Below are 109,994 nucleotides of genomic sequence, written 5' to 3' on the forward strand. Positions count from 1 at the left end.
AGATGTGTATAAGAGACAGTGATGGACCGCCGCGAGGCCGCCGACCTCGCGGAGACGCTCGACCCCGACCTCGTGCTCCCGATTCACTACGACACGATTCCGCTTCTCGAAACCGACCCGGACGCCTTCGTCGTGGACGTGGCGAACCGCGGCATCCCGGTCGTCCTCGACGACCCCGACCAGGTTTGAGGCGGCGACGGCGGGACGGACAGCCGGGCAGACAAACGGACGACCAGACGGACTGGCGAATGGACCGAACGATTTTGCCGCGCCGGGCCGTCGGTTCGCGTATGGACCTCGACTACGGCATGCTCGGCGGCCGGCGGCCCTACTACCGCTTCGGTGACGCCGACGCCGACCCGCTCGTGGTGCTTCCCGGCCTCTCCGACGCCTTCCAGCGCATCGACCCGAACCGCGGAACTGCGGCGGCGCTCGCCGGCCTGTTCCGCGAATTCGACGACCGCGACGTGTGGGTGGTCGGCCGCCCGCGACACCTCCCGGTCGGGTCGACCACGCGCGATATGGCCGCGGGCTACGCGGGCGTCATCGACGAACAGGACCTCTGGCCGGCCGACGTTATCGGCGTCTCGATGGGCGGCCTCGTCGCCCAGTATCTCGCTGCCGACTACGGCGACTACGTGGACTCGCTGGCGGTCGTCGCCGCCGGGACGCGACTCGGCGGCCACGGCGAGAACGTCGTGACGCGCTGGCGCTCGCTGGCGGGCAAGAGCCGGTGGGCCGAGGTCGTCGCGGACGCGGAGCGGGAGTCCGCGACCGGCCTCGAAGCGACGGTCGCCCCGGCGCTCATCGAGGCGGCCGGCCGGGTCGTCGACTTCCGGCCCGCCGTCCCCGCCGACGCGGTCGTCTCCTGTACGGCCTGTCTCGAACACGACTCCCGAGAAATACTCGGTGACATCGACGCGCCGACGCTCGTCGCCGCCGGGAAGGCAGACCGACTGTTCCCCGAACCGCGGATTCGAGAACTCAAAGACGGCGTCGCGGACGCGACGCTCGCGCTGTTCTCCGGGGCGGGCCACAATCTCGCCACGAGCGAGCCGCGAACGATGAACGGCGTGGTCAGACGCTATTTCGACGGGTTCCGCGGCGACGGGCTGTATCCGTAACACGAACCGCGAGCCGCGACGCCACCGAACCCGAATCCGAATCCGAACCCTCCGCGCGGCAACAGGCTCATACAGCGGGCGACCGTCGAACCGCCATGTGCGACGCCCTCCGGTCGAGCCCGCTTTTCAGTGTTCGTCGGCTCTTCATCTGTCTCGCCGCCACGCTCGTCGTCCTGACGACCGACGCGCTGTTGCTTCACATCAAACCCATCCGAACCACCGCGGAGTTCGCGACCGAGCTGGCGATTCACACCCTCGGCTTCTACGGCGGGTTCACTATCGTGGCGCTGTTCGATCGGTCCGGAGCGGAGCGGCAGAAAAACGGCGACCGGGAGTGAGCGGGGTTAGATGATACCCATCTCGTCGAGGCGCGTCGGCAGGTACTCGTCGGTCACGAAGTCGAGACCGCGGGAGGCGAGCGCCTGCTGTTCGGCCTTCTTGCCGATGTCGAGTTGGAGCTCTATCTGCTCGGTCCAGTAGTCGCCCATGAACCGCGGATCCTCCAGTTCGGACTGGAGCGCGTTGATGTCGGAGTCCGCGAGCGGGTCGGTCGGGAGGTCGTAGTCAACGATGTCCTGCGGCTGGATGCCGACGAACTTCGCGTCGGGTGTGGCGAGGTACTCCGAGAGGTGCGCGGATTTGATAGAGCCGTAGGCGACCGAGCCGAAGATGCGGTAGGACCACGGGTCGCCGTCGGTGAAGACCACGACCGGCAGGTCGAGTTCGTCGTGCAGGCGCTTGGTGATACGCCGGGTGGCGCGCGCCGGCTGGCCGCCGAGGTGGACGACGAGCGCGTTGTAGTCGTCGTCGAAGCCGTTTTCGACGAGTCGGTCGCGCATCCCGCCGGTCTCGACGCACATGACGAAGTCGATGTCGTGTTCGAGGAACTCGATGGTGTCGGGGTTGTTCGGAATCTGGTAGCCGCCCTGTCCCACGTCCAACTGGCAGTGAATCTCGCGGTCGCCGCGGTTCGTCTGCTCGCGGATTTTGAGGGGGCCCATGAGCTTCGCGCCGGACTCCTCCGGGCGCATGTGGAAGTCCTCGCGCTTGACCTCGCTGACGATTTCCAAGTCCTCGATGAGCTTGTTGGACTCGTCCTGATCGGAGAAGTGCGCCTCCTCGTTGTCCCACGACTCGGAGATGTAGTACAGCTCACGCAGGGTTGACGAGCGGTCCTCGTCGAGTTGGCGCGCGAGGAACTCGATGGTGTAGGCGGCCTTCAGGAGCTTTCGCGCCCCCCGAACGCTGTTCGCAGAGCGCTTCGAGGTCCGGTCGCCGTACACCCAGACGTTGGCGTCCTCGTCGTACTCGATGTTGCTTTTCGTCCGCGTCGGGAGCGTCATGTGCGGAATCTCCCCCGCGTCGAACTGGTCGTAGAACTCCGCCGCGAGGTCGATGAGACGCTCGCGGGCGCGTTTCTCGGATGTCTGCTGGTCGGATGCCATTATACGTTCACCGTGAGTTTCTCCGTCTCGACGCCGTCGACGTTGATGTCGAACGACGCGTCCTGTGCGACCGAGTACGTGAGCGTCGCCGTCTCACCGGACGACACCTCGGGGTTCCACTTGACGAACCACTCCCCGTCGAGGTCGACGACCGTCGCCTCGCCGTCGAGACCGCCCGGCTCCGCCGAGACGATGTCCGTGATGTCCGGCGACTCGTTCGTGTTGGAGTGGTTCGTCACCGTGAGCGTCACTTCGCCGTCGTCGACGGTCCGCTCGACGGTCAGGTTGTTCATGATGCGGCCGAGCGCGCCGTCGATGTTGGGCTCGGGGCGGCCGGTGACCTCCGAGAGCTTCGTCGCCATCTGCGGGAGGATGCGGCCGAGCACGTCCTGTTTCTCGCGGCGCTTCTGGAGCGACCGCCGCTTCGACAGGTAGGATTTGAGGTCGCGGGCCGCCTCGCGGATGGCGAGTTCGACCTCGTCTTGAATCGCCGGCACGTCCGCGAGCGCGTCCTTCGACTCGCTCGTGAAGGGGACGTTCGTGGAGGCGACGTGGACCATCAGAACCGCGGGGCCGTTCGGCATGCCGCTGCCGCCCGGCTGGTCGAGGCCGTAGTTCCGCCAGCCGATGTCCTTGACGACGTGGGTGATGGTACACGCGCCCTGCTGGTAGACGAGCGGGACGCGGTTGGCGAAGCGGAGCAGGTCGATTTTCCCCTCGGACTTCAGTTCGCCGCCGTAGGCGATGCCGGCTTCGACGATAAAGGGGTCGCCGCCGTGGACCTCGGCGTCGCGGGTCGCCGCGGCGTAGAAGTCGGCGTCGAACTCCTTTTTCAGGCCGGCTTCGACGAGTTCCGCCGAGATGGGAGACAGACAGTCCGTCGGCGGCGCGAGGATGTCCGTCTGGCGCATCGCGTCGAGCAGGTCGCGGGCCACGTCGCGGTCGTCGGCGACCTCGCGGACCTTCGGCACCTCGTCGGAGACGGTTCGCATCCGCGACCAGACGGCGTCTGCGATGTTCTCCTGTGCCGTCTCGCCGTAGGTCTCGTCCTCGCGTTCTTTGGTTCGCTCGGCGGCCCACGCGACGAACTCCGCCACGTCGTCGCGGGTGGCGCGGTCGGCCGGGCCGGTCGTCTCGGCGAACTGCGTGGCGATGGAGCGCGCCATCGACAGCTTGCCGGCGTCGTCTTTCTGCGTGGTCGTCACGTCGTCGACGATGGCGTACACGTCGCCCTCGCGGTCGTCGGTGAGGGCGGGCCACAGCGCCTCGACGACGTTCTCGCGGACCGTCTCACCGAACGAGGTGTCGGTGTCCTCGCCGACCGTCTCGGCGGCGTTTTCGACGACGGTGACGAGTTCGCCGTGGGCGATGCGGTCCTTGCCGACGACGATATCGACCAGTTCGTCCGCGAACGCCGCGGTCGCCTCCTTGCCCTTGTTGGCGACGGCGTCCTCGACGACGGCGACGAGGTCGTCGGCCTCGGACGCGTCGGGCGTCCGCCACGTCATCTCGCGGCCGAAGTGCCGGTCGCGGAAGGCGTCGTGAACCTTGTCGGAGGTCTTCGCGCCGACGCGGGTGAACTCCTCTTGGAGGAAGCCGGACACGGAGTACGACTCGGTCGCAGAAAGCATCTTCAGGAGCGTCCCGAGTTCGACGCCGTGGGGGTGCGGGCGAATCTCCTTCGTCTGTTTCGGAAGCTGGTCGGTCGCCCGCTCGAACTTCATCGGCTCGTCGAGGCCGGGTTCCCGGAGCTCGATGCGGGCGTGGGGGTTGACGACCGCCGTGTGGAGGATGTAGTCGTGGAGCTGCTGGCGGGCGCGCATGTTGGCTTCCATCTCCAACTCGATGCGCGTGCCGTGGGGGCGGTCCCACGAGGTCGTCTTCTCGGTGCGAATCTCGGGTTCGTTCTGGTCCGTGTTGATGACGAGTTCGAAGTACTCGGCGTCCTCCGAGCCCTGCGTCCGGCTCGTCACCTTGGCGGGCTTGCCGCTCGTCAGCTGCGAGTAGAGGACCGCCGCGGAGATACCGATACCCTGCTGCCCGCGGGACTGTTCGCGCGCGTGGAAGCGAGAGCCGTAGAGGAGCTTCCCGAACACTTTGGGCACCTGCTCTTTCGTGATGCCCGGCCCGTTGTCCTCGATGACGAGGCGGTAGTAGTCGCCCGCCTCGGCGATTTCCACGTAGATGTCGGGCTGGATGCCCGCCTCCTCCGTGGCGTCGAGCGCGTTGTCCACCGCCTCCTTGACGGCGGTGACCAACCCGCGGGCTCCGCTGTCGAAGCCCAACATGTGCTTGTTCTTCTCGAAGAACTCGGCGATGGAGATCTCCCGCTGGCCCTTCGCCAGCTCCTCTGCGATCCCCGGCTCGTCACCGAGTGTCGACTGGAACGAGGTCATTTCCTGATGCGCATCTACCCAGTCCCGCGTTAAGTACTCACCGGCAGCGGAGTGAAAGTGAACTCGGGGCGTTGACGCGCTTCGAGGGGCGTTCGCGCCGGAACGCCGAATCATGATACACAGTGTCACCCACGAAACGCGGGTCGGCCGGTCGGCGTCTCCGATGTCGGAAACCGCTACGCGGGACTCCAGTAAGTAGTACGCGCCCGCGCGTGCGAGCCTTTAAGGGACGGGCTATCCTAGGCCTGTTCAGATGTCTCAGGATAACGAGTACGGGGCCGGACAGATTCAGGTCCTCGAAGGGCTCGAAGCCGTTCGAAAACGTCCGGCGATGTACATCGGGTCCACCGATTCTCGCGGACTCCACCACCTCGTCTACGAAGTCGTCGACAACTCCATCGACGAGGCGCTCGCGGGCCACTGCGACGCCATCGAGGTCGCCCTCCACGAGGACGGCTCTGTCAGCGTTACCGACAACGGCCGCGGGATTCCGGTAGATACGCACGAACAGTACGACCGACCCGCGCTGGAGGTCATCATGACCGTCCTCCACGCCGGCGGGAAGTTCGACAACAAGTCCTACCAGGTCTCCGGCGGCCTCCACGGCGTCGGCGTCTCCGTCGTCAACGCGCTGTCGAGCGAACTCGAAGTCGAGGTCAAACGCGACGGCGCGGTGTGGACACACCGCTTCGAACTCGGCGAGCCGCAGGTCGAGGAGTTCGAGCGCGTGCGCGACCTCGAACCCGGCGAAGACACCGGGACGACCATCCGCTTTTGGCCGGACGACGGTATCTTCGAGACGACCGAGTTCGACTTCAAAACGCTCGAAAACCGCCTGCGAGAGCTCGCGTTCCTCAACTCCGGGGTCGAGATTTCGCTCACCGACGAGCGGACCGACGAGTCCAGCACGTTCCGCTTCGAGGGCGGCATCCGCGAGTTCGTCGAGTACCTCAACGAGACCAAGACGGCGCTCCACGACAACGTCATCTACTACGACGACGAGTCGGAGGGCATCGAGGTCGAAATCGCTATGCAAGCGACCGACGAGCTCCAGGGGTCGATTCACGCCTTCGCCAACAACATCAACACCCGCGAGGGCGGCACGCATCTGACCGGGTTCAAGACGGCGCTCACCCGCGTCGTCAACGACTACGCGAACACCCACGACATGCTTGACGACCTCGACGGCGACAACCTCCGCGGCGAGGACGTCCGCGAGGGGCTCACCGCCGTCATCTCCGTCAAGCACCCCGACCCGCAGTTCGAGGGCCAGACGAAGACGAAGCTCGGTAACTCCGAGGTCCGCGGCATCGTCGAGAGCGTCACCCACCAGCAACTCGGGACGTTCTTCGAGGAGAACCCGGACACCGCGACGGCCATCATCTCGAAGGCCGTCGAGGCCGCCCGCGCCCGCAAGGCCGCGAAGCAGGCCGAAGAACTCACCCGCCGCAAATCCGCGCTCGAATCCACCTCGTTGCCGGGGAAGCTCGCGGACTGTCAGAGCCGCGACCCCTCGGAGTCAGAACTGTTCATCGTGGAGGGCGACTCCGCGGGCGGCTCGGCCAAGCAGGGCCGCGACCGCAAGTTCCAGGCGATTTTACCCCTCAAGGGGAAGATTCTGAACGTCGAGAAACACCGTCTCGACCGCATCCTCGAAAACGACGAGATACGGGCGCTCATCACCGCCATCGGCGGTGGCGTCGGCGACGAGTTCGACATCGAGAAGGCGCGCTACCAGCGGCTCATCCTGATGACCGACGCCGATGTCGACGGCGCGCACATCCGGACGCTGCTGCTCACGCTTCTGTACCGGCATATGCGCCCGCTCATCGAGGCCGGCTACGTGTACGCGGCCCAACCGCCGCTGTACCGCGTCCGCTACCGCGGCAACACCTACGACGCGATGGACGAGGCCGAGCGGGACCGCATCATCGAGGAGGAATGCAACGGCAACCCCACGCAGGTCCAGCGGTTCAAGGGGCTCGGTGAGATGAACCCCGACCAGCTGTGGGACACGACGATGAACCCCGAGAACCGCGTCCTCAAGCGCATCACCGTCGAGGACGCCGCCGCCGCCGACCGGATGTTCAACATCCTGATGGGTGACGCCGTCGGGCCGCGAAAGCAGTTCATCAAGGACCACGCGAACGACGCCGAATGGGTAGACATCTAATATGAGTTCTGACGCACCAGATTCTTTCGAACCGGGCGCGGGTATCGCGGCCGAGGTCAAGAACGCGCGCATCGAAGACGAGATGGAGCAGTCGTACATCGACTACGCGATGTCGGTCATCGCGGGGCGGGCCCTGCCCGACGTACGCGACGGCCTGAAGCCGGTCCACCGGCGCATCCTGTATGCGATGCATCAGGCCGGCGTGACCTCCAACTCGTCGCACCGCAAGTCCTCGTCCATCGTGGGCGAGACGATGGGTGACTACCACCCCCACGGCGACTCCGCCATCTACGACACCCTCGCGCGCATGGCGCAGGACTTCTCCATGCGCTACCCGCTCGTCGACGGCCAGGGTAACTTCGGCTCCGTCGACGGCGACCCGCCGGCCGCGATGCGCTACACGGAGGCGCGGATGTCCTCCATCGCCGAGGAACTCCTTGACGATATCGACAAGGACACCGTCGACTTCCAGTCGAACTACGACGACCGCAAGCAGGAGCCGACGGTGCTGCCGTCGTCGTTCCCGAACCTGCTTATCAACGGGTCGTCCGGCATCGCGGTCGGGATGTCCACGAACATCCCGCCGCACAACCTCGGTGAGGTCGTGGACGCTACCGTCGAACTCATCGAGAACCCCGACGCGACCGTCGCGGACCTGATGGAACACATCAAGGGACCGGACTTCCCGACCGGCGCGAACATCGTCGGCCGCAACGCGGTCCACAAGGCGTACAAGACGGGTCGCGGTCGCGTCCGCGTCCGCGCCGACTACGACGTGTTCGAAGAGGAGGGCCGCATCGTCATCAACGAACTCCCGTATCAGGAGAACAAGGCCCGCCTCATCGAGCGCATCGCCGACGACGTGAACGAGGGCAAAATCGAGGGCATCCGCGACATCCGCGACGAGTCCGACCGCGACGGCATCCGCGTCGTCATCGAACTCAAGCGCGGCGCGATGGCCGAGGTCGTCAAGAACCAGCTGCTCGACAACCACCTCGAATCCACGTTCGGCGTCATCAACCTCGCGCTCGTCGACGGCCAGCCGCAGGTGCTGACGCTCAAGGAGACGCTCGAACACTACCTCGACCACCGCCGCGACGTGGTCCGCCGGCGCTCCGAGTACGAACTCGCCGAGGCCGAAGACCGCGCGCACATCCTCGACGGCCGCCTGAAGGCCCTCGACAACATCGACGACGTGGTCGAGACCATCCGCAACTCCGAGAGCCGCGACGACGCGAAGGCCGCGCTCCGCGGCGAGGTCGAAATCGAAGTCGACGGCGAACCGCTGCCGGCGTTCGACTTCTCCGAAGACCAAGCGAACCACATCGTCTCGATGCAGCTCGGCTCGCTCACCTCGATGGAGGCGGCCGAAATCGAAGCCGAGTACGAGGACGTGCAGGCGACCATCGAGCGCCTCGAAACCATCCTCGGCGACCGGTCGGAACTCGACGCCGTCATCGAGTCCGAACTGCTCGACATCAAAGACGAGTACGCCGACGACCGGCGGACCTCCTTCGTCGCCAACACCGGCGAAGTCACCCGCGCCGACCTCATCCCCGAGGAGGACGTGGTCGTCGTCGTCAGCGAGGACGACTACATCAAGCGGATGCCGGTCTCCCGGTTCCGCGCCCAGCACCGCGGCGGCAAGGGCATCATCGGGACGGACCTCAAGGAAGGCGACAACGTCTCGTCGGTGTTCGTCACGAACACCCACGACGACCTGCTCTGTTTCACCAACCACGGGCAGGTCTACCAGCTCAAGGCCTACCAGGTGCCCGAGATGTCGCGGACCGCCCGCGGGAAGTCGGCGGTCAATCTGCTCGACTTCGACGACGGCGAGGAGATTACGGCCGTCGTCAACTGCGACGACCTCGAAGATATCGAGGGCTACCTGACGATGGTGACCCGGAACGGCTACATCAAGCGGACCGGCACCGACCGGTTCCAGAACATCCTCTCGACGGGCATCATCGCCACCAAACTCGACGAGGGCGACGAACTCGTCGACGTGGAGGTCACCGACGGCGAAAGCGACCTCGTCATCGGCACCGAACGGGGGATGTCCATCCGCTTCCACGAGGACGAAGTGCGCGCGATGGGTCGCTCGGCCCGCGGCGTCCGCGGCATCAACCTCGAAGGTGACGACGTAGTCGCCGGCGTGGCCGCCATCGACGAGGACCACCACAGCTGGATTCTCACCGTCACCGAGAACGGCTACGGGAAGCGCACGGACCTCGACGCCTACCGCACGCAGTCCCGAAACGGCAAGGGGCTCATCGACATCAAGGCAAACGAGCGGAACGGCCCGGTCTGCGCCATCAACACCGTCGGCGAGGGCGACCATCTCGTCGTCATGTCCGACGAGGGCCAGATTCTCCGGACGCCCGTCGAGGACATCTCGACGGTCGGCCGCAACACGATGGGCGTCATCGTGATGGACCTCGACGACGGCGACGACGTGGCCTCCGTCGACGTGATTCCGGCCGCGATGACGACCGAAGACGAGGAACTGGACGACGTGGAAGGGGACGCGGAACCCGACGCGGGCGACGAGTAAGTCGGCTCTCCGACGACAGATTTCTTTGCTGAACCACCGGAGAGCCGCGGCTTCGATTCGACCGTCGCTCCCCGAAGACATTTACTTCCGCCGAGGGGTCGTCCCGGTATGAGAGTGCGACCGCGGTCGAGAATTGTCGGCGTCTCGGCGCTCGCGTTCGTCGTCGTTCTCGGCGGCCTGACCGCGCTTCGGGCGTGGAACCTCGCCCCACCGACGCCCGTGCAGTCGCTCGTCGTCGACGCGGGCGCGGTGCTGGTCGTCGCCGGCGTCGCGACTCACGTCGCCCGCGGGGGACGCGTCGGTGAACGGACCGGCGAAGGTATCGTGCTCGCCTTCGGCCCGTGTTTCGCGTTCGCGGTCAACCTGTTCGTTCCGGTGTCGACGACGGAGTCGCCGCTGTGGGCCGCGTATCCGCTCGTCGTCGGCGCGGTGCTCGCACTCGTGCTCGGTGGTCTCGGAACGGTCGTCGGGTACGTCGTCCGAGTCGTGACGACGAGAAAAACCGGCGAGAGCGCGTCGTAGTCGGCTATTTCTCCACGTCCGAGGGTTCTCTGGTCAGGTCGTAGGTGTAGTGTCGCGGCTTGCGGTCCCGGAGCCAGTCGCGGAGCGGTTCGACCCGCGGGCGGTAGGTGAGCGTCGACCCGAGCGCGGTCAGCGGGAGGAACTTCGCCGCCTCGATTTCGTCGTCGGGGTCGCTCGGCGACGGGGTCGGGTCGTCGGCGACGGGCGTCGCGTGATAGAACCGCTGGAGATAGATGCGGTGGTCCGGGGCGCGAATCTCGCTCGTGAAGGCCAGCGACTGGATTTCGACTTCGACGCCGGTCTCCTCTGCGGCCTCGCGGGCGGCGGTCTCGAAGAAGAACTCGCCGGGTTCGGAGCCGCCTTTCGGCAGTCCCCAGCGGTCCTTCTCGTAGACCGCGAGCACCGAGTTCTCCCGGAGGACGACGACGCCGGCGGCGAGGTCGTGCGGCGCGGGGGCCTCTCTCGGCGTCGACATCAGAGGATGCGCTTGCCGAAGGCGCTTGCGGCGAGTTCGGTCGCGAGCGTCGCGGTCTCGTTGTGCTCGTCGAGGATGGGGTTGACCTCCACGAGTTCGAACGAGCGCATGGCTTCCGAGCGGGCGACGAGTTCCATCGCCGCGTGGGCCTCGCGGTAAGTCACGCCGCCGCGGACGGGCGTCCCGACGCCGGGGGCCTCGCGGGGGTCGAGCCAGTCGAGGTCGAGGCTGATGTGGACGCCGTCGGTGCCGTCGGTCGCCACGTCGAGGGCGTCGTTCGTCACCGCGGTGACGCCCCGCTCGTCGATATCCGACATCGTGTACACCGTCACGTCGCTGTCGCGAATCGCCTCGGCCTCCGCGTCGTCGACGGAGCGCAGGCCGACGATAGCGACGTTTTCCCCTTTGAGGCCGGCGGCGTTCGCCCACTCGACGCCCGCGAAGTCACCGATGCCGAGCGCGGCGGCCAGCGGCATGCCGTGGACGTTGCCGGACGGCGAGGTGCTCGGCGTGTTGAAGTCGCCGTGAGCGTCGAACCAGATGACGCCGATGTCGGCGTCGCGGGCGCTGCCGACCAGCGAGCCGATGGCGATGGAGTGGTCGCCGCCGAGGGCGAGCGGAGTCGCCCCCTCGGCGAGCGCGGTCGAGACGGCGTCGGCGAGGCTCCGCGTCACCTCTTCGACTTCCTTGACGTGCTTCGCGTTCGTCGCTCCGGCGTCGGCGTCCCGCGTCGCGTGGTGCGGGACCGCGAGGTCGCCGGCGTCAGTCGGCGAGACACCCGCGGACTCCAGTTCCCCCGCGAGTCCGGCGTATCGAATCGCGGAGGGTCCCATGTCCACCCCGCGTCGATTGGCACCGTAGTCCGTCGGTGCACCCAGAATTCTGACGTTCCGTTCCATAGATGACCCACTCGTTCGGGCCGTTTAGTGGCATCGGAAAAACACCCTTATTGATAATGCCATCCGTCGCCTCCGGGGAGGCCGTCGTCCGGCGGAACGCAAGGGCTACTCGTCGAGATACGGTTCGCAGACGCGCCGGACGCCCTCCTCGAAGGTGATTTTGGGTTCCCAGCCGGTCGCCTCGCGAATCTTCGTGCAGTCGGCTTTCGTGTCGTGGACGTACACGTCGAGGGGGTTTTCGACGTATTCGGGTTCGACATCGGTGCCGAGCGCCTCGTTTATCATGTCGACCATCTCGTTGAACGAGTAGCTCTCGCCGGTCCCGAGGTTGTAGATGCCCTGCAGCCGGTGGTCGGCGGCGAATTCGATGCCGCGAACGATATCGTCGACGTGCGTGAAATCGCGGGTCTGCGACCCGTCACCGAACAGCTCCGGCGACTCGCCGTTCGCGATTTTGTCGGTGAACTGCGCGACCGTGTTGGCGAACTCGCCTTTGTNGTCTGCGACCCGTCACCGAACAGCTCCGGCGACTCGCCGTTCGCGATTTTGTCGGTGAACTGCGCGACCGTGTTGGCGAACTCGCCTTTGTGTTCCTCCGCGCCGCCGAAACCCTGATACACCGAGAAAAACCGGAGCCCGGCCGTCCGCATATCGTAGTGGTGGTGGAAGTACTCCGCGTAGCGTTCCCGGGCGAGTTTCGACGCTTCGTAGCCCGTGCGCGCCTCGACCGGCATCTCTTCCGGCGAGGGCTCGGTCCGCGAGCCGTAAATCGAGGAGGTCGAGGCGTAGACGACGGTGTCACAGCCGTCGTTTCGCGCCTGCTCGACCGTGTTCACGAAGCCTTCGACGTTGACGCGCGCGCCCTCCGTCGGGTTCTCCTCGTGCATCTTGTACGACGACAGCGCCGCCAGATGGAACACCACGTCCACGTCGTCGGTCGGGAGGTCGTCGTCGAGCACGCTCGCGTCGTGGAACTCCACGGCGTCGTCGAGGTTCTCGGGCGTGCCGAGGTAGCGGTCGTCGACGGCGACGACCTCGTTTTCGTCGGCGAGATGGTTCGCGAGATTCGAACCGATGAAGCCGGCACCGCCGGTCACGAGGACTCGTTTCCCGTTCATGTGCTACCGGAGTCTCGTGAGCCGTATAGTGCTATCGACAGCATCGAGGCCGAATCGAGGTTCGGAATGAACATTCATGAGTGTGATACGGTTACAAAGTAGACGAACGGCAGATTCGAGGCGTCATCCATCGGATTTAAGGACGTATGTAGCGAACCATTCTCCATGTCATCAATCGAGCTCACGTCGAGTCAGAAAACTATCTTGACTGCACTCATCAACCTCTATCGGGACTCCGAAGACGCCGTAAAAGGTGAGGATATCGCGACCGAAGTCAACCGAAACCCCGGCACCATCCGAAACCAGATGCAGAGCCTGAAGGCGCTCCAGTTGGTCGAGGGCGTCCCCGGTCCGAAGGGCGGTTACAAGCCGACCGCGAACGCTTACGAGGCGCTCGACGTAGACAAGATGGACGAGCCCGCGTTCGTCCCCCTGTTCCACAACGACGAGGAAGTCGAGGGCGTCAACGTCGACGAAATCGACCTCTCCAGCGTCCACCACCCCGAGCTGTGCCGCGCCGAGATTCACGTGCAGGGTTCCGTCCGCGAGTTCCACGAGGGAGACAAGATTCGCGTCGGTCCGACGCCACTCTCGAAGCTCGTCATCGACGGCACGCTCGACGGCAAGGACGACACGAGCAACATCCTCATCCTCCGCATCGACGACATGCAGGCACCCGTCGGCGAACCCCAGCACTAACCACGCTTTACTTTCCGTCTTTTTCCGGGCACTCTCCGCGCACTCCGACCGGCAGGTCCGGCGTTCGGACGGCGCCCGACCCGAACGGTGGAGTCGGACCGCAAACACGTCAGACGTTAATGTAGAACGACACACAGTTTTATCTGAATCGGGGACCCAGTACCCCCCATGGCGTACAATCAGCAGAGCGCGTTCGGCGTCCCATCAACGTGGGAGGAACTGAACGCCGACGTGATAGCGTGTCTCTTCACCGTGACCCTGCTTATCGGGGCGGTGTCGCTCGCGTCGATGGCCGGCGGGGACCCCGAAACGATGGTCGCGGTCGCAGTGACCGGTATCGCGGTCGTTCTCCTTGGAACGGCTCTGATTCGGCTCTCCGAGTATCTCCGAACGACAGAGTCGCTCACCCACTGAGGACCGAAGCGTCGAGAGACCACCGCGGCGCGGCAACACGTATTTTCTCACACGAATCAAAACGAGGAGTCGCTGTTGCGCCCCGTACTCCGCGAGCGCCATCGGCACTCGGGGAGTGCGGCGTCGGAGAAATCGAAACCGAGTCGACGAGCGTCGGGCGGCGGGCGTCGCGTCACCCGGCGGTCGGGCGCGTGTTCCGAGTTAGAGGTCGTTCCAGGCGGAGAGCGCGCGCTTCGGCGACGTGACGTCTGCAATCCAGTTCGCGGCGATGCCCTTCTTCAGCGTCCGCGCGAGCGGGCCGCCGAAGACGTTGACGGGGAACTCTCCGAAGACAGGGAACTTCACGCCGTGGGCGACGGCGTCGTGGCCGATGGAGATGACCGTCCCCTTGTCGGTGAACGTCCAGCGCTTGAGCGGCTTGCCGGCGATGGCGCGGGCGATGTTCTCGCCGGCCACGTCAGCGGCGTCCCAGGCGGCCTGCGCCGTCGGCGGCGCGACGTTGTCGGGCCCCTGCTCGACGAGGGCACAGTCACCGACCGCGAAGACGCGGTCGTCGCTGGTCTGGAAGTCCTCCTCAGCGAAGAAGCGATGGGAGCGCTCGTCCTGTTCGAGCTCCACGTCGGACGCCTCGGGCTGGCCGGTGATGCCGCCGGTCCAGACGAGCACGTCGTAGTCGAGTTCCTCGGGCGCTTCGTCCTCGCCGCCGCCGATGAAGACGGTCTCCTCGTCGACCTTCGAGATGAAGTCGCCGGTGAGGATGTCGATGTCGAGGTCTTCGACGCGACGCCGGAGCGCGCCCTGCAGTTCGGGGTCGTTGCCGGGGAAGATTTCGTCCATCCCCTCGACGAGCTTGATGTCGATGGGCGCGCGGTTCGTGTCGCGGTACTCCGCGACCTCGGCGGCCGTCTGGATGCCGGAGAGACCCGCACCGCCGATGACGACCTGCGCGGGGTCGTCGCGGGAGGCGTCGGCGGCCGCCTCCTTGATGTCCTGGTGAATCTCGCGGGCGTCGTCGAGACCTTTGAGCTGGTGGGCGAACTCTTCGAGGCCCTCGATGCCGAAGAAGGCGGTCGAAGAGCCGATGGCGACGAGCAGATAGTCGTAGTCGACGGTGTCGCCGCCTTCGAGTTCGACTGCGCGCTCGTCGACGTCCACGTCGGTCGCGCGACCCTTGACGAACTCCGTCGAGTCGTCTTTGATGTCGTCGACCGGGATGGTGATGCTGGACTCGACGCTCGGGTCGCGGATACAGCGGTGGACCTCGTGGAGGACGAGGTGGTAGTCGTGTTCGGCGACCCACATGAGTTGCGCGTCCGGACCGAGTTCTTCTTCGAGGGTTGTGACCGCGCCGGCCCCGGCGTACCCCGAGCCGAGAACGACGACCTGCGTGCTCATGTCGTCGGATGCGCAGTCATCCGATAAAGGGGCTTTGAAACCGTCTCCACAGCCGGGGTAATTTTGGCCGCTACGCCCCCAGAGCGTCGAAAACCGGATTCGACGGTTGTCGGATTAGTCGAGGCTGAGGCCCGCGTGCCAGCGGTCGACGCCCGCCTCACGCTTGACTTCGTCCATCTTCGCGAGGAGGCGGACCGCGAGGCTGGCGGTCTCGGCCGCGCGCGATTCGCCTTCGGTGCGGAACTCGCCGGTGACGCGGTTCGCGTACACCGAGCAGACGGCCCCCGCGCGGAGGCCGTAGACGTTGGCGATGGTCAGGAGCGCCGCGGCCTCCATCTCGATGTTCTTCACGTTCGCCTCGCGGAGTTCCTCGACCAGCGAGTCGGAGCCGGCGGCGCGGAAGCCCTCGAAGCCGGGGCGACCCTGCCCCGCGTAGAAGGAGTCGGCGCTCATCGTGAGACCGACGTGGTAGTCGTAGCCGAGTCGTTCCGCGGCCGCGACGAGCGCCGAGACGACCTCGTGGTCGGCAACGGCGGGGTAGTCCTCGCGGACGTACTCCTTGGAGGTGCCCTCCTGTCGGACCGCGCCCGAGGTGATGACGAGGTCGCCCACGTCCATCTCGGGCTGAATCGCGCCGCAGGAGCCGACGCGGATGAAGGTGTCCGCGCCGACGCGGGCGAGTTCCTCCACGGCGATGGCCGCCGAGGGACTGCCGATACCCGTGGACGTGACCGAAATCGGCGTTCCGTCGTAGCTCCCGGTCGCCGTCCGGTACTCGCGGTGGAAGGCCTTCTCCTCGTGGTCGTCCCACAGCGCCGTCACCTTGTCCACGCGCTCGGGGTTCCCCGGGAGCAACACCGCGTCGGCGAGGTCCTCGGGACCGACTTCGAGGTGGTACTGGACCTCGTCGTTCGGGTCCTCACTGTCGTTCATGGCACTACTCGCGGGCCACCGATGGAAATTCTTGCGTTCTCCGAGGGGTCATCGCGGGCGTCGTCGCGTTTCCCGCCATCTCGCCCGCGAGACCGCGCCACGCCCGGTCGTCGGCGGGGTCGCCCTCGCGGAACGGCGGCGGGAGGTCGGCTCTCTCGTCGGCCGCAAACAGGTAGCCGAGTCCCGCGCCGACGTACCAGTCGACCAGCGACGGGGCGAGGTCAGCGTCCACGACGAGGTCGCCGCCGGTGTACCACTCCAGCGCCGCGTCGTCGTCGGCGTCGACGCCGGTCCGCCGCCAGCGCACGCCAGAGCCGCCGTCGCGGAACGCCGACACCGAGAGCGTCACGTCCGCCACCTCGGGGTCGGAGACGCGTTCGAACGAGAGGTTCGCGGGGGCGACGCCGTCGGCCCCGGCCTCGTAGTACGACAGCGCGTGGTCGATTTCGGCCTCGTAGGTCGCCCGCTCGCCGGGCGAGACGTTCGAGAGGTCGACGTGGACCGCGACGGTTCGCTCGCGGAAGGGCGTCTCCCGGTCGGCGGCGTCCGGTTCGGGGAGTCGCGTCGTCTGGATGCGCTCGGACAGCACGGGGAACGCGTCGGCGTCGTCGTGGGTCAGCCCGAGCAGGTGGCCGAACTCGTGTTTCAGAACCGTCTGGGTCGTCTCGTCGTCGTAGCCGGCGGCGACGACCACCGTGACCGGCTCCGTCGGCGCGGTCGGGTCGTCGCCGTCGAGAAGGGGCGCACAGCCGACCGCGTCCGCGCCGGCGTCGTCGCCGCAGCCGTCGATTCGCTCGACGACCGAGACGGTCACGTCCGGGTCCGAACTGTTCGGTCTCACGACGAACGCCGGGTCGTAGACGACCGCCGGCGCGTTCGCCCGCCAGTAGTCGACCGCCGATTCGACGAGCGAGGCGTAGTCGCGGCCGTCTGCGGGCGCGTCGACGCCGACGACGACGGGCGCGTGCCCCCACGGGTTGTCGGCGGTGTCGGCGGGGCGCGTCTCCGACGCCGACGACCCGGTTCCGCCGACGGCGGCCGAGACGGCTCCACCGTCGCCGTCGCTCGCGTCAGCCGACGGGGCACCGAGAGCGGCGTCTACGACCGGCGGTGACGGCGATGAGGACGCACACCCCGAAAGTGCCACGAGCAGGACGAGCGCGAGGGCGAGCGGGGCGGTTCCGCGGTCGGCGGCGGGCGACACGTTACTCGTCGGCGTCGCGCTTCGCCGCGGCGGCTTCCAGCGTGTCCAGCGAGATGGTGTTCGGGAGGAGTTCGCCCAGCGTGTACTCGGCCACGTCGTCGCCCCCGAGGTCGCAGACGACCGGGAGGTCCTCGTCGCAGAACTCCGCGAGCGTCTGGCGGCACATCCCGCAGGGGGTGACGCCGTCGCGCGCGCCCGAGGTGACGACGAGGCGGTCGAATTCGGTGTGACCGTTCTTCACAGCCTCCGCGACGGCGACTTCCTCGGCGTGGAGGCTGTTGGAGTAGTTCGCGTTCTCGATGTTGCAGCCGACGTAGACCTCGCCGTCGGCGGTCCTGAGCGCCGCTCCGACGGTGTACTCAGAGTAGGGAACGTAGGCGTTGTCGAGCGCTTCGCGGGCGCGTTCGACGAGTGCTTCGGGCATTGGGCGCTCATTCGCGTGGGGTGGCTTAGTTCGTTCGGCTCCCCGAGACTGTCGCCTCGGCCGGCAGACGCTGGCGACGACTCCGCGGGGCACCGCCAATCGCGTCGTCCCGCAAGCGACTATACGGCGCGGTCCTAACGCGGCGTCGTGAACGACACATCCGGCGGACGACGAATCCTGCTCCTCGTCGGCGCGAGCGTCGTGGCCATCTCGGGCATCCTCGGCCTCTTCATCGGTGAGAACGGCGGCCGAGTCGCCGCCGAGATATCGCTGTTCGGCGTCCTCTCGCTGCCGACCAGTCCCCTCGCCTTCAGCCTCTACGGGATGGTGCTCTCGGCCGCGCTCCTCGGGGTGCTGTTCGGACTCGTCGAGTACGCCTCGCGCGTGGAGAACGCGCGGTAAGACGGCGTCGCTCGCCGCGGACGCGAGGGCGTATCGACCGTGGAACCCCGACCGGAAGGCGGACCGTTTTTGCTCGTCGGGCCCCGACGGACCCGCATGGACGCGCCCTCGTCGACCTCGACCTCGGACGCCTCGGCCGGCGACGCCTCACCCGGCCCGCTCCCGGAAGAGACGGGCGGCAAGAACCGCAAGCGCGCCGCGCTGGCGACCGCGCCGTTCCTCGCCCTCGGACTGGCCGACGTGGTACTCATCCTCCTGCAAGGGCTCGAACCGCTCTGGGGCTTCGCCATCCTCCCGCCGATTCTGTTCTGTAGCGTGCTGACCTGGATCGTCTTCAGCACCGACTTCCTCGACGACCGGACCTGAGTCGGCCCCGGCTCAGCGCCGGGGATTCGGTTCAGCGCCGCAGATTCGTCGAGTACTTCGTCGGCGTCTCCTCGTCGTAGCCGAAGTCCTCGGCGGTCAGTTCGGGTTCGGCGTCCCCGGCGCTCGCGGGCGCGGCGGCCTTGAACCGCTCGCGGAGGCGCTCGGGCATCGAAAACGCCTCGCGGTCGAGTCGGAGCGCGATGGCGTCGCCGTCGGCTTCCCTGACCCGGTCGAGTCGCTGCCGCGGCCCCTCGGGGAGGTCCTCGGCGTCGACCGCCTCGAACCCGAACTGCGCGCAGTAGCCGTGGTCCGAGGTGAAGCCGTAGACGGTATCGAAGTCTTCGGCGGCGGCGCGGTCGACCAGTCGCTCGACGACGTGCGCGCCGACGCCCTGTCCGCGCCACCGCTCCGAGACGCCGACGCGGGTGAGTTCGCAGAACGGCTCGTCGGTCTTGTGGACCCGGATGCGCCCGAAGCCCGCCTTCTCGCCGGACTCCTCGTCGAGCGCGATGACGTAATCGCGGGACCGGAAGGAGCCGTCGTCGAGTCCGAGTTCCTCCAGCGAGTCGAGCAACCAGACCTCGTCTCGGTTCTTCGCGTCTCGGACGTACATGCCTACACCTAGCACACCGGCCGACAAAAACGCCTCGGGCCGGTACGGCGATTCCCGTCGCGTCCGTCGAACTCAACGAAAGAACAGTAAAGATTCATGGTTCCGGTCGCGGTAGCTCGGTTCATGGACGTACCCGACACCGACACCGTGGTGCACGAACCGGACCCGGCGTTCGTCGAGGACGCCAACGTCACCCGATTCATGCGGGCCTACGACATCGAGGACTACGACGAGCTCATCGAGCGGACGACGACCGAGGTTCCGGGCGTCGGTGCCTCGGGCGTCGAGTGGTTCTGGGACGAGCTCGTCGACTACCTCGACATCGACTTCTACGAGGAGTACGACGCCGTCCGCGACGACTCGGAGGGGCCGCAGTTCTCCAACTGGTACCCCGGCGGCGAGATAAACGTCGCCCACAACACCCTCGACCGCCACGCCGCGGTCGGCTCCGGAAACCGGAACCGCGTCGCCTGCATCTGGGAGGGCGAAGACGGCGAGGTCGTCCAGCGGACCTACCACGACCTCTACCGCGAGGCCAACCGCGTCGCCAACGTCCTCGAATCGTACGGCGTCGAGACCGGCGATACCGTCGGGCTCTACATGCCGATGGTCCCCGAGGTCATCTCTATCCTCTACGGCTGTTTCAAGGTCGGCGCGATAGCCGTCCCTATCTTCTCCGGCTTCGGCGTCGACGCCACCGCGACCCGCCTCGAAGACCCCGAGTGCTCGGTGCTTTTCACCGCCGACGGCTTCTACCGCCGCGGCTCTGAGGTCCGACTGAAACCGACCGCCGACGAGGCGATGGCGGAGGCCGGCTGCGTCGAGAACGTCGTCGTCTACCGGCGGTTCGGTGGCGAGGGCGAGACCGACGCCGGTGACGACGAAAACGCCGACATCGACGCCGACGTGCCGTGGACCGAGGGCCGCGACGAGTGGTGGGACGACACCGTCGGCGCGGCCGACCCCGAGTACGAAACCAAACGCCTGCCGTCGGACGCCGAGTCGATGCTGTTGTACTCCTCGGGGACGACCGGCAAGCCGAAAGGCATCGTCCACACCCACGCGGGCGTCCAGATGCAGACCGCGAAGGAGATTCACTTCGGCTTCGACCAGAAGCCCGAAGACCGCTTCTTCTGGGTCTCCGACATCGGCTGGATGATGGGCCCGTGGACGCTCATCGGGAACCACACCTTCGCCGGCACGGTCTTCATGTACGAGGGCGCGCCCGACTACCCGAACCCGGACCGCTTCTGGGAGATGATAGAGCGCCACCGCATCACCACCTTCGGCATCTCGCCGACGGCCATCCGCGCCCTGCGGAAGTACGGCGACGAGGAGGTCGAGAAACACGACCTGTCGAGCCTCCGGCTGCTCGGGTCGACCGGCGAGCCGTGGGACCCCGAGTCGTGGCAGTGGTTCTACGAACACGTCGGCGGCGGCGAGGCTCCCATCATCAACATCTCCGGCGGCACCGAAATCTGCGGCTGTTTCCTCATGCCGATGCCGACCCAACCGCTCAAACCCTGCTCGCTCGGCGGCCCCGGCCTCGGGATGGACATCGACATCGTGGACTCCTCGGGCGAGTCCGTCGCCGACAGCCACGAGCGGGGCTTCCTCGTCGCCCGCGACTCCTGCCCGTCGATGACAAAGAGCCTCTGGGAGGGCGACGACCGCTACCTCGACACCTACTGGTCGTCGTGGGACGACCTCTGGGACCACGGCGACTGGGCGCAGAAAGACGAAGACGGCTTCTGGTTCCTCCACGGCCGCGCCGACGACGCACTCAACGTGGCCGGCCGCAAGGTCGGCCCCGCCGAGGTCGAAGGCGCGCTCATCGAACACGACGCGGTGAATCAGGCCGCCGCTGTCGGCGTCCCCGACGACACCACCGGGACGGCCGTCGTCGCCTACGTCGTCCTCGAAGACGGTATCGACGAGAGCGACGACCTCCGCGAGGAGCTGCGGGGCGTCGTCGGCGACGAGTTGGGCAAGCCGTTCCGCCCACGGGAAATCCTGTTCGTCGACGAGTTCCCGAAGACGCAGTCGGGCAAAATCATCCGCCGCGCCATCGCCTCCATCTACGCGGGCGAGGACCTCGGCGACATGAGCAGTATCGAGAACCCCGAGGCGCTCGAAAAGATAGAAAACGCGTCCTGAGGCGGTTTTTTCCGCCTTCGTTCAGTCGGACAGCGCCGCGCCGACGCCGTCGTTCCACGCGTCGGCGGTGAAGTCGACCGCGTCGTTCCACGTGGCGACGACCGTCGTCACCGCGAGGTCGCCGGTCACGTTCACCATCGTCCGGATGCGGTCGAGGATGGGGTCGACGCCGGCGACGAGCCCGACGATTTCGAGCGGCAGGCCGAGTTGCGTCAAGACGAGCGTGAGCATGATGAGCCCCGACCCGGGCACGCCGGCGGTGCCGATGCTCGCCAGCACGGCCACCGCGACGACGGCGAACTGGTCGACCAGAGAGAGGTTCACGCCGACGATGTTCGCCGCGAAGATGGCCGCGACGCCCTGGTACATCGCCGTGCCGTCCATGTTGATGGTCGCGCCGAGCGGAAGCGTAAAGCCGTAGATGCGCTCTTCGATGCCGAGGTTCTCGTCCGCGTCGGACATCGTCACCGGAAGCGTCCCGGACGACGACCGGATGCTCAGCGCGGTCACCATCGCGTCGCGCGCACCGGAGAGGAACGCGACCGGCGACCGCCCCGCGACGCCGACGACGAACGCGCCGAGGTAGACGAGTCCGATGTGGACGACGGCCGCGAGGAGCATCGTTCCGATGAGGAGCGCGAACGGGAGAATTGCGTCCACGCCGGCGGTGCCGAAGACGTTGGCCATCAGCGCGAAGACGCCGAGAACGCCGAACTCCATCGCCCCCCAGACGACCTTGTACATCGCTTCCGCGCCGGCGTCAGCGAGGTCGAAGAACGTCTCGATGCCGCGTTTGACCTGCTCGTCGTCGGTCTCCTCCCACGCCAGCGTGAGACCGAGGCCGAAGACGACGACGAAGAAGATGGTCGGCAGCACGCCACCGTCGGCCATCGCGCCGACGGGGTTCGTCGGGACGACGTTGAGGACGACTTCGACGGCGTCGGGGGCCTCGGCGCTCTGTGCCTCGGCGCCGGCGAGCAGTTCTTCGAGCCCGCGGGAGCCGGGGGAGACGAGGTTGCTCACCCCGAGTCCGATGGCGACCGCAAACGCGGACGTGAGCGCGTACAGGCCCACGACCTGCGCGCCGACGCGCCCGAGCGACGACGGCGAGAGCTGTCTGACGCCCATCAGGAGCGTGAACACCACGATGGGGACGATGAGCATCTCCAGCAGTCGGACGAACAGGTCACCGACCGGTTTCAAGGCCGTCGCGGGTTCGCCGACGACGAGGCCAACGAGCGATCCGAGGACGAACGCGACCCCGATTCGGTAGACGATGCCGACCGAGCGATACCGGTTCCAGAGAGATACGATGCCAGACTGTGACATGTAACGTGTTTGCACTAACGATACAGCCTGACTATAAATATAGCGGTGAAAATCCCGAATTTAACACCGAGGTAGAATTCAATCTCAAATCCGAATTAATAGTTGGAGCGTTCGGTGACTTCTCTCCACCCTACGCGTCGTGGTCACCACACGTCGTCGGGCGCGAGCGCGACCGACTGGGGGACCCCGTCGCCGACGGCGAGCGCCGCTTCGACGGCCTCGTCGCCCGCGGGAATCCGAATCGTGCCGCCGGCCAAAAGCGGCGCGAGCACGCCGGCGACGACGGTTCCGGGGTGGGAAAGCGACGACCGGACCGCGACCGTGTCGCCCGCTTCGAGGTCGAAGTCGGAGACGACCTCGCGGGCCGCGTCGAGCAGGTCGCCGTGGGTGAACTCGCGGTCGTCAGCGGCGAGTCCCGGATCGTCAGAAGCGACGATTTCGGGGTGGACCGCGGGGTTCTCGCTCCAGACTTCCTGTTCCCAGTGGGTCGTCGCGGGCGAATTCGGCGGGCCGCCGAAGACGGCGAGTTTCTGGCCCGGCGGCAGATCTTCGAACTCGGATTCGCGTTCGACCGGAACGACGGTCGCCCGCGCCTCGAACCGCGGGTCGAACGCCGTCACCGCGCCGAGTTGGGCCGCCCCGAGGAACGTCAACAACGGTTCGGGGAGCGGCACCGGGTCGACCGCGACGCGAGCCCCCCTGCGGACGCCGAGGTAGCGGAGGACGTTCCCGGCCTTGTACGAGGTCGTGATGAGGTCGTGGTACGTGTAGGTCCGGCCGGGGCCGTCGACCCGGAGCGCGAGTCGGTCGCTCCGCCGGTCGCGGGCCATGAGGTCACCGATAACGTCCATGGCCGGTCGTAGGGAGTCGGCGCGAAAAAAGCCCCCGAGGCGTGCTCGCGGTTCGAGAACGCGGTGGGGAGTCCGGGCGAGCAGCGCCGAGACGACGCCGGCGCGACGACTCAGGGCGCGCCCGCGATGACGAACGTGCTCTCTTCGGGCCCGTTTCGGAGTTCGCGCGTGTCCTCCGGCGAGACGCGAACGGCGTCGCCGGGTTCGAGATCGAGTTTCTTGTCCTCGACGACGAGCGTAGCCCCGCCGGAGACGAGGTAGTACACTTCCTCGTGGCCCTGCTCGGCGTGGTCGTGGGGCTTGCCGGACCAGTCGGGGTCGGCCTCCAGCACGCTGAAGCCGAGCTCGACGCAGTCGAGTTCGTCTCGCAGGAAGTGGAGCCCGCCGCCGACCGCGTCTACGTCCTCGTAGTTCGCTTTCGTGTAGGACATCGGCCGAATCGACGGCCGCCACACACGAGAGCGTGGCGGTGTCGGAAATCGCTCACAGCGAGTTCTTCAGCTTCTGGAAGAGGCCCTCTTTGACCTCCTCGCCGCCGGCCTCGGCGAACTCCTTGAGCGCCTCGCGCTGCTCGCTGTTGAGGTCCTCGGGCGTGACGACGTGGACCTCGACGTGCAGGTCGCCGTGGCCCCGGCCGTCGAGGTGGGGCATCCCCGCGTCGGAGACGGTGAACGTCGACCCGCTTTGGGTGCCCGCGGGCACCTTCAGTTCCTCCTCGCCGTCGAGCGTCGGCACCTCGACGGTCGCGCCGAAGACGGCCTGCGGGAAGGAGATGGGATGGGTGTAGCGGAGGTCGTCGCCGTCGCGCTCGAACTCGTCGTGGTCGCGGACGTTGACCTCGACGAACAGGTCGCCGTTGGGACCGCCGTTCTCGCCGGGTTCGCCCTCGCCGCGGTAGCGGAGGCGCTGGCCGTCGCGGAAGCCGGCGGGGATGGTGATGGTCACGTCGCGAGTACGACGGACGCGGCCGCTCCCGCGGCACTCCGAACAGTCCTCGCTGTACGTCTCGCCCTCGCCGCCGCAGGCGCGACAGGTCGTCGTCTGCTGGACGCGGCCGAAGGGCGTCTGCTGGACCGTCGTCTGCTGGCCCGAGCCGTTACACTCCGAACAGGTGTTCACCTCTGCGTCGTCGGGGTGGCCCTCGCCGTCGCACTCGGGACAGACCTCGCGGCGGCGAATCGTCACGTCGCGCTCGACGCCGTGGTAGGCGTCTTCGAGGTCGATGGAGATGCGCTGGGCCACGTCGCGGCCCTGCTGGGGGCGGTTGCGCTGTTGGCCGCCCGCGCCGCCGTTGAACAGGTTGTTGAAGATGTCCTCGAAGCCGCCACCGCCGCCGCCCATGCCGCCGAACGGGTTGCCGCCGCCGCCGAAGGGATTGCTCTGTCCGCGGCCGCCGCCACCGCCGCCGCGTTTCTGGGACTGCTGGAAGCGCTCGTGGCCGACTTGGTCGTACATCTGCCGCTTCTCGTCGTCCGTGAGCACCTCCTTGGCCTTCTGGACCTTCTTGAACTTCTCCTCGGCGTCGTCCTCGTCGGAAACGTCGGGGTGGTACTTCGCGGCCTTCTTGCGGTACGCGTTCTTGATTTCGTCTTTCGAGGCGTCCCGCGAGACCCCGAGTACGTCGTAGAAGTCCTCGCTCATCAGTTGCTCTCTTGTAGCCGGTGAAGGTATTTGAAAAGTCCGTCTCTCGTATCGCGGCGAGCGCGAACGGGGTCAAACCGGGGGTTTCGCCCGGATTCGACCGCCGGCGTCGGGTCTCTCTGCGACCCGACCGTCCACCTGTGGTTAGTTGTCCTCGTCGTCCTCGTCGAAGTCCGCGTCGGCGTCGACGAAGTCCTCGGGGTCAGCGCCGCCGGGGCCGCCCGCAGCGCCCGCACCAGCGCCAGCGCCGCCGGGACCGCCGGCCTGCGCCTGCGCCTGCTGTTCGTACATGCGCTTGCCGATTTCCTGCAGTTCCTTCGAGAGCTCCTCGGTCACGTCTTCGAGTTCGTCCGTGGAGGCGTCGTCGTCGTCGAGCACCGCTTCCACGTCCTCGACGGCGGCCTCGATGTCGGCGCGGAGTTCGTCGTCGACGTTCTCCTCGTTCTCTTCGAGGAGCGTTTCCGCGCGCTGGACCGCGCCCTCGGCCTCGTTGCGGGCCTCGACGGCGCGGCGGCGCTCTTTGTCCTCTTCGGCGTGCTGTTCGGCCTCCTGCTGCATGCGGTCGATTTCCTCGTCGGAGAGGCCCGCCCCGCCCTCGATAGTGATGGACTCGGCGTTGCCGGAGCCTTTGTCCTCGGCGGAGACGTTGACGATGCCGTTTTCGTCGATGTTGAAGCCGACTTCGATCTGCGGCGTGCCCGCGGGGGCCGGCGGGATGCCGGAGAGCGTGAACTCACCGAGGAGTTCGTTGTCCTCGGCCATCTCGCGTTCGCCCTGGAAGACGCGGACCTGCACCGTCGTCTGGTTGTCGGCCGCGGTGGTGAATATCTTCGACTCCTCGGTCGGAATCGTCGTGTTCTTCTCGATGAGGCGCTCGAACAGGCCGCCTTTGACCTCGATACCGAGCGACAGCGGCGTCACGTCGAGGAGGACGATGTCGTCGACCTCGCCGCCGAGGACGCCGCCCTGGATGGCCGCGCCGAGCGCGACGGCCTCGTCGGGGTTGACGGATTTTTTCGGCTCGGAGCCGAGGAGTTCTTCGACCTTGTCGCGGACCTGCGGCATCCGGGTGGAGCCGCCGACGAGGATGACGTCGTCGATATCGCCTTTGTCGTAGCCGGCGTCTTCGAGCGCCTGCTCGGTCGGCTCGACCGTCCGGTCGATGAGGTCGGCGGTGAGCGACTCGAACTTCGCGCGGGTCAGGTCGTATTCGAGGTGGACCGGCCCGGAGTCGGTCGCCGTGATAAAGGGGAGATTGATGGTCGTCTCCTTGCGCGAGGAGAGCTCGATTTTGGCCTCCTCGGCCGCGTCCTTGAGACGCTGGAGCGCCTGTCGGTCCTCGCGGAGGTCGATACCGTGGTCGTTTTCGAACTCGGTGGCGAGCCAGTCGATGATGGCTTCGTCCCAGTCGTCGCCGCCGAGGTCGTTGTCCCCGTTGGTGGCGACCACTTCGTAGACGCCGCCGCCGAGGTCGAGGACGGACACGTCGAAGGTGCCGCCGCCGAGGTCGTAGACGAGCACGGTCTGGTTCGACTCGTCGTCGAGGCCGTAGGCCATCGACGCGGCGGTCGGCTCGTTGACGATGCGCTCGACGTCGAGACCCGCGATTTCTCCGGCGTCTTTCGTCGCCTGCCGCTGTTTGTCGTTGAAGTACGCGGGGACGGTGATGACGGCCTTCTGGAGTTCGTCGCCGAGGTAGTCCTCGGCGTCGCGCTTGATCTTCTGGAGAATCATCGCCGAAATCTGCTCCGGCGTGTACTCCTCGCCCTCGATGTCGACGGTGTAGCCGTCCTCGCCCATGTGGCGCTTGATGGACCGAATCGTGCGCTCGGGGTTCTGGATGGCCTGGTTCTTCGCCGGCTTGCCGACCAACCGCTCACCGTCGTCGGTGAACGCGACGACGGAGGGGGGGGTTCGGTCGCCTTCTGCGTTCACGATAATCTCCGGGTCGCCGCCCTCCATCACCGCGAACGCGCTGTTCGTGGTGCCGAGGTCGATACCCAGAATCTTGTTGCTCGCCATCTTGCCCGCAAATACCGTCTTTTGCCGGTTAAAGGTTACTAGATACTGCGACACACGGCGTGCACCAAGGTCGACGCTGTCTTGCGATTTTCTATTCTCACGTCGAAAGAGGTCGGTCGATTTATGTAGAACCGCCGACCGCGTCGCGGCGACGCTCCGAGCGTGGTCGCCCGGCGGCGGCCCGGCACCCGGCCGACCGACCGTGCGACCTCGTTGCTCTCAGTCCGTCGGCTGCGGGCGTTCGGTTCCGTCGGCCGAGTCGGACGCGTCAGCGCCGTTCGCCCGGAGCGACGACGCGTCGGCCCCGCCGAGGGCGTCGAGCACCGTCGAGAGCGTCCGCTCTCTGCCCTCGCTGGCGAAGAACTCGTGACCGCCGTCGTACGGGACGAGGTTCGCGGCCGGCGTCCGGTCGCCGATTGCGCGAACGTCCACGACCCGGTCCGAAAGCGAGACGAACACCACGTCGTCGGGGCGGAACGGCGGCAGCGACTCCTGTGCGCCGTGAATCATGCGGAGGAACGCGGGCGAGGCGTTGGCCGGCGCGTCGTCCAGTTCGGCGGCGAGTTTCAACTCGCCGAGGTCCGCGCGGGAGATGCCGGACGGAACGACGGGTTTGGTGGTCGGCAGTCGCCTGACGAGCGGGAACAGGAAGGCGGCGGGACCGGAGACCGCCGTCCCCCACCACGGGCTCAGAAAGACGTTTCGAACCGCGAGGTCGAGGTGGGCGGCGACGAGGCCGCCGGTGCTGTGGCTGAGCACGAGGTCGATGTCGCGGTCCACCGCGTACGCCCGCACCGGGCTCACGTACTGGGATTCGAACTCCCAGCCGTTCGTCGGGAGTTCGACGGCGTGGACGTGGTAGCCCTCGTAGGTGAGGCGGTCGAGGAGCCACTCGACGCTCCGGTGACCCGGCTTGTTGCCCCACCCGAGGACGAAAAGCAGGTCGTCGTCGCCGGGGTCGCCGTGTTGGGTGACGCGCACGGTCGGCCGCCGCCGACGGGAACGAAGTCGCATGGCGTAATGATAGCGAGGTGAGAACAAAAGTCCTCGCCGGGTCGGGGAGGCGAGACCGCCTCCGGCGACGGCGAGCGCCCGGGTGACGGCGCGCTATTCGCCCTTACTGACCGTGATTTGCGCGGCGCGGATGACCTTGTCGGCCATCTCGTAACCGGGTTGGAACACGTCGGCGACGGTGTCCGCCGGCTGGTCGCTGTCGACGCGCATCATCACCTCGTGGCGGTTCGGGTCCACGTCGGTCCCCGGTTCGGGGTCGATGACTTCGACGTTCTCGTCTTCGAGGATGCGGTCGAACTCCGTGAGCGTCGATTCGAGGCCGCCGCGGATGTCGGCGCCCTCGTCCTGGTCGAGCGCGCGAACGAGGTTGTCGCGGACGGTGACGACGCGCTCGACGAAGTCCTCGGTGGCGCGGTCTTTGATTTGGGACTGCCGCTTCTTCGCGCGCTTCTTGTAGTTCTGGAAGTCGGCCTGCGTGCGCTTGAGACGCGACTGGAGTTCCTCGGCCGTCGCTTCTGCCTCGTCGCGCTCGGCTTCGAGGTCGGCGACGCGGGTTTCGAGCGCCGCGACCTCGGCCGCGAGGTCGTCGTCGTACTCGGCGACGCGGTCGGCGACGGTCGGCCCGTCGCCCGTCGCGCCGGATTCCTCGGCCGCCGACTCGGCGCTCGACGCCTCGCCGTCGGCGTCCGTCGCCGCGTCTTCGGCCGTCTGCGCCGCTGCGTCGGATGCCGCGTCAGTCTCGGCGTCTGCGTTCGCGTCCGTGACCGACTCGGCAGGGTCGTCGCTCATGGGCGGGAGAAGTGTCCGACGCGGCTTAAACGTGTAGACTGCGGGTCGGCCGAAACGCTTCTCAGGACGGAGCGGTCGCGCGGGCCGAGACCCCCCGGGACCGACAGCCAGCGCCGCTTACTGGTACATCCCGAGCGGCCGGGCCTGCGTGCTCTCCTCGTCGGACTGCTGCATCCGCCGGGCCAACTGCTCTTTGGCCTGCCGTATCTCGGTGGCGCTGTTCACGAGGTCGTCCACGGGCACCTCTATGCCGACGAGCGGTTCGATGCCGTATTTGATGACGACGCGGGCGGCCTCGGGGTCCGGGAACTGCGGGTCAGACTCGACGACCAACGCGAGCGCCGGGCGGCCGACCGAGACGGCGTTGCTCAGGAGCGCGCCCGTCGGCCCCGAAACGAGGCCGGTCTCCGTCGGACGGTCGATACCGGCGGCTTCGAGCCGCGACGCCGCGCCGTCGGTGCCGACGCCGTAGAGCGCGGGCACGTCCTCGGACTTCTCGCGGGCGATGCCCGAGAGGAACACGGGGAGCACGTCGAGTTCCTCGAACCACGGGCCGAGGCAGGTGGCGAGTTCGGTCGCCGCCTCGGGCCGGATGGGGATGTCGCTCTGGAGGACGAGCAGGTCCCGCTCCGCGTCGGCGTAGAGCCTGACCGGCGGGTGCAACGCCGGGTCGTCCTCCATGTAGACCGCGACCTTCGGGACGCCCTCGCAGAACACGTTGGCGTAGTGGGTCATGTCGAACTCCGAGATCAGGTGGTCGGCAGCGATTTTGCCGACCAACCCCACGCCCGGCAGCCCTTCGACCAGCGTCGGCGACTCCAGTTCGTCGGTGAGTTCCTCCGCGAGGACGCGAATGCGTGCCATACGTGAACATGGTCGCCGGGGCGAGGTAAATCCGACGGGCGACTGTGCGGTCATCGGCCGACTACCCCGCCCCGGCGCGACTGCTTCGGCCGGTGGCGTCTCCCGGCGACGAGGCCTGCGACCCCGCCGGCGACTCCGAAACCGACAAGCGCGCCCGCGCGGAATCGAGTGCCATGAACCCGCTCCAGCGGTACGCGCCGCTCGTGGACGACGAGGAGGCTTTCTTCGCGGCCTGCGAGCGGCCGCTTCCCTCCGTCGTCCGCGTCAACACCATCAAGACGACGGTGGCGCGCGCCCGCGAGGCGCTCGACGACGAGGGCGTCGCCTACGAACCGACCGACTGGCATCCCGGCATCCTCAAACTCGAAGACAGCAGTCCGGGGACGAACTGGCCGTACTTCCACGGCTGGCTCCACGGCCAAGAGGAGGTGTCGGCACTCCCGGCTATCGCCCTCGACCCGCAACCGGGCGAGCGCGTCTGGGATACCTGCGCCGCGCCGGGGTCGAAGACGACCCAGATAGCCGCCATGATGGACGACGAAGGCGTCCTCGTCGGCAACGACAACAACCTCGGTCGGCTGTCGGCGCTCCGCCACAACGCCGAGCGCCTCGGCGTGACGAACCTCGTCGTGTCGAATCAGGACGCCCGCAACTTCTCGATGAAACCCTTCGGAGAGCGGACCCCCGAGAAGGACGGGTCGTTCGAGCAGTTCGACCGCGTCCTCGTCGACGCGCCGTGTTCCTGCGAGGGGACCTGTCGGAAGAACCCCGACGTGCTCGACGAGTGGACGATGAACCACGTCAAAAGCGTCGCCGGCATCCAGAAGGGAATCCTCCGGCGCGCCGTGCAGGTGACGAAAGCCGGCGGCACCGTCGTCTACTCCACCTGTACCTTCGCGCCCGAGGAGAACGAGGCCGTCCTCGACTTCGTCCTCGACCGCGAGGACTGCGAGGTGGTCGAATGGGACGTGCCCGACGGCTTCGAGACCGCGCCCGGCATCACCGAGTGGGAGGGCGACGAGTACGACCCCACGGTGGCGAAGGCCCGCCGCGTCTACCCGCACCACAACGACACGGGCGGCTTCTTCACCGCCAAACTGGAGGTGACCGCATGAGCGACGACACCGCCCCCGGCGAGAACTGGGGCCAGCAGTTCGACCGCCTGCCGCCGACGGCCGACGACCGCGTCGTCGAGGGGCGGCCCTCCCGCGAGGAGGTCATCGACTGGTGGGACGAGCGGTTCGGCGTCGACCCCGCGGTTTTTGACGGCTACACGTTCTGGGAGAAAGGCGCGGGCAAGATTTGGGCGTTCAACGGCGAGGTCGTCGACCCCATCGAAGTCGAGGGGCTCGGAATGCGCATCCTGCGGACCCGCCAGCGCCACTGGAAGCCCTCGACCAACGCGGTCCAGCGCTTCTGCGGCGACGCGACGAAGAACGTCGTCGAACTGCGTCCAGGCGAGGCGCAGGCGTTCGTCGACGGCCACGACCAACAGCTCGACCGATGGGAGGGCGACTGGGGCTACCTCACCGCCGCCCACGAAATCGCCGGCGAACTCGAACCCCTCGGCGTCGGCCTCTACCTCCACGGGGAGCTCCGCTCGACCGTCCCCAAGGGCCGGCAGGAAGACCTCGTCAAACCGGAATAGCCGGCAGCGACCGGGTCGCGGTACTGCGCCCCGCTACTTCTCTCTGACCGTCCCGCCGGTCAGCCCCTCCCACTCGACCCGGTAGCCGAGCCGCGAGAGGACCGCGCTCGCGTCGTCGAGGCCGCGGTCGTCGAGGACGGATTCGGCCGCCGACAGCGACATCCCAGCCTCGATTTCGCCGGCGAGCGCGTCGAGAACGGCCGGGCGGACCAGCGTCCGCCCGACGAGTTCGTGTTCCGGGAAGGCCACGCCGTCGAGCGCGTCGACCGAGACGCTGCGGGCGGCCGCGAGGTCCGACAGCGTTACCACGTCGTCGTCGGGCGCGAGTTCGGCGGGGAGCGACGAGGCCGCGTCGGCGACGAGGTCGGACTCGTAGCCGCGGAGTACGTCCACCACGTCTTTCACGCGCACGGAGCCAGAGTACGGGACGGCGCGGTGGTCGCGGGCGGCGATGTCTTCCCCGACGCCGAGCGAATCGTCTACGGCGACGACGAGTTCCACGTCCTCCACGTCGGCGAGTTGGCCCAGCTTCTTTTCGACGTACTCGGGCGTCCAAAAGCCCATAATCTCGAAGAAGACGCGGAAGTCGGCGTGCGCGTAGTCGAACGCGAAGTCGGGAATCATCACGCTCGTCCCCGTTTCGAGCGGTTCCGGCTCCCGGACGAGCGACCAGTCGAGGTCGAGGCCGCGGAAGCGGGCGGCGAAGTCGGCCTCCACGCCGCTGTCGAAGCCGGGTTCCGCCATCGGCTCGACGCCGGGGACCGACACGTCGTCGCTCGTGAGCGTCAGTTCGCGGTCGGTTCCGCGGTCGTCGATAGTCGCGACGAGTCGCCAGTCGCCGGCGGTGGCGACCGACCGGAGCAGGCGAGCGAAGGCGGTTCCGTAGCGTCTGGTTCGCTGAAACAGCGCGTCGGGACCGGTGACGACGACCTCGCGGCCGGCGTCGGTCTTCCGAATCTCGTACATCAGGCGGAGGCGCTTGACCGCCGAGACGACGGCCTTCGGGTCGGAGCTTCGGACGCGCACCTCGGTCGCGTCGAACAGGGCGGTCTGGGCGAGCGAGAGGTTGTACTGCGCGAGCAGTTCGTCGGGCGTCCACCGCGGGTCGAACTCCGAAAGCACCTGTTCGACCTCGCGGTCGGCCGTGAGCGACGCGTCGACCGCCTCGGGCGACGACCCGAGCGAGGACGCCGCGTGGTCGAGCGCCGCGGCCCGTTCCTCCTCGGTCGCCACGCCGCCGACGCTCATCGCGGCCTCGAACGCGGCGCGGCGGGCGCGGACGGGTGGCAGGGGAGCCGCCGTCTCGAACACCGCCTCGCGGTCGAGCAGCGACGCGAATCCGCGGGCGAGTTTGAAGTCGTCGGCCTCGGCTTCGAGGGCAGCGAGGGCGTCGTCGAGGGCGGCCCGCGCGTCGCCGACGTGTCGCCGGAAGACGCCGATGGCCTTCGCGGCCAGCGGGCGGTCGCCCCGGTCAGCGAACTGCGGATGGTAGCCGCCGCCCGCCCGCGACACCCGAAGCAGGTCCTTCGTCAGCACGCTCGCAACGAGGGGACCGCGGGACAAAAGCGGCTCGGGCGGCGTGGGCAAGAAGCGAGCGACGGTGCGGGCGGACACCGGCCGACGGCACGGACGACAAGGTTCATTGCGCCCGCGGCGGACGCCACCGTATGGAGCGACGACGCCTCCTCGGACTGGTCGCGGTCGGCCTGTCGTCGGGCTGTCTGGGGTCGCTACCGGGTGCGACGGGGCCGCGAAACCCACCGGCGGCACCGGCGGGCGACCCCCGGGACACGCCCGAGGTCTCCCCGGTCCGAATCGAAGATATCGACTACGAGGCGACCGACGACGGCCGTCTCCGGGTCTTCGGGTCGGTTCTCAACGACGGCGGGGCCGAGCGGCTCACCACGGTCGAAGTCCGGGTCACCGTCGGCGGCGAACGCACGACGCGGTCGCAGGAACTCACCGTGCCGGCCGGCGGAACCGCCGACTTCGCGGTCGAATTCGAGTTCGGATACGACGCTTTCAGAGAAGACGGCGACCTGAACGTCTCGCTGGTCTGAGAGGAGTTTCCGCGTCACCGACGCCGGGCCGCCACCCGTTCTTCCGCCGTCTCGACGCTCACGAGTTCGTAGAGCGTCGCGGTCGCGCCGTCGGCCTTCGGCCGGAGGATGCGGCCGAGTCGCTGGGTGAACTCGCGTTCCGACCCCGACCCCGAAAGCAGGATGCCGACGTTGGCGTCGGGCACGTCCACGCCCTCGTCGAGCACGTTGGCCGCGACGACGGTGTCGTAGGTGCCGTCGCGGAAGCGGCCGAGGATTTCGCGCCGCTCTTTCGTCCCGGTCTCGTTGGTTATCGGCGGGACGAGGAAGCGCCGCGAGATGCGGTAGACGAGGTCGGTCGAGGCGGTGAAGACGATGACGCGGTCCTCGCGGTGTCGCGCGAGCAGTCGCGCCAGCTTGTCCACTTTCGCCTCGGAGTTCATCATCACGTCGCGGGCGCGCTGCTTGGCGAGCAGTGCCTCCCGCGCCCGCGGGTCGCTGCCCGACCGCATCACGAGTTTCTGGTAGTCGCTGCCAGACTGCATCGACAGCCCCGAGGTGCGCAGGTAGTTCACGAACGTCTCCTGGGCCTCGTCGTACGTCTCGCGCTCGTCGGCCGTCAGTTCGACCTCGATGCGGCGGACCTCGTAATCAGCGAGGTGGTCGCCCGCCAAATCGTCCACGTCGAGGCGGTACACCCGCGGGCCGACGAGTTCCTCGATGCGCTCGTGCGCGCCGTCCGGTCGCTCGAACGTCGCCGTCAGGCCGAGACGGGCGGGCGCGGCGAGGAACCGCGGGATGTCCCGGTATCCCTCGCCGCCGAGGTGGTGCACCTCGTCGAAGACGACGAGGCCGAAGTCGCCGCCCACGTCGTCGGCGCGGAGGTACGCCGAGTCGTACGTCGAGACCGTGATGGCCTCCTGAGTCTGTTCGCCGCCGCCGAACCGGCCGACCGGCACGTCGAACTCGGTTTCGAGTTCGCGTATCCACTGGTCCTGTAAATCGATGGTCGGCACCACGACGAGCGTCGGCACCGAGCGGGCGACCATCGCGGCGACGGCGAGCACCGTCTTGCCCGCGCCGGTCGGCAGTTCCACGACGCCGCGACCGCCCGCGTCGAGCCACGCGTCGAGGGCGGCGCGCTGGTAGTCGCGGAGGTCGTAGGTCGTCGAAAGCGAGAGGGAAGCGTCGAGGGCGGCCGCGACCCGGTCGTCGGAGTCGACGCCGGCCGCGTCGAGCGCGTCCCGAACCGCGTCGTACCGCATCGCAGGAGCGCGATAGCCGCCGCTTCGGGGGTCGGCCTCGACGCTCGCCACGTCGGCAAGGGCGGCCCGAACGTCGGAGTCGTCGCCCGCAGCGCTGTCGCCGTCAGTGCCGATGTGGACGGTGCCGTCCTCGAATCGGAGGGTCGTCACTACCGGCGCGTTGGCGGGGCGCGGTGATAAATCGACGGTCCCGCGGTAGACACGCGGGCCGAAGGTTCAAATCCGATGACGGGGCTACGGACGTGTATGAGCGACGACCTCGACGACGCGGTCGCACAGTTCCTCAGCGACTACAACAGCGCGATGAAGGAGTACGAGAAGGGCTACGTCGACGCCGACGCGACGCTGTCGGTCATCGACGCGCACATCGACGAGTTGCGAGCGGCGCGGGAGTAGAGACGAGGGCCCGGAACGGATTCGGGTTACTCCCCGATGAGCCCGCGAATCCGCTCGACGTACGCCGCGAACTCGCTTTCGGTCCGCTCCCGCGGGCGGTCGATATCGACCGAGACGATTTCGCGGACGCGACCCGGATTCGCGGCCATGACGACCACGCGGTCTGCGAGCGTGACCGCCTCCTCCACGTCGTGGGTGACGAACAGCACCGTCTTGTCCGTCTCCGTCCAGATGTCGAGCAGTTCGCCGTGGAGCATGTCGCGTGTCTGCGCGTCGACCGCGCCGAACGGCTCGTCCATGAGAAGGAGTTCGGGGTCGACCGCGAGCGCGCGGGCGATGCCGACGCGCTGTTTCATCCCGCCGGACAGCTCTTTGGGATAGGCGTCAACGAAGCCGTCGAGGCCGACGAGTTCGAGCATCTCCGTCACGCGTTCCGAGCGCGCCGGCTCCTCGACGCCCTGTTCTTCGAGCCCGAAGGCGACGTTCTCGCTGACGGTCCGCCACGGGAACAGCCCGTACTCTTGGAACACCATCCCGCGGTCGGTTCCGGGGCCGGTGACGGGCGAGCCGTCGAGGGTGACCGCGCCCGACGTGGCGTCTTCGAGACCGGCGATGATGCGGAACAGCGTCGTCTTGCCGCACCCCGAGGGGCCGACGATACAGACGAACTCGCCGTCCTCGACGGCGAACTCCACGTCCGACAGCGCCTCGACCGTCCGCCGGTCGGACGCGTAGGTCTTGCCGAGCGAGTCGACGCTGACCGTCGCGGCCGCGTCGGGGTCGGCCGCGGTTGCGCTCGTGTTCCCGTCCGAACCCGCATCCGCGTTCGCGTCGTCGCTCATGCTCTCCACTCCAGCACCCGCCGTTCGACCCGGCGGAACAGGCCGTCGCTCACGAGGAAGACGATGCTGATAACGAGCATGTAGGCGACCGACACGTCCATCGCGNCCCGCCGTTCGACCCGGCGGAACAGGCCGTCGCTCACGAGGAAGACGATGCTGATAACGAGCATGTAGGCGACCGACACGTCCATCGCGAGGTTCTGAGCCGTGTTGAGAATCTCGTAGCCGACGCCGACGCCGACGATGAGTTCGGCCGCGACGACGATCATCCAACACTGGCCGATGCTCGTCCGGATGCCGGTCATAATCGAGGGGCTAGCCGCCGGAATGACGACCTTCCGAATCATCGTCCAGTCGTCGTCGACGCCGAGGGTCGCGGCGACCTCCTTGAGGTCCTCCGAGACCCCTTCGACGCCGCCGTAGGCGCTGTAAAAGTTAATCCAGAAGGAGCCGATAGCCACGATGAACGTCGCGCCCTGGTGGTTGACGCCGAGCCAGATGACGGCGAAACCGATCCACGCCAGCGGCGGAATCGGCCGGAGGAGGCGCGTAACGGGAGTGAAGACGCTGTCGACGCGGGTGTTCCATCCCATGGCGATGCCCGCGAAGACGCCGAGCGAGGTCCCGATGAGCAGGCCCGGCACGTAGTGGTAGAGACTCTGGACTAATTTGACGAGGAGCCGCGTCGCCGGGAGTTCCGCGCCGGTGAAGGGAATCGACAGCGAGGCGGGCGCGGTGAGCTCGACGACGAACGCCGCGAGCACCTCGACGGGCGAGGGGAGGAGATACGTCGGCTGGAACAGCGCGGCGACGTGCCAGACGGCGAGAAAGCCCGCGAAGCCGGCGACCGCGAGCCCCGTCCGTTCCGAGGAGAACCCCGCGAGCCGGTCGAGCAGTCGGTCGTCCGCCTCGGTCTCCGAGAGGGCGACGCCGCTGCCGACTTCGTCGTTGCTCATAGCGAGTCGTAGATACCGTAGTCGAACATCTCGTCGACGGTCAACTGCGCCTCCGTCTTCCCGAGCGTCTGGGCGTAGTCAGCGAAGATTTTGGCCCCGCCCTCGATGTCGTGGGGGTCTGTGATGAAGTCCGACGCGGGCGAATCGAGCGCCGCGCGGGCGGTCTCGACCGGGAGCGCGCTCTCCCCGATGACCGTGCTCGCGTGCTGGGCGGCCGTGTCGGGGTCGTCGGCGACGAAGTTCGTCGCCTGCCGGTGGAGTTCGACGAACTCCGTGGCGAGGTCGCGGTTGTCCCGCCGGAGGCGGTCGTGCACGAGCGTGACCGCCGCGGGCTGGCCGGGCATGAAGTCGCCCGCCCACGCGATGGACTGGAACGGCGCGTCGTTAGCGTCGATGACCGTCGGGACCGGCTCCATGATGCTCGTGCCGTCGACGTTGTTCGAGAGGAGCGCCTGCTGGACCGCGGCCGCGCCGCCGAGACCCTTGATGTTCACGTCCTCTTCGGGGTCGAGCCCGAGCGTGTTCTCAATCCAGTAGCGGAGCAGGATGTCCGGGACCGACCCCGGCGGGAACGTGCCGAACGTGAACTTACGACCCTTCTGCGCCTCGAACTCCGCGAAGGCGTCCTTGCCGTGTTCCTCCCAGAGGGCGGCGAAGTCGTCGGTGGCGAGAATCTGCATCGCGTTTTTGATGTTCGCGGCGGTGATTTTCGCGGGGATGCCCTTGTCCATGACGATCATCGCCGGGACGATGCCGAACATCATCACGTCGAAGTCGCCCGTCGCGGACGCCTGGACGATGCTCGGGCCGTCGGAGAACTTCTTGCCCGAGACCGGGACCGAAAGCTGGTCGAACAGTCCCTCTTCTTCCATCACGAAATACTGCATATCCGGGTAGATGGGCATGTAGGCGACGTTGAGTTCGTCCAGCCCGCTTCCGCCGGACCCGCCGAGACAACCCGCGAGGCCGGCGGTCGCTGCGAGGCCGGACCCTTGCAGGAATCGTCTACGGCTAATCGACGTCGAACGTGGTGCCTCTGTCATTGCCCTCGTTACGAATCAGCGCCTTATTCGGGGCGCGTACCCGGTAACGATAGACGCGGTAGATGACGCGGTGAAACCGGGTTATTCCCGTTCTGTGGCCGTAACCGGGGTTGTGACGGTCGGTTTTTCTGAATTTCCACACTCCCAGATAGCGGCAGAAAAATCCGAGAAACGCCGGCGTTCACGTCATGGATTCAACGGGTCGGTCGCGACCGTGCGTGGGAAGAACTATCCCGAACGGCGACACCGAATAGGATATGACGCAGTTCTCCGACCGGGTGGAGCGCATCTCCATCAGCGGCATTCGCAAGGTGTTCGAGGCGGCTGGCGAAGACGCTATCAACCTCGGGCTGGGTCAGCCCGACTTCCCGGCCCCGGACCACGCCCGGCAGGCGGCCGTCGAGGCCATCGAAGCCGGCGAGGCCGACGGCTACACCGGGAACAAGGGCCTCCCGAGCCTGCGCGAGGCAATCGCCGAGAAGCACCGCCGCGACCAGGGCGTCGACCTCGACCCCGACGACGTCATCGCAACGGCCGGCGGGAGCGAGGCGCTCCACATCGCCATCGAGGCGCACGTGAACGAGGGCGACGAGGTCATCATCCCCGACCCCGGCTTCGTCTCCTACGACGCGCTCACGAAACTCGCCGGCGGCGAACCGGTGCCGGTCCCGCTCCGCGACGACCTGACGCTCGACCCCGCGGCGGTCGAAGACGCCATCACCGACGACACCGCGGCGTTCGTCGTCAACAGCCCCGGCAATCCGACGGGCGCGGTGTCACCGCCCGACGACATCGCGGAGTTCGCCCGCATCGCTGACGAGCACGACGTGCTCTGTATCTCCGACGAGGTGTACGAGTACACCGTCTTCGAGGGCGAACACCGCTCGCCCATCGAGTTCGCCGAGACGGACAACGTCGTCGTCGTCAACTCGGCCTCGAAGCTGTTTTCGATGACCGGCTGGCGGCTCGGCTGGGTGTACGGCTCCACCCGCCGGGTCGAACGGATGCTCCGCGTCCACCAGTACGTGCAGGCGTGCGCCTCCGCGCCGGCGCAGTTCGCGGCCGAGGCCGCGCTCAGCGGGCCGCAGGACCGAATCGAGGAGATGACCGAAACGTTCCGCGAGCGCCGCGACCTCGTCGTCGAGGGGCTGGAGGACATCGGCCTCACCGTTCCGTCGCCGGGCGGCGCGTTCTACGTCATGCCCGAGGTGCCCGAGGGCTTCGTCGACGAGTGCATCGACCGCGGCGTGATTATCGTGCCGGGCGAGGCGTTCGGTGAACACGGCCACGGCTACGCCCGACTGTCGTACGCGACCGACACCGAGTCGCTCCGCGAGGCCATCGAAATCATGGGCGAGGCGTACGACGCGGTCGTCTGAGGCCGTAACACGCCCGCAGTCGGTCGGTTCGTTGCCCGAACTACGACAACTCACGGCATCCGATACGTCTTATTCTCGGCGTTCGAGTTGAAAACCCTTAAATTTGGGAGCCAGTGACGAAACGTTTGTCATGCCCGCAGAGACGCATGGAGTCATCAGCCTGCTGCCGGCGCTCTTCGCAATCGTGCTGACGCTGGCCAGTCGGCAGGTGCTCCTCTCGCTTTTCACCGGCATCTGGATCGGTGCGACCATCCTGGTGGGATGGAACCCAATCGGCGGGGCGGCGTACTCCCTCCAGTTGGTCATCAACAACGTGACCGAGTCGTTCAACAGCAAACTCCTCCTGTTTACGTTCCTCTCGGGTGCGATGCTCGGGATGATATTCCTCTCGGGCGGGATGAACGCGCTCGCACAGCGCATCATCGCCCGCATCAAGACCCGGAAACAGGCCGCGTTGGGGACGAGCGTCCTCGGGATGCTCATCTTCGTCGACTCCTACGCGAGCACGATGATTACGGGCTCGGTGATGCGGCCCATCACCGACAAGTTCGACATCAGCCGCGAGAAGCTCGCGTACCTGCTCGACTCGACCACCTCGCCCGTGGTGAGCGTCGCCGTCGTCTCGACGTGGGTCGGCTTCGAGGTCGGTCTCATCCGCGAGCAGTTCGCCTCGCTCGGCATCGACCAGAGCGCCTTCGTGGTGTTCCTCCAGAGCATCCCGTTCCGCTTTTACAGCCTGCTCGCGGTCGCCCTCGTGTTCATCCTCGTCGTGATGGACTGGGACTTCGGGCCGATGCAACGCGCCGAGCGCCGCGCGAAAGAGGAGGGGAAGGTCCTCGGTGACGACGCCGACCCCCTCATCGAGACGCGCGAGGAGGACATCGTCACGCCCGACTACGTCGATTCGCGCTGGTGGTACTTCGCCGCGCCCATCGTCGCGCTCGTCGCCGTCACCGGTTTCGGCCTGCTGTACTCCGGCGGCTGGCCCGGGCAGGCACCCGTCGAGGCGCTGAAGGATGCGGCCACCGCCGACGCCATCCTCTGGGGCGTCTTCTCGGCGTGCGCGCTGCTGCTCGCCATCCTCGTCGGCCACGCCCGCGTCGAACTCGAAGCCGTCAGCGACGCTATCTTCGAGGGGTTCAAGATGGTCATGTTCCCGGTGGCCGTCCTCTCGCTGGCGTGGACCATCGGGAGCGTCAGCGAGGCCCTCGGCGTTGGTCCGTTCGTCGTCAGCGTCGCCCAGGGCGTCATCACGCCCGAACTCCTGCCCGCGGTGGTCTTCCTCGCCGCGGCCATCATCTCGTTCTCCATCGGCACGTCGTGGGGGACGATGGGAATCATGTTCCCCGTCGCGGTCCCGCTGGCCTACCAGCTCGGCGCACCGCTCCCCGGAGCCATCGGTGCGATTCTCACCGGCTCGCTGTTCGGTGACCACTGTTCGCCCATCAGCGACACGACGGTCCTCTCGTCGATGTTCGCCGGCGCGGACCACGTCGACCACGTGAACACGCAGATTCCGTACGCGCTCCTCAGCGGGACTGTCGCCACGGGCCTGTTCCTCGCGGACGGCTACGGCGTAAGCTCGCTCACAGTCTCCGGCTACGGCGTCGGACCGCTCGCGCTCCTCGGCGTCGGCGTCCTCATTCTCTTCGTCGCCGCCTACTACCTCTCCGAGCACGCCGACGTGAGCGTCCCGAACGCGTTCGGGTCGTCGTCCGACTAAACCCGACGGACCGCGATTTTTCATCGACTGACGAACCCCGCGACCAGCACCGTCGCGTACGCCAAGAGCAACAGGCCGCCAAAGAGCCCCGCGGCTTCGAGGCCCATGTTCGGGTAGACGACCGAGAACAGCGCCGTCGAGACCGCGTCGACGAGCATCCCCGGAACGACGAGCAACACCGCGGCCTCCCGCCGCGCGCCACTGGACAGCCCGCGCCACCGGAAGATTCCGACCGCGAGCGTCCACATCGCGGGGACCGTCAGCGCGAACACCGCGGCCGTGACCAGCGGCCGGGAAGGCACCAACACGAGTTGGCCGACGACGCGAAAGACGAGGCCGGCGACGAGGGCAATCGCCAGCCCGACGCCGAGAAGCACCCGCGTCTCCGACAGCGGGAGCCGACGAGCGCCGGCCTCGGAGACTTGTGGACTGGTTGTCATGCCTCCCGTACGCGGGCAACGCGTATCAGCGTTCGTGCCGGCCACAGGATATTATGTCATCCCGGTATAACGATTAGTCGAATGTCAGTTCTCTCGACCGCCGACGAAGGAAAGTTCCTCATGGACGAGGAGGCCGAACAGATCGGAATCGTGACCGAAGTCGACACGGACGCCCAAATCGCGTACGTCGAACCCGACCCCGACATCGCCGAGGCGGTCGTGCAAGGCCTCGGCTTCGGTGACGCCGACGGCGACGACATCGAGGTGCCGGCCGAGTCTGTCGAAACGGTCACCGACACGGAACTTCGCGTCGCAAAGGACCTCTGACCCCGCCTGCGACGAATCGCTGTTTTCCGCCGCAAATCACGACGCGTGAGCCGCACGACAGTCGACCTTGCGGCGCGACGCTTTCTGTGTCCCTCGGAGAATGTGAGATGACTGATTCTGTATAGCGATTTTTGGTTTACGTGTGGCGTGGCGGACGGATTCCCGACCAATCGAAAGCAACAAGAACGCACGGAAAAGACGAACCGCTGACAGTTACTTCGCCGTCGAGACGATTTTGATGACGTCGCCCTCCTCGAGTTCGTGGTCTTCGGCGATGCGGCGTTTCGCTCGCGCGTCGACCGCGTGGAGGTAGCCGTCGCCGATGTCTGAGTGGACCGCGTACGCGAGGTCCCGCGGCGTCGACCCCCGCGGGAGGAGGAAGGCGTCGGGGAGGACGTTGCCCGTGCCGTCGGTCCACTTCGACTCGTTCTGGACGGGGTAGACCGTGATGCGGTCGAGCACGTCGTAAACGGCGGTGTCGATGGCTTCCTGCGTCCCGGTGCCGCCGTGGTCGCCCATCAGGTCGCGGATGCGTTCGAGGCCCTGCTCCTGTGCGCCGCTCACGTCGCCGACGAGTTCGAAGTCGTCGTCGCCGGGGTGGTAGTCGATGAGGCCCGCCTCGCGGGCCCGCCGAAGGGCGAGTTCGCCGTCCGCGGTCGCGGCGATGACGGGCTTTCCGGTCTCGGCGAGTCGGTCGAGGTTCTCCGGGGGCGCGATATCCACCTTGTTGGCGACGAGGACAATGGGCTTGGTCCGCTGGCGAATCGCGCGGGCGAGTTCGACGCGGTCGGCGTCGTCCCAGTCTCGGGGGTTCGGCGAGTAGTCGAGGTCGCGCAGGACGGCGGCGATGTCGTACTCGCTCGCGCCGACGCCCGTCAGGAGGTCCGAGAGGGCGTCGTCCATGTCGAAGTCGGGCGACCTCGACTTGCGGACCACGGACTCCCAGTTCTTGTGGACGATGCCCGCGAGCCACTGTTCGAGTTCTTCCTCGATGAAATCGACCTCCTCGACGGGGTCGAAGCTCCCCACCTCGACGGGTTCGCCCTCGGCGTTCGTCCCGCCGGAGGCGTCCACGACGTTGACGATGGCGTCGGCGTTCGTCAGTTCGTCGAGGAACTGGTTGCCGAGGCCGCGACCCTCGTGCGCGCCGGGGACGAGGCCGGCCACGTCGACGAGTTCGACCGGGACGTAGCGGATACCGTCCTCGCAGTTGCCGCAGCGCTCGTCGCGGTCGAGACAGGGACAGCGGGTGCGGGCGTGCGTGACGCCGCGGTTCGCGTCAATGGTCGTGAAGGGGTAGTTCGCCACGTCGACCTCGGCGAGCGTCGAGGCCGTGTAGAACGTCGATTTGCCGGCGTTCGGCTTGCCGGCTAACGCGAGAGAGAGCATGGCTCGACGATGGTCGCGGACGCGGAAAAACGCTCGCGTGCGAGGGGACGCGAGCGGCGAACAGAAGCCGGCGAACAGTTAGTCCGTCAGTCGCCTGAAGGCGGCGCGGCCGGCGAGCACCACCCCGCTCCCGAGAATCGCGAGGAGGCCGCCGAAGACGACGAGGTACGGGACGGCGTAGGCGACGGCGACGACGAGCGCCCGGAGGGCGACGAACGCGCCGTTTATCGACTCGGAGAACGCCTGTAAGACCGGCGTGTCGTACCACTGCGCCGGGCCGGGCGGTCGTTCGGACAGCGAGACCCGGACGGTCGAGAGGGCGACGCGGTCTTCGAGCGACTGCTTCTGGGCTTCGAGCCGCTCGATTTCGGTCTGAACATCGGTCAGGCGCTCTTCGACCGCGAGCACGTCCTCGGTCGTGTTGGCCGACTCGTAGAGGTCGCGCAGGCGGTCGCGCTGGGCGCGGAGATTGCTCAGTCGCGCTTCGATGTCGACCAGTTGGTCGGTCACGTCCTCGGAGTTCGTCTCGACGCGCTCGACCTCACCGAGGGCCTTCATATCGGTCATAAACGCCGAGAAGTCCTCCGAGGGGACGCGAACGACGAGTTGGCCCGAGCGGTAGGTGCCGCCGCTCCGGCGGTTGACGTACTCGTTGGAGTCGCTGACGTAGCCGCCGTAGGACTCGGCGGTCGATTCGACCGCGTCGCGCGACTCGTTGAACTCGTCGACGGTCAACTCTATCTGCCCGTTCTTGATGACCGCCCGCCGCTGGGCCTGCGGGAGGTCGTCGCCGCCCGTCTGTTCGGCCTTGGAGGGGGCGTCCGTGTCGGCGGCGAGCGAGACGCTCTCCGCTCCACCGGCACCGCCGTCCGCCGCGCCGCCGGTGCACCCGGCGAGGAGGACGAGGAGGGCGACCGAGAGAAGTTTCAGTCGGTTGTCCATAGACGACACACTCGACGCGGTGAATTAATCATTGGGTAAGCACAAACGGCGACTGTTGCTATCGCGGCCCGCGGGTGGTCGCGGCCGGTCGGTCAGCCCCCGTGTCGGAGCCCCGATGTCGGTTATTCGGCCTCGCGGGGGAGGTTGTCGCGGTGGATGCGCATTTCGCCGCGGGCGCGCATCGTGCCGTCGACGTGCGCGCCGGCTTCGAGCACGAGGTCGTTGCAGGACACGTCGCCGAGGACGCGCGCGTCCTCGTGGATGCGAACCTCGCCGTTTCGGGTGGTGACGTCGCCGTGGATGCGCGTCCCGCTCCCGACGACGATATCGTCGCGGGCGCGGAGGCTCCCGAAGACGTTGTTGTCCTCTGCGAGGTCGATGGACTTCGCGCGGATGTTGCCGTGAATCCGGCAGTCTGAGCCGACGTGGGCGGGCGTCGAGACGCGCCACGCGTCGTCGGAGACGGTGGCGTTCCGTGGAATCACGAGTGGGTCGTGCGGCGACTCGCCCGCGAGGGTCTCGGCGAGTTCGTCGGCCGCCTCGTCCTCACCGAGTCGGAGGAGTTGCGAGAGGACGATAAAGTAGAACACGAGCGTCGGAATCGGGTTGCGGATGACGATCCAGCCGTTGGCCTCGAACCCCTCTTCGATATCGACGTCGTCGCCGATGTCGAGGTCGCCAGAGACCATCAGGCGACCGGCGATGTGGACGCGCTCGCCGAGATAGGCGTCGTTGCCGACGAGGACGTTGCCGGCCACGTCGTCGAGCATGTCGAGTCGGCAGTCGGCTTCGGCCTCGATGTCGCCGCCGAAGGTGACGCGCTCGCCCGCGAGGACGTTCCGCCCGCGGACGCCGAACTCGACGGTGCTCTGCCCGCCGACGACGACGTCGCCGTCGGTGACGAGGTCGTGTTCCTCGACCGTCGTCCCGTCGGGGATTTCGAGCGCATCGAGCGGGTCCGTACCCAGTGACACGCTCCGAACCAACACCCGTGCCGTAATAAACCGTCCGCAAGACAACCGTCAGACACGCCGGGGACAGTCGGTTTCCCGGTGACGACGTGTATTTAACTACTCGCGGGAAACAACGGGAGGTATGACGATTCTCTCTTTCGACGACGACGGCGTAGACGTGGTCTACGAGGGAACGGAGTTCCGCCTCGAAAAGGCCCTCATCGAGGAGGCCATCGGGAAATCCTACCCCGACGTGACCGACCACGAGGTGCTGAAAATCGTCGAGAAGCAACCCGCGCTCTCCGGCGAACCCCGGCGCGTCCGCGACATCCTGAACTCGTCGTAATCGCCGCCCGAAGCGCCGTTTCTCCGCGTATCGCTCTCGAATCACGCGCGCTCGCCGCGCGACCGACTCCCTCAGACTCTTCAGAACCCGCAGCCCCGGCCGCCCGGTCAGAGCCGAAGTCGCTCTTCCAGACAGACTTTGACGATGGATTTCCCGATGGCCGCGCCGCCGGCGAAGGGGTCGAGTTTCGTTTCGCCCGCGCGCTCGCGGTAGGGGATGGGAACCTCGGCGATGTTGTAGCCGCGCATCGCGGGGCGGATGAGGAGTTCGGCCGACAGCCCGGTGTTCTCCGTCCACTCGATGTCGTGGAGGAGTTCCCGGCGGTACGCCCGCATCCCGGTGGTCGTGTCGTGGACGGTCGCACCCATAAGGAAACTGGCGAGGCGGGCGAACGCGATGTTTCCCGCGCGGTTGAGTCGGGGCATCGTCTCCGCGCCCTTCGTGATTCGGTCGCCGGAGACCACGTCGTAGCCGTCGTTGATGAGGTCGAGGAACTTCGGGAGATACTCCATCGGATAGGTGTCGTCGCAGTCCGTGGTGACGACGACCGGGCGGTCGGGCGCGAGCACCGCAGCCTCGACCGCGACGCCGTACCCCTGCGGCTCCTGTTCGATGACGCGCGCGCCCATCTTACGGGCGATTTCGGGCGTCCGGTCGTCCGAGCCGTCCACGCAGACGACTTCGGCGCGCCCGTCGGTAATCCGGTCGATGTCGGCCAACACGGACCCGATGGCCTGTTCTTCGTTGTACGTCCCCATCACGACCGCGAGGTCGTCGAAGGTGTACTCGGTCATTGGACGGGGTTATTGACGGCCGCTCTTGAACTTTTAGGTTTGCCAAAACCGAGGGGAGGGGCGCGAGCGCCGGGGTTAGCTCAGTCCGCGGCTGTCGGGTTGGTCTTCCAGCTCTTTCGCGTGGTCGACGAGGTAGTCCATGAGGCGGGTCGCCGACGCCTCCACGTCGTCGAGTTCGTCGCTCGACTGCCCGCTGACGCGGACCGAGAGTTCGTAGAGGTCGAGTTCGACGTGCGGGACGGTCTCGTCGCCGTTGCCGTTACCGTTGTCGCGCTCGTCGGTGCCGCCGTCCGCCGCTTCGACGGTCGCGTCGGCGTCGACTGGCTCGTCGCCGTCGGTCGCCTCGGTTGCCTCGGTCGCGTCGTCGGACGACGGGGTCGAATCGGCGGGGTCGTCCGCCTCGGGGTCGGCGTCGGGGTCGTCGGTCATGTGCGGCGCGTCGCTTCGGGGGATGAAAAAAGCGCGGGGTTCCGGCCCGTCCGCACGAGTCGGCGGCGCTCGCCCAACCGCCCGCGCGGGCGCGGGGTCAACTTCCCGCCCGACTCAGGCGAGGTCGGCGTCGAGACCCTCGCAGGCGCGGTCGTGGAGTCGGTCGGTGACGGTCTCCATGAGCCGTTCGAGGTTGACCGCGTCCTCGCGGTTGTAGGAGACGAGCGTGTCGAGCGCTGACTGGTCGCCGCGCTCGTACTCCCGCCAGAGGCGGACGGCGTCGCGCCCGGAGATATCGGGGCGGTCGCGGTCGATACCCACGTCTTTCTCGATTTCCTTCAGCCCGCCAGTGAGGTCGAGCGTGCGGCAGGGATACATGAGGTCGACGTGCGGCACGTCGATGGAGACGTCGAACGAGGTTTCGAGGAAGGGCACGTCGAAGCGCGCGCCGTTGAACGTCGCGATGAGTTTCGCGTCGACGAACTGCTCGCGGAGGGCGTCGGCGGTCAGGTCCTCGCCGCTGACGAGCGTCGTGGTCTCGCCGTCCTGATAGAACGAGACGGTCGTCACCGAGTCGCGCTCGGGCGAGAGGCCGGTCGTCTCGATGTCGAAAAAGCACGTCTCGTCGCGGAAGTTCTCGTAGAGTCGCCAGCGCTCGCCCGAGGGGAAGCAGTCGTCGAAGAACCGCGAGTTACCGTCGTCGAGGTGGGTGGCGGCGTCAGCGATAAACGTCTCGATTCGGTCGCCCGTCTTCGCGCCGACGAGCGAGGCGTCGAACTCGTCCCAGTGGGTCACCCCGGCCCGCCAGAGGTTCCGCTCCGTCCGCTCGCCCACGCCGCGGACGGGGATGAAGCTGTTCTCGATTCGCATGTCCGACAGGGGGGCGTCGGCGACCCTAAATGCGTCGTCGTGGGCCGGCGGCCGCACTCCCGGAGCGTCCGCGCCGCGGGCGTTTTACCCGCAGAGCGCGAAGCCGGAGATATGTGCGGCCGCTACACGCTGTTTACCCCACCCGAGGAACTCGAAACGCGGTTCGACGCGACGCCGACACGCCCGCTTTCGGCGCGGTACAACTGCGCGCCCGGTCAGGAACTCCCGGTCGTGACCAACGACGCGCCCGAGGAGTTCCGCTTCCTGAAGTGGGGGCTCGTCCCCTCGTGGGCCGACAGCGCCAGCGTCGGCAACGACCGAATCAACGCCCGCGCGGAGACCGTCCGCGAAAAACGGAGTTTCGCCGACGCCTACGAGGCCCGCCGGTGTCTCGTTCCCTCGGACGGCTTCTACGAGTGGGTCGACCGCGGCGGACACAAACAGCCCTATCGCGTCGCCTTCGAGGACGACCGCCCGTTCGCCATGGCCGGGCTCTGGGAGCGGTGGACGCCCCCGACGAAACAGACGGGCCTCGGGGACTTCGGGAGCGGCGGCCCCTCGCGCGAGCAGGAACCGCTGGAGACGTTCACCGTCGTCACGACCGAACCGAACGACCTCGTCTCGGAGCTCCACCACCGGATGGCGGTCGTCCTCGCCCCCGAAGACGAGGAGACGTGGCTCCACGGCGACCCCGACGAGGCGGCCGCGCTCCTCGACACCTACCCCGACGACGAACTCACGGCGTACCCCGTCTCGACGCGAGTGAACAGCCCCGCCAACGACGGCCCCGGCCTGATAGAGCGAGTCGAAGCGTAGCGCGTCGGGGCGGAATTGCCGGCGTCCGGCCCTCTCAGCGACATTGACGCGAACCGGCCGCGTTCGACGGCCCGTCGAATTTCCCGAAATCGGTCGAACCCGAGAACCGAGATTGTGTATAGCGAGATGCAATATACGAGTCTCGAATCGGACAACCGAACGGCCCACCAGAGCGACCGAAATCTTCGAAGAGTTGGCGCTTGAGCAATGCTGACGCGGAAAATCGGAGTTTCAGGGGCCGGGAGTACTTGTGCCGGCAGCGTCGCGAGCGACAGCCGCCGTCGCACTCGCGGTTCGGGCGGTTCGTATCGCAGTCGAGAGTAACCCATCACGGTAACCATCACGGAATCGTCCCGGCCGCAGGCCGGTCGTGTAGGCGGAGTGCGGCGTCGCATTCGAACTCGAGGCGATTCGCTCGAACAAGTCGCGACTGAGGGGGGTTCACCGGAAGGGTCGTCGCCGCCGAGGAAGTGATTCATCGAAGCCGACGAAAGCGAGCCACCGAGAGCCCGGAGTCACACAAGTCCGTCAGGACGGCCACAGCGCGCTCAAGCGACGATTCCTTGTGAGACGTAGATTGTCCTCGGGGACTGTGCTCACCGCGACGACGAGGGCTGTGAAGGCGTCAAAAGAGACGAGTCAGACTCGCAAAGACCTCGGTTGGGTTCGTCTTCAGGAGGGTTTGGAACGACATTAACCCGAGTGGTTGCGTGTTCGAATCGGACAACACTCGGATGGTATTCTGCGCAACGACGACATCATAATCACAGACAAGCTCAGTTCGAAATGAATCACCGTCCGACCGACATATATTCAGAGCTTGACAGATGAACTAATTAGATAAAATAACGATTATGTTCTCGGTGGAATATAGTCGTTTGGGAGAACACGAATGGCACGTCGTTCTGCGAGTATATTTTAGGAAGTAGTAGTTAGAAATTATACTCACAATATTCTCACTCCGATAGGAGAAATAAAATAGGGGAGTCAAACCGTTCCGGTCCGATTATATAATGATTCAGTGAGATTAAATCTGAAATAACGAAGCTCGTGTAAGTGGTTCCTCCATGTGTTACTCCGGGGGTAAACATGGTGAGAGCCACCATCCAAAATTCGGTTTCGGTCACATATATGGGACGCAGCTGTGCAGCATCCGACCTATCGAAAGCGACAGGAATTGGCCGAGTCTCAGATTCGCTCGAAACGGCCGAAATCGGCGTTCTCCGAGGATTTCTGATATCCTGAATACTGCATGTAAATTGCCGAAAATACGATTGCAGTATTCCGGATAACTCGGATTCGCCGCCGAAAATCCGCATGCACCACTCAGGATAACTTCTCTTATTCTGGACTGTGCCGGTAGATTGAATATCGGCCCCCGTGTCGACCCGTCCATGAGCGACGAGGCCGACCGTGCGACGGTGCAAACCTACCTCCCGGCCCACCAGAAGGCCATCTGGAAGGACCACGCGGACCGACTCGGGATGAGCCAGAGCGAATTTGTCAGAACGATGGTACAGGCCGGTCGACGCGATTTCGACGTTCCAACGAGAGGCGATGAAGCGGCCATAACCCCGGGGGTTGACGGGGGGAAAACGGGGCTCCAGAACGAGGGTTCAAATCAAGGCGGAGAGGGCGAAAATAACGACCAGTTTGAGGCCCGAATCATCGAGGCGCTCGCGGCCGATTCGCATCGGTCGTGGGACGACCTCGTTTCGGCGCTGACCGACGACATCGAAGACCGTCTCGAATCGACGCTGCAGGAGCTCCAATCGAACGGCCGAGTCGTGTACAGCGGGCGACACGGCGGCTACACGCTGGCGGAGCGCGATGGCCGCTGAAAACCCCGCCGAGGCGGAAGACCCCGTCAGCTACTTCCTGCAGGATATGACCTATCACGGGAAGACCGACCGGACCCGCGACGCCTACGAGCGCGTCCTCCGAGCGTTCGAGTCGTTCCTCGGCGACCCCTCGCGGAACCCCGCCGGGACGGCCCGGTCGGTCGACGACGCGACTCACCGCGACTGCATGGCGTGGATACACAGCCTTCGAAACCGCGATGTCGCGCCGAGCACGGTGGCGACGTACGCTTCCTACCTCCACCGGTTTTACGCCTACATGGCGCAGGTCGGCGCGTTCGACTCCAACCCGATGAGCCTCGTGATGGAGGAGATGGACGAGCGCATCGACACCAATCCCGCCCGCCGGGAGCTGTCGGTCCCGCAGATGCGGGCGTTCGTCCGCGACATCGCCCATCCGCTGGACCACGCGCTGGTGGTCACGCTCCTCAAAACCGGGATGCGCGTCGGCGAACTGTGCAACCTCGACCTGCGAGACGTGTCGCTGTCGGCGGAGACACCGCCCTCCGAGATACCGACTCGCGCCGCCCTGGACGGTCGCGGGCCGTCGATATACGTCGCCGCCGACCCGAGCGTCGGAAGCGTCACGAACGGCGAGGAGCGAACCGCCTCGAACAAGCGAAAGCGGTCGACGGTCGTCCCCGTCGACGACGAGTTGGAGGCCGTCCTCCTACGCTGGCTGGCGATTCGTCCGGATTCGCCGTCACCGGCCGAACCGCTTTTCGTCGGCACCGCCTCGGGGTGGGGCCGGCGCTTGGAACCCGACGCCGTCCACCACATCGTCACCTCCCACGCCGCCGACGCCGGCTGGTACCGGGCGGGCGGCGACCGCGAGGAGAACGTCACGCCCCACTACTTCCGGCACTTCTTCACCACCCACCTCCGGGACCGCACCGGCGACCGCGGTATCGTCAAGTACCTCCGCGGCGACGTTGCCGGCGACATCATCGACACGTACACCCACAACTGGGGCGACAGAGTGCGCGAAACGTACGAATCCAACATTTACTCGCTCCGCTGAGAAGCGTGGCCGCTGTTCGGAGTGCGACTTGTAAACTGTATCTCGCTATATTGAATCGGCGTGTGCGCGACCTATCGTTTGACGCCCGTCGCCTCGATTTGGACGGCGGCGTCGTTCGGGAGTTCGGAGACGCCGACGACGGTCATCGCCGGCCGCCGGTCGTCGAAGTAGGCGTCGTAGGCCGACTCGATGGCGTCGGTTCGGTCGAGGTCCGTCGTGTAAACCGTCGTTCGGAGTACGTCGTCCAAGTCGAGTCCCGAGCGGCCGACAGCCGTTTCCACGCGTTCGAGCGCGTTCATCGTCTGGCTCTCGACCGACGGGCGGTCGGCCGCCGTCAGGTCCGATTGCGGGTACTGCGCGTCGAAAAAGACGAGTTGCAGGTCCCGTTTCCGGGCTCCGAAGCCGGCGGTCGCCTTGTAGTGGTCGCTCTCGTATCGGACCGCATCGCCGTTCATCGCTGTTCCTCCGCGGGGTTCGTTCGAATCTGGTTCACAGTCGTACTACTCCGCGAGCGGCCATCGCCGTGTCGCTAGCATGTACTAATCCACACGGACGTTCGTTGTGTCCGGCGGAGCGAGGCTCAAACGGGCGCTTGACTCATACCGGCCTCTTTATCCGCGGGGCGAGAACGACGCCCGAGACCGTGAGTTCGTTGCTCCCGTTGAAACCCGCCGCAGCATCGGTTCGAGACCGAGGACTGAGCCCGCTTCTCGTCGAACTCGACGACGACGACGCGGACGAGGTCCTGTCGGCGCTGTCGTCTGCCACCGCGAGGCGGCTCCTCGCCGCCGTCTACGACGACCCGCGCCCCGCCTCCGAACTGGCCGACGCGCTCGACACGACGCTCCAGACCGTCGGCTACCACGTCGAGCGACTGGTCGACGCCGAGTTGATAGAGCCCGTGACGACGTGGGTCTCCGCGCAGGGCCGCGAGATGGCCGTCTACGGCCCGACCCGCTCCGCCGTCGTTCTCTTCGCGGGCGCGGAGCGAACCGAATCGAAGCTCTCCTCGGGGCTTCGGACGCTCGTCGCCGGCGTCGGTGTCACGCTAGTCGGAAGCGTCGCCGTGCAGACGCTGTGGACCGCACGACGGCCACAGGTCCGGTACGCCGCGCCCGCGCCGGTCGCATCCGACCCGGGCGTCGCGGAGTTCGTCGCCTCGTATCTCGCCGGTCCCGGCGCGCTCGTGTTCCTCGTCGGCGTCGCCCTCGCCATCTTCGTGAGCCTCGGCGTCGTCTGGACTCAAAGGCGCGCTTGAGCCATACACAGGCGAAAGTGACCCCGACACGTTGGAGTAGGTGTGCACCGACGAACCCTCCTCGCCGCGACCGGAACCGGCCTCGCGGCGGTGCTGACGGGCTGTACCGCGAGTGCCGGCGACGGCGCTGACGACGGAAACTCGACGACCGAATCGACTCCCGACCCGACACCGACGCCCGAACCGGTGGACGCCGTCTCGGTCGCATCCGGCGAGCACCTCACGACAGTCGTCGGCGACGGCCCCGCGGGCGACGACGGGGCGCTAAAACCCCACCACATCCGCCTCGAAAACCCGACCGGCGAGCCGTGGACCGCTCGTATCGACGTTTCGCGCCCGCTCGGCGCGGGCCACGCGGAGACCTACGAACTCGACGCCGACGCGACCGTAAACGTCTCGCTCCGCGTTCCCGCCGACTACGAGGTGACCGTGACCGACGTGGCCACCGACGCCGACGCGACCGAGGCGGTCGGCCCCGACGACTTCGACTGTAACCGCTCGTGGACCGCGTTCTCGCCCGGCGACGGCGGTGTCTCGGTCTCCGGCGGGTCGACCCGAATGGCCTGCGGTTCCCACGTCGTCGGCGCCGACGACGCGGTTACGGTCGGGCTCGGCGACGGGTCGCTCCCCACCGGGGCCACGAAGCCCCACGGTCTCGCCGTCGCGAACCCGACCGACGCGGCCGACGTCGTCGAGTTCGCCTACGAGACGCCCGCGGGCGCGGTCGCCTTCGGCGGCGCGTACCGCCTCGAACCCGGTGCTCGGGTCGGCGCGTCGCTGACCGAGGTCCGCGAGGTTACGCTCCGCGTCGTTCGGCGGAACGAATCCGGCGAAGAAACGACCGAAGCGGTCACCGTCGAAACGTCGCAGTTCGACTGCAACGCGTCGAGCACGACCGTCTCGCTCACCGACGACGGCGGCTTCGAGGCGCGGACGCTCTCGACGCTGCTGTTCTGCGGCGACGCGGAGCGGAAAAACGAGTCGTCGGCGGAGGGCGTCGGTCGGCAGTCAGACCCTCAGTTCGGTCTCTAACTCGGGCGACGCGATGGCCCGCTTGACGGTCTCCGCGGCCGGGGTCGCCTCCGCGACGTTCTCCATCAGGACCGTCTCGCTCGGGAACAGGTGTTCACCGAGCACGAGGCCGTGTTCGCGCGCGGTCGACCCGGTCATCGTGAGGTAGACGCCGATACCGGTCTCCGCGATGGCGGCTTCTTCTTCGGGCGCGCCGTTCGGGTAGGCGAACGTCACGTCGTCGAGACACCGCGTGCCGAGGACCGCCTCAACGAGGCGCTCGTAGCGCGGCGAGATACACAGGTCGCCCGCGTAGTCCGCGACGAAGTCGCGGTCGAGTTCGGAGCCCGGCGGGAGGAGTTCGGGGTCGGCCATGAGCGTGTGGTAGACCGTGTCTCCGAGGCCGGAAACGACCCGCACGTCGGTGTCCATCGGGTCGATGCGGGCGTTCACGTCCTCGATGCTCCCGAGGCCCTCGGGGCGAAGCTTGACGACCTCTTCGAGCACGAGGTCGGCGCTGTCGAAGCCGAGGCCGAACTCGTGGGTTCGGAGGGCGCGGAACGGCTCCTCGCGCCCGACGAGGTGGATGTCGACCCCGTCGATTTCGAGGACGACGCTGTCGAAGACGATGCGCCGCGGCATCCCGTCTCGGTCGTCGCGCAGAAGCGTATACTCCGGTGCGGCCGGGTCCGAGAGGTCGCTGTAATCCGCGAGTCGCTCGTACACGTCGTGTTCCGGCTGGGTATGGCCCTTCGTGACCGACTTCTCGTATCGGAGCGTCGAGGTGATTTCGTCCGCCACCTCGGCGATGCTCTCGGTCGTGGCGAACCGTTCGAGCACCGCTTCGAGGGGGCGACCCTTTCGCGGAACAGCGACGCGCACCGTCTCTGTCATCATCGGAACGACGGGACGGCCCGCTAAACAGGTTGCGCTTCGGGAAAACGTCTCTCGGGAGCGCGCTCGGTCGGGCTACTCCGCCTCGTCGGTGTCGGTGTCGCTGTCGCTGTCGCCGTCGCCGTCGTCGCCGGCGGCCGGGCCGCCGCCCATGCCGGTACCGAAGGCTCCCGCGAGGCGCTCGCGGAAGGTTTCGAGTTCCGCGACGGTGTCGTCCAGTTCGCGGATGTCGTCACGCAGCGCCTCGATTTCCTCGTCGGCCGCGGCGTCTTCGACCCGCGATTGAATCTCCGCGAGGCGGTCGTCGAGGGCCTCCCGCGTCTCCACGATATCCCCGTCGAGGTCGGCGATGTCCTCGCGGATGTCCCCGACTTCGTCGTGGAGCGTCGAAGCCTGCTCTGTCGCCTCGGCGGCGCTGGATTCGGCCCCTTCGAGTCGGTCGACGGTCTCGTCGAGCCGACCGGCGATGTCGTCGAGGCGTTCGCGGACCGTCACGAGTTCCTCCTCGCGCTTGGCGAGCGTCTCCTCGACGCTGTCGAGGCGGTCGGAGCCGGCGTCGATGTCCCGCGAGGCGGTTTCGAGCCGCTCGTCGTGGTCCTCGAGCCGGCCGTCGACGGTCTCGAACTGCTCGTTGTGGGATTCGAGCCAGCCGTGGTAGTCGTCGAGGGTCTCTTCGGCGGTGTCGAGGTCGGACGCGAGGTCTTCGAGCCGGCCGTCGTGGTCGTCGAGGCGGCTCTCGGCGTCCGCGACTCGGGTAGCGACGCGGTCGGAGCGGTCGTCGACCGCGGCGATGGTCTCTTCGGCCGCGTCGAGCCGTGAGGTCGCGTCATCGACCGACTCGACCGCGCCGTCGACCATCGAGTCGAGGGCGTCGAGGTCCTCGCGGAACGCGGTCATCTCGGCGCGGAACTCGGAGACGAGGTCGCTCCCGGTCCCCTCCTCGTCGATGAACTCCGCGAGCGCGTCGGAGTACGCCGCGAGGTCCTCCATCTGCGACTGGAGGCGGCGGATGCGAACGTCGGTGCTCCGTCGCGTCTCGGCGTCGACCGCCTCGCGCAAGACTTCGATGTCCTCCTCGTCGGCCGCGCCGGACCGAATCTCGGCGGCGAGCGCCCCGACGAGGCCGTCCGCGTCAGGTGCGGGCGCGCGCTCGGCCGGGGTCGCATCGTCGTCTTGCTCGGTGACGGAGGCGACCGCCGAATCCGCGTCCGAGTCGGCGCCCGCCTCGGCATCGGCGTCGTCGGCCTCGACATCGACATCGGGCTGTTCGAGGTGTGCGGTCACGGCCGGCGCGGTGTCGGTGGCGACCGCGCGCGGGCCGGTCGATTCGGCGGACTCGTCGTCGGCCGCCTGCGCCTCGGCCGCCTCGGAGTCGGTCTCCTCGTCGTCTCCGCCAGCGAAGGCGGCCGCGAGGTCGCCGTCACTCGGCTCGTCGCCGGCGGCGTCTGCGGTATCTGCGGCGGTCGCGTCCGTCTCGGCGTCGTCGGCTGTTTCGGCCTCCGAGCCGGCGTCAGCGGTTGCGTCGAGGACGACTTCCCCCTCGTCCTCTGGGTCCGCGTCGTCGGCGTCCGACTCGTCGCGGGGCGGGTCACGGTTGCCCGCGAGCACGTCTCGAACGATTTGACTGCGGTCTTCGCCGAGGATGTCGTCGATGTCGTCGGGGTCGATACCGCCGTCGGCCGGGATGCGTTCGAGCGTCGGCTCTTCGAGGAAATCCGTCTGGTCGTGGCCGTCGGTGATGCGGATGCCGTAGACCGTTACGAGCTCCTCGCCGGGGTCGAGCGTCCGCTCGTACTCGACGCGGTGGTCCTTGTAGGCCGTCCAGTTGTCGCTCTCGAAGTCGGGGTGAAACCCGACGCTCTCCATCGGGAACGACTCCGGGATGCGGTCGATGACTCGGATGCGGGTCGCCTCGTCTCGCGTCGAACTGATGACGAACTTGATGGCGGGAACGGGAAACTCGTCGGCTGCGAAGGTCTTGTCGACCGTGACCTCGCCGTCGGAAACCGATGTAACCCCTTCGGACTCGCGGCTCATGGCCGCCACTTTCCCGACATCCATTATAAAACAACCGGGGCCGCGAAGTCGCCTCGCCGTCGTCTCCCGATTCGAGGGTTTCGATGCGGCGGCTGTCAGCCGGCGATGACCGGCGCGGAACGGCCGCCCCGAAAAGGCAGTTCGAACGCGACCTCAGAGGTCGACGCGGTCACCGATTTCGACGAGGTCGAGCGAGCGCGGGGCCTCGAAGCTCTTGGCGTGGTGGTGCAGCACCTTCGGGTCGGCGGTCATGCCCTTCCACATGTCCCAGTGGGTCGGGACGAGGCGGTCGAGGTCGAGGTCGCCCGCGGCCTCGATAATCTGGTTTTCGTCGTTGTACCACGTCGTGCGGACCGGCTCGCCCGTCTCCTTGTCGGGGATGTTACCGATGGTCCCGAACGCGAGGATGCCGAGGTCGAGGTCGTAGCGCTCCCCGATGTCGACGAACTCCTCGGCGGGCTTGGTGTCGCCGCCGTGGATGAACGTCCCCGACTCGTGTTCGAAGACGTAGGCGACCGGGTGGGACGCGTCGGGGTCGTAGGCGGGTTCGACGTGGACCGTGAACTCACCGATATCGACGCTGTCGCCCTCCGTGACCTCCTCGAACTGGTCCTCGGAGAGGTCGTAGTCGTCGAACCACGCCTCGTCGTCGTAGGCGACCGAAAGCGAGTCGTCGGGGGCGACGAACGTCGCGCCCGTGTTTTCGAGGATGGGCGCTTGACTCGGGCCGTGAACGTGGTCCGTGTGCTCGTGCGTGGCGAGGACCGCATCGGCCTCGGTCACGTCCTCGGGGTCGAACGGGACGGGAATCATACGGACCGTCCGCGGCGGGTCTCCGATGCCGACGTACGGGTCGACGAACAGCGTCGTCCCCTCGCTACCCTTGATGACGAACCCGTTGCAGCCCAGATACCAGATGGCAACCGTCTCGGGGTCGGCCGACTCGACCGCGCGCGGGAGCCAGTCGCTCCAGTCGCTGACTGTCATAGAGACGTGTCCTCCCGCCGGGGGACTAAGCGTTGCGCTCTCTCGTCCGACGCGTCCCGACGACCCGACAACAACGACTAGCAATACGCAGACAACCCGCGCATATTTGTGGAAGAAATTGTAGACTACAATAGAAAATAGAGACATATGTGGTGTATAAGGTGGTACTCTGACAAGATATTTAATGCACCAACTCATGGTATTAGCTACCATGTCAGGAACCCACAAACAAACGGCGAACTTCTCTTCGATGGCTCGGACGATGCGCGCGTGCGGCGCGTGGGAAGCGGTTTCCCCGCTGGACGACGACTCGCGGCGACCGGACGAGTTCTGACGCGACCGAGCAGCGACAGTCCGGCTTCGGTCGGACGATGCGGCCCCGCACTTATCATCTTCGGCGCGGTCCGATACTACATGAACACAGACGACAGTCTCGGTCGCGTCGAGTGCCGAGGCGACACCGCAGCACGCCGAGGAGTGACTGCGCCGTGCGCGTGAGCGTCGTCGGCGGGAGCGTCGTCCCCGACCCGGTCGAAGCCATCGCCGAAGACCTGGGTCGCCTGCTCGCCCAGCGCGGCCACACGGTCGTCTGCGGCGGCCTCGGCGGCGTCATGAAGGCGGCCTGTCGCGGCGCGAAAGACGCCGGCGGCACGACTATCGGCGTCCTGCCGGGCGAGGACCGCGAGGATGCGAACTCCTACGTCGATATCGCCGTCGCCACCGGTCTCGGTCACGCGAGAAACGCGCTCGTCGTGATGAACGGCGACGCCGTCATCGCCGTCGACGGCGGCGGCGGGACGCTCTCCGAAATCGGCTACGCCAACGTCTTCGACCGCCCGACGGCCGGCATCAGAACCCAACAGGTCGGCTCGCTAGAGGGCTTCGAGCCGTGCGACTCGCCGGAAGCGGCCGTCGCGTTCGTCGAAGACGCGGTCTGAGCGGGCCGGGCGGTCGCGCCGCGCTACGCGTCCGCGACGCCCTCGTCGCGTTCGACGCAGTCGCGGAGCAGGTCGTCGATGACGGTCTCTCGGAACGACTCCCAGTCGGTCGTCGACGCCCAGAGCCGACCCGCGTCCGTGGGTTCGAGCGCGTCGCGGCCGCGTTCGCGCTCGCGCGTCGTGACGAACCCGTTCGCGGTGAGTCCCTCGACCGCCACGTCGAGTCGCGGGGCGAGCGCGTTCGAGAGTCGCTTTTCGAATCGGTCGCCCGCCACGCTGTCGCGAGCGACGCCCACGCAGAACGAATCGAACGCCGACCACGTCTCCTCGTCGCGCGCGCCGGCGACGATGCCGTGGTGTTCGGCGCGCTCGCGGAGTTCGGCGGCGACCCCGCGGCGCGTCCGCGGGCGAGAGCGCGGCGGCCCCGCAGCGAGGACGGACAGCACCGCCGCTTCGAGGTCGCCCAGCGGCGAGAGCGCGTGCCCGTCGAGTTCGAGGGCTGACTCGCCCGTTGTGGGACCGGAATCGTCGAGGGCCGAGAGGCTCGTCGCGGCCGCGGCGGCCCGCTCGGAGAGCTCGGTCGTCCGCTCGGCAACCGGACCGGCGGCCGCCGAAAGCTGCGAGCGAGCGTCGAGATAGGCGTCGAGGTGCGCCTCGAAGCGGTCGAGCGACTCGAACAGCTCGACGGTCGCCCGGTCTTCGAACTTCCCGAAGCGCGCCTCGCAGCTCGTTCGGAAGCGGGCGACCAGTTCGTGGGGGTCGTCTTCGACCGACGCGAGCAGGCGACTCTCGCCGTCGAGCCACACGTCGAGCGCGTCGAGGACCGCGTTCGGGTCGCGAGTGTCTTCGGGGTCCGGGCGGGGGGCCTCGGACTCGACGAGGTCCGCGAGCTGTTCGCGGGCGCGGCCGACGTAGGAACTCATCGCGCCGAGCGGCGAGTCGCTGCCGGAGCGCGCCCCGCGAGCGCCCGCGGTGCGGCCGGCGCGGGAGTTCGGACGGGACTCCCCGCTGGCGTCGGCGAGCGCGTCGCGCAGGTCCGACAGGGCGATACGGAGCGGGCGGGCGACGGCCGCGGCCGCGGGGCCGTCGGAGACGCGGCGGAACTCGTCGAACGCGTCGGAGGCGGCCTCGACATCACCGACGAGCGACCGGAGGTCGTCGATAGCGGCGAGGTCGAGGCGGTCGGTCGCGGGGATGGTCAGGAGCGAGACGGTTCCGCGGTCGAGTTCGCCGCCGTCGACGAGGGCGGTTCGCGCGGCGTAGAACGCGGCGGCGACCTGCGGGGGCGCGCCCGCGAGGTTCACCTGTACGTCGCCGTCCGCGGCGGCCCCGCGGAGCAGGTCGGTCGTCGCGGCGTACAGTTCCTCGAAAGAGGCGGTAAACGGGAGTCGTGCTTCGTCGACCGCGTTCCGGCCCGCGAGCCGTTCGGTGACGGCTTTCGCGGCGTGGGCGCTCGCTCTCGGCGCACCGGGGGCGCAGTCGTCCGGGTCGCGACCCTGCTCGGGGTCGGCCTCGTCGCGGACCAGCCGAACCCGGTCGGCGTCGGCGACAGCGGCTTCGAGCGGGGTGACGACCCGCTGCACGTCGAGTCCGAGAACGGAGAGGTGGGTCGTCGGCATCTGTCTGACCAATTCGCTACCTGTGCCCTGAATGTTGTGGTGCTCCTGAGAGCCGCCCGTCAGTCGCGCCGACGCGGCGTCAGACCCACGAGCGGATGAGGTTGCGGCCGACGACGCCGAGGCCGAGCATGTCGACGACGAACAGGATGACGCTACCGAGGATGGGGACGAGCGACAGGACCGCCGCCGACGATGCTGAGGAGGATGAACGCGAGGAACCCCGGAATCGCCACGAGGAGGCCGATGATGGTGATTGCGAGGAGGACGAGCACGATGAGACCGCCGATGCCGACGCCGAGGCCCCAGAGGAACGACCCGCCGGGGTCGTTCCGAATCTCGGCGATGGCGTCTCTGGTGTACCCCGGTGCCGCGGCGACGAGGATGCCGCCGACGACGAGGTCGATGAGGAAGCTCCCACCGGCGCGGAACACCGGCGAAAGCTGCGGTGCGGATTCGAAATTCTGCGCGGCCGCGGTTCCCGCGAGCGCGAGGACGCCGAGCAGGCTCAGGAGGGCTGTTCGTGTTCGTGGAGGGACCATACGTGTCCGTGGGCGGGCGATTCGTATAGGTATTCTGGGGCGACAATCTAGAAATCGAACATATCCGAAACGAGGCGCGACGAGAGCATCGAGACAGGACGCGACACGCGGCGGGGTCGCGCGGGGCGTTCACGGGGTGTCGTGGAGCGACTCGGCTACTCGGCTTACCAGGTGCCGTGGAACGTGTCGAATTCGAGGGCGTCGAGGGGTTCGTCGCCGACGGCGATGCGGTACTCTTGGGGCGTCAGCATCGGCTTGTGGAACCGCGGACCGTCGTCGGTCGTGATGCGCGGACAGCCGGTGTTGACGAACGCGTCCATGTCGAAGTTCCGGAGCCTGTCGGGCGTCACCTCGTCCATCGTGATGAGGTAGGCGTTGTCGTTGTCCTCCAGAATCTTCTCGGCGATTTCCATGCGGCCCTGACCGATTTTCGTACAGAAGATGACGCCCCACTTCTCGGCGTCCATCGCCTTGTGGACCGAGGCGTAGCGCTGTTTCATGAACTTCCGCGTGTCGGCGATGGTGACGACGTTGTTGACGGGGTCGGCGATGACGACGTTCTTGTCGGGGTGTTCCATCGCGAGGCCGAGCGGGTGGAACTTGCCGCCGCCGACGTAGAGCACGTCGTCGGCCGGGATGTCCGCCGAGGCGTAGTTACAGCCGAGGACCTGTCCCTCGTAGGTGAGGCGGTCGTCGCCCTTGCGGGTCTGGACGGTGTAGCCGCGCTCTTCGAGCCAGTCGCACATGTCCTCGAAGCGGTTCATGTGCTGGGCGGTGGTGACGAGGCCGACCTCGTCGCCCTCGATGTCGTCGAGCGCGTCCTCCATGATGGGGAAGGGGTCGACGTTGGAGAACAGCGGGACGTAGATGATTTTGTCCGACTCCTTCATCGGCGAGTGGCCGAAGTGGACGAATACGTCGGTCCGGCGCATGAGGTACGTGTCGAGGTCGCACGCGCCGTAACACGGCTGGCCGGAGAGCATGAACGTCACGTCGTCGTCGCAGAGCTGTCGGAGGTCGTCGGCGACCGCCGGGCCGCGGCGCTTCAGCCCCTCGGGGAACTGGAGGCCGACGCGCTTTGCGTCGCGCTCCTCGATGGCTTCGACGATCTGTTCGAGTTCGTAGTCCCACTCCCGGTCGTGCTTGAGCGACATCCCGGTGTTTCGAAGGTCTCCCTCCGAGGTGGCGTCCTGGCTCATTGCCCCATCGTTGCGGACGGAGCCGTTTAACCACCGCGCTTCCCCACGAGCGAGCGTCACACACCCACACGCGAGTCGACCGGCGGTGCGGCGCCCGCGACGGTGTCACCCGGTTACCCGCCCGTCACTCGGGGATTCAAGGCTCGCGGCGGCCTACCGGTGTCCATGTCGGACATCCCCCTCGAACACGTCCACGTCGAACCGTCGGAACCGGGCGACGGGCCGGCTCCCGCCGTCGTCTTGCTCCACGGCCGCAGCTCGAACGAACAGGACCTCCTGTCTATCGCACAGGAGTTCCCCGACCACGTCCACGTCGTGAGCCTCCGCGCGCCCGACCGTCTGCAAGGCGGCTACACCTGGTACGAACTCGACCTCTCGGGGGGCGGTCTCCACGAGAGCCAGCCCCACGCCGAGCAGTTCGAACGCTCGCGGAATCTCGTCCGCGAGGCCATCGCCGGCGCGGTCGAAGCGTACGACATCGACCCCGACCGAATCGGCCTCCTCGGCTTCAGTCAGGGCGCGATTACCAGCCTGTCGCTCCTCCTCGACGACCCCGACGACTACGCGTGGGTCGTCGCGCTCCACGGCTACCTCGCGGACTCCCACGCCGACCTCGACCCCGACGGTATCGCGGGCAAACCGGTGTTCGTCGGCGGCGGGTCGATGGACCAGATCATCCCGACCTCGCGGGTCGAACGCGCCGCCGAGCGCCTCCGCGAACTCGGCGCTGACGTGACGGCGAACGTCTACAACGCGCCCCACGGCGTCGGCCCGGACGAACTGCAGGACGTGGCCGCGTTCGTCGACGCCCACGTCTGAGCGCGCCTGACGCTCGAAACGCTCGCGCCGTCGCCTTCCCCGTTCGGCAGGTTGAAACCGCTCGCACCCCAACGCGCGGCTATGAGCACGCAGACGACGCGGCTCGAAGAACTCGGGCGCGAACTCGGCGAAGCCATCGCCGACCATCCGAAGTACGAAGCCTACGAGGAGGCGAAAGCCGCCGTCGAAGCCGACGACGACGTGCAGGAACTCATCACGGAGTTCAATCAGCTTCGCGAGGAGTTCAACGTGTCCCGGCAGATGGGCGAAGCGACCCAAGAGGGGCTCCGGAAGGTCCAAGCGGCACAGGAGGAGCTCCACTCCGAGCCCGTGATGGAGGAGTACCTGCTCGCGCAGGCCGAACTCGTCGGCGAGTTAGAGAAGATTAACGAGGCCATCTCGGAGCCGCTCGCGGTCGACTTCGGCGGCGAGGCCGGCGGTTGCTGTAACGACTAAGCTCGGCTCGACGCGACTCGTTTTCGCCGCAGGTTCAAGTACCAAGCCGGGACCAGCCTCGGCTATGTTGGCAATCGCGGGCGGCAAGGGCGGCAGCGGGAAGACCACGACGACCCTCGGACTGGCGAGCGCGCTCGACGGCCCGGTGCTCGCCGTCGACGCCGACAGGGACATGCCGAACCTCCACACGATGGCCGGCGTCGGACGACCGGTGGACGCCGCCTCTGGCGCACCCGTACGGGAGCCGTCGGTTCGGTCGCATCCGACCGACTCGACCGTCTCCGTGCTGCCGGCACCCGCCGGGGCCGACGACGACGCCTTCGAGCGGTGGCTCCGAACCGCCGCGGGCGACGAGCGGCGCTCGGTCGTCGACTGTCCCGCGGGAGCCGGCCCCGACGCCGCCGTCCCGCTCCGCGTCGCCGACGGCGTGGTCGTCGTGTCGCCGCTGTGCGCGCCGGCGCTCCGCGACGCGGCGAAGACGGCCGCGATGGCGCGGGCGCTCGGCACCCCGGTCGTCGGATGTGTCATCTCTCGGTCACGAGTGGCTCCCGAGGCGGTGTCCGACCTCGTGGGCGCGCCGGTGCTCGGGACCGTTCCGGAGGAGTCATCGCCAGTACTCACTCGGCCGACAGTTCGGGCCGCGTACCGTCGGATAGCCGACAAGATACCGGGGAAGAAGTAATATGAGCGACCCTCTTACACACGGTTATGTCTCGACTGGCGACGGGAATCGACGTGCTCGACCGCCAACTGGGCGGGGGCATCCCCGCGGGGAGCATCGTCCTCCTCGCCGCCGACCCGGCCAGCCAGTCAGAGCTGTTTTTACACGAACTGACGACTACGCGAGGGACGCTGTGGCTGACGACGATTCGCTCCGCCGAGGCCGTCTCCGACGCGCTCGACCGAAACCCCGGACCGACCGGAACCCCCACGGTCCGCGACGTGGGCGGCGACGCGCCGCTCGACACGGCGAACAGTCTGGTCCGTGACCTGCCGGAGGGCGCGAATCTCATCATCGACGTGGCGGACGTGCTCGAACGCAACGAGAGCGCCCGCTACCGGAAGTTCCTCAACGACCTCCAGACCCACATGGTCAACACGCGCGGCCTGACCGTCCTCCACGGGCTGAAAGGCGAATCGGTCCCGGACAACCGCGACCTGACCGAACACATGGCCGACGTGGTGTTCGACCTCGACACGAAGATAGACGGCTCGGAAATCGTCAATCGGCTCGCGGTCCCGAAGTTCCGCGGCGGCCGCGCGCTCGACGAGACCATCAAGCTCCGGCTCGCGGAGCGCGTCACCGTCGACACCAGCCGCGACATCGCCTGAGCGTCGCATCGACGGCGAGTCGGGTCGGGTCAAGTCGGAGGCCGGACGGCGGGCGGTTAGAACACGAAGAAGCCGAACGTGCCGAGCGTGACGACCGCAATGAGCGCCATCCACGTTCGGGCGGACAGCGCCGCGCCGCGGGAGAAGACGTAGGCGAAGTACGGTGCGAGCGGCGAGAGGCGGTAGACGAACGGCACCTCGATACCGGCGCCGTATTCGAGCGAGAGCGTCAGTGCGACGGTGCAGACCCCGGCGACGAGCGCGACTGTCACGTCTGTGAGGTCGCGGAACTGGTCCGTCGCGGCGTCGTCTGGCGAAGCCATGGCTACGAGGCGGTCGGAAGGCGAGTATCAAGAAGCCGCCGATTCGCCGGGACGGCGGGGGCGGCGGACTCGCTTACTCTTCGTCGGCGTCGAGTTCCGCGGCGAGCTCGTCGGCGTCGATGTCGACGTCCTCGATTGCCTCTTCGATGTCGGCGCCGCCCGCGCCGCCCATCATGCCGCCGAGGCCGCCCATGCCGCCCATGCCGCCCTCGATGGTCTCCTGGACGATGACGCGGTCGATGTCCAGCCGCTGCATGATGTCCTGCGCGATCTGCTGCTTGGAGAACATCCACTGCTGGTTCATCGTCATCTGCGGCGTCGCCTCGATGTAGAGCGTGTCCTTCTCGACGGTGACGGTCTCCGTCTCGGGCTCGGCGTCTTCGTCCTCGTCGTCGGACTCGACGACCTGCTCCTCTTCGACCTCGTCCGTCTGAATCCAGACTTCGGGGGCCTGCTGGAGGTACATGCCGAGGAGGCCGGAGGCCTGCTCCTCGCGGTCGTCGACGAGTTCGAGCACTTCGTACTCGTATTCGAGGTCCTCGCCGGCGAGGGGGTGGTTGAAGTTGACGCGGGCGCGACCGCCGATGATGGTCTCCAGACGGCCCTGATCGCCGTCGATGGTGACCTGCGCGCCGGGGTAGCGGTCGTCCTCGTCGATTTTGTTGGCGCTGACCGTGCGCACTTCGTCCTCGTCGTACTCGCCGAAGGCGTCGACCGCCGGAATCTCGACGGTGTCCTCGTCGCCCGCCTCGGCACCGATGAGGGCCTCGTCGACCTCGGGGAAGACGTGGCCGGCACCGACGATGACGACGCGGGGCTCGAACTCGTAGCCCTCGACGTCGATCTCGGCCTCTTCGGCCACTTCTTTGTCCGTCGTGTCGACGACATCGCCGTCCTCGATCGTTCGCACCGTGTACGCGAGGCGGACGAAGTCGCCGTCCTGAATACCGGACTCGACCTCTTCATCGACCTGCTCGGCCTCCGCCTGCTGTTCGTCGCTCATACACGCTACGTGACTCGTGCGACCCTTAAGAATCACGTTTCGCCGTCGCGACGCGTTCGAGGCGGCCGACGACCGGGAACTCGACCCCGAGGGCCGCTGTGGGGGCGAATCGCTTATATCATTGTCGATAGTTATAGAAAAACGAGGCGTGTTCACATGGCACAAACTGGCTTGTTCCTCGGGTTCGTCCTCGGCGTCGCACTGCTGGCGCTCACCGTGTTCCTGACCGGTCGCGGTTGGCGACAGTACTCCGTCACGAACGTTCCGACGCCGACCGGCGGCGGGTCGTCGGGGAACGCGGGCACGGACGAGAGCACGGCAGTGACCGCGGCAGACCGCTGGGCCGACGACCCGACGGTGCTGTCGCTCGTCTTTCTCCTCGCGGCGCTCGGCTTCGGCGCGGTTGCGGTGCTGTTCGTCGGCGGCAGCACCATCCCCGAGAGCGTATCGGACGCCGCGGGGCCGGTGCTCGTCGCCGGGACGCTCACCGTCGTGGTCACGTACCTGTTCTACGGGACGTACCACGCCGCGCGGGGGCGCGGGCTGGAGCGGTCGCAGGCGGCGCTTCTCGGGTCGTGGGTGCTCGGCCTGCTGTTCGTCGTCGGCGTCGCGCTCAGGTTGGTGGGTCTCCTCTGAGATGGCGACCTCGTACGCGGGGCGACTCGACCCCCGGCACGCGCCGCGGCTGTGGTGGCTCGCGGCGCTCTGCTGGGTCGAGGCGCTCGCCGCCGGGGCGTACCTCTCCGCCGCGCCGGAGCGCGTCGGGAGCCTCCGGTACCTGTTCTATCCGTTCGTCTGGATAACTGTCGGCGCGGCGGCCGTCCTCTGGACCGAGCCACCGCGGTCGAGCGGCCGGGCGCGAGTCGTCGCCGGCGCGGTCGCCGCCGCGTACTTCCTCGTCCTCGCGGCGCTGGCCGGGTTGGTGTCCGTGGACTTCGTCGCGCTGCTCGGCGGGAGCCACGGGCACGCCACGGCGCACTATCCGACCGGCTGGCAGTTCTCGCTCGCCGCGCCGGGCTGGGGACCGCGAGTGGGCTACGCCGGCGAAGTCGTCTCCGCGACGTTCGTCCCGTACCGCGTCGCCGGCTACCTCGCGCTCGCGTACCTCGTCTACGCCGCCGCCCTCGACGCGGCGAGGCGCGCGCTCTCGGGAGCGCTCGGACTCGTCTCCTGTGTCGGCTGTACCGTCCCGCTCGTCGGCGGCCTCACCGCGGGCGCGGCCGGGGGCACCGGCGTCGTGAGCGCGCTCCGGGCGCTCTCGGTCGACATCTCGACGCTGGTGTTCGTCGCCGCCGTCGCCCTGCTCGCGCTCGGACCGTCGCTGGCGGCGCGGGCGCGGCGATGAGCCGACGCGCCGAGGGAGGAAAGGTCCGCGCCGCGGCTCGACGCGGAGCCGTCTGGACCGCTGCGCTGGCGGTCGCTTCGGTCACTTTTTCGACTTCAGCGCTCGCGCACGCCGGCTCGCTGGCCGGGTCGCTCCGCTCGGTTCCGGCCCCGTTCTGGCTCGTCGTCGTCTCCGGCGGCGGCGTCGTCTGCGTCTCGTTTCTGCTGTCGGCGTTCGTCACCGACGACGAGACGCTGGACGCCTTCGAGCGCGCGGGCGTCCGAATCGGAGGGCTCGCCGGAGCCGTCGCAACCGCGGAAGCCGCGCTCAAGCTCCTCGGCGTCGCCGCGCTCGTCCTCGTCGTCGCCTTCGGGCTGTTCGGACCGCCGGTCGGCATCGCCAACCTCGGCGTCCTGCTCGTGTGGGTCGGCTGGTGGGCCGGGTTCACGATGGTCGCCTACCTCGTCGGGAACGCGTGGCCGCTGGTGAATCCGTGGCGGACGCTCGGCGCGGCGCTTCGGGGTCGATTCGCGGCGGGAGAGAGGCTGTCGCGCCCCTACCCCGACCGACTCGGGTCGTGGCCCAGCGTCGCCGGGCTGCTCGGACTCGTCTGGCTGGAGGTCGTCAGTCCGCTCGCGGCGAACCCGCGGGCGCTCGCCGTCGTGGTCGTCGCGTACAGCCTCGGCACCGTCGGCGGCGCGGTCGTCTACGGCGACGCGTGGTTCCGCCGCGCCGACCCGGTCGCGCGGGTGTTCCGGCTGTACGGCCTGCTCGCGCCGGTCCAGCGGGGGAGTGGCGGCCTCTCGGTTTCGGTTCCCGGCGCGGGATTGGCGCGCGCCCGCGAGCGGCTGGGAGCCGACGACGTGGCCTTCGTCGTCGCGCTCCTCTGGGTGACGACGTTCGACGGCCTCGCGGTCACCGTCGCGTGGGGCCGCGTCCTCGACGCCGCGGCTCCGGTTCCCGCGTGGCTCGCGAACCTCGTCGGAATCGTCGCCGGCTTTCTCGTCTTCCTCGGCGGCTACCGACTGGCCGCGCGGGTCGCCCGCGGGACCGCCGAGACGTACGTGACCGTCGGCTTCGTCGCCGGGTGGTTCGCGCCCGCGTTGGTCCCCATCGCCGCCGGCTACCACCTCGCGCACTTCCTCGGCTACGTCGTCGGACTCGCGCCCGCGCTGGTCGCGGTCGCGGCCTCGCCGCTGGCGCCGCCCGCGAACCCCTCGGTGCTGGTCGTTCCGGCGTGGTTCGGCGGCCTCCAGTTGGCGTTCGTCGTCCTCGGTCACCTGCTTTCGGTGTGGGTGGCCCACGCCCGCGCGTTCGACCTCTTTCCGGGTCGTCTGCAACCGCTCCGAAGCGAGTACCCCTTCGTCGCCGTCACGGTCTGCTACACGATGGCGAGCCTGTGGGTCGTCGCCCAACCGACGGTCGGAGGTGTCGCCGGATGAGTCGCAGAGCGAGTCACGGGATGAGCCGCGAAGCATCGGTCGCCGTCCCCGAAACCACCGTCCCCGACGGCGAGACCGCGGCGGCGACGTGTCCGTACTGCGACCGCCCGTTCCGCCGGGAGCGACTCCGGGACCTCCACGTCGGTGACGCGCACGAGGACCTGAGCGACGGCGAAAAGGCGGCGTACGAGGCCGCGGTCGAGGCCGAGGACGAAGACCTATTCATCTACCATCTGAAGGTCGCGGGCGCGCTCGGCGTGGTCTTCACGGCGATGTTCCTGCTCGCAGTCGTCGGGTTTAGCTTGTGAGAGGAGGGCGGACAGGCTCAGGCGTGGTCGCCGCCGTGTTCCTCGTGGGGGTCCGGCAGACGCATCACGACGCCGGTGAGCACGCCGACGCCCGCTAGCGCGACGACACCGCCGACCACGACGAACGATTCGCTCGCGCCGACGGCCTCCGAGACGAGGAGGACCGCGAGTCCGAGGACGACGGCCCCGAAGGCGGCCGCGAGTGCGACGGTAGTCCAATTCATGCGTACTGTTACCACACCGAGGTCAAAGAAGGTACGTGCGACAGCGGGGGCGGAAAGAAAGACGCTGTTGAAGCCCTCAGTTACGGATAGTGTTCTGCGGTCGTGCTGAATGGAGTGCGCGAATACGGCACGAAGTGAAACGTTGCGAGCGATTCCACCTCGACTGACCCGTACCCGCCTATCGTGAGGTCTCAGTCGGAGCCAAACAGCGCTTTCGTGAGTGCGCCACCGTAGGCGAGTCGCGAACCGAGCCAGAGCGCGCCGAGGGTGACGCCCACCGCCATGAGGTAGGGCCCTGGCTCCGGGAGGCGACCGCTCGCCACGCGAGCGAGGCGGTCCGCCAGAACGATGCCGCCGAACCAGACCACCAAGAACGCGACATGTTGGTGCAGGGACTTCCGTCGGCGCGCGTGACGGTAACCCACGACGAGGAAGCCCGCGAGCAGCAAGGTACCGACAGCCGCGAGGGCGAGAGAGCGGAGCCGTCCGCCGAGCGCAAACGCCGAGGGGATGCCGATTACCACCGCGAGAACAAAGCTGGTCTGGACGACCAGTCCAAGGGATGGTTCGGTGTTGGAGGGCTGTTCAGACACAGATTGCGGTCACGGACGACGCGGCAATGAATCTTCTCCACGCGACCGGAGACCGGTCGTTCGGGTCGGCGCTACCCCACTTACCGGACGGACCATCTCTCGTGACGCTCGCCGTTATCCAGATACGTCGCCGGGTACACCCTCCCGTCTCACACGGGTTCTGCCAGTTTCTGAAGGATTCACAGGGCCCCAGAAGGGGACGAACAACGTTCCGGTTAGGCCGCGTTCTCGCCGGTCGTCGCGGCGGCGACGACGAGCGCGAAGACGGCCACCGCGAGCACGAGACCGGGGCCGACGACGAGCGGGTCTGTGAGCCCGCCGGGGGCGACGCGGGTCATCATGACGGTCACGCCGACGCCGACGGGGACCGAAAACAGGAGCGCGTAGCCGACCGCGACGAGGGTTTCGCGGGAACGCCAGCGGGAGCGGGAGTCGGCTCGCACGGTCACAGGAGCGAGTACGACGCCGCGAGCGTGAGCGCCAGCGCGGCCACGAGGCCGATGCCGACCAGATACGTCAGCGACCGCGGCTCGAACCGGAGGTGCTGGAAGTACGCCGCGACCAGCACCGCCTTCGCGGCCGACAGGACCATGATGACGCCGAAGGCCAGCCAGTAGCTCAGCCCGGCGAACTCGACCAGCACCTGGACGGTCGCCGAGACGAACAACACCGCGTAAATCGCCGTGTAGAGTTTCGTTGATACCATCTTTGTCACTTCACAGGATGTAGAACAGCGGGAACAGGAACAGCCAGACGATGTCGACGAAGTGCCAGTAGAGGCCGAAGTACTCCACCGAGCGGCTGTCTTCGAGGTACGCGCCCCGCCAGGCGCGCGCGGTCAGGTACAGCGCGACGACGAGCCCCGCGATGACGTGGGCGGCGTGCAGGCCGGTCGTGAGGAAGAACGTCGAGGCGCGGACGTTCGTCGAGAGCCACAGCCCCTCGTGGAACAGGTGTTGCCACTCCAGTCCCTTGTTGACGAGGAAGCCGATGCCGAGGACGAACGTCGCCCCGAGGCTCGTCACGAGGCCCCACTTGTGTTTCTTCTCGGCCGCGACGAGCGCGAGCACGACCGTGAAACTGCTCGTGAGCAGGATGTACGTGTTCACGAGTCCGGGAATCGGGTCGGACGGAATCGGCTCCCAGCCGGTCCAGCCGAAGGCGACGCGGGTGAACACGTAGGCCCCGATGAAGCCCCCGAACAGCACCACGTCGGACGCGAGGAATATCCACATCCCGACCTTGCCGTTGTCGATGCCGGCGAAGGGCCACGCCTCGCCTTCCTCGAAGACCGGGCCGTGGAACGGTTCGAGCCCCATGGCGACGAGCGACCCGAGGGTGACGACGCCGCCCGCGACGGCCGTCGTCGCGTAGGCGGCTCCGACCATCCCCTCGGGGAACGCGGCGTCCTGAAGCGGCGAGAGGCCGAGGAGGACGAGGAACGCGCCGGCGGAGAGGACGAACGGCCAGATGCTCGCGTGGCTCGGCCCCTCGACTTCGGTCGCTTCGGCGGTCGGGAGCGCGGACGAGACCGCCGTCGTTGCCGACGCGGTGACACCGCCGTCGGAGACGGCCGCGCCGGTCGGCCCGCTAGAGCGGTCCTCGCTCGGCGCGACCTCGCCGGCGTCGAGGAATTCGAGGTGACCGTCGCGGTAGGTCGGCGTCCCGTCGAAGTTCTCCAGCGGCGGCGGCGACGGGACGGCCCACTCGGCCGTCGTCGCGTACTCCCACGGGTTGTCTGGCGCGGGGTCACCGACGAAGGCGCTCTTGAACAGGTTGTAGAACATGATGAGGAACGACAGCCCGAGGACGAACCCGCCGACGGTGGCGAGCTGGTGCCACGGCGCGAGTTCGGGCGCGTAGTCGAACACGCGCCGGGGCGTCTCCCACGCGACGAAAAGCGGGAAGTACAGCAGGTTGAAGCCGACGAAGTAGACGGCGAAGTGGAGTTTGCCGAGGAACTCGTCGTACATCCGGCCGGTCATCTTCGGGAACCAGTAGTAGAGGCCGCCGACGAGCGCCGTCACCCCGCCGACCATCACGTAGTGGAAGTGGGCCACGACCCAGTAGGTGCCGCGGAACTCGTAGTCGAGGACGACCGCGCCGAGGAAGACGCCGGTGATGCCGCCGATGATGAACAACAGGAGCGCCCCGAAGACGAACAGGAACGGGGTCGTAAAGCGTATCTTCCCCTTCAGCATCGTGTAGATGAGCGCGAACACCATCAGGTCGAACGGCAGCGAGATGCCGATGGTGGTGATCATAAAGAGCGTCTTCACCTGCAGGTTGATGCTCGTCAGGAACATGTGGTGCATCCAGACGGCGAAGCTCTGGATGGCGACGAGCACCATCGCGAGGATGAACCACTTGCGGCCGACGATGCGGCGGCCGGTGAACGTCTGGAACACCTCCGCCATGACGCCGAGCGCCGGGAAGAAGACGATGTACACCTCGGGGTGTCCGAAGAACCAAAACAGGTGGGTCCACAGGAGCGCCCCCGCCGGCGACTCCATGGCGAAGTAGGTCGTCCCGAGCAGGCGGTCGGACGAAAGCACCAGAAGCGCCGCCAGAAGCGCCGCGAAGGCGAACAGCATCATCCACGCGGTCAGGAGAATCGTCCAGCTGAACAGCGGGAGGTTCCGAAGCGTCAGCCCCTCGGCGCGCATCCGATGCATCGTCGTCAGGAAGTTGACCGACGAGACGGTGACGGAGGCGACGAACAGCACGAGCGCCAAGACGGCCGTCGACGCCCCCACGTCCGGTGTGAACGTCGGGACGTTCAGCGGGGCGTACATCGTCCACCCGCCGGAGAACGTCCCCCCTTGGAAGAACGAGACGCCGAACAGGATGCCCGAAAAGAGGTAGAGCCAGTACGACAGCGCGTTGAGCCGCGGGAACGCGAGGTCCTTCGCGCCGAGTTGGAGCGGGACGACGTAGTTGGCGAAGCCGAACGCGAACGGCGAGAGGAACCAGAACACCATCAACAGCCCGTGGGCCGAGACGGCCTGATTGTACGCGACGGGCGCGAGAATCCCCTCGCCGAGGGCGCGCGGCGCGAGCAGTTGGACGCGCATCAGCCACGCGAGGACGCCGCCGAGCACGAGGAAGAACAGCGACGTGACGACGTAGAGGATGCCCACGTCCTTGTGGTTCGTCGTGACGAACCAGCGCTTGATGCTCCCCGTGCCGGGGAAGTCGTGACCGTGGTCGTCGCCGCCGCGGGCGACCTCGTGGCCGCCGTCGGCCGCGGCGTCCCGTTCGGGAGACGCGTCGGTCATGGTGCCACCGCCGGTCGGAGACTCGATTGCGCGGTGGCCGATTCATCGGCGCTCGACTCGTTCGCGGTCGCGTTCTCCGCGGTCGTGTTCGCGTACCACGCCTCGTACTCGTCGGGCGGCATCACGACGACCTCGGCTGACATATACGAGTGGCCGGCCCCGCAGAGTTCGTAACACTGCGCGGTGTACGTCCCCGGTTCGTCGGCGGTGAACCACGTCTCGGTCTCCTGGCCGGGGATGGCGTCGGACTTGACGCGTAACTCCGTGACCCCGAAGTTGTGGAACACGTCCGCGGTGGTAATCGTCAGTCGGACGGGCCGGTCGGCGGGGACCCGGAGGACGCCGTCGGTGGTGTGGCCGTTCGGGTAGGTAAAGCGCCAGCCGAACTGGTAGCCCTCGACGGCCACGTCGAGCGAGTCGTCGGCGGCGGGGCCTTCCTCGACGTACAGGAGCGTCAGATACGTCCACGAGACCAGCGAGACGACGATGACCATGCTCATGAAAAACGAGGTGAACAGCTTCCGTCCCCCGCCGCTTCCCGACGGGAGTTCACCGAGGACGAGGCGGTCCCCGTCGTCGATGTGGCCGTTCCCGGAGCCGGAGCGATACTTGTACGCGTTGTAGAGCATATACCCCACGACGACAACCCCCACGAGCGTCCCCAAGAGCAGGAACACCTCGAAGATGCTCTCGAAGACGAACGCGCGGGTCCCCCGCGGAACCAACCCCGACTGGAGCGGGAACGCGGCCGTCAGTACGTATTCCGTGACCATTGATAACACCACCCAAATAAGATAATTAACGTTCGTGATGATTATTGTTTCGGAGCAATCGGAGAAGCGGCGTCGAACGGGCGGTTCCGGTCGGTCGCAGGGCGAAGCGGGGAGCAAAACGAGCGAAGTCGCCGGCGACGACGAGTGATGGCGGACGGGCGGCGGGCGACGGCGGCCGCGTCTTCGGCCGCGGTGACGCTCAGACCTCGTGTTGCGGGATGTCCGCGAACAGTTCGAGCAGGTAGCCGAGCGAGAGACCGTACACCCAGTGAGCCAGAAGCGAGAACACGAGGAACGAGGCGATGACGAACGCGTCCGCGGGCGGCCAGAACGCCGGCACGAACCCGACCCAGTAGAGCGTCGCGAACGACACGCCGCGGAGGTACTTCGGTGACTCCGGTGGGAGGAACGCGCCGACGACGACGAACGTCACCGGGAGGACGACGACCCCGCCGATACCGAAGAGGAACGCTCCGAGGGCGAGCGTCGGTTCGTAGCCGAAGAACGCCCCCATCCCGGCGAACCGCGTAATCGGCTCGGTCGTAAACAGACCGAGGAGTTCGGGGATGCCGACGAGGACGGGCAGCATCAGCACCGTCCCGACGAAGCCACTTGCCATCGCAGTGAGGATGACGTTCCCCGTGATGTCGTAGTCGGCGGTCTCGCCGGCGCGCTGTTCGACCGCGGTAGCCGGGTTCGGCGTCTCTTGACTCATACTCCCGTCATACTACGGGTTCTTTAATGATAAAAGGTAACAAATGCCGTAGTGTTGAGGGGTCGCCGGCGCGAGTCACCGAGGTTTTTGCCCTCCGGACGCGCCCGTGAGTGCATGTACGAAGTCGAGGTCAAGGTCCGCGCGGACCACGGCGCGGTTCGCGAGCGACTCGACGCGGCCGGGGCCGAACAGGTCAACCGGGTCGCCCAGACGGACGCCTACTACGACGCCCCGCACAGGGATTTCGCAGAGACCGACGAGGCGCTCCGACTCCGCCGGGAGTCGCGCTACGAGGGCGGCGAACTTGCCGACGAGGAGACCGTCGTCACCTACAAGGGACCGCTCGTAGACGAGTCGTCGAAGACCCGCCGGGAGTACGAGACCGGCGTCGAAGACGGTGAAACGATGGACGCTATCTGCGAGGCGGTCGGCTTCGAACCCGCCGCGACCGTCGAGAAAGAGCGCGAGCGGTTCGCCCTCGACGGCTACACCGTCTCGCTCGATTCGGTGTCCGGGCTTGGCGAGTTCGTGGAGGTCGAAATCGAAGTCGAGTCCGGCGTCGACGACGCCCGCGAGGGGGCATTCGCCGTCCTCCGGGACCTCGGTCTCGACCCCGACGACCAGATTCGGACCTCCTACCTCGGGATGCTGCTCGGCGCGCCCGAAGAATAGACGGACTATCGACCCCCGCGGGCGTCCGTAACCTCGGCAGATACTGCCCGAGCATACTCTCAGGTAATACGAGTGTGGCCAAAGGTTTCCGCAAGTTATAGAACCGCCCGCCGGGTACGTCCCGCCAATGAGCGACCGAAATATCCGCCTCGAATCCGCCGACAAGCGCGCGGTCGAGGACCAGGAGGTCGAAATCGTCGAGCGAAAGGGTATCGGGCACCCCGACTCCATCTCCGACGGCATCGCCGAGAGCGTCTCCCGCGCCCTCTCGAACCTCTATCTCGACCGCGTCGGCAAGGTGCTGCACTACAACACCGACGAGACCCAACTCGTCGCCGGCACGGCCGCGCCCGCCTTCGGCGGCGGCGAGGTCATCGAGCCCATCTATCTCCTCATCGTCGGCCGCGCCACGAAGGAGTACGACGGCGAGAAGATTCCCGTCGATTCGACGGCGCTCCGGGCCGCCCGCGAGTACCTCAACGAGAACATCCCCGGGCTCGACGTGGGCACGGACATCATCGTCGACGTGAAGCTCGGCGAGGGCTCCGGCGACCTCCAGGACGTGTTCGGCGAGGAGACCCAGCAGGTCCCGATGGCCAACGACACGAGCTTCGGCGTCGGCCACGCCCCCCTGACCGAGACGGAGCGCATCGTCCTCGAAGCCGAGCGCGCCCTCAACGGCGCGGCCTACGGCGACGACCACCCCGAACTCGGACAGGACATCAAGCTCATGGGCAAGCGCGAGGGCGACGTCATCGACGTGACCGTCGCCGCCGCGATGGTCGACAAGTACATCGAGGACATCGACGACTACGTCGCCGCGGTCGACGACGTCCGCGAGTTCGTCTCCGACCTCGCCACCGACTACACGGACCGCAAGGTCAACGTCGAGGTCAACACCGCCGACGACTACGAGGAAGGTTCCATCTACCTCACGACGACCGGCACGTCCGCCGAGCAGGGCGACGACGGCTCCGTCGGCCGCGGCAACCGCGCCAACGGCCTCATCACGCCGAACCGCCCGATGAGCATGGAAGCGACCTCCGGCAAGAACCCCGTCAACCACATCGGGAAGATTTACAACCTGCTTTCCACCCACATCGCCGAGACGGTCGTCGACGAGGTCGACGGCATCCGCGACCTCCAGGTCCGCCTGCTCTCGCAAATCGGCCGCCCCATCGACGAACCCCACGTCGCCGACGCGAAGGTCATCACGGACGACGGCGTCACCATCGCTGACATCGAAGACGAGGTTATCGCCATCATCGACCGCGAACTCGCGAACGTGACCGACATCACCCGCCGGACCATCGAAGGCGAACTCAGCACGTTCTGAGGCGTCGCCTCGCGGCGGGTCGAAACGAAAAACAAAACACCGACCGCCGCGTCGCCCGCGAGGGCGGTGCGATTACTCCTCGCCGTAGTACTTCTCGACCAGCCGCGCGGCCGCCTCGGCCGTCTTCCGGTAGTCGCGGTCGCCGTCCGGCGTCCGAACCGCGTACTCGTAGTGCCGACTGCTCGGTACGTACCACTTCTCGGGGAAGTCGTCGAGGACGTGCTGGGGGTCGCCGTTCTTCGGCGCGCCCGCTTCGACGGCTGATTCGGTGGTGTCGGCGGCGTCGTCCCCGTCACTGGCTTCGGCCTCCCCGTCGTCCCGGGGGGCCATCACGGACGGGTCGGACTCCACGAGGAGCGTCTCGGGCACGTCGGGATGCGACGCCGAGATACCGCGGTGGACGCCGGGCGTGTTCGACGCCGCGAGCGTCTGGTCCATCAGAATCTTCTGCATGCTAATCTCGTGGCCGTCGCCGGGGTCGCGCTGGTCGTAGCTGCCGTCGGCGTTCATCTCCCACGCCTTCCGGTTGTCCCCGAAGCCGAGTTCGAGGATGAACCGCAACTGCTCGCGGATGTCGGGGTCTTCGACGGGGGCGATGGCCTCCACGCGCTTGTCGAGGTTGCGGGTCATCCAGTCCGCCGAACCGACGTAGTAGTCGGGGTCGCCCGCGTTCTCGAAGTAGAAGATGCGGGAGTGTTCGAGGAAGCGGTCCACGACGCTGCGGACCGTGACGGTCTCCGAGACGCCTTCCAGTCCGGGTCGGAGCCGACAGATGTCGCGGACGAGCAGGTCGATGTCGACGCCGGCCATCGACGCCTCGTACAGTTCCTCGACGATGCCGGGGTCTTCGAGCGCGTTCATCTTGGCGACGATGCGGGCGTCGCGGCCGGCGCGGGCGTGTTCGGCCTCCCGGCGGATGCACTTCGTGAACTCGGTTCGCATCGTCACGGGCGCGATGAGGAGCTTCCGGAACTCCTCGTCCAAGGAGGGACCGGTGAAGAAGTTGAACACCTTCACGAGGTCCTGTCCGATGTCGCGGTCGGCGGTGAGGACGCCGAGGTCGACGTAGCCCTTCGCGGTCCCGGAGTGGTAGTTCCCCGTGGCGACGTGGGAGTAGAGGCGGACGCCGTCTTCCTCCTCGCGGACGACGAGCGCCGTCTTCGTGTGCGTCTTGAGGCCGATGGTGCCGTAGGCGACGTGGATGCCCTCCTCTTCGAGGCGACGGACCCATTCGAGGTTGTTCTGCTCGTCGAACCGCGCTTTGAGCTCGACCATCGCCGCGACCTGTTTGCCGTTGTCGGCGGCGTCGATGAGCGCTTCGATGACCTGCGAGTCCGAGGCCGTCCGGTAGATGGCGGCCTTGATGGCCAACACGTCGGGGTCGTTGGCGGCCGCGTCGAGGAACTCCTGGACGGTGTCACCGAACGAGTGGTACGGGTGGTGCAACAGCACGTCTTTGCGGCGGATTTCGTCGAAGATGGTGTCGCCGTCGTCGCCGGCCGCCTCGGGGGACGACGCGCCCGAGCCGATGCCCGCGTCGGTCGCGTCGAGGTCCGAAAACCGCGGGTGCGGCTGCGGCGTCCACGACTCCAGCGAGAGGTCCGGCCGGTCGAGGTCCGTGAGGTCCATCAGTTCGCGGTAGTCGAGCGGCCCGCGGAGTTCGAACACCTCGCGGTCGTCGAGGTCCAACTGTTCGACGAGGAGGTCTCGCGCGGCCGCGGGCGCGTCGGCCTCGATTTCGAGGCGGACCACGGTGGCGAAGCGGCGCTGTTCGAGCACCTCCTCTATCATGTCGATGAGGTCCTCCGCGACCTCCTCGTTGCGGCGGACCTCGGCGTTTCGCGTCAGCTTGAACACCGCGGTGTCCACGACCTCGACGTTCGGGAACAGCAGGTCGAGGTTGGCGCGGATGACCTCCTCCAAGAGGACGTATCGGACCTCGTCGCCGTCGGTCTCGACCTCGACGAGCCGCGGGCGGTTCTGCGGAATCTTCACCCGGGTGAACGTCTGGTCGCCGTCGTCGTCGCGGGTGACCACCGCGAGCGACAGCGAGAGGTTCGAGATGAACGGGAACGGGTGGGCCGGGTCGAACGACAGGGGCGTCAGCGTCGGCAGCACCGAGAGTTCGAAGTAGTCCCGCATCTCCGCCCGCTGGTCGGGCGTCAGGTCGTCGTAGTCACAGATGTGGATGCCCTCCCCGGCGAGCGCCGGGCGAATCTCCTCGCGGTAGCACTCGGCCTGTCGCTCGAACATGGGCCGGGCCTTGTCGATGGCCTCCTCCCACTGCTTGAGGGGCGTCCGGCCGTCGGTCGTCCGCTCCGTCACGCCGGCGTCTATCTGCTGTTTCAGCCCGCCGACGCGCTTCATGAAGAACTCGTCTAAGTTCTTCGTGAAGATGGACAGAAATCGGACCCGTTCGAGAAGCGGGTTCCGGTCGTCGAGCGCTTCGTTGAGCACGCGGGACTGGAACTCCAGTTCGCTCAGTTCGCGGTTGAGGTAGTACTGCGGGTCAGCGAGGTCGATGTCGGCTGGCGACTCGTCGGTCATTGGCATCGAGTGGGCGTCGAGTGGGCGTCGGTCGGGAATCGAGCGGGCGTCGAGCGCGACGGCGGGTCGGTCGGCGGGTGTACGAGACAGAGAGGGTGTGAAATCTATTAAGCGGTTTATATTGTTTCGCCGTCTGACTACGGTTCAGTAAATTGTACTATGTACAGATATATAACACTAATAGCGAGAGGGAGCGCCGTGCCGCGCAGGACGCGGACGCCCCGCGAAACGAGACGCTGAAGGGTGCCCCCGGAGAACGTCGACCGTGAATCAGACGGCGCACGTCGTCCTCGTCGGCTACGGCGAGGTGGGCACGAAGAGTTCGAGCGTCCGGGCGAAGATGGAGGCCAGACTGCGGACGAACCTCCAGGCGGTCCTCGACGACCGCTCGCTCCCGGGCCGCGTCGAGCGGGAGTGGTCCCGCCTGCTCGTCCGCGACGCGGCCGACGCCGAGGCCGTCGCGGCCGCCTGCGCCGAGGTGCCGGGCGTCGTCTGGGCGCGTCCCTGCGTCGCTTGCGACCCCGTCCTCGACGACATCGTCGCCACCTGTCGAACCCTCGCGGACGACCACCCCGACGGGGCGAAGTTCGCCGTCGACGCCGACCGCGTCGGCGACGCCGACCAGCACGACTTCACCAGTTCCGACCTCGAACGCGAGGCCGGGAGCGCCGTCGTCGAGGCGACCGGCGCGCCCGTGGACCTCGACGACCCCAACCGGACCTACCGCATCGAGTGCCGCGAGGAGACGGCGTATCTCTCCGTCCGGCGGTTCGACGGCCCCGGCGGCCTCCCGCTCGGAACGCAGGGACGGGCCGTCTCGCTCGTCTCCGGCGGCATCGACTCGCCGGTGGCGACGTGGGAGCTGATGCGCCGGGGCTGCGAAATCGTCCCCGTCTACGTCGATTTGGGCGACTACGGTGGCGCTGACCACCGCGCGCGGGCCATCGAGACGGTGCGGACCATCGCCCGTCGCGCCCCGAACGCGGACATGCGAGTGCACGTCGTCCCCGCCGGCGACGTGGTCGAACGACTGATGGAGTCCGTCGATGACACCCGGATGCTCTCGCTGCGGCGCGCCATGCTCGCCATCGCCGCCGAGGTCGCCACCGACGAGCACGCCCACTCAATCGTGACCGGCGAATCGCTCGGTCAGAAGTCGAGCCAGACCGGCGAGAACCTCGCCGTCACCGAGGCCGCGGTCGACTACCCCGTCCACCGCCCGCTTTTGACCCGCGACAAGACCGACATCGTCGCGGCCGCGCGCGACCTCGGCACCTACGACGACTCGACGCTCCCCGTCGGCTGCGAGCGCGTCGCGCCGAGTTTCCCCGAGACGAACGCCTCGCTGTCGGCCGTCGAGGCCGCGGAGCCCGATGACCTGTTCGACCTCGCGGTGGCGGCCGCCCGCGAGCGAGTCGTCGTCTCGCCCGACGGCGAGTGAGCGACCGAACGCCGAAGCGACTGAACCCCGGGACGCCGAAGCGCGAGCGGAGGGTCGAACGCCATCCAGAACCCGAAAGCGGCCGCCGCCCGACCTACCGAGGCACGGTACCGACGCCCACACGAACCGTGCAAACCACCACCATAGTCACGATTCTCCGAACGTTTAGATTCGTTTCGAATGAACAATTGCACAAAAATGGCTTTATTTACCGTGAGCACTAGGGTTCTCCCATGTCGAAAACATCGCATCCCGGTCGCGGACACCCCGGCCCCGAGTGGCGCGTCAGCCACCGGGCGTCGCGGACCGACTGGAGCGACACCGTCGAGCGGTGCGGGGCCTGCCGCGCCCGCGTGGACATGAGCGAAGCCCACTATCAGCTCCTCCTCGAACGAGACATCGACAAGCCCGGCAAGATAACCCTCGAACGCGAGCGCGTCGTCTTCTGCGACGAGTCCTGCGCCGCCGAGTGGGAATCGACCGCCTGAGTACCGGAACCGCTTTACCGAATCCGGTCCCTCCCTCTCGACGTGACGCAGGTCTGTATCGTCGGCGCGGAGGACGTGCACCTCCAGTACGAACTGCTGTCGCGCGACACCGCGCGCGCGGCGCTTTCGACCTACGATATCTCCGAACCGTTCGACAACTCGCTTTCGGTCGACACGGTGAGTCTCGGCGCGGCCGTCTCGCTTCTCAACGACCTCAACTGGTATCTCGTCCGGTTCGCCGACTTCTCGTTGGTCCGCGAGCCCTCCGTCTCGGTCGACGAGTGGCTCTCCCGCGACCTCGCCCGACAGATTCGAGACGGGAATGTTCAGCCCGATGACACGGGCGACCACCTCGCCATCTACGGCGTCGAAGACGGCCGCCTCGTCGAGCCGATGTTCGTGACGCGCGTCGACGGCTCGGTGCCCGACTACGACCTCAGAGACGTGGAGCGAACGCTCGTCGTCAGAGTGGGAGAAGACGAGTTCGGTCGGTGAGCGAGGCGACCGGCGAAAAACCGCGGTTTACCGCTATTCCTCGGCGTCGAACATCCCGGTCGACATGTAGCGCTCGCCGGAGTCCCAGAAGACCGTCACCACGAGCGGCTGGTCTTCCTCGTCGGCGTCGGGGGCGGCGAGCCGCTCAGCGACGCGCTTGGCGGCGAGGAGCGACGCGCCGGACGACTGGCCGACGAGGATGCCTTCCTCGCGGGCGAGGCGGCGACACTCGGCCTCGGCGTCCGCGAGTTCGACGATTTCCGCGTCGTCGAGGAGGTCGGTGTCGAGGTTGGGGCTGACGAAGCCCGGGCCCATCCCCTGGAAGTCGTTGTTGCCGACTTCGTGGCCCGAGAGAACGGCGCTCTCGGCGGGTTCGACGCCGACGACGCGCATCGAGGGGAACTCCTCGACGAGACGGCGGCCGGTGCCCGAAATCGTGCCGCCGGTGCCGATGCCGGCGACGAGGGCGTCGATGCGGCGGTCGCCCACCTGTTCGAGAATCTCCTCGGCGGTCGTCCGGTAGTGCGCCTCCGGGTTCGCCGGGTTCTCGAACTGCCGGAGTTGGTACATGCCCTCGGCTTCGAGTTCGTCGGCGCGCTCTTTCGCGGCGGAGATGTCGCCCTCGACGAGTTCGATGGTCGCCCCGTAGGCGCGCATGATTTCGCGGCGCTCGGGCGACATCGAGTCCGGCATGACGATAGTCAGGTCGTAGCCCTTCGCCGCCGCGACGACCGCGAGTCCGATACCGGTGTTCCCGGACGTGGGTTCGACGAGGCGGTCGCCCGGCGAGATATCGCCCGCCTCCTCGGCCGCCTCGACCATCGCCAACGCGGGGCGGTCCTTCGCTGACCCGCCCGGGTTCTTCGACTCTATCTTCGCCGCGACCGTCGACCCCTCGGTGGAGTCGACGCGGACCAGCGGCGACCCGATAGCGTCGAGGATACTGTCGTCCATCGACCCTCCGTTGACGGTGCGACACTAAACGACTGGCGGAGGCGGACGATACGGCCACCGTCTCGGGGGGAGACAGCGACGAACGCGGGCGGCGAGCCCCGCCGCGAGCGCACCCGTTAAATCCGCGCGGCCGGTAGACGGGCGCATGGCCGAAGCCGAGACGCTCGAAACGATGCAACCGAACCCCGCGTGGGACGCGGCCTCGTACCCCGACGTGGTCGACACGCTCGCGGCCGCAGACTACACGTTCAAGGTCTGGGGCGGCGACTGGTGCGGCGACTGCCGCGGACAGCTTCCCGACTTCGCGGCGGCGCTCGACGCCGCCGGCGTCCCCGCCGAGCGAATCGAACACTACCCCGTCGAGAAGGCCGACGACGGCTCGAAGGTCGGCCCGCTCGTCGACGAGTACGACATCGAACTCATCCCGACGGTCGTCGTCGAACGCGACGGCGAGGAGGTCGCCCGTTTCGTGGAGGACGAGGACGTTCCGATTGCGGTCTACCTCGCGGACGAACTGTCGAACTAAGCGTCGGTTCGAATCTTCCGTTCTCTTGACCCGCCGAAACCGTGATACGACACCCGCGGGTACGCCGATGCGATGCGACGAGCGCAGGTGGCGCGGGAGTTCGCAGATGCGTGAGGAACGTGGCGGAGATAGTAGTGAGAGTCCGGATTGCGGGGACGGCCCGCAGCGCTATCACCTCGACAGCGACGACTACCGCCGCGACCTCCTCCCGGTGTTCTCCGAGGTCGCCCACGTCGCGCACGCGGTTCGAGTCGAACTCGACGAAGATTTCGGAGCAGACGACAACGAGCGATGCGTCGAGGCGCTCACAACCGTCGACGCGCTCGACCCCGAGCGCCCGGACGACGGAACCCGCGTCTTCTCTCTCGACCGCGACGGCGAGGACGCGCTGTTCGCGCTTCTCGACGCCGCGACGACGATGGTCGGGGAGAACTTCGTGTTTCGTCTCACGCTCATCGACGACCGCGGGGACGACCTGCTCACGACGATTCCCCACGAGTCGATGCTTTGGGGCGAGTCGCCGCCGCTCCCCGAAGGAGTCGTGGCGTCGATTCAGGAACTGCTCGCCGACCGGGTCGGTCTGTTCGTGGCCTCGACGGTCCACGAGCGGTGGGAGACCGACGACCACGCCTACCGCTTCGACACCACGGCAATCGTGCAATCGACGTTGGACCGGAAGACGAGTCGGACGTACTGTTCCGCGCTCTCGGCGCGGAGCCTCGACATCGTCGACGAAACGACGCTCGTCTTCGACACGCCGACGGGTGAGAACGTCGTCCCGTGCGTGACCCGCGAGCGCGCCGAGCGAGTCGCCGAGAAAGTCAGAGAATTGCGACGACGCTACGACGGCTCTCAGCTCTGAATTGGGTTCCGGCCCGTCTCGATGTTTCAGTTAGACGTCGTCGCCCGCCGTGAACCACGCCAGCGCCTCGTCGAGCTCGTGGGTCGGCGCGGAGCAGGTGAAGTTCTCGCAGGCGTAGACGGTCGGCTCGCCGTCGGCCGCCTCGCGACCGGCCCAGATTGGCGGGGCCTCGTCGAGTCCGAGTTCGTCCAGCCACGCGTCGAGTTCCGCGTCGGTGCCGGGGCGACGGGAGACGACGAGGCCGGGAAGATACCGCGAGGCGAGCGTCGCGCGCCACTCGTCGGGCACCTCGTCGGCGGCGACGGTGAGTTCGGGGACGCCGCTGGCGGCCTTCTCGGCGGCGAGCGCGAGCGAGACGTGTTCGAGCGGACTGCCGCGGACGCGGTTGGCGAACGACCCGAGGACCGCGTCCGCGACCTCGCCGAAGTCGGCGTTCGGCGCGAACTGTTCGAGGTCCAAGAACAGCGACGTGGCGACGCCGAGGCTCGACGGCGTGGACTGGTCGGTCGGCTCCTGCGGGCGGGTGACGAGCGACTCGCCGCTCTCGGGGGTGAAATAGAGCGTGCCCGCGTCGGCGTCGTAGAACTCGCGGCGGGTCGCCCGTGCGAGGTCGAGCGCGAACGAGAGCGGCGCGAGGTCGCCGGTCGCCTGATAGAGGTCGAACGCGCCGCGCGCGAGGAAGGCGTAGTCTTCGAGGTAGCCGTCGCCTTTCACCTCGCCGTTCATGGCGCGCCGCGAGAGCGTCTCGGTCTCGTCGTCCCAGAGGCGCTCGCGCACGAAGTCGAGGGCGCGGCGGGCGTCGGAAGCGAGCGAGTCGTCTTCGAGGACGACCGACCCCTGCGCGAACGCCGAAATCATCAGGCCGTTCCAGCCGGCCAGCACCTTCTCGTCGCGGGCGGGGCGCTCGCGCCCCTCGCGGGCGGCAAACAGGGCTTTCCGGGCCTTTTCGAGGCGGTCTTCGACCTCGGATTCGTCGAGGTCGTACTCGTCGACGAGTTCGGCGGTCGTCGCCGAGACGTTCAGGACGGTCGTCTTGTTCTCGAAGTTGCCGCCGGGCGTGACGCCGTAGCGGTCGCAGAAGAGGTCGGCGTCGAGTTCGGGGAGGAGGTCGCGCACGTCGTCGGGCGTCCAGACGTAGAAGGTTCCCTCCTCGCCGCCGGACTGGGCGTCGAGCGTGGCGAAGAAGCCGCCGTCGTCGTGGGTGAGTTCGCGGCGGACGAACTCGAACGTCTCGGCGGCGACGGTCGCGTACGAGTCGTTGCCGGTGAGTCGGGCGGCGTCGAGATACCGCGAGGCGAGACCGGCCTGGTCGTACAGCATCTTCTCGAAGTGCGGGACGGTCCACTCGCGGTCGACGCAGTAGCGGTGGAAGCCGCCGCCGAGGTGGTCGCGGAGGCCGCCGTTGGCCATCGCGTCGAGGCTCTGCCGCGCCACGTCGAGCGCCTCGCGGCGGCCGGAGACGGCGTAGCCGCGGAGCAGAGCGTCGATGCGACCGGGTTGGGGGAACTTCGGTCCGTCGCCGCCGAAGCCGCCGTGGTCGCGGTCAGCGCCGCGGAGCGCGGCCTGTACGGTGGTGTCGAGGATGTCCGAGCCGGGAGCCTCGCCGGGCGTGTCGGGCGTCTCCTCCAGTCGGTCGGTGATGGCGCTCGTCCACTGGTCGGCGCGGTTTTCTATCTCGTCGCGGTCGGTCCGCCACGACTCTGCGAAGCTCTCGACGATATCGCGGAAGCCGGGCGCGCCGCGGCGGGGTTCGGGTGGGAAGTACGTGCCGACGAAGAAGGGCTTGCCCTCGGGCGTGAGCCAGACCGAAAGCGGCCAGCCGCCGCCGCCGGTGACCTGTTGGCAGATGTTCTGGTAGATGCGGTCGAGGTCGGGGCGCTCCTCGCGGTCGACTTTCACCGGGACGAACTCCTCGTTGAGCACCTCGGCGATGTCGGGGTCCGAGAAGCTCTCGTCGGCCATGACGTGACACCAGTGGCACGCCGAGTAGCCGATTGAAAGAAAGATGGGCTTGTCCGCCTCGCGGGCCGCTTCGAGGGCCGTTTCGTCCCACGGCTGCCAGTTGACCGGGTTGTCGGCGTGCTGGCGGAGGTACGGGCTCTGCTCCTCGTCGAGTCGGTTGCGTCCCACCGGGTCGGACATGCGTCGAAGTCGGCGCTCCGGGAACTAAAGCGGCGTGGAGACGGCCGTCGTGGCCGACTCGGGGTGTGGCGCGGGGTGTGGGTCGGACGGCGAGTCACCCTCGCAGTCGACCGGACATAACCACAATCGTGCCTATTTCGTCGCAGATAAAGAGCAATCTTTACACTCCCGTGCGCAGGGTATGCGACCATGAGCGAGACCGTCCTCCTCGTCGGCGGCGGCGGCCGCGAGCACGCGATTGCCCGCGCGCTGGCCCCCGACTGCGACCTGTACGCCTGCGCCAGCAACCGAAACCCCGGCATCGCCGCCCTCGCCGAGGGCTTCGAGACGATTTCGGAGACCGCCGCCGAGGACATCGTCGCCTACGCCGAGTCCGTCGGCGCGACGCTCGCGGTCGTCGGCCCCGAGTCCGGCCTCGCGGCCGGCGTCGCCGACGCCCTCGACGAGGCGGGAATCTATACCTTCGGCCCGCAGGCCGCCGAGGCGCGCATCGAGACGGACAAGGCGTTCCAGCGGCAGTTCATGCGCGACGAGGCGATTCCGGGCAACCCCGACTTCGCCACCTTCGACGACATGGCGGCCGCCTGCGACTACATCGACGACTACGACGGCGACCTCGCGGTCAAGCCCGCGGGCCTCACCGGCGGTAAGGGCGTGAAGGTCATCGGCGACCAGGTGACGCCCGCGGAGGCGAAGGCGTACCTCCGCGACTCGGACTACGAGCGCGTCGTGCTCGAAGAGCGCCTCGTCGGGGAGGAGTTCACGATTCAGGCGTTCGTCGCCGACGGCGAGTTCCGCGTCAGCCCCGCCGTGCAGGACCACAAGCGCGCCTACGAGGGCGACGAGGGACCGAACACCGGCGGCATGGGAAGCTACACCGACGTATCGCCCTCCCTGCCGTTCATGGCCGACGGCGACTACGAGGCCGCCGTCGAGGTCATCGAGGCCGTCGTGGAGGCGCTGCCGGAGTACAAGGGCATCCTCTACGGCCAGTTCATGCTCACGACCGAGGGCCCGAAGGTCATCGAGTTCAACGCCCGCTTCGGTGACCCCGAGGCGATGAACACGCTTCCGGTCCTCGAAACGCCCTTCATCGACGTGCTCACGGCCGCCCGCGAGGGCGAATCACTGCCGGAACTCGACTTCGCCGAGGCCGCCACGGTGTGTAAGTACGCCGTCCCCGAGGGCTACCCGACGGACCCCGAGGCCGGCGCGGAGATCACGGTCGAAGTGGACGAGGACGCCGACGCCCTGCTGTTCTACGCGAGCGTCGACGACCGCGAGGACGGCCTCTACACGACGACCTCCCGGTCGTTCGCCGTGGTCGGCGTCGCCGACAGCATCGCCGCGGCGGAGGAACTCGCGGAGGACGCGCTCGCCGACGCCGGCGAGGGCTTCCACATCCGCCACGACATCGGCACGAGCGCGCTCGTTCAGCGCCGCATCGACCACATGGCCGAACTCCGCGGCGAGTAAACAGGGAGCGGTCCCGCGGGACCGGTTCGCGATTTCTCTCGTCGCCCCCGCGCCGAGGGCGCTTTTACCCCCGCGGTCCAATCGGCGGACGTGACCGACGACGATGCCGCACCGGCGGACGCGGAGGCCCGCCGACACGACCGAATCCAGCACCACCCGACGCCCGGCCCGCGGAACTCGTTGCAGTACTGGACCGACGCCAAACCCGTCTGGCGCGTGATGCTCAACTACGTGTTCGTCCTCGTGGCGCGCATCGCGCCGTCGCTCAGGGTGCGAAACTGGGCGCTCCGGCGCGTCGGCGTCACCGTCGGCGCGGGCGTCTCGTGGGGCCTCGAAGCGACGCCCGACGTGTTCTGGCCGGAACTCGTCACCATCGAAGACGACGCTATCATCGGCTACGACGCGGTCATCCTCTGCCACGAGTTTTTGCAGGACGAGTACCGTACCGGCGAGGTCGTCGTCGGCGAGCGCGCCATGATCGGCGCGAAGGCGACGGTTCTCCCGGGCGTCCGCATCGGCGAGGGCGCGCAGGTCGCGGCGAACTCGCTCGTCACGCGCGACGTGCCCGCGGGCGAGACGGTCGCCGGCGTGCCCGCGAGACCCATGTCCGGCGGCGAGACCGACGGGCAGTAATCGGTCGTCGTAGGGGGCGGTTCGAGACGCGGCGACCGCCAGTCCGGCACCGAACCGTACGGCATCGGTCCGAACGACGACGGTGACCCCGGTTCCGAGCGCCTACCGAACGCGCCCGACGCCCTTGTCGAGGACGCGCGCGTTCGGAATGACGAACTCCGTATCCTCGGATTCGACGTGGGTGACGAACATATCGAACTCCTGGACGACGCCGCGGACCTCGCCGACGACTATCTCGTCGCCGATGCTGTACGGTTGGGTGAACAGGAGATACGTCCCCGCCGCGCCCGAGCGAAGGAGGTCGCGGAAGGCGACGACGCCGAACACGATGAGTCCCAGCAGGTACGCCCCGAGGAGGACGATGAGCGCGAGCGTGGCGACGCGGACCTGCGAGAGCGCGACGAGCGTGGCGAGAAAGAAGACGGTGTATTTCGCGAGCGCCGGGAGGATGTTCACCTGCGGAAGTTTGACCGCGCGGAGTCGCTCGGCGACGAGCAGTTCGACCTTGTCGCCGACGACGACCCCGATGATGAGGACCAGAATGGCGATGAACAACTGCGGGAGGATGGCGATGACGAGCCCCCAAAACCGGTCGGCGTAGTTGACCCCGGCGAACGAGAGGGTGGCGAAGATGCTGATGCCGAGGACGAAATACCGCGTCAGCCACGACAGGATTTCGACCGTCGAGGTGTCGAAATCGCGGGCGGTCCGCTCGAACGCGGTCCCCTCGATGGCCTCCGGGACGCCGACGCTGACGAGAAGCCGATGGACGAGCGTCCCCGCGACGTACGCGAGCACCAGCCCGAGGAGGAGGATGGCGAGCACGCCGAGAAACCGGAGGCCGGCGATTCTGACGATGTCGTCGACGACGCCGCCGACCGTCTGAAGCGGGGCGGCGGATGCGGATGCGGACGCGGACGCGGATGCGGATGCGGGTGTGAGTGCGGCTGTGGACGCGGGACCGACCGACGAGTGGATGAGGGACGCCGAAGCGAACCCCGGCATCTCAGTACGCCTCCGGGTCGATTTCGAGAATCATCTTGCCGCCCTTGAACGCCCGGACGAGCCCGTCGGACTCCGAGAGGACGATGGCCGTGGCGTTGGTGTCGCGGGTGATAGCGCCGCCGGCCATGTGGCGCGCGCCCAGCCCCTTCGGGATGTCGACGCCCTCCGCGGAGGGTTCGAGGTAGCGGTACGCCGAGACGATTTTCCCCGAATCGGAGATGACGAACGCGCCGTCGAGCCGCGAGAACTCCTTGAGCATCACGTTGACGATGGGGTCGCCGACGTAGACGTGGGACTTCTCGAAGGGGTTGTACGACAGCGGCCGCGACTTGTTCATCACCTTGCCCGCGTCACCGACGATGAACAGCGCGCCGACGGGTTCGCCCTTCTGCCCTTTCTTGCCCAGTTCGATGGCCACCTCGAACACGTCGCGGATGACGCCGGGGTCCGCCCGCGAGTTCGCGAAGAGGTCGTAGATGCCCGACCGCATGTTCTCCTCGACGCGGACGCGGACGAGCGAGTCCGGGTCGCCGCCGAAGATGCCGACGTTGCAGGCGATGGTGTCGCCGGCCTCGACGATGCGCTGTTCCATCGCTCCCTCGACGCCGAAGCGGATGCGGTCTTTGACGTTCTGGAACTGCAGGGGCAGCTCCACGAACGTCTCGGCTTCGACCGTGTTCTCCGGCGCGATGACCACCGTCGGAACGTCCGTCTCGGCGAACTGCTCGTAGTGGGAGCTGCTCGGCGTGAACAGAAACAACCCATCGACGTCCGCCACGAGGTCGCCCAATAATTCGGATAACGCCGCCATTGGTGGAGAGAGACACCGGGTGAGAAAAAGGGTTGTGTCGCGTCTGACGCGTGGCGTGCGCGATTCGACCGGTGGAAACCGGCGACTGATTCTCCCGGAAGGAGGTCGAACGGAACCTACTGCCCCAGAATCGGTGCTCTGAGCGCGGCGACTTCCTCGAGAATCGCATCGGCATCTTCCGGGGCGACGCCGTTTTCGTCGAGCGCGGCCGCGAGGTGCTCGGCGATGGCGTCGAAGTCCTCGCCCGAGAGGTCGAGGTGGTCGTGGGCCGCTCGCATGTCGGCTCCGTCGTACTCGACGGGACCGCCCGCGACGGCGCTGATGAACTTGACCTGGTGGGCGCGCTGTTCGACCATGTCGATGTCGTCGAAGTAGTGCGCGACCGAGTCGTCGGCGAGGACGCGGTCGTAGAAGTCCGAGACGACTGCTTCGACGGCCTCGCGGCCGCCGAGGCGAGCGTAGAGTGACTGCGCAGGCATTCGTCCGCGAATTGGACACCACGACGGTAAGGTTTCCTCCGAACGTATGCGGGGTCTTTAAGCGTGGAGTGCGGGGTCGCGGCGACCACACAGTCACCGACTGAGCCGACCGCGACGTCCGAGCGGACGAGTGCGCTCACCGGCCGGATACCCGAGACCCGACTATCACTCCATCCAGAGGCCGGGTTCACGGGGCGCGTCGCTGTCGCAGTCGGCGGTAAAGCGGTCTTCAACGAGACGCTCTCCGACTACGGCGGAGACGGCGGACTCGACCTGACCGACCAGTTGCAACCGACCCGCCAGACGGTCTCCGTCGGGGTGAACCGAACGGTTCGGTGGGAGCGCCCGGTCGGCACCACGGAGTCGTTCGAACTCACCGTCCTCGAAAACGGGACCGTGGAGGTCCGCGAGCACACGATTCGATGACGAACGCTCGGGAAGGCGCGCGGCAGGGTTCGAACCACGGTCGCAACGCTTCGCGTTGCTCCCTGATTCGAGTCCTTCTGTCGCGCAGACACGTCTCTCACGGTGTTCGAGACGGTATGCCAGGGTTCGAACCGGGCCGAGACTCGCTGTGCTCGTCTCGTAGGGTTCGAACCTGTCTGCTCCCTCGCTCACTTCGTTCGCTTAGTGCGCGGGACAGGGTTCGAACCTGCGAAGGTCTACACCACAGCGTCCTAAGCGCCTCGGGCCGTTACCCGGTACTTTGGGCGGCTATCCCCAATTTCCACTTCGACAGTACGTAACTAAACGGCAAGCGCTAAAAGTGCTTCTACGAGACAGCGCCAGTCGCTGTTCCCTTCGTCACCATTTAGAGAATGCCGTATCAATAATCTTCGTGTAGGTATGCTTCTGCCATTTCTCGGTGGAGTTCAATTTTCTCAGGATTATATTCACTATGTCGTGACTGTTCGAAATATTCAAAATACTTTTCTAACAAGTCAAATAGGTTTGACGCTAGTCCTGAGTCATCCCACCACTGCCACCAATACTGCGGAATTGGTTCTTTCCCATCTGGGGCAAGTGTCCGGGCCGATTGGTGAATATGAATGCCAAAGGGAGGGGCATCTGTTTCAGCACCATATGCATCAGCCATTGGAACTCCTACCAGAATTGAATCTTTGTAAGCACCTGAATTGGCTATTGATTCTGAAACAGAGTCGTCTGTGTCAGCACCGTGATAGAGTGGACCAAATGCGATAGCCGCCCTGATTATTGACGCATAGTAGATTTCAAAGTGGTCTTCCTGAGACTCTTGAACTATATATTCTGCGTATCCTTTAAAAATCTCTTGCAAAAAGTCGATGAGTTCATAGCCATCATCTGAAACAATGTAAATCCCATCCATCATGGGAAATGTATCAACATCAAAAGAGTCCTGAACATCAATAACCGCATTGTGCATTTTAAGAACCTTCACTGCGGCCGTTTTAACTGACCTCCGCATCGCATTTGCAGTACCCATGATGTCCAACCAAGCGACATACTGATTCTGTGGGGCTTGGAAATTTGATGGGTCAACATAGGGGTCAACGGAAGGAGGCATAGGATACCAGTTGTAAGAAAGTCATAATTAGTTACCGGTGCAGACACCATGCCCGAGTGAATTGGTGCAACCGGCTCAAGGAAGGCGTGATGGAAAATGGAGATTGGGTTAGCACACGAGCGGCCGTTTCGAGCGCGCATTTTGGTAAGTCGGCTCGCGTCGTTGGGTCGATTTTGTCTAGATTTTGAGACCGAATCACAGCATGGATGAAACTTTATGTCATGTTGAACAGAATCACAGACCATGTCCGATGCGCCCTTACGTGAACTCCATGACGCGATTTCGTCAATCCATAGCGAGATACGTCATGAAGGGAGTGAGTTCGACTTTCGGTATTCTCTGGTAGACCATCTGTTCACCGACGCGCTCGACTGGTCTCGAACAGAGGGCGAAGGGCACGTCAACTTCGAAGACGACCGGAAGGACCTGCTGTTTTACGACGACAGCGAACCGCCGTTCCCGGTCATCGTCTGTGAAACCAAGCGGCCCTCTCACGACCTCGACCTCGATGACGTTGAACAGTTAGAAACCTACATGAACGGGGTCGGGAGTGCGAGATTCGGGATTCTCACTAACGGGCACGAGTTCCGGCTCTACGAGTACGAATCTGAAAATAGAGAGATTAGTGGCATCGACGGGTTCAACGTTGATGCAGTAGCCGAGACGAACTTCGAGAATCTCTCTGAAGACCAACAAAATGCGCTTGGAGAACTCGAATACCTTCGTCGGAGTCGGTACGTGGATTTCGGCGATGCCGAGTACTTCCGCGAGACGTATCAGGAAGTCCCCGTCCAGTACCAACCGGGGACGGATGACGAGGGGTACGAACTGTTCTTGGAGGCCGTCAAGAACTCACTTGACGAACTTACCGACGTTCTCAAGGTATTCTTCGATGACTACCGAGACCGCGACGAAGGTTCCTATCCCAAGGAATTCTTAGATTCTACGTTCCCCGATTGGAAGGAGTGGCGCGAATACACGGGACGGAGCAAGAACGCAAAAGAAGCGTTCTGCCGGGAGACTGCGTACATCATCCTGAACCGAGCGCTGTTCGCTCGTATCGCCGAGGACAAGGAAATCGTCGGCCACACACGGCTCTCGTCTCGCGGTATGGCCGACGAACTGGAACGCGATGAGGCCCGCCCATACCTCGATGCACTCATGGACACCTACGACCGCATCGACGACCACTACCCCGACCTCTACGAACTCGGTATCTTCGATTGGTGGTGGGTCGCCAAAGACAAGCGGGGGCAATTCTCGAAAACTGAGCGACGGAAACAGCGCGACCTCGAAGATGACCTCAATTACTCGTTGAGTAAAGTCCTCAAACGACTCAACCGCTTCAACTTCGGATACGTCAACCGCGACATCCTCGGCCACGTCTACGAGGATTACCTTCCAAAGCAGGAACGCAAGGAACTGGGTGAATACTACACCCCGCTCGAAGTCGTTCAGTTCATGCTCGACTCGGTGGACTACCGTCCGAACGAGGGTATCGGTCGGAAGAAAGTCCTCGACCCTGCCTGTGGGAGTGGGACCTTCCTCACCGAAGTCACAGAGCGCCTCATTCAGCACTTCCTCCGGAAGTTCAACAAGAACAGTATCCATGCGTTGAACGCCGATGAGGCCCGCACAATTCTCGAACGAGTGGAGGAGAACGTCTACGGTATCGACATCAACCCCTTCGCGGCCCACATCACGCAAATTAACCTCCTGTTCCGCACTATCGACCTCTACGACAAGGTCACGGAGAAGGACCCGTACTACACGATGGACGGGTTCGAGGTCCACGTCGCGGACACGCTCACGCCAACGCTCCGGGAACAAAAATCGGGAAGTTCGGATGCAGAGACGATGCAGTCGGGTCTCGAACAGTTTGCTGGCTACAACGGACGTGCAAAGTCCTTCATTGAAGACAGAAATGCCGTAGACCGAATTAAGGACGATGTGGAGTTCGACGTTGTGGTGGCGAATCCGCCATACGTTCGTATCCAGAACCTCAGCGGGATGAAAGACATCTATTCGTCTCACTATGCCAGTGCAATCGCGAACTTCGACATCTACGTGCCGTTCATTGAGCGTGGAGTGGATTGGCTGACTGACGACGGAAAACTGGCGTACATCTGCCCTGACCGGTTGGTAATGGCAGATTACGCCAAGGCGATTCGAGACCAGTTAGTCGAGGAGCCGATTACCAGCCTGATTGATTTCAAAGAAGCAGATGTGTTTGACGTTCCAACGCCTTATCCCTGCGTCTTCACTCTAGACCGGGAACAAGTAGTTGAAGGCAACAATGTACGATGTGCACGGTTTGCTGAAAAGAACGATGGGGTCTTGGATAAAATCAGGCATCTTGACGGATGGAGGACGCCGGATAATGCAGAGGGATACGAATTATTCGAGTACTCGCAGGCCCAGTTAGCAGAGGACAACCAAGGTACTCCGGCTATCTGGAAGCCGATGCCGGATGACGAAAGGCAGGTGTTCAATAAAATTGAGCAGACCGCAGATTTGCGTCTGGACGATGTGTCGAAAGACATCTTTGTTGGGATGCAGACGAGTGCTGACAAAATCTACATAGGACAAATTAGAGAATCTGAGGAAGATGGTCTTGTTGAATTCAGACCTGGTGGAGAAGAGGACTACTATCCAATTGAAGAGAAGATACTCAAGCGTGTATTGAAGGGTAACGAAATCCACAGGTGGAAGTTCGATTGGCAGGGCCTGTGGGTCATTTTCCCGTATTCTGTTGAGGGGGACGATGTGAAGCCAATACATCAAGAGAGATTGAAAGACCAATACCCAAACGCTTGGGAATTCTTCACAGAAGATGAACGTGAAGAAGCAATCAAAAGCCGAGGGAACGGTGCGCTACGCGATTCTGACGAGTGGTACGCATACGTCTATCCAAAAAATCTTGACAAATTTGATTCAGACAAAATCATGCTCGGAGTACTCCGACAAGAGCCTTCGTTTGTCCCTGATACGGAAGGTTCGTATTACTTTGTTGGGGGAGGTACAGCGGGAGGGTACGGTCTCCGATTACGTGATGAGTATGCACCAGATGCTCCAGATACTCTCTACTTTGGTGGCCTTCTAAACTCACGTGTTACTGAGTTCTATCATAAACACATTAGTTTCATCTTTAACAGCAAATTCTATTCGTATGGTCAAACGTTCTTAGAGCCACTCCCAGTCGTTCTATCTGAAGACAGAAAGCGAATTTCAACAATTGCAGGAGACATACGGAAGACTATTGAGACGATTACCGAACTGGAAGTTCGGACCGATAACATCTCGAATTACTTACCAAGTTACGAAAAAGAATGGACCGTCCTTGACCTCGCTAAATCAATTGACCTTTCTGATGATGACTACAGACAAGACCCGATTCGGACAAATGACAAGATGGAGGTGAGTTCGGAGAAGGTCTACCAAGTCGTGATGAAGCGGGGGCACACCATAGACTTTGGAAATGAGCAGATTCGAGACTTCGTCTTCATGCTCCTCAAAGCGCAGGACAAGCGTCTTGGTCGCACCGAGTTACTCGATTTAGCGACCCCTGTGCCTGAGGACGTGGTCGCTCTGATGGACGAGTACCAATCCGATGAGGCCCGCATAGAAGAATTGGAACAAGAAGTCGAGCAACTGCAAGACGAACTTGACGACCTGATTCTCCGAGACGTGTACGGTCTTGATGACGCCGAAGTCGAGGTTGTGGACGATTTCTTGGAGGTCTGGTGAGAAGACGACGAGTAACGAACCACGTTTTGGATAGCCTCACGAGGTTCGGTAGAGAATCGGTTCCGATGGTATCACGTGTCGGATTCCTAACCCGGTGGAGGGTCAATGTTGTATCTCTCGTTTAGCCTTTTGCTGTCAATCGATGAGGGCGGTGGGGGGTCTCGGAGTTGACCGTGCGTTTTTCGGGGCCGGGAAGGTAGCCTTTCAGCCGGTAAGTAAGCGCTTCCCGAGGGCCGGATTTCCCAGCGTCATGGACGGTGTCAATTCAGGTCATTGTCTGAATAGCGCGAGATGTGCCAAACAGACCCCACTCAGTAGAATTTGACAATGCAATTCTGAACTCCGCGAAAGGGCCACAGACACACAATTCAAGTTTTCTGTGTGATACGCTCCTGCCGCATGGTGACGAGCCATCCTGACGCGGAGGAGTTCATCTCCGCACCCTCTGACCTCGATTACCAAAGGTTCCATCAACGGTGTGGCAAGCAGTTAGCACACATCCCCGTAGTGGTCCCTCGTAGGGTATCCCCTCTTGCCACCTCGTGTTTCGGTACTGTTCTTACAGCACGTCAGAGAACTACGTGTTTAGACTAACGTACTCCAAAGGCGGCCCTCATCGGATAGGAACACAGAGTTCAAACAACGAGGTTTGAACCCCGTAGTAGTAACCCCCCTGTGGTCCCCCCATGAGTGACCATCCGAGGAACGAGTGAATACCCTCAGTTCCCCCTGATGGGTTTCCATTCGTTGACCCCACCTCCTATAACGACGTTCAAACACGCTTTCACAACGATTACACACTCCGGCGAGATGGTGATAGTCCGACCGAGTCGGCCACTAAAAGGTCCCATTTGGTCGCCACCCTACACACGGGGGGAGCCACACTACCAGAATCGGATTTAAGGCGTCTGACGGTCGCCTCAAGCAATTTGAGCAGATAGTGAGTGGGTTGTATCATTTTGTGAAAAAGAATCGCTCTCGTGGGTTCACAGGGCTTCAGTGTTTCTCGATTGGAGACGGTCAGCGAAGTACAAGACTTACGGCAACTACAATTTGTCATAAACGCATAAATTCGGTTTTTAACTTTAATTACAACAATGCGAATCCAGACCGGTTCGCCCCCTAACTACCCTCTTTCGGTGGTTCTGATTCTGTCATCGGTTGTTACACCCACATACGGACAAAGTCGTGATTGATAGTAAGCGCGGTCGCGTACTACGTACAGAAATAACTGGAATTTCGGGCGTAAGTGTGTGGCCACTTCTAACCGAGGGAAGGACGAAGGCAAAGAGTCGTTGCTCGAATTTAATGCGGACGGCGAGACATCCAATCCGGGGGTCTCCGACCCTCGGTTGTGTCCCGCCGTATCCGGTAGGACGAACGGAGGATAGGTGCGTGGATTCCCATGTACCCGTCCGTCGTTTCAGAACGAGTTCTCAGTCACTCATCGGTGAGCAGTAGGCTTCGCGCTCGTGCTGCGGTCTCGGGATGGCCCTCTGCCAGCAACTCTGCGATGAGGCGGTACACCCGTTCGACCGGGATGCTCTCCTCGTAGGGCCAGTTCCCCGCCGAAGACGGTATCCGGCCCTCAACGACGGCGACGACGTTCTCGGCCTCATCGAGTTCGACCACGGGGAAGTCCCCCGGCTCGTGGACCTCGGAGGCGTTGGCAGGGTGGTTCTTCCGGCCTTCTACCTGCCCTAAGTGAATCAGCACCCCGTTCTTACCCTTGAACGGCTTTCCGCAGTACGGACAGAGCCGAGCGACCGACTCGGTCTTCCGCTCCTCGGGGTAGTTGACTTCGACCTCTTGCGTCCCCACTTCCTCCAGATTCTCGAAGTCGAGATGTTCGGGGACCTCCCCCTGTGGACCGTGACCGTTTCCGGCGCTCCGAAGGACGTGAAGGTGCATCCCGCGACTCAACTTCTCGGCCTCACAGCCGTCCACGGGGCACTTGACGACTCTCTCCGCGTTTCGGTGGGGCTTCGTCGGCGGCGTCATCGGATGTTACCCCATCCTGTCGAGGGCGCTTCGGCGGTCCTCGACGGGAACTTGGTCGTACTTCATCGTCGTCATCGGGTTCTTGTGTCGGAGTTGGGCTTTCGCGGCGGCAAGGTCCCGCTCCTTGGTCATGTACGTCCCGACCGAGTGGCGAATCGTGTACCACGACATCTTCCGGTTCGCCGTCTCGATGCCCGCTTGGTCGCAGAGCCGGTGAAGGAGTCTCCGAAGACTGCTGGAGCCGTGAGGGTTGCCGTGGCTCGTCAGCCAGAGCGTGTCGGTGTCCTCGTACCGTACGTACTGCTCGCGCTCCTCAAGCCAGCGAGACAGCGCCGTCGCAGTTCGCTCCGTCAGGCTGACCGTCCAATTTCCCTCGTTCTTCGAGGACTCGTCTTTCGGGATACGGAGAACGCCGTTCCTCGTGTCCACCCACCCCGTTCGCGCGTTGCGGACCTCGTTAGGACGGAGACCGGCGTCGAGACTGGTCCAAACGAGCGAAGTGACCTCCCACCCGTTCACCTCGTCCCAGTCCTCGCGCGTCACCTCGTCGTACGGCTTCCCGAGCGCGTTCGAGATGTAGAGTTTCCACCCGTTCCGTTCCTCCGCGGTGAGGGAGTCGTAGGCGGGGATGTTCCCCTCGTTGAGGGCCGCCTGTCGGATGGCGCGGCGTTCATCGCGCGTGAGGAAGTCCTGCGGCTGGTGGTTGCCGCCGGAGCCGTCGAAGGTGTACTCGAACTCCCACTCGTCGTAGCCGTACTCGTGGTGGAGCCACTTCGAGAGGTGCTGGAGGCCTTCTTGCGCCTTCCCCTTCATCACCTGACTCTGGTCGGAGAACGCCAACCAGTCCATGTAGGCGGCGGCGTCATCGGATTGCGGCGGGTACGTGTACTCGTTCTTCTGCTCCCAGAGCCACACGTCGAAGCGCGCGGTTCGGTACGCCGTCGAGTAAACGGTGTACGGCGAGTACCCTTCGGCCTTCTCTGGGTGCTTTCCAACCTTCAACAGCCATGACAAGAATCGGACTCTCCTGTCTTTGTAGTCCACGAGTTGCTTCTCGTTCAGTACGCCGTCGTGCGATTTTGGTACTACCGAGATGGGGCGTTCGGTGTCCAACTCCCCGTTGGTGAAAACGTTACAGCGCGAGAGCGTGATTGGCAGGTCTTCCATGTAGGGTCTCCTGCCGAAGTGAAAATCGCAAGACGCGGCGAAGCCGCGGATGCGCGGGACAGGATTCGAACCTGCGGAGGTCTACACCACAGCGTCCTAAGCGCTGCGCCTTTGGCCACTTGGCTACCCGCGCGCAATCGGACGACGCTCGCCCTTCGACCGCACATTTCCCGCACCGCCATATAAACGTCACGAGCGCCCGCCGCGGGGATTATGCCCCCGCGGCCGCAACGACGACCATGTACAGCGCCCGAGACCAGCGAGACAACCGGGAGTGGCTGGCCCGCATCGACGCCGCCGCCGACGGCCTCGAACTCGGCAGCGAGGCCCGCTCGTACGCCTCGGACATGTTTCTCACACAGTTGCCCGACGAGGAGCGCTCCAAACAAGCCGTCGCCGCCGCCAGCCTCTACGCCGGCGCGCTCATCGCCGGCGAGGAGCGCTCGCAGACCGCCGTCGCCGAGTCGATGGACGTGTCGCGGCTCAGCATCCAACAGCGCTGGAAGGACCTCCTCCGGGAGGCCGGATTCCGACCGCCGAACTGGTAGTTCGGAGACGCTCACTCCGAGGAGCGCACGGGGGCCACCCAACGAGTCAGGACCGCGTAGGTCACCGCGACGGCGAGGACGCCGGCGACGACGCCGGCCGGGATGCCGACGAAAAGCGAGAAGAATATCCACCGCGAGGCCAGTTCGGTGACGGCGATACCGACGACGAGCGCGGCGACGACCCCGACGGCGAAGCTGGCGAAAAGCGGGTGTCGCATGGGGGAGCGTACGACCGTGACAGTGAAAACTATTCGTCGCTCGGAGGCGTCCGACCGCGGCCCTCGCGGTCGGGCGTGAGGTTGCCGTGGCGGTCGATTTCGCCGGAGACGATGCGCGTCGATGAGATGCGCGTTCCGTCCTCGGCGGGGACGTGTTCGACGACCTCGATACGGAGGGGTTTGAGGCCCTTTTCTTCGCGAATCTCGTTGACGCGCTCGCCCCCACCCCGCGTCTCGGGCGAGACGATGAGCACGTCGAAGCCTTCCTCGGTCGCGATGCCGGTCGGTTTGTCGAGTTCGCGGACCTCGAACTCGCGGTCGTACTCCTCGGCGAGCGGTTGGAGTTCGGCTTCGAGGTCGGCCTTGCGGTCGTCGAAGGGCCGGACGTAGCGGTCGACGTGTCGCGTCTTCGGCGCGAGTTCGTCGCTCGTGAGTCCGACCGTGACAGCACCCAATTCGAACGCCCGCTCGAACAGCGCGAGATGTCCATCGTGGACAGGGTCGAACGTCCCGCCCAACGCGACGTGCATACTCTCGGGGTGGGTACGGCGCGACTTAAGCGGGTCGGGTTAGCCTAACGGCCCAACGCCCGCGGCCAGCGGGGGCTCCGAGGGTGCGCGAATCGCCGCACAGTCGGGACGCCGCGCTACTCCTCGCGGACCGTAATCGTGACCGGTTCGGTCTCGTCGGAGCGGTCGGTGCCGAGGTGTCGGTCGAGGTTGAACACGGCGTTCAACTGCTCTTGTACCTGCCCGGAGACGCCCTTCACGAGGTCGCTCGGCGCGATAGCGACGTACTCGTAGGGGTTGTTACCCGCCCCGGAACTCTTCCGCTTGCGGCGCTCGACCGTCTCGTCGTCCGCGAGTTCGGCCAGCGCCTCCCGAACCGTGCTCGGATAGAGGCCGGTCCCCTCGGCGACTTCCTCGCTCGTCGAATGAGGGTGCTGTCGGAGATGGACGTAGATTCGCGCGCGGGTCTCGGTGTCGAGAAGCCACGCGAGCAGGTCCACCAACCCGTCGTCGAACTCGGAGACGGCGCAGTCGGCCGCGCCGCCCGAGTGGTCTTCGTCCGTCGACTCCGCGCTCCCCTCTGTGCTCTGGTCCGCAGACATTTGTGCTACGGCAAAGGTCAAAACTGGGGCGCTAAAAAATGTTTCCTGTCGCGCGTCGGCGTGCGACTCAGTCCAGCGTCAGGTGTTCGCACAGACCGTCGAGCCCGGATTCCTCGTGAATCCGCCGCTGGACGGCGGTTCCGGAGTCGGCGTCGAGAAGCGACCGAAGACCGTCGACGCCGAGGCGGTCGGACTCGGTTTCGACGAACGAATCGAGGCTCACGACGCCCTCGGAGTCGGGGGCGATGAAGTCCGTGTCCCGGCCGTAGCGGGTCGCGCGCCACTTGTTCTCGTCGAGGAGTTCCCGGCGGACCGACGTTCCCGACTCGCCGGCCTCGTAGCGGTCAGCGAGGTCCAACACGAGCGCGTGGACGTACTCGACGAAGTCGGCGACGCGTTCGGGGTCGGTCTGGGCGTCGGGGGTGCGGATTTCGACCGTCCCGTGGCCGGTGTGGGGGCGCACGTCGTACCAGAGTTCGCCCCGGTCGTCTATCGAGCCGTACTCGACCATTCGGCGCTCGAAGCGCTGGAAGTCCTCGAAGTCGTCGAAGGCGGTCGGCATGCCGGTGTTCGGGAGGTTCTCGAACACCTTGGCACGGGCGGAGGCGAGGCCGGTGTCGAAGCCGTTCCAGAAGGGTGAGTTCGCAGAGAGCGCGAGGAGCGGCGCGAGATACCAGCGGAGTTCGTTGGCGACCCAGACGGCCTTGTCCGCGTCGTCGACGCCGACGTGGACGTGGAGGCCGGCGGTCGTGTTCCGGTGTTGCGGGTACTGAATCCGGTCGAGCTGCGCCTGATACCGGGGTTTGGTCGCGTGGTCGAGTTCGCGCCACTTGGCGGCGGGGTGGAGCCCGGCCGCGGCGATGCGGTAGCCGTGGTCCGCGGCGTGGGCGACGAGCGCCTCGCGGACCGTCTCGACGGCCGCGCTGGCCTCGTCGGGGTTCTCGATGAGCGGCGTCTGCGTCTCGATAGTGAACTGGAACAGCTCGTGGTCGAGCCGTCCCGCGAGCGGTTCGGGAGGCTCCGGTCCGTAGACTAAGTCGTCGATACCCGACGTGGGGCGGCCGTCGGCATCGACGATGTAGAATTCCTCTTCGACGCCGAGCGTCCCCATTCGGTCGAAGGCATCCGCCGACCCTAGTTCCATCGCAACGGCGTAAGTTGCGCCGAATTAAAAACACCGTGGGAGCCGGCGAACGCGTCGCACGACCGCCGCCGGTCGAATCCGACGACGTGACAGCGACCGAATGGTTCCGCGGACGCCCAACACCGGCTGCGACCCCCGCGATTCGGGGAGCCAGCCGGCGGCGGCGACCTACTTCGGCCGGGCGACGATACCGAGGTGGTCCGCGTGGAAGCGGTCGAGACGGGCGGTTTCGAGGAGTTCGTAGGCTGAGTCGAGTTCAGCGACCACGTCGTCGAACACGTCGTCCGGCTCCGCAGTCACGTCCTCGCTGCGCGCCTTGACGGCCATCAGGAGTCGGCCGTCGTCCGCGAGGAACTGTCGGTTGCGGACGGCGACGGCCGCCTGCCCGCGGGTCGCCACGTCCATAACGAGGCAATCGATGCCGGCTTCGACGACGTGCGCGTAGGAGTCGGGGTCGCGCGCGTCCTTCAGAAGCGGAAAGAGGTTGTCGCGGTCCTCGGCGACGCCGACGAGGTCGCGGACGGGTCGCGGCGCGAACTCCACGGCGTAAGTCGGCCCGGCGAAGTCAGCGACGTGCGAGACGGTCGTCCCCGAGGCGGCCCCGAGGTAGAGCACCGACTCGCCGCCGACGAGGCCGGTGTCCATACCGAGTTCGAGCATCGCGCCGAGCTTCGAGCGCCCGGCGTCCCACGCGCGCCAGCCGTCGGCATCGACGGGTTCGCCGTAGACCCGTTCGCCCCGCGTCGAGAGGCGCTCGCGGCCGCCGAACGTCCGGCGTTCGACGCCGTCGGGAAGGACGGCACCGGCGTCGGCCGCGGAACTGTCGTCGCTCATTCGTCGGCCTCCTCGTCGGCGCGGGCGCGAATCGTCGCCATCCGGTCGGCGAGTTCGGCGTGCAGGTCCGGCCGGTAGTCGCCCGAGTAGTGGTCGATGCGCGCGGCGATGGAGAGCTTCCCGGCGAACGCGCGGGCGGCCGACCCGCGGTCCTGCGGGCGCGTCCCACGGACGTACTCGTGGGTGAAGATGACGCCGTGTTTGGGCGACGTGGCGCGGCCCTTCAGGTGGGCGAACAGGGCGTCTTCGGCCCCGAGCACTTGGACCGTGCCGCTCGGCTTCTTGGCGAGGTTTTCGAGGCCACCCGCCAGCGCGATGAGCCGCGCCGCGAGGACCGGCCCGGCCATCTCGGCGAGGTTCGGCGCGGTCGTGGGCGCGCGCTCCTCGATGAACGCCCGGAGGTCGTCGCGCTCGTCGAGCAGGTCCACCGCGCGGGTGGCGTAGGAGACGACGCGCTCTTCGGCGGCGGTCTTCGGCTCGCGGGCGGCGATATCGCGGACGCCGTCGAGGCCGCGCGGAACCTCCTCGTAGAGCGTGCCGGCCCACTCGACGACCCGCTCAGCGAGTTCGTTCGCGGTCCGTTCGGCGTCGTCCATCGCGCGCACGGCGTGGGCGAGCTGCACGTCGTCGGCGCGCTCGCGCTCCGCGACGGCCTCGCTGGCGGCGGCGAGCGTCGCCGAGCGAAGCTTGGCGTAGTAGTCGGTGTCGTCGGCGGCGAACCCGGCGTCGACGGCCTCGGCCGGCCAGTCGGCGGGGGCGGAGGCGCTGCCCGTTCGGACTCGCGTCGCCCCGGATTCGGGGTCGTCGGGGTCCGCGCCGGCGAACCATGCGTCTGTCATACTGGCGGATTGCGCCCCGTTCGGGTAAAAAGACACGGACCCGCGGGCGCGGGGCGCCGTCCGGTCGTTCTGTGGTAACTTTTAACACAGCATGTCTCGTACGAATGGTCGATGGAACGCGCTTCGTACGTCTGTCGTGAGTGTCAAACGACCGTGAGCGCCGCGTCGTACCGTTCGACCTGCCCCGAGTGCAGCGGCGAACTGCGGCCCACGTCGATGACGAGTCGCCGGCGCGCCGGAGATTGAATGGCGCGCGCGGGTCGTCCGACCCGACCGCCGTCCGCTCGCTCGCAGTCACGACCGACGACCTCGTGACCGCCCTGGAGGCGAACCGCCGAGGCAACGACCACGTCGTCCTCCGGGTCACCCCGCCGTTCTACGGGCGGATGCGGGCGCGCATTCACCGCACCGGCGGCGAGGCCTCGGACTACGCCGACCCCGAGCCGATACACCTCCAGCCGCGGGTCTTCGTCGCTGACGACGCCCCCGCGTTCCCCGAACCCGACGAGACGCGACCGGACCCGTACGAGGTCGAAGCCCACCACGAGCGCCACACGGAGGCGGTTCGAGCGTGGCGCTCGGCGGTCCGCGACCACCTCCGCGAGACGGTCGCGCTCCCGACGGGCGACGGTCCCCACGAAGTCGAGGTCAAATACCTCGGCTGAGCGAACCACTTTTTCCCCGCGGGGGACACCGTAGCGACATGAGCACCGACGAGTACCGCCGCGGGACGGCGGTCGAGCGCGAGCGGCAGCGGAAACAGCGCCCGGCGCGCGGCCGCTACCGCGGGGTGTTGCCGGTCATCTACGCCATCGGCGTCGTCATGTTCACCGTCGTCTCGCTGTACATCGGGCCGGAACCGGCGTTCGCGGTCTACCTCGTCACCCACGTCTTCTACGCGGGGCTGATTCGCGCCGATATCAGGTCGCTCCGCGGACAGGGCATCGACTGGGGCGCATCCCGTCATCTCTGGTTCGGCGCGGCGTTCGCGCTCCCGTTCGTCGCGCCCGCCTACTACGTCCACAGCGGCCGCGTGATTCGCCGCGAGAACGAGTCGCGGGACCTCGACGGCTGAGGCGAAACCCGCAGCGTTCGACGCCGGCCGCACCGCGCACCGCGCCGAAGACCGACCCGTCCGGCCACCGAACTTATGCCGGGAGCGGGGAAATGGCGGGGCAATGAGTTCCAGACGCGTAGTCGCGGTGCTCGCGCTCGCCGCACTCGTGCTCACGAGCGGTTGTATCGGCTTTCTGACCGGCGAGGAGACGCTGACGTTCGAATCCGAGCCGGCCACGGCGGACGCGACCGTCGCCGGGAACGCCGGCTACGAGACGAACGGGACCGAGACGTTCGCGGTGAACCGCACGCTCTCGTTCGGCGGACAGGAGCGTCAAATCGCCGCCAGCAACCATATCACGACGTACGAGAAGACGCTTGACCTCGGCTTCTTCGGTGAGGCCAAACTCGGTTCGTTCAGCGTCATCTCGACGCCCGCGGTCGAAGTCGCCGGCCAGCCGCGGAGCCCCATCGGCGACTACTCGAACGACGACCTCATCCGCCTCGTCGACAACCGGTATCAGGGCCTCAGCGACGTCGACCAAGTCAGTTCGCGGAACGTCCAGATGCTCGGACAGACGGCCAACGTCACGAAGTACAGCGCCACCGCGCGGTTCGGCGGGGACGAAGTCGACGTGTACGTCCACGTGACGAAGGTCCAGCACAACGAGGACTTCGTCGTCGCAATCGGGCTGTACCCCCAACAGCTCGACGGCGAGGAGGAGAACGTCTTGGAACTGATTCGCTCGGTCGAACACCCGTCCGAAGCGTAGTTCGCTCGGGCAAGTCGCCTCGGGGGAGCCTTTTTCTCGTCGCCGCGGGTCGGTGGTTCCATGACTCGCGTACGGACCGCAGGTATCGCGGTGACGGCGCTCGGCGTCGTCGGCTACGGCGTCGGGACCCTCGTCGCCTATCCGGGGCGGGCGTTCTCGGTGACGGCCGTCATGGTCGGCATCACGCTCTGGGCCATCGGGGGTGACGTGCGGTGATTTCGGCGCTCGTCTACCGCGACGACGGCGCGTCGGCCTACGAGGAGACCGCGCTGGACGCGGCGCGCGACGCCGACGGGACGACGTGGGTTCGCGCGACGACCGGCGAGGAGTTCGACCGCGTCGCCGAGGCGTTCGGCATCCACTCGCTTTCGGTCGAGGACGTGCGGAACGACGCCCGCCCGAAGACCGAGGAGTACGACGAGTACACGTTCGTCCTCGTCCGAATGGCGACGCTCCGCGCCGGCGAGCAGGTGTTCGAAGAGGAGGTCCAGACCAGACCCGTGGGGCTCTGCTTCGGCGACGACTGGCTCGTGACGCTGACGCGCCGGGAGTTGGAACCGATAAACTACGTGTGGAACGCCATCGAACGCGAAGAGCCGCGGATGCTCCGGTTCGGGCCGGACTACGTGGGCTATCGCGTCATCGACCGCATCGTCGACGAGTACTTCGGGCTGTTGGACGAGGTCGGCGGGGAAATCGAGGTCATCGAGGACAGCATCTTCGAGGGGCCCGACCCGGAGGTGCTCGAAGAGCTGAACGCGGTCCGGCGCGACCTGCTGTCGTTCCGAAAGACGGTGTGGCCGACGCGCGAGGCCGTCGGGGTGCTCGCCCGCGGCGACCCCGACTACGTCCGCGAGGCGACGGAGAAGTACTACCGCGACGTGTACGACCACCTCGTCGAGTTGGTCGACCTGACGGAGACGTACCGCGACCTCGCGCGCGGCGCGCGGGACATCTACCTCAACACCCTCTCGCAGTCGACGAACGAGGTGATGAAGACGCTCACCGTCGTCGCGACCGTCATCCTCCCGCTCACGCTCGTCGTCGGCATCTACGGCATGAACTTCGACCCCGGCGCGTCGGCGTTCAACATGCCCGAACTCGGCTGGGCCTACGGCTACCCGGCGACGATGCTCGGGATGGCGCTCGTCTCCGTGGTCCTCCTCGTCTACTTCCGCCGGGAACACTGGCTCTGAGCGACGAAAGAGCTATACTATCCGATTAATCGCGTTGAACCCCGATTCCCGTCGACGAGATGACGACAAAGCGGCTACATCGTGCGATTCACCCGCACGGGGGGCGGCGAAATCTTTATAAGTATTTCGAACTTACTGTTGGTAAGGCCAGTCCAAGCCGGATTATTCTTTCGTCTTCTGAGGTCTTCCCGGCCGAGACGTATCCGCGCCTTCCACCCCACCATGAGCGACACGATAACCACCCGAACGTACAGTACCGACGCAAAGAGCAGGGACGTCCGCCCCCGCGAGTCAGAGCGAGCCGAAACGCAGCAGGACGAAACGCAGGTCTGCCCCGAGTGCAGCGGCCACCTCGTCACCGACGAGGAACACGGCGAGACCATCTGCGAAGACTGCGGCCTCGTCGTCGAGGACACCGTGGTCGACCGCGGCCCCGAGTGGCGCGCGTTCGACTCCGCCGAGCGCGACAGCAAGTCCCGCGTCGGCGCGCCGACGACGAAGATGATGCACGACAAGGGGCTGTCGACCAACATCGGCTGGCAGAACAAAGACGCCTACGGCAAGTCCCTCTCGCCGCGGCAGCGCGAGCAGATGCAGCGGCTCCGCACGTGGAACGAGCGGTTCCGCACCCGCGACTCCAAGGAGCGCAACCTCAAGCAGGCGCTCGGTGAAATCGACCGCATGGCCTCGGCGCTCGGTCTCCCCGAGAACGTCCGCGAGACCGCCTCGGTCATCTACCGCCGCGCGCTTAACGACGACCTGCTCCCGGGCCGTTCCATCGAGGGCGTCGCCACCTCGGCGCTGTACGCGTCGGCGCGGATGGCGGGCACGCCCCGCTCGCTCGACGAACTGGAGAAGGTCTCCCGCGTCGACAAGATGGAGCTGACCCGGACGTACCGCTACATCGTCCGCGAGCTGAAGCTCGAAATCAAGCCCGCCGACCCCGAGCAGTACGTCCCGCGGTTCGCCAGCGAACTCGGCCTCTCCGACGAGGCCGAGCGACAGGCCCGCCAGCTCCTCCGCGACGCGAAGGAGACCGGCATCCACTCGGGCAAGTCGCCGGTCGGCCTCGCCGCCGCCGCCGTCTACGCCGCCGCCCTCCTCACCAACGAGAAGGTAACCCAAAGCGAGGTCTCGACGGTCGCGGACATCTCCGAGGTCACCATCCGCAACCGGTACAAGGAGCTGCTCGAAGTCCAAGACGGCACCCTGCTCGCGTAAGCCATCGGTGGGCGCGCGGCGCATCGTGAGCCGTGCTTTTTCTCGGTCGTGCTATCTCGTAACAACATTTATCCGCGCTCCCGGAGCATATACCGGGTATGGTTGAAGCGTTCGTCCGCCTGTTGTGCCCCGAATGTGGAAAGGACTGGGAGACGAATCCGACCGAACTCCCCGCTCACCGCGACAACTACTCGTGTCAGGGCTGTGGCGCGACGCGGCGCACGGCCGAGTTCATGCGGACGGAGCGCGACCTCCAGACGCTCAAGCAGTTCGAGTAGCGAGAGAACAGAACGCCCCTCTCTCGGACGGGGCTGTCCCCGCCGGACGTTCGTTTTTACAGATCGGGAATCGCTGAGAGCGCGCCGCACGCGTCGCACTTCAGCACGTCGGCACCCTGCTGGGTGGTGAGCTTCGTGTCGGGAGACCCGCACTCGCTGCACAGCACGAACGACTCGACGTACTCGTCGAGCGCGTCGGCGATGCGGCGCTGGCGGAACTCGCCGGTGAAGCGCGCGCGGCCGCGGTCGTCGATTCGGGCGCTCGTGCCCAACTCCGTCTGGAAGAACTTCAGGACGTGCGTCGCCTCGCGGGCGACCCGGTCGTGGGTCGCCGCGAAGTTCTCGTAGACCGTGACGTTCCCCTCTTGGCGGACCGTCGGCTCCGGGACGCTGAAGCGGTCGTCGCCCTCCGCGACATCCGGGGACGCCGAGAGCGCGCGGTCCAGTTGGTCGTCGTAGTCCATGCGCGACAGTACGCGCGCGCCGGGGTAAAATTCTCACGACCCCCCGACGCGCGCGACCGGCGCTCGGCGCGCGGGCTACATAGCTATATAAACCACTCGTGATATTCGGCCGTCGTTCACTAGCGACCGGGCGAAACAACAAACCAATTGAAAACGGTCGAACACGAAATTTCCGCTGAGACCCCCATAATCGGCGGTTTAAGGGAGTCGGATGCTAACGTGACTCAAGATAATACTATATCCCTCCGGTCTCAAGCCGTGGTTGCTCATGAAGAAGCAGGAACTCATCCACCTGCACGGTCTGCTCGCAGAAGTCCACACCCAGATTGAGGCCTGGGAGGACGAGGAAATCAGTCTCGTCGAGTACAACGAACTCGGCGTACGACCGACATCCATCCACAAGTCCAAGACGGACCACAAAGCAGCCGTGTTTAAACTGGCGAAAGGAATCACCGGAGCGATGCGCGAGGCCGAACCAGAGCCGCTCGCACCGCAAGCCGACTGAACCGAGAAAAGAAACGCGTTCTCCTCTACGACCCTACACCCGAGAGCGACCGCGCCGTGCTCTCCCGCGCGACGACGCTCCCGAGCGACTGCCGTGCCGAGTGTGAGTGAGTTCCGCACGCGAGCAGAAACTGTGAACGGGACTGAGGCGTCGCCGCAGCGACGGCGGTAGAACCGACGCCTCAGCGGCCGTCGACGAGGTCGTCGAAGTCGACGAGCGTTTCGTCGGGGTCAGACGCGCCGGTTTCGGTTCGGGTGTCGCCCTCGCCATCGGTCTCGACCGACTCGTCGTCGACGCGGTCGACGGACAGCACTTTCAGCGGGATGTCTTCGAGGCGTTGGCCGATTTCCTTGCGCGCGATGCGCGAGGCGTGTTCCTCCTGTTCGACGTTGAAGACGGTCATCTCCAGTTCGAGGGCGACGAGCGCCTCGTCCGCGGCGATAAACGCGGGGGGAAGCTCCTCGCCGCCGGGCGAGGTGCGCGCGCCCATGCTAATCTCGACGTACTTCAGGTCGGGGTTGAGCATCTCCCCGGTCTTCGAGATGGCGATACGAATCGCCTCGTCGACGGTCTCCACGTCGTACACCGGGACCGCGGCCTCGACGACGACTCTGCAGTCCATGGGTACGAGGAGGTTGTGTGCCGAAGGCTATCAACCTTCTTGCCACCCCGTCTCGCGGCGCTCACTCCCCGCCTGAGCGAAGGTAGTGAAACACGTACGTCTGGGTGTAGCCGGCGTAGCGACCGCCGAGGCGCTCGCGGATGGCCCGCGAGGTGTCGGCGTAGTTCCCCCGGTCGCAGTCGGGGTAGTGCTCCTCGATGGCCGAGCGAATCCACGTGTCGAGCGGGACGGCTTCGAGGTAGTCGAGCGAGAACAACAGGACGCAGTCCGCGACCTTGTCACCGACGCCGACGAACGTCGTCAGGAACTCGCGGGCGTCCTCGTAGTCGCGGCCGCGGGCCTCGGCGGGCGTCGCCTCGCCCGTGGCGACCATCTCGGCCGTCCGCCGGACGTAGGGCGCGCGGTAGCCGAGGCTGAGGTCGCGGAGTTCGTCTTCGGTGGCTTCGGCCAGTCGCTCGGGCGTCGGGTACGCGAAGTACGTC

116 protein-coding genes, 1 tRNA gene and 3 pseudogenes (1 of these 120 running past the window's edge) are annotated in these 109,994 nt (G+C 66.4%); 55 read left to right on the forward strand and 65 right to left on the reverse strand.

Going from position 1 to position 109,994, the window contains the following annotated elements; all coding sequences use genetic code 11:
• Positions 1-18: 18 nt before the first annotated feature.
• The 3 genes and pseudogenes from C458_RS18060 to C458_RS06975 all read left to right on the forward strand — a co-directional run.
• Positions 19-189: pseudogene (locus C458_RS18060) on the forward strand (MBL fold metallo-hydrolase); the annotation flags it as partial.
• Positions 190-290: 101 nt separating this feature from the next.
• Positions 291-1,124, forward strand: a complete 834-nt coding sequence (locus C458_RS06970; RefSeq protein WP_008578194.1) for an alpha/beta fold hydrolase — start codon at positions 291-293, stop codon at positions 1,122-1,124.
• A 95-nt stretch (positions 1,125-1,219) separates the two neighbouring features.
• A complete protein-coding gene (locus C458_RS06975; RefSeq protein ID WP_008574356.1) occupies positions 1,220-1,462 on the forward strand; it encodes a hypothetical protein in 243 nt (80 codons plus the stop codon).
• Between the two features lie 6 nt (positions 1,463-1,468).
• Here C458_RS06975 and C458_RS06980 read toward each other — a convergent pair whose 3' ends face one another.
• Both C458_RS06980 and C458_RS06985 read right to left on the reverse strand, forming a co-directional pair.
• Complete coding sequence (locus tag C458_RS06980) at positions 1,469-2,569, reverse strand: DNA topoisomerase IV subunit A (protein ID WP_008574357.1); 1,101 nt, start codon at positions 2,567-2,569, stop codon at positions 1,469-1,471.
• Positions 2,569-4,965 (reverse strand): DNA topoisomerase VI subunit B, encoded by a 2,397-nt coding sequence (locus tag C458_RS06985; RefSeq protein WP_008574359.1) that lies wholly within the window; start codon positions 4,963-4,965, stop codon positions 2,569-2,571. Before C458_RS06985 ends, C458_RS06980 begins: the two co-directional genes overlap by 1 nt.
• Positions 4,966-5,218: 253 nt before the next feature.
• Between C458_RS06985 and gyrB the strand changes: the two genes are divergently transcribed.
• The 3 genes from gyrB to C458_RS07000 all read left to right on the forward strand — a co-directional run bounded on the left by gyrB (position 5,219) and on the right by C458_RS07000 (position 10,217).
• Positions 5,219-7,138, forward strand: coding sequence for a DNA topoisomerase (ATP-hydrolyzing) subunit B (gene gyrB, locus C458_RS06990; RefSeq protein WP_008574361.1), 1,920 nt, complete (start codon positions 5,219-5,221; stop codon positions 7,136-7,138).
• Between the two features lies 1 nt (position 7,139).
• Positions 7,140-9,695 (forward strand): DNA gyrase subunit A, encoded by a 2,556-nt coding sequence (gene gyrA / locus C458_RS06995; protein WP_008574363.1) that lies wholly within the window; start codon positions 7,140-7,142, stop codon positions 9,693-9,695.
• A 108-nt stretch (positions 9,696-9,803) separates the two neighbouring features.
• A complete protein-coding gene (locus tag C458_RS07000) occupies positions 9,804-10,217 on the forward strand; it encodes a hypothetical protein (protein ID WP_008574364.1) in 414 nt (137 codons plus the stop codon).
• 4 nt (positions 10,218-10,221) lie between these two features.
• Here C458_RS07000 and C458_RS07005 read toward each other — a convergent pair whose 3' ends face one another.
• From C458_RS07005 to C458_RS07015, 3 genes and pseudogenes are all read right to left on the reverse strand, one after another.
• Entirely contained in the window at positions 10,222-10,692 is a 471-nt protein-coding gene (locus tag C458_RS07005) for an NUDIX domain-containing protein (protein WP_004041454.1), read from the reverse strand.
• On the reverse strand, positions 10,692-11,591 hold the full coding sequence (gene rocF, locus C458_RS07010; protein WP_049896957.1) for an arginase: 900 nt from the start codon (positions 11,589-11,591) through the stop codon (positions 10,692-10,694). The genes C458_RS07005 and rocF overlap by 1 nt, the downstream gene beginning before the upstream one ends.
• Positions 11,592-11,696: 105 nt before the next feature.
• Positions 11,697-12,709, reverse strand: a pseudogene (locus C458_RS07015) (NAD-dependent epimerase/dehydratase family protein).
• A 165-nt stretch (positions 12,710-12,874) separates the two neighbouring features.
• On the opposite strand from C458_RS07015, the gene C458_RS07020 reads away from it, so the two are divergent.
• Together C458_RS07020 and C458_RS07025 are read left to right on the forward strand one after the other, a co-directional pair.
• Entirely contained in the window at positions 12,875-13,408 is a 534-nt protein-coding gene (locus C458_RS07020; protein ID WP_004063234.1) for an Rrf2 family transcriptional regulator, read from the forward strand.
• 168 nt (positions 13,409-13,576) lie between these two features.
• Positions 13,577-13,822 (forward strand): hypothetical protein, encoded by a 246-nt coding sequence (locus C458_RS07025; RefSeq protein ID WP_008574368.1) that lies wholly within the window; start codon positions 13,577-13,579, stop codon positions 13,820-13,822.
• Positions 13,823-14,023: 201 nt separating this feature from the next.
• Here the strand turns inward: C458_RS07025 and C458_RS07030 are convergent, their stop codons facing one another.
• The 4 genes from C458_RS07030 to cdd all read right to left on the reverse strand — a co-directional run bounded on the left by C458_RS07030 (position 14,024) and on the right by cdd (position 17,778).
• Positions 14,024-15,217, reverse strand: coding sequence for an NAD(P)/FAD-dependent oxidoreductase (locus C458_RS07030; RefSeq protein ID WP_008574371.1), 1,194 nt, complete (start codon positions 15,215-15,217; stop codon positions 14,024-14,026).
• Between the two features lie 114 nt (positions 15,218-15,331).
• Positions 15,332-16,150 (reverse strand): nucleoside phosphorylase, encoded by an 819-nt coding sequence (locus C458_RS07035; protein WP_008574373.1) that lies wholly within the window; start codon positions 16,148-16,150, stop codon positions 15,332-15,334.
• 4 nt (positions 16,151-16,154) lie between these two features.
• Positions 16,155-17,354 carry a hypothetical protein gene (locus C458_RS07040; RefSeq protein WP_008574375.1) on the reverse strand — a complete coding sequence of 400 codons (1,200 nt, stop codon included), beginning with the start codon at positions 17,352-17,354 and terminating at the stop codon, positions 16,155-16,157.
• A 1-nt stretch (position 17,355) separates the two neighbouring features.
• Complete coding sequence (gene cdd, locus C458_RS07045; protein WP_004041462.1) at positions 17,356-17,778, reverse strand: cytidine deaminase; 423 nt, start codon at positions 17,776-17,778, stop codon at positions 17,356-17,358.
• A gap of 147 nt (positions 17,779-17,925) precedes the next feature.
• On the opposite strand from cdd, the gene C458_RS07050 reads away from it, so the two are divergent.
• Positions 17,926-18,180, forward strand: a complete 255-nt coding sequence (locus C458_RS07050; RefSeq protein ID WP_008574381.1) for a hypothetical protein — start codon at positions 17,926-17,928, stop codon at positions 18,178-18,180.
• A 96-nt stretch (positions 18,181-18,276) separates the two neighbouring features.
• Positions 18,277-18,546 (forward strand): hypothetical protein, encoded by a 270-nt coding sequence (locus C458_RS07055; protein WP_004063229.1) that lies wholly within the window; start codon positions 18,277-18,279, stop codon positions 18,544-18,546.
• 31 nt (positions 18,547-18,577) lie between these two features.
• Here the strand turns inward: C458_RS07055 and C458_RS07060 are convergent, their stop codons facing one another.
• Positions 18,578-19,159 carry a GNAT family N-acetyltransferase gene (locus C458_RS07060; protein ID WP_008574385.1) on the reverse strand — a complete coding sequence of 194 codons (582 nt, stop codon included), beginning with the start codon at positions 19,157-19,159 and terminating at the stop codon, positions 18,578-18,580.
• 123 nt (positions 19,160-19,282) lie between these two features.
• Between C458_RS07060 and C458_RS07065 the strand changes: the two genes are divergently transcribed.
• Positions 19,283-21,316 carry an AMP-binding protein gene (locus C458_RS07065; RefSeq protein WP_049896955.1) on the forward strand — a complete coding sequence of 678 codons (2,034 nt, stop codon included), beginning with the start codon at positions 19,283-19,285 and terminating at the stop codon, positions 21,314-21,316.
• Between the two features lie 21 nt (positions 21,317-21,337).
• Here C458_RS07065 and C458_RS07070 read toward each other — a convergent pair whose 3' ends face one another.
• From C458_RS07070 to C458_RS07105, 8 genes are all read right to left on the reverse strand, one after another.
• Positions 21,338-22,645: a dicarboxylate/amino acid:cation symporter gene (locus C458_RS07070; RefSeq protein ID WP_008574389.1), complete on the reverse strand. Its 1,308-nt coding sequence runs from the start codon at positions 22,643-22,645 to the stop codon at positions 21,338-21,340.
• A 143-nt stretch (positions 22,646-22,788) separates the two neighbouring features.
• Entirely contained in the window at positions 22,789-23,496 is a 708-nt protein-coding gene (locus tag C458_RS07075) for an AMP-binding protein (protein ID WP_008574391.1), read from the reverse strand.
• A 110-nt stretch (positions 23,497-23,606) separates the two neighbouring features.
• Positions 23,607-23,927, reverse strand: coding sequence for a cupin domain-containing protein (locus C458_RS07080; RefSeq protein WP_008574393.1), 321 nt, complete (start codon positions 23,925-23,927; stop codon positions 23,607-23,609).
• 52 nt (positions 23,928-23,979) lie between these two features.
• The gene (gene dnaJ, locus C458_RS07085; RefSeq protein WP_008574395.1) at positions 23,980-25,137 is read right to left on the reverse strand and encodes a molecular chaperone DnaJ; all 1,158 of its coding nucleotides are present in this window, start codon (positions 25,135-25,137) and stop codon (positions 23,980-23,982) included.
• 144 nt (positions 25,138-25,281) lie between these two features.
• Positions 25,282-27,159 (reverse strand): molecular chaperone DnaK, encoded by a 1,878-nt coding sequence (dnaK, locus tag C458_RS07090; protein ID WP_008574399.1) that lies wholly within the window; start codon positions 27,157-27,159, stop codon positions 25,282-25,284.
• 219 nt (positions 27,160-27,378) lie between these two features.
• Positions 27,379-28,140, reverse strand: coding sequence for an alpha/beta hydrolase (locus C458_RS07095; protein ID WP_008574401.1), 762 nt, complete (start codon positions 28,138-28,140; stop codon positions 27,379-27,381).
• A gap of 126 nt (positions 28,141-28,266) precedes the next feature.
• Positions 28,267-28,962: a nucleotide exchange factor GrpE gene (locus C458_RS07100; RefSeq protein WP_008574404.1), complete on the reverse strand. Its 696-nt coding sequence runs from the start codon at positions 28,960-28,962 to the stop codon at positions 28,267-28,269.
• Positions 28,963-29,079: 117 nt separating this feature from the next.
• Positions 29,080-29,826, reverse strand: a complete 747-nt coding sequence (locus C458_RS07105) for a proteasome assembly chaperone family protein (protein ID WP_008574406.1) — start codon at positions 29,824-29,826, stop codon at positions 29,080-29,082.
• A 173-nt stretch (positions 29,827-29,999) separates the two neighbouring features.
• Here C458_RS07105 and C458_RS07110 point away from each other — a divergent pair, with 173 nt between their 5' ends.
• Entirely contained in the window at positions 30,000-30,941 is a 942-nt protein-coding gene (locus C458_RS07110) for an RsmB/NOP family class I SAM-dependent RNA methyltransferase (protein ID WP_008574409.1), read from the forward strand.
• The gene (locus C458_RS07115; protein WP_008574411.1) at positions 30,938-31,474 is read left to right on the forward strand and encodes a hypothetical protein; all 537 of its coding nucleotides are present in this window, start codon (positions 30,938-30,940) and stop codon (positions 31,472-31,474) included. Before C458_RS07110 ends, C458_RS07115 begins: the two co-directional genes overlap by 4 nt.
• Before the next feature lie 33 nt (positions 31,475-31,507).
• Here C458_RS07115 and C458_RS07120 read toward each other — a convergent pair whose 3' ends face one another.
• Positions 31,508-33,010, reverse strand: coding sequence for a DUF790 family protein (locus tag C458_RS07120; RefSeq protein ID WP_008574412.1), 1,503 nt, complete (start codon positions 33,008-33,010; stop codon positions 31,508-31,510).
• A 131-nt stretch (positions 33,011-33,141) separates the two neighbouring features.
• Here C458_RS07120 and C458_RS07125 point away from each other — a divergent pair, with 131 nt between their 5' ends.
• On the forward strand, positions 33,142-33,534 hold the full coding sequence (locus C458_RS07125; protein WP_008574414.1) for a hypothetical protein: 393 nt from the start codon (positions 33,142-33,144) through the stop codon (positions 33,532-33,534).
• A 14-nt stretch (positions 33,535-33,548) separates the two neighbouring features.
• On the opposite strand, the gene C458_RS07130 is transcribed toward C458_RS07125, so the two are convergent.
• Entirely contained in the window at positions 33,549-34,928 is a 1,380-nt protein-coding gene (locus C458_RS07130) for a DEAD/DEAH box helicase (protein ID WP_008574415.1), read from the reverse strand.
• Positions 34,929-35,024: 96 nt separating this feature from the next.
• On the opposite strand from C458_RS07130, the gene C458_RS18400 reads away from it, so the two are divergent.
• Entirely contained in the window at positions 35,025-35,174 is a 150-nt protein-coding gene (locus C458_RS18400) for a hypothetical protein (protein ID WP_004041491.1), read from the forward strand.
• 26 nt (positions 35,175-35,200) lie between these two features.
• Here the strand turns inward: C458_RS18400 and C458_RS07135 are convergent, their stop codons facing one another.
• The 3 genes from C458_RS07135 to C458_RS07145 form a co-directional block, all read right to left on the reverse strand.
• Complete coding sequence (locus tag C458_RS07135) at positions 35,201-36,025, reverse strand: ABC transporter ATP-binding protein (protein WP_008574418.1); 825 nt, start codon at positions 36,023-36,025, stop codon at positions 35,201-35,203.
• A complete protein-coding gene (locus C458_RS07140; RefSeq protein WP_008574419.1) occupies positions 36,013-36,972 on the reverse strand; it encodes an ABC transporter permease in 960 nt (319 codons plus the stop codon). Before C458_RS07140 ends, C458_RS07135 begins: the two co-directional genes overlap by 13 nt.
• Positions 36,969-38,015, reverse strand: coding sequence for an ABC transporter substrate-binding protein (locus C458_RS07145; RefSeq protein ID WP_049896947.1), 1,047 nt, complete (start codon positions 38,013-38,015; stop codon positions 36,969-36,971). Before C458_RS07145 ends, C458_RS07140 begins: the two co-directional genes overlap by 4 nt.
• 257 nt (positions 38,016-38,272) lie before the next feature.
• On the opposite strand from C458_RS07145, the gene C458_RS07150 reads away from it, so the two are divergent.
• Positions 38,273-39,394 carry a pyridoxal phosphate-dependent aminotransferase gene (locus C458_RS07150; protein WP_008574421.1) on the forward strand — a complete coding sequence of 374 codons (1,122 nt, stop codon included), beginning with the start codon at positions 38,273-38,275 and terminating at the stop codon, positions 39,392-39,394.
• Between the two features lie 130 nt (positions 39,395-39,524).
• On the forward strand, positions 39,525-41,117 hold the full coding sequence (locus tag C458_RS07155; RefSeq protein ID WP_008574422.1) for a Na+/H+ antiporter NhaC family protein: 1,593 nt from the start codon (positions 39,525-39,527) through the stop codon (positions 41,115-41,117).
• A 20-nt stretch (positions 41,118-41,137) separates the two neighbouring features.
• Here C458_RS07155 and C458_RS07160 read toward each other — a convergent pair whose 3' ends face one another.
• Entirely contained in the window at positions 41,138-41,557 is a 420-nt protein-coding gene (locus tag C458_RS07160) for a DUF5367 family protein (RefSeq protein ID WP_049896944.1), read from the reverse strand.
• 81 nt (positions 41,558-41,638) lie between these two features.
• Here C458_RS07160 and C458_RS07165 point away from each other — a divergent pair, with 81 nt between their 5' ends.
• Positions 41,639-41,884 (forward strand): hypothetical protein, encoded by a 246-nt coding sequence (locus tag C458_RS07165; RefSeq protein WP_008574424.1) that lies wholly within the window; start codon positions 41,639-41,641, stop codon positions 41,882-41,884.
• Positions 41,885-42,097: 213 nt separating this feature from the next.
• Here the strand turns inward: C458_RS07165 and C458_RS07170 are convergent, their stop codons facing one another.
• The 3 genes from C458_RS07170 to C458_RS07180 form a co-directional block, all read right to left on the reverse strand.
• Complete coding sequence (locus C458_RS07170) at positions 42,098-43,273, reverse strand: redox-regulated ATPase YchF (RefSeq protein WP_008574425.1); 1,176 nt, start codon at positions 43,271-43,273, stop codon at positions 42,098-42,100.
• Between the two features lie 78 nt (positions 43,274-43,351).
• Positions 43,352-44,215: a DUF4349 domain-containing protein gene (locus tag C458_RS07175; RefSeq protein WP_008574426.1), complete on the reverse strand. Its 864-nt coding sequence runs from the start codon at positions 44,213-44,215 to the stop codon at positions 43,352-43,354.
• A 122-nt stretch (positions 44,216-44,337) separates the two neighbouring features.
• Entirely contained in the window at positions 44,338-45,189 is an 852-nt protein-coding gene (locus C458_RS07180; protein ID WP_004041502.1) for a polymer-forming cytoskeletal protein, read from the reverse strand.
• A gap of 121 nt (positions 45,190-45,310) precedes the next feature.
• Between C458_RS07180 and C458_RS07185 the strand changes: the two genes are divergently transcribed.
• The gene (locus C458_RS07185; protein WP_004041503.1) at positions 45,311-45,514 is read left to right on the forward strand and encodes a DUF5800 family protein; all 204 of its coding nucleotides are present in this window, start codon (positions 45,311-45,313) and stop codon (positions 45,512-45,514) included.
• 107 nt (positions 45,515-45,621) lie between these two features.
• On the opposite strand, the gene C458_RS07190 is transcribed toward C458_RS07185, so the two are convergent.
• The 3 genes from C458_RS07190 to C458_RS07200 form a co-directional block, all read right to left on the reverse strand.
• Complete coding sequence (locus C458_RS07190; RefSeq protein WP_004041505.1) at positions 45,622-46,308, reverse strand: dolichyl-phosphate hexose transferase; 687 nt, start codon at positions 46,306-46,308, stop codon at positions 45,622-45,624.
• Positions 46,309-46,383: 75 nt separating this feature from the next.
• Positions 46,384-46,737: a hypothetical protein gene (locus tag C458_RS07195; protein WP_008574430.1), complete on the reverse strand. Its 354-nt coding sequence runs from the start codon at positions 46,735-46,737 to the stop codon at positions 46,384-46,386.
• A gap of 114 nt (positions 46,738-46,851) precedes the next feature.
• Positions 46,852-47,607, reverse strand: coding sequence for a ribonuclease H-like domain-containing protein (locus tag C458_RS07200; protein WP_008574432.1), 756 nt, complete (start codon positions 47,605-47,607; stop codon positions 46,852-46,854).
• Between the two features lie 111 nt (positions 47,608-47,718).
• Here C458_RS07200 and C458_RS07205 point away from each other — a divergent pair, with 111 nt between their 5' ends.
• The 3 genes from C458_RS07205 (at position 47,719) to C458_RS07215 (ending at position 51,303) form a co-directional block, all read left to right on the forward strand.
• The gene (locus tag C458_RS07205) at positions 47,719-48,423 is read left to right on the forward strand and encodes an SOS response-associated peptidase (RefSeq protein WP_008574434.1); all 705 of its coding nucleotides are present in this window, start codon (positions 47,719-47,721) and stop codon (positions 48,421-48,423) included.
• A gap of 1,394 nt (positions 48,424-49,817) precedes the next feature.
• Entirely contained in the window at positions 49,818-50,264 is a 447-nt protein-coding gene (locus C458_RS07210) for a DUF5805 domain-containing protein (RefSeq protein ID WP_008574435.1), read from the forward strand.
• Positions 50,254-51,303: a tyrosine-type recombinase/integrase gene (locus C458_RS07215; RefSeq protein ID WP_008574438.1), complete on the forward strand. Its 1,050-nt coding sequence runs from the start codon at positions 50,254-50,256 to the stop codon at positions 51,301-51,303. The genes C458_RS07210 and C458_RS07215 overlap by 11 nt, the downstream gene beginning before the upstream one ends.
• Before the next feature lie 71 nt (positions 51,304-51,374).
• Here C458_RS07215 and C458_RS07220 read toward each other — a convergent pair whose 3' ends face one another.
• The gene (locus tag C458_RS07220) at positions 51,375-51,758 is read right to left on the reverse strand and encodes a RidA family protein (RefSeq protein WP_008574440.1); all 384 of its coding nucleotides are present in this window, start codon (positions 51,756-51,758) and stop codon (positions 51,375-51,377) included.
• Between the two features lie 188 nt (positions 51,759-51,946).
• Between C458_RS07220 and C458_RS07225 the strand changes: the two genes are divergently transcribed.
• Positions 51,947-52,561 carry a transcriptional regulator gene (locus tag C458_RS07225; RefSeq protein WP_008574441.1) on the forward strand — a complete coding sequence of 205 codons (615 nt, stop codon included), beginning with the start codon at positions 51,947-51,949 and terminating at the stop codon, positions 52,559-52,561.
• Between the two features lie 42 nt (positions 52,562-52,603).
• The gene (locus C458_RS07230) at positions 52,604-53,593 is read left to right on the forward strand and encodes a hypothetical protein (RefSeq protein ID WP_008574443.1); all 990 of its coding nucleotides are present in this window, start codon (positions 52,604-52,606) and stop codon (positions 53,591-53,593) included.
• On the opposite strand, the gene C458_RS07235 is transcribed toward C458_RS07230, so the two are convergent.
• The 3 genes from C458_RS07235 to C458_RS07245 all read right to left on the reverse strand — a co-directional run bounded on the left by C458_RS07235 (position 53,570) and on the right by C458_RS07245 (position 57,490).
• Entirely contained in the window at positions 53,570-54,466 is an 897-nt protein-coding gene (locus tag C458_RS07235; protein WP_008574446.1) for a hypothetical protein, read from the reverse strand. The genes C458_RS07230 and C458_RS07235 overlap by 24 nt on opposite strands.
• A 75-nt stretch (positions 54,467-54,541) precedes the next feature.
• Complete coding sequence (locus C458_RS07240; protein ID WP_008578187.1) at positions 54,542-56,503, reverse strand: hypothetical protein; 1,962 nt, start codon at positions 56,501-56,503, stop codon at positions 54,542-54,544.
• 153 nt (positions 56,504-56,656) lie between these two features.
• Positions 56,657-57,490: an MBL fold metallo-hydrolase gene (locus tag C458_RS07245; protein WP_008574449.1), complete on the reverse strand. Its 834-nt coding sequence runs from the start codon at positions 57,488-57,490 to the stop codon at positions 56,657-56,659.
• A gap of 211 nt (positions 57,491-57,701) precedes the next feature.
• On the opposite strand from C458_RS07245, the gene C458_RS18795 reads away from it, so the two are divergent.
• Entirely contained in the window at positions 57,702-57,824 is a 123-nt protein-coding gene (locus tag C458_RS18795) for a hypothetical protein (RefSeq protein ID WP_013035294.1), read from the forward strand.
• Positions 57,825-57,978: 154 nt separating this feature from the next.
• Positions 57,979-58,428, forward strand: a complete 450-nt coding sequence (locus C458_RS07250) for a TIGR00725 family protein (RefSeq protein WP_008574450.1) — start codon at positions 57,979-57,981, stop codon at positions 58,426-58,428.
• Between the two features lie 23 nt (positions 58,429-58,451).
• On the opposite strand, the gene C458_RS07255 is transcribed toward C458_RS07250, so the two are convergent.
• The 3 genes and pseudogenes from C458_RS07255 to dph2 form a co-directional block, all read right to left on the reverse strand.
• Positions 58,452-60,047 carry a hypothetical protein gene (locus C458_RS07255; RefSeq protein ID WP_008574451.1) on the reverse strand — a complete coding sequence of 532 codons (1,596 nt, stop codon included), beginning with the start codon at positions 60,045-60,047 and terminating at the stop codon, positions 58,452-58,454.
• 79 nt (positions 60,048-60,126) lie between these two features.
• Positions 60,127-60,586 (reverse strand): annotated as a pseudogene (locus C458_RS07260) (hypothetical protein).
• Between the two features lie 164 nt (positions 60,587-60,750).
• A complete protein-coding gene (gene dph2, locus C458_RS07265) occupies positions 60,751-61,785 on the reverse strand; it encodes a diphthamide biosynthesis enzyme Dph2 (RefSeq protein WP_008574453.1) in 1,035 nt (344 codons plus the stop codon).
• A 165-nt stretch (positions 61,786-61,950) separates the two neighbouring features.
• On the opposite strand from dph2, the gene C458_RS07270 reads away from it, so the two are divergent.
• From C458_RS07270 to C458_RS07285, 4 genes are all read left to right on the forward strand, one after another.
• Positions 61,951-62,604, forward strand: coding sequence for an alpha/beta hydrolase (locus C458_RS07270; protein WP_008574455.1), 654 nt, complete (start codon positions 61,951-61,953; stop codon positions 62,602-62,604).
• 81 nt (positions 62,605-62,685) lie between these two features.
• Positions 62,686-63,060, forward strand: a complete 375-nt coding sequence (locus tag C458_RS07275) for a YlbF family regulator (RefSeq protein ID WP_004041523.1) — start codon at positions 62,686-62,688, stop codon at positions 63,058-63,060.
• Positions 63,061-63,124: 64 nt separating this feature from the next.
• Complete coding sequence (locus tag C458_RS07280) at positions 63,125-63,742, forward strand: cell division inhibitor MinD-like protein (RefSeq protein WP_008574458.1); 618 nt, start codon at positions 63,125-63,127, stop codon at positions 63,740-63,742.
• Between the two features lie 26 nt (positions 63,743-63,768).
• On the forward strand, positions 63,769-64,392 hold the full coding sequence (locus C458_RS07285) for a hypothetical protein (RefSeq protein ID WP_008574460.1): 624 nt from the start codon (positions 63,769-63,771) through the stop codon (positions 64,390-64,392).
• A gap of 56 nt (positions 64,393-64,448) precedes the next feature.
• On the opposite strand, the gene C458_RS07290 is transcribed toward C458_RS07285, so the two are convergent.
• On the reverse strand, positions 64,449-64,715 hold the full coding sequence (locus C458_RS07290) for a hypothetical protein (protein ID WP_008574462.1): 267 nt from the start codon (positions 64,713-64,715) through the stop codon (positions 64,449-64,451).
• Positions 64,716-64,788: 73 nt separating this feature from the next.
• Complete coding sequence (locus C458_RS07295; RefSeq protein ID WP_008574464.1) at positions 64,789-65,718, reverse strand: peptidylprolyl isomerase; 930 nt, start codon at positions 65,716-65,718, stop codon at positions 64,789-64,791.
• A 156-nt stretch (positions 65,719-65,874) separates the two neighbouring features.
• Between C458_RS07295 and C458_RS07300 the strand changes: the two genes are divergently transcribed.
• Genes C458_RS07300 through C458_RS07315 form a run of 4 tightly spaced genes read left to right on the forward strand, consistent with a single transcriptional unit; the run spans position 65,875 to position 68,792 of the window.
• A complete protein-coding gene (locus C458_RS07300) occupies positions 65,875-66,354 on the forward strand; it encodes a hypothetical protein (protein WP_008574466.1) in 480 nt (159 codons plus the stop codon).
• A 1-nt stretch (position 66,355) separates the two neighbouring features.
• Complete coding sequence (locus C458_RS07305) at positions 66,356-67,063, forward strand: hypothetical protein (RefSeq protein WP_008574467.1); 708 nt, start codon at positions 66,356-66,358, stop codon at positions 67,061-67,063.
• A complete protein-coding gene (locus C458_RS07310; protein WP_008574469.1) occupies positions 67,060-68,484 on the forward strand; it encodes a hypothetical protein in 1,425 nt (474 codons plus the stop codon). Before C458_RS07305 ends, C458_RS07310 begins: the two co-directional genes overlap by 4 nt.
• 20 nt (positions 68,485-68,504) lie before the next feature.
• Positions 68,505-68,792, forward strand: coding sequence for a hypothetical protein (locus C458_RS07315; protein WP_008574471.1), 288 nt, complete (start codon positions 68,505-68,507; stop codon positions 68,790-68,792).
• A 17-nt stretch (positions 68,793-68,809) separates the two neighbouring features.
• On the opposite strand, the gene C458_RS07320 is transcribed toward C458_RS07315, so the two are convergent.
• From C458_RS07320 to C458_RS07350, 7 genes are all read right to left on the reverse strand, one after another.
• Positions 68,810-69,016 carry a hypothetical protein gene (locus tag C458_RS07320; protein WP_008574473.1) on the reverse strand — a complete coding sequence of 69 codons (207 nt, stop codon included), beginning with the start codon at positions 69,014-69,016 and terminating at the stop codon, positions 68,810-68,812.
• A gap of 191 nt (positions 69,017-69,207) precedes the next feature.
• Positions 69,208-69,609 (reverse strand): hypothetical protein, encoded by a 402-nt coding sequence (locus tag C458_RS07325; RefSeq protein WP_008574475.1) that lies wholly within the window; start codon positions 69,607-69,609, stop codon positions 69,208-69,210.
• Positions 69,610-69,824: 215 nt separating this feature from the next.
• Complete coding sequence (locus C458_RS07330) at positions 69,825-70,058, reverse strand: hypothetical protein (protein ID WP_007274416.1); 234 nt, start codon at positions 70,056-70,058, stop codon at positions 69,825-69,827.
• The gene (locus C458_RS07335; protein ID WP_004976702.1) at positions 70,055-70,315 is read right to left on the reverse strand and encodes a cytochrome C oxidase subunit IV family protein; all 261 of its coding nucleotides are present in this window, start codon (positions 70,313-70,315) and stop codon (positions 70,055-70,057) included. Before C458_RS07335 ends, C458_RS07330 begins: the two co-directional genes overlap by 4 nt.
• Positions 70,316-70,325: 10 nt before the next feature.
• A complete protein-coding gene (locus C458_RS07340) occupies positions 70,326-72,887 on the reverse strand; it encodes a cbb3-type cytochrome c oxidase subunit I (protein ID WP_008574479.1) in 2,562 nt (853 codons plus the stop codon).
• Positions 72,884-73,660: a cytochrome c oxidase subunit II gene (gene coxB / locus C458_RS07345; protein WP_008574480.1), complete on the reverse strand. Its 777-nt coding sequence runs from the start codon at positions 73,658-73,660 to the stop codon at positions 72,884-72,886. The genes C458_RS07340 and coxB overlap by 4 nt, the downstream gene beginning before the upstream one ends.
• A gap of 199 nt (positions 73,661-73,859) precedes the next feature.
• The gene (locus tag C458_RS07350; protein WP_004063179.1) at positions 73,860-74,375 is read right to left on the reverse strand and encodes a DUF6789 family protein; all 516 of its coding nucleotides are present in this window, start codon (positions 74,373-74,375) and stop codon (positions 73,860-73,862) included.
• A 114-nt stretch (positions 74,376-74,489) separates the two neighbouring features.
• On the opposite strand from C458_RS07350, the gene cyaB reads away from it, so the two are divergent.
• Positions 74,490-75,047 carry a class IV adenylate cyclase gene (gene cyaB / locus C458_RS07355; RefSeq protein ID WP_008574482.1) on the forward strand — a complete coding sequence of 186 codons (558 nt, stop codon included), beginning with the start codon at positions 74,490-74,492 and terminating at the stop codon, positions 75,045-75,047.
• A gap of 127 nt (positions 75,048-75,174) precedes the next feature.
• A complete protein-coding gene (locus C458_RS07360) occupies positions 75,175-76,383 on the forward strand; it encodes a methionine adenosyltransferase (RefSeq protein WP_008574484.1) in 1,209 nt (402 codons plus the stop codon).
• A 72-nt stretch (positions 76,384-76,455) separates the two neighbouring features.
• Here C458_RS07360 and ppk1 read toward each other — a convergent pair whose 3' ends face one another.
• Entirely contained in the window at positions 76,456-78,930 is a 2,475-nt protein-coding gene (ppk1, locus tag C458_RS07365) for a polyphosphate kinase 1 (RefSeq protein ID WP_008574487.1), read from the reverse strand.
• 265 nt (positions 78,931-79,195) lie between these two features.
• Here ppk1 and thiI point away from each other — a divergent pair, with 265 nt between their 5' ends.
• The 3 genes from thiI (at position 79,196) to C458_RS07380 (ending at position 81,354) form a co-directional block, all read left to right on the forward strand.
• Positions 79,196-80,371: a tRNA uracil 4-sulfurtransferase ThiI gene (gene thiI, locus C458_RS07370; protein ID WP_008574489.1), complete on the forward strand. Its 1,176-nt coding sequence runs from the start codon at positions 79,196-79,198 to the stop codon at positions 80,369-80,371.
• Positions 80,372-80,604: 233 nt separating this feature from the next.
• On the forward strand, positions 80,605-80,859 hold the full coding sequence (locus tag C458_RS07375; RefSeq protein WP_008574490.1) for a hypothetical protein: 255 nt from the start codon (positions 80,605-80,607) through the stop codon (positions 80,857-80,859).
• A gap of 42 nt (positions 80,860-80,901) precedes the next feature.
• Positions 80,902-81,354: a DUF5804 family protein gene (locus C458_RS07380; RefSeq protein WP_008574491.1), complete on the forward strand. Its 453-nt coding sequence runs from the start codon at positions 80,902-80,904 to the stop codon at positions 81,352-81,354.
• A gap of 33 nt (positions 81,355-81,387) precedes the next feature.
• Here C458_RS07380 and C458_RS07385 read toward each other — a convergent pair whose 3' ends face one another.
• Positions 81,388-82,308: a PLP-dependent cysteine synthase family protein gene (locus C458_RS07385; protein ID WP_008574492.1), complete on the reverse strand. Its 921-nt coding sequence runs from the start codon at positions 82,306-82,308 to the stop codon at positions 81,388-81,390.
• Between the two features lie 145 nt (positions 82,309-82,453).
• On the opposite strand from C458_RS07385, the gene C458_RS07390 reads away from it, so the two are divergent.
• Positions 82,454-82,834, forward strand: coding sequence for a thioredoxin family protein (locus tag C458_RS07390; protein WP_008574493.1), 381 nt, complete (start codon positions 82,454-82,456; stop codon positions 82,832-82,834).
• Positions 82,835-82,940: 106 nt separating this feature from the next.
• Positions 82,941-83,696, forward strand: a complete 756-nt coding sequence (locus C458_RS07395; RefSeq protein WP_049896934.1) for a hypothetical protein — start codon at positions 82,941-82,943, stop codon at positions 83,694-83,696.
• 30 nt (positions 83,697-83,726) lie between these two features.
• Here the strand turns inward: C458_RS07395 and C458_RS07400 are convergent, their stop codons facing one another.
• The gene (locus C458_RS07400; RefSeq protein ID WP_008574496.1) at positions 83,727-85,838 is read right to left on the reverse strand and encodes a thioredoxin domain-containing protein; all 2,112 of its coding nucleotides are present in this window, start codon (positions 85,836-85,838) and stop codon (positions 83,727-83,729) included.
• A gap of 189 nt (positions 85,839-86,027) precedes the next feature.
• Here C458_RS07400 and purD point away from each other — a divergent pair, with 189 nt between their 5' ends.
• The gene (purD, locus tag C458_RS07405) at positions 86,028-87,314 is read left to right on the forward strand and encodes a phosphoribosylamine--glycine ligase (RefSeq protein ID WP_008574497.1); all 1,287 of its coding nucleotides are present in this window, start codon (positions 86,028-86,030) and stop codon (positions 87,312-87,314) included.
• A 90-nt stretch (positions 87,315-87,404) separates the two neighbouring features.
• Positions 87,405-87,947: a DapH/DapD/GlmU-related protein gene (locus C458_RS07410; protein WP_008574500.1), complete on the forward strand. Its 543-nt coding sequence runs from the start codon at positions 87,405-87,407 to the stop codon at positions 87,945-87,947.
• A gap of 102 nt (positions 87,948-88,049) precedes the next feature.
• Here the strand turns inward: C458_RS07410 and C458_RS07415 are convergent, their stop codons facing one another.
• From C458_RS07415 to C458_RS07425, 3 genes are all read right to left on the reverse strand, one after another.
• Positions 88,050-88,952 carry a mechanosensitive ion channel domain-containing protein gene (locus tag C458_RS07415; protein WP_008574501.1) on the reverse strand — a complete coding sequence of 301 codons (903 nt, stop codon included), beginning with the start codon at positions 88,950-88,952 and terminating at the stop codon, positions 88,050-88,052.
• 1 nt (position 88,953) lies between these two features.
• Complete coding sequence (gene dacZ, locus C458_RS07420; RefSeq protein ID WP_008574503.1) at positions 88,954-89,763, reverse strand: diadenylate cyclase; 810 nt, start codon at positions 89,761-89,763, stop codon at positions 88,954-88,956.
• Positions 89,764-89,879: 116 nt separating this feature from the next.
• The gene (locus C458_RS07425; protein WP_008574505.1) at positions 89,880-90,242 is read right to left on the reverse strand and encodes a group 1 truncated hemoglobin; all 363 of its coding nucleotides are present in this window, start codon (positions 90,240-90,242) and stop codon (positions 89,880-89,882) included.
• Positions 90,243-90,305: 63 nt separating this feature from the next.
• Between C458_RS07425 and C458_RS07430 the strand changes: the two genes are divergently transcribed.
• Positions 90,306-90,668: a hypothetical protein gene (locus tag C458_RS07430; RefSeq protein WP_008574506.1), complete on the forward strand. Its 363-nt coding sequence runs from the start codon at positions 90,306-90,308 to the stop codon at positions 90,666-90,668.
• 400 nt (positions 90,669-91,068) lie between these two features.
• Here the strand turns inward: C458_RS07430 and C458_RS18065 are convergent, their stop codons facing one another.
• A complete protein-coding gene (locus tag C458_RS18065) occupies positions 91,069-91,788 on the reverse strand; it encodes a hypothetical protein (RefSeq protein WP_152418119.1) in 720 nt (239 codons plus the stop codon).
• A gap of 243 nt (positions 91,789-92,031) precedes the next feature.
• Between C458_RS18065 and C458_RS07435 the strand changes: the two genes are divergently transcribed.
• Entirely contained in the window at positions 92,032-95,535 is a 3,504-nt protein-coding gene (locus C458_RS07435) for an Eco57I restriction-modification methylase domain-containing protein (protein ID WP_008574507.1), read from the forward strand.
• A gap of 1,440 nt (positions 95,536-96,975) precedes the next feature.
• On the opposite strand, the gene C458_RS07440 is transcribed toward C458_RS07435, so the two are convergent.
• From C458_RS07440 to C458_RS07450, 3 genes are all read right to left on the reverse strand, one after another.
• Complete coding sequence (locus C458_RS07440) at positions 96,976-97,446, reverse strand: hypothetical protein (protein ID WP_239638768.1); 471 nt, start codon at positions 97,444-97,446, stop codon at positions 96,976-96,978.
• Between the two features lie 96 nt (positions 97,447-97,542).
• Entirely contained in the window at positions 97,543-98,703 is a 1,161-nt protein-coding gene (locus tag C458_RS07445; protein WP_008574509.1) for a site-specific integrase, read from the reverse strand.
• A gap of 50 nt (positions 98,704-98,753) precedes the next feature.
• A tRNA-Leu gene (locus C458_RS07450) sits at positions 98,754-98,836 on the reverse strand.
• Positions 98,837-98,942: 106 nt separating this feature from the next.
• On the opposite strand from C458_RS07450, the gene C458_RS07455 reads away from it, so the two are divergent.
• A complete protein-coding gene (locus C458_RS07455; RefSeq protein ID WP_008574510.1) occupies positions 98,943-99,251 on the forward strand; it encodes a transcription factor tfiib repeat-containing protein in 309 nt (102 codons plus the stop codon).
• 11 nt (positions 99,252-99,262) lie between these two features.
• Here C458_RS07455 and C458_RS07460 read toward each other — a convergent pair whose 3' ends face one another.
• From C458_RS07460 to C458_RS07485, 6 genes are all read right to left on the reverse strand, one after another.
• Complete coding sequence (locus C458_RS07460; RefSeq protein WP_008574511.1) at positions 99,263-99,469, reverse strand: hypothetical protein; 207 nt, start codon at positions 99,467-99,469, stop codon at positions 99,263-99,265.
• Between the two features lie 29 nt (positions 99,470-99,498).
• Positions 99,499-99,999, reverse strand: coding sequence for a phosphopantetheine adenylyltransferase (locus tag C458_RS07465; protein ID WP_008574513.1), 501 nt, complete (start codon positions 99,997-99,999; stop codon positions 99,499-99,501).
• Positions 100,000-100,115: 116 nt separating this feature from the next.
• Positions 100,116-100,580 (reverse strand): winged helix-turn-helix domain-containing protein, encoded by a 465-nt coding sequence (locus C458_RS07470; protein WP_008574515.1) that lies wholly within the window; start codon positions 100,578-100,580, stop codon positions 100,116-100,118.
• Between the two features lie 67 nt (positions 100,581-100,647).
• Positions 100,648-101,724 (reverse strand): glutamate--cysteine ligase, encoded by a 1,077-nt coding sequence (locus tag C458_RS07475; protein WP_008574517.1) that lies wholly within the window; start codon positions 101,722-101,724, stop codon positions 100,648-100,650.
• Positions 101,725-101,892: 168 nt separating this feature from the next.
• Positions 101,893-102,558, reverse strand: coding sequence for a fibrillarin-like rRNA/tRNA 2'-O-methyltransferase (locus tag C458_RS07480; protein ID WP_008574520.1), 666 nt, complete (start codon positions 102,556-102,558; stop codon positions 101,893-101,895).
• Complete coding sequence (locus C458_RS07485; RefSeq protein ID WP_008574522.1) at positions 102,555-103,397, reverse strand: NOP5/NOP56 family protein; 843 nt, start codon at positions 103,395-103,397, stop codon at positions 102,555-102,557. The genes C458_RS07480 and C458_RS07485 overlap by 4 nt, the downstream gene beginning before the upstream one ends.
• A 111-nt stretch (positions 103,398-103,508) precedes the next feature.
• Here C458_RS07485 and C458_RS18930 point away from each other — a divergent pair, with 111 nt between their 5' ends.
• The 8 genes from C458_RS18930 to C458_RS07515 all read left to right on the forward strand — a co-directional run bounded on the left by C458_RS18930 (position 103,509) and on the right by C458_RS07515 (position 107,921).
• Entirely contained in the window at positions 103,509-103,643 is a 135-nt protein-coding gene (locus C458_RS18930; protein ID WP_115802679.1) for a rubrerythrin-like domain-containing protein, read from the forward strand.
• Complete coding sequence (locus C458_RS07490; RefSeq protein ID WP_008574523.1) at positions 103,640-104,062, forward strand: hypothetical protein; 423 nt, start codon at positions 103,640-103,642, stop codon at positions 104,060-104,062. The genes C458_RS18930 and C458_RS07490 overlap by 4 nt, the downstream gene beginning before the upstream one ends.
• Before the next feature lie 38 nt (positions 104,063-104,100).
• Positions 104,101-104,472, forward strand: a complete 372-nt coding sequence (locus C458_RS07495) for a hypothetical protein (protein ID WP_008574524.1) — start codon at positions 104,101-104,103, stop codon at positions 104,470-104,472.
• 127 nt (positions 104,473-104,599) lie between these two features.
• Positions 104,600-105,226, forward strand: a complete 627-nt coding sequence (locus tag C458_RS07500; RefSeq protein ID WP_004041563.1) for a DUF6517 family protein — start codon at positions 104,600-104,602, stop codon at positions 105,224-105,226.
• A 60-nt stretch (positions 105,227-105,286) separates the two neighbouring features.
• Positions 105,287-105,442: a hypothetical protein gene (locus C458_RS18405; RefSeq protein ID WP_004063156.1), complete on the forward strand. Its 156-nt coding sequence runs from the start codon at positions 105,287-105,289 to the stop codon at positions 105,440-105,442.
• Positions 105,439-106,422, forward strand: a complete 984-nt coding sequence (gene corA, locus C458_RS07505) for a magnesium/cobalt transporter CorA (RefSeq protein WP_008574526.1) — start codon at positions 105,439-105,441, stop codon at positions 106,420-106,422. Before C458_RS18405 ends, corA begins: the two co-directional genes overlap by 4 nt.
• Before the next feature lie 222 nt (positions 106,423-106,644).
• On the forward strand, positions 106,645-107,643 hold the full coding sequence (locus C458_RS07510; protein ID WP_008574527.1) for a transcription initiation factor IIB family protein: 999 nt from the start codon (positions 106,645-106,647) through the stop codon (positions 107,641-107,643).
• 98 nt (positions 107,644-107,741) lie between these two features.
• Positions 107,742-107,921, forward strand: a complete 180-nt coding sequence (locus tag C458_RS07515) for a hypothetical protein (RefSeq protein ID WP_008574529.1) — start codon at positions 107,742-107,744, stop codon at positions 107,919-107,921.
• 56 nt (positions 107,922-107,977) lie between these two features.
• Here C458_RS07515 and C458_RS07520 read toward each other — a convergent pair whose 3' ends face one another.
• Positions 107,978-108,385, reverse strand: a complete 408-nt coding sequence (locus tag C458_RS07520; protein ID WP_008574531.1) for a translation initiation factor IF-2 subunit beta — start codon at positions 108,383-108,385, stop codon at positions 107,978-107,980.
• 268 nt (positions 108,386-108,653) lie between these two features.
• Between C458_RS07520 and C458_RS07525 the strand changes: the two genes are divergently transcribed.
• Entirely contained in the window at positions 108,654-108,890 is a 237-nt protein-coding gene (locus tag C458_RS07525) for a UPF0058 family protein (RefSeq protein ID WP_004041569.1), read from the forward strand.
• Between the two features lie 181 nt (positions 108,891-109,071).
• Here C458_RS07525 and C458_RS07530 read toward each other — a convergent pair whose 3' ends face one another.
• The gene (locus C458_RS07530; RefSeq protein ID WP_004063153.1) at positions 109,072-109,512 is read right to left on the reverse strand and encodes a DUF555 domain-containing protein; all 441 of its coding nucleotides are present in this window, start codon (positions 109,510-109,512) and stop codon (positions 109,072-109,074) included.
• Between the two features lie 61 nt (positions 109,513-109,573).
• Positions 109,574-109,994, reverse strand: the end of a protein-coding gene (locus C458_RS07535; RefSeq protein ID WP_008574532.1) for a DNA-3-methyladenine glycosylase. Its footprint extends 494 nt past the window's final position; only the last 421 of its 915 coding nucleotides appear in the window; its start codon lies off the right edge, out of view; the stop codon is at positions 109,574-109,576.

It is taken from the genome of Haloferax sp. ATCC BAA-644 (assembly GCF_000336975.1).
Lineage (GTDB): Archaea > Halobacteriota > Halobacteria > Halobacteriales > Haloferacaceae > Haloferax > Haloferax volcanii.

Excerpts from the sequence above, each read along its gene's own strand:
- C458_RS07305 (WP_008574467.1), top strand. The coding sequence starts at position 66,356 with ATGGCGACCTCGTACGCGGGGCGACTCGACCCCCGGCACGCGCCGCGG.
- C458_RS18400 (WP_004041491.1), top strand. The coding sequence starts at position 35,025 with ATGAGCGACGACCTCGACGACGCGGTCGCACAGTTCCTCAGCGACTAC.
- C458_RS07395 (WP_049896934.1), top strand. The coding sequence starts at position 82,941 with ATGCGTGAGGAACGTGGCGGAGATAGTAGTGAGAGTCCGGATTGCGGG.
- C458_RS07320 (WP_008574473.1), bottom strand. The coding sequence starts at position 69,016 with ATGAATTGGACTACCGTCGCACTCGCGGCCGCCTTCGGGGCCGTCGTC.
- C458_RS07070 (WP_008574389.1), bottom strand. The coding sequence starts at position 22,645 with ATGTCACAGTCTGGCATCGTATCTCTCTGGAACCGGTATCGCTCGGTC.
- C458_RS06985 (WP_008574359.1), bottom strand. The coding sequence starts at position 4,965 with ATGACCTCGTTCCAGTCGACACTCGGTGACGAGCCGGGGATCGCAGAG.
- cyaB (WP_008574482.1), top strand. The coding sequence starts at position 74,490 with ATGTACGAAGTCGAGGTCAAGGTCCGCGCGGACCACGGCGCGGTTCGC.
- C458_RS07145 (WP_049896947.1), bottom strand. The coding sequence starts at position 38,015 with ATGACAGAGGCACCACGTTCGACGTCGATTAGCCGTAGACGATTCCTG.
- C458_RS06970 (WP_008578194.1), top strand. The coding sequence starts at position 291 with ATGGACCTCGACTACGGCATGCTCGGCGGCCGGCGGCCCTACTACCGC.
- C458_RS07415 (WP_008574501.1), bottom strand. The coding sequence starts at position 88,952 with ATGCCGGGGTTCGCTTCGGCGTCCCTCATCCACTCGTCGGTCGGTCCC.
- C458_RS07485 (WP_008574522.1), bottom strand. The coding sequence starts at position 103,397 with ATGACAGACGCATGGTTCGCCGGCGCGGACCCCGACGACCCCGAATCC.
- C458_RS18795 (WP_013035294.1), top strand. The coding sequence starts at position 57,702 with ATGTCAGGAACCCACAAACAAACGGCGAACTTCTCTTCGATGGCTCGG.
- C458_RS07235 (WP_008574446.1), bottom strand. The coding sequence starts at position 54,466 with ATGACAGAGACGGTGCGCGTCGCTGTTCCGCGAAAGGGTCGCCCCCTC.
- C458_RS07210 (WP_008574435.1), top strand. The coding sequence starts at position 49,818 with ATGAGCGACGAGGCCGACCGTGCGACGGTGCAAACCTACCTCCCGGCC.
- C458_RS07470 (WP_008574515.1), bottom strand. The coding sequence starts at position 100,580 with ATGTCTGCGGACCAGAGCACAGAGGGGAGCGCGGAGTCGACGGACGAA.
- C458_RS07425 (WP_008574505.1), bottom strand. The coding sequence starts at position 90,242 with ATGCCTGCGCAGTCACTCTACGCTCGCCTCGGCGGCCGCGAGGCCGTC.
- C458_RS07525 (WP_004041569.1), top strand. The coding sequence starts at position 108,654 with ATGAAGAAGCAGGAACTCATCCACCTGCACGGTCTGCTCGCAGAAGTC.
- C458_RS07110 (WP_008574409.1), top strand. The coding sequence starts at position 30,000 with ATGAACCCGCTCCAGCGGTACGCGCCGCTCGTGGACGACGAGGAGGCT.
- C458_RS07160 (WP_049896944.1), bottom strand. The coding sequence starts at position 41,557 with ATGACAACCAGTCCACAAGTCTCCGAGGCCGGCGCTCGTCGGCTCCCG.
- C458_RS07105 (WP_008574406.1), bottom strand. The coding sequence starts at position 29,826 with ATGGCACGCATTCGCGTCCTCGCGGAGGAACTCACCGACGAACTGGAG.
- ppk1 (WP_008574487.1), bottom strand. The coding sequence starts at position 78,930 with ATGACCGACGAGTCGCCAGCCGACATCGACCTCGCTGACCCGCAGTAC.
- C458_RS07475 (WP_008574517.1), bottom strand. The coding sequence starts at position 101,724 with ATGGAACTAGGGTCGGCGGATGCCTTCGACCGAATGGGGACGCTCGGC.
- C458_RS07195 (WP_008574430.1), bottom strand. The coding sequence starts at position 46,737 with ATGACCGACGACCCCGACGCCGACCCCGAGGCGGACGACCCCGCCGAT.
- C458_RS07460 (WP_008574511.1), bottom strand. The coding sequence starts at position 99,469 with ATGCGACACCCGCTTTTCGCCAGCTTCGCCGTCGGGGTCGTCGCCGCG.
- C458_RS07065 (WP_049896955.1), top strand. The coding sequence starts at position 19,283 with ATGGACGTACCCGACACCGACACCGTGGTGCACGAACCGGACCCGGCG.
- C458_RS07055 (WP_004063229.1), top strand. The coding sequence starts at position 18,277 with ATGGACGCGCCCTCGTCGACCTCGACCTCGGACGCCTCGGCCGGCGAC.
- C458_RS07255 (WP_008574451.1), bottom strand. The coding sequence starts at position 60,047 with ATGCCGACGACCCACCTCTCCGTTCTCGGACTCGACGTGCAGCGGGTC.
- C458_RS07060 (WP_008574385.1), bottom strand. The coding sequence starts at position 19,159 with ATGTACGTCCGAGACGCGAAGAACCGAGACGAGGTCTGGTTGCTCGAC.
- C458_RS06975 (WP_008574356.1), top strand. The coding sequence starts at position 1,220 with ATGTGCGACGCCCTCCGGTCGAGCCCGCTTTTCAGTGTTCGTCGGCTC.
- C458_RS07310 (WP_008574469.1), top strand. The coding sequence starts at position 67,060 with ATGAGCCGACGCGCCGAGGGAGGAAAGGTCCGCGCCGCGGCTCGACGC.
- C458_RS07510 (WP_008574527.1), top strand. The coding sequence starts at position 106,645 with ATGAGCGACACGATAACCACCCGAACGTACAGTACCGACGCAAAGAGC.
- C458_RS07295 (WP_008574464.1), bottom strand. The coding sequence starts at position 65,718 with ATGAGCGACGAACAGCAGGCGGAGGCCGAGCAGGTCGATGAAGAGGTC.
- gyrB (WP_008574361.1), top strand. The coding sequence starts at position 5,219 with ATGTCTCAGGATAACGAGTACGGGGCCGGACAGATTCAGGTCCTCGAA.
- C458_RS07275 (WP_004041523.1), top strand. The coding sequence starts at position 62,686 with ATGAGCACGCAGACGACGCGGCTCGAAGAACTCGGGCGCGAACTCGGC.
- C458_RS07240 (WP_008578187.1), bottom strand. The coding sequence starts at position 56,503 with ATGAGCCGCGAGTCCGAAGGGGTTACATCGGTTTCCGACGGCGAGGTC.
- C458_RS07125 (WP_008574414.1), top strand. The coding sequence starts at position 33,142 with ATGGAGCGACGACGCCTCCTCGGACTGGTCGCGGTCGGCCTGTCGTCG.
- C458_RS07270 (WP_008574455.1), top strand. The coding sequence starts at position 61,951 with ATGTCGGACATCCCCCTCGAACACGTCCACGTCGAACCGTCGGAACCG.
- C458_RS07435 (WP_008574507.1), top strand. The coding sequence starts at position 92,032 with ATGTCCGATGCGCCCTTACGTGAACTCCATGACGCGATTTCGTCAATC.
- C458_RS07340 (WP_008574479.1), bottom strand. The coding sequence starts at position 72,887 with ATGACCGACGCGTCTCCCGAACGGGACGCCGCGGCCGACGGCGGCCAC.
- C458_RS07035 (WP_008574373.1), bottom strand. The coding sequence starts at position 16,150 with ATGAACGACAGTGAGGACCCGAACGACGAGGTCCAGTACCACCTCGAA.
- C458_RS18930 (WP_115802679.1), top strand. The coding sequence starts at position 103,509 with ATGGAACGCGCTTCGTACGTCTGTCGTGAGTGTCAAACGACCGTGAGC.
- C458_RS07465 (WP_008574513.1), bottom strand. The coding sequence starts at position 99,999 with ATGCACGTCGCGTTGGGCGGGACGTTCGACCCTGTCCACGATGGACAT.
- C458_RS07315 (WP_008574471.1), top strand. The coding sequence starts at position 68,505 with ATGAGCCGCGAAGCATCGGTCGCCGTCCCCGAAACCACCGTCCCCGAC.
- C458_RS07205 (WP_008574434.1), top strand. The coding sequence starts at position 47,719 with ATGTGCGGCCGCTACACGCTGTTTACCCCACCCGAGGAACTCGAAACG.
- C458_RS07300 (WP_008574466.1), top strand. The coding sequence starts at position 65,875 with ATGGCACAAACTGGCTTGTTCCTCGGGTTCGTCCTCGGCGTCGCACTG.
- C458_RS07285 (WP_008574460.1), top strand. The coding sequence starts at position 63,769 with ATGTCTCGACTGGCGACGGGAATCGACGTGCTCGACCGCCAACTGGGC.
- C458_RS07220 (WP_008574440.1), bottom strand. The coding sequence starts at position 51,758 with ATGAACGGCGATGCGGTCCGATACGAGAGCGACCACTACAAGGCGACC.
- C458_RS07280 (WP_008574458.1), top strand. The coding sequence starts at position 63,125 with ATGTTGGCAATCGCGGGCGGCAAGGGCGGCAGCGGGAAGACCACGACG.
- C458_RS07150 (WP_008574421.1), top strand. The coding sequence starts at position 38,273 with ATGACGCAGTTCTCCGACCGGGTGGAGCGCATCTCCATCAGCGGCATT.
- C458_RS07245 (WP_008574449.1), bottom strand. The coding sequence starts at position 57,490 with ATGACAGTCAGCGACTGGAGCGACTGGCTCCCGCGCGCGGTCGAGTCG.
- C458_RS07360 (WP_008574484.1), top strand. The coding sequence starts at position 75,175 with ATGAGCGACCGAAATATCCGCCTCGAATCCGCCGACAAGCGCGCGGTC.
- C458_RS07455 (WP_008574510.1), top strand. The coding sequence starts at position 98,943 with ATGTACAGCGCCCGAGACCAGCGAGACAACCGGGAGTGGCTGGCCCGC.
- C458_RS18065 (WP_152418119.1), bottom strand. The coding sequence starts at position 91,788 with ATGCCTCCTTCCGTTGACCCCTATGTTGACCCATCAAATTTCCAAGCC.
- C458_RS07005 (WP_004041454.1), bottom strand. The coding sequence starts at position 10,692 with ATGTCGACGCCGAGAGAGGCCCCCGCGCCGCACGACCTCGCCGCCGGC.
- purD (WP_008574497.1), top strand. The coding sequence starts at position 86,028 with ATGAGCGAGACCGTCCTCCTCGTCGGCGGCGGCGGCCGCGAGCACGCG.
- C458_RS07480 (WP_008574520.1), bottom strand. The coding sequence starts at position 102,558 with ATGAGCGACGACAGTTCCGCGGCCGACGCCGGTGCCGTCCTTCCCGAC.
- C458_RS07520 (WP_008574531.1), bottom strand. The coding sequence starts at position 108,385 with ATGGACTACGACGACCAACTGGACCGCGCGCTCTCGGCGTCCCCGGAT.
- C458_RS07000 (WP_008574364.1), top strand. The coding sequence starts at position 9,804 with ATGAGAGTGCGACCGCGGTCGAGAATTGTCGGCGTCTCGGCGCTCGCG.
- coxB (WP_008574480.1), bottom strand. The coding sequence starts at position 73,660 with ATGGTCACGGAATACGTACTGACGGCCGCGTTCCCGCTCCAGTCGGGG.
- C458_RS07440 (WP_239638768.1), bottom strand. The coding sequence starts at position 97,446 with ATGCACCTTCACGTCCTTCGGAGCGCCGGAAACGGTCACGGTCCACAG.
- C458_RS07530 (WP_004063153.1), bottom strand. The coding sequence starts at position 109,512 with ATGGACTGCAGAGTCGTCGTCGAGGCCGCGGTCCCGGTGTACGACGTG.
- dph2 (WP_008574453.1), bottom strand. The coding sequence starts at position 61,785 with ATGAGCCAGGACGCCACCTCGGAGGGAGACCTTCGAAACACCGGGATG.
- C458_RS07390 (WP_008574493.1), top strand. The coding sequence starts at position 82,454 with ATGGCCGAAGCCGAGACGCTCGAAACGATGCAACCGAACCCCGCGTGG.
- C458_RS07175 (WP_008574426.1), bottom strand. The coding sequence starts at position 44,215 with ATGGACAACCGACTGAAACTTCTCTCGGTCGCCCTCCTCGTCCTCCTC.
- C458_RS07025 (WP_008574368.1), top strand. The coding sequence starts at position 13,577 with ATGGCGTACAATCAGCAGAGCGCGTTCGGCGTCCCATCAACGTGGGAG.
- C458_RS07185 (WP_004041503.1), top strand. The coding sequence starts at position 45,311 with ATGACGATTCTCTCTTTCGACGACGACGGCGTAGACGTGGTCTACGAG.
- C458_RS07165 (WP_008574424.1), top strand. The coding sequence starts at position 41,639 with ATGTCAGTTCTCTCGACCGCCGACGAAGGAAAGTTCCTCATGGACGAG.
- C458_RS07155 (WP_008574422.1), top strand. The coding sequence starts at position 39,525 with ATGCCCGCAGAGACGCATGGAGTCATCAGCCTGCTGCCGGCGCTCTTC.
- C458_RS07170 (WP_008574425.1), bottom strand. The coding sequence starts at position 43,273 with ATGCTCTCTCTCGCGTTAGCCGGCAAGCCGAACGCCGGCAAATCGACG.
- rocF (WP_049896957.1), bottom strand. The coding sequence starts at position 11,591 with ATGGAACGGAACGTCAGAATTCTGGGTGCACCGACGGACTACGGTGCC.
- C458_RS07020 (WP_004063234.1), top strand. The coding sequence starts at position 12,875 with ATGTCATCAATCGAGCTCACGTCGAGTCAGAAAACTATCTTGACTGCA.
- C458_RS07200 (WP_008574432.1), bottom strand. The coding sequence starts at position 47,607 with ATGCGAATCGAGAACAGCTTCATCCCCGTCCGCGGCGTGGGCGAGCGG.
- C458_RS07350 (WP_004063179.1), bottom strand. The coding sequence starts at position 74,375 with ATGAGTCAAGAGACGCCGAACCCGGCTACCGCGGTCGAACAGCGCGCC.
- C458_RS07385 (WP_008574492.1), bottom strand. The coding sequence starts at position 82,308 with ATGGACGACAGTATCCTCGACGCTATCGGGTCGCCGCTGGTCCGCGTC.
- C458_RS07335 (WP_004976702.1), bottom strand. The coding sequence starts at position 70,315 with ATGGTATCAACGAAACTCTACACGGCGATTTACGCGGTGTTGTTCGTC.
- cdd (WP_004041462.1), bottom strand. The coding sequence starts at position 17,778 with ATGCCCGAAGCACTCGTCGAACGCGCCCGCGAAGCGCTCGACAACGCC.
- C458_RS07115 (WP_008574411.1), top strand. The coding sequence starts at position 30,938 with ATGAGCGACGACACCGCCCCCGGCGAGAACTGGGGCCAGCAGTTCGAC.
- C458_RS07515 (WP_008574529.1), top strand. The coding sequence starts at position 107,742 with ATGGTTGAAGCGTTCGTCCGCCTGTTGTGCCCCGAATGTGGAAAGGAC.
- C458_RS07445 (WP_008574509.1), bottom strand. The coding sequence starts at position 98,703 with ATGGAAGACCTGCCAATCACGCTCTCGCGCTGTAACGTTTTCACCAAC.
- dnaK (WP_008574399.1), bottom strand. The coding sequence starts at position 27,159 with ATGGCGAGCAACAAGATTCTGGGTATCGACCTCGGCACCACGAACAGC.
- dnaJ (WP_008574395.1), bottom strand. The coding sequence starts at position 25,137 with ATGAGCGAGGACTTCTACGACGTACTCGGGGTCTCGCGGGACGCCTCG.
- gyrA (WP_008574363.1), top strand. The coding sequence starts at position 7,140 with ATGAGTTCTGACGCACCAGATTCTTTCGAACCGGGCGCGGGTATCGCG.
- C458_RS07030 (WP_008574371.1), bottom strand. The coding sequence starts at position 15,217 with ATGAGCACGCAGGTCGTCGTTCTCGGCTCGGGGTACGCCGGGGCCGGC.
- C458_RS18405 (WP_004063156.1), top strand. The coding sequence starts at position 105,287 with ATGACTCGCGTACGGACCGCAGGTATCGCGGTGACGGCGCTCGGCGTC.
- C458_RS07290 (WP_008574462.1), bottom strand. The coding sequence starts at position 64,715 with ATGGCTTCGCCAGACGACGCCGCGACGGACCAGTTCCGCGACCTCACA.
- C458_RS07400 (WP_008574496.1), bottom strand. The coding sequence starts at position 85,838 with ATGTCCGACCCGGTGGGACGCAACCGACTCGACGAGGAGCAGAGCCCG.
- C458_RS07190 (WP_004041505.1), bottom strand. The coding sequence starts at position 46,308 with ATGACCGAGTACACCTTCGACGACCTCGCGGTCGTGATGGGGACGTAC.
- C458_RS07075 (WP_008574391.1), bottom strand. The coding sequence starts at position 23,496 with ATGGACGTTATCGGTGACCTCATGGCCCGCGACCGGCGGAGCGACCGA.
- C458_RS07100 (WP_008574404.1), bottom strand. The coding sequence starts at position 28,962 with ATGAGCGACGACCCTGCCGAGTCGGTCACGGACGCGAACGCAGACGCC.
- C458_RS07495 (WP_008574524.1), top strand. The coding sequence starts at position 104,101 with ATGAGCACCGACGAGTACCGCCGCGGGACGGCGGTCGAGCGCGAGCGG.
- C458_RS07215 (WP_008574438.1), top strand. The coding sequence starts at position 50,254 with ATGGCCGCTGAAAACCCCGCCGAGGCGGAAGACCCCGTCAGCTACTTC.
- C458_RS07375 (WP_008574490.1), top strand. The coding sequence starts at position 80,605 with ATGTCGAAAACATCGCATCCCGGTCGCGGACACCCCGGCCCCGAGTGG.
- C458_RS07080 (WP_008574393.1), bottom strand. The coding sequence starts at position 23,927 with ATGTCCTACACGAAAGCGAACTACGAGGACGTAGACGCGGTCGGCGGC.
- dacZ (WP_008574503.1), bottom strand. The coding sequence starts at position 89,763 with ATGGCGGCGTTATCCGAATTATTGGGCGACCTCGTGGCGGACGTCGAT.
- C458_RS06980 (WP_008574357.1), bottom strand. The coding sequence starts at position 2,569 with ATGGCATCCGACCAGCAGACATCCGAGAAACGCGCCCGCGAGCGTCTC.